The following is a 113,136-nucleotide window of genomic DNA, read 5'->3' as shown; positions in this document are numbered from 1 at the left end:
CTCATCAGCTTCGCCGCCGCCCCGGCCGCCTGCCGCGCTCCTTGCTGATCTCCTGCCCGCTGCCGTCCGCTTCCCCGCGATCGGCGAGGACGTGGCTCGTTCGTGAAGAGTTGCTGCCGCCGGACGCGGTGCGGCCCGTGCAGAGCCACCGACCGGCGAAGCGGCGGTATCGGGGAGAGTCGAAAGTGTCCGAGGTTCGGGCGAGGATCGGGAAGTTGCGCGTGACGCCGGACACATACGATACGATTCGGTTCCGTATCGAAACCCTGCGCCCTACGCTCAGCACGTTACGAGTCTGCCCCGTATCGTATTTCACGACGCGGGTGAGCCGGGGGGAGAACCAGGCCACATGCAACCGCACGAGAACACCGGACATCCGAGGCGGTGGGCGATCCTCAGCGTGCTGGTGATCAGCCTGCTCGTCGTCGTCCTCGACAACACCATCCTCAACGTGGCCCTGCGCACCCTGGCCGACCCGGTGCACGGCCTCGGCGCCAGCCAGGGTGAGCTGGAATGGGCGATCAACTCCTACACGCTGGTCTTCGCCGGGCTGCTCTTCACCTTCGGCGTCCTCGGCGACCGCGCCGGGCGTCGGCGGTTCCTGCTGATCGGTCTGGTGCTCTTCGGCCTGGCGTCACTGCTGTCGGCGTACGCCCAGAGTCCCGGCCAGCTGATCGCGGCCCGCGCCCTGATGGGGATCGGCGGCGCGGCGATCATGCCGGTCACGCTGTCGATCATCTCCAACGTCTTCGACCCCTGGGAGCGGGGCCGGGCGATCGGCATCTGGGCCGGCGCGGTCGGCCTCGCCGTGGCGATCGGCCCGATCCTCGGCGGCGCGCTGCTGGAGCACTACTGGTGGGGCTCGGTCTTCCTGATCAACGTGCCGGTGGTCGCGGCCGGCGTGGTGCTGGTGGCCCTCCTGGTGCCCGAGTCCCGTGACCCCGAACCGGGCCGGGTGGACCTGCTCGGCGTGCTGCTCTCGGTGGTCGGCCTGGTCGCCCTGACCTACGGCATCATCGACGGCGGGGAGCACGGCTTCGACCGCCCGGTGGTCTGGGCCGCCGTCGTCGGCGGCCTCGCGGTGCTGGCCTGGTTCGTCGCCCACGAGCGGCGCAGTGACCACCCGTCGCTGGACGTCCGGCTGTTCCGGGTACCGCGCTTCGCCGCCCCGGTGGCGATCGTCGGCCTGGTCTTCTTCGCCGCCATGGGCGTGATGTTCTTCAGCTCGTTCTACCTGCAACTGGTCCGCGGCTACAGCCCGCTGGAGACCGGCCTGCTCTTCCTGCCGTTCGCCGGCGCCCAGCTGATCTTCGCCCCGCGCAGCGCCACGATGGTCCGCCGGTACGGGGGCCGGGCGGTCGCCGGGGTGGGGCTCGCCCTGACCACGGTGGCGCTGGCCGCGTTCGCCTTCGTCGACGCCGCCACGCCGATCTGGGTGGTGCTGGTGGCCTTCTTCCTCCAGGGCGCCGGGATGGCCAACATCATGCCGCCGGCCACCGAGTCGATCATGTCGGCACTGCCCCGGGAGAAGGCCGGCGTCGGCTCGGCGGTCAGCAACACGATCCGGCAGGTTGCCGGCGCGCTGGGCGTGGCCGTGCTCGGCTCGGTCCTCTCCGCGGTCTACCGGGAGGACATCGCCTCGGCGGTCGACGGGCTGCCCGCACCGGCCCGGGAGGCAGCCAACGAGTCGGTGTCCGGGGCGTACGCCGCAGCGGGCCAGCTGGGGCCGGCGGCGCCGAAGCTGATCGCGGCGGCCAACGACGCCTTCGTCTCGGCCATGCACTGGGCGGCGGCGCTCTCCGCGGTGGTGGCCGCCCTCGGCATCCTCATCGCGCTGCGCTGGATGCCGCGTCGCACCGACGCCGGCCCCGCCACCACACCCGTGGTCGGTGAACGGGAGTTGGCCGGAACCGCATAGGTTCGGGGACAATGGCTGACATGACTTCCACCGGCGATGCTCCGCGGTCGCCCGGGCGACCGCGGAGCGTCCGCGCGGACGAGGCCATCGTCGAGGCCACCCTCGACCTGCTCGCCGAGGGCAGCACCATCGAGGCGCTGTCGATCGAGGCGATCGCCGCCCGAGCCGGGGTCGGCAAGGCCACCATCTACCGGCGCTGGCCGGGCAAGGACGCGCTGCTGCTCGACGCGCTGCGCCGGCTCAAGGGCATCATGCCCCAGCCGGCCGGGCACTCCGTCCGGGACGACCTGGTGCTGCTGGTCGGTGCGGTCGGGCAGAACATCGACCCCCGGGCCGCCAAGATCATGCCCTGCCTGGTGCCCGAGGTGAACCGCAGCCCGGACCACTTCCAGCTCTACCAGAACATCATCCAGCCGCGCCGGAAGCTGATGCGCGAGGTGCTGCGGCGCGGGATCCGCGAGGGCGAGCTCCGGGCGGATCTCGACGTCGAGGTGACGATGGCGCTGCTCACCGGGCCGATGCTGGTGCAGCGGGTGCTGCGCTGGAATCCGGAGCTCGACGACCGGGTGCTGCCCGAGCAGATCGTCGATGGCGTGCTGGAGGGCATCCGGGCCCGCTGAGCATGCCCCGCGGGTGCGGCTCCGGGCTCAGCCCGACGGCGTACGCAGCCGGTGCAGGCGCAGCGCCAGTTGCACCTCCAGCGCCCGCTCCGGCTTCTGCCAGTCCGCGCCGAGCAGCTGCCCGACCCGCTCCAACCGCTGGGTCACCGTGTTGACGTGCACGTGCAACTGCTCCGCCGCCCGGGCCAGGCTGCCACCCACCCCGAAGTACGCCTCCAGCGTCTTCACCAGGGCCGTGCCGCGCCGCGCGTCGTAGTCGACCACCGGCCCCACCGTGGCGTCCAGGAACCGGGCCACGTCCCGCTCGCCCCGGTCGCCCACCGTGCCGAGCAGCAGGCCGACGAAGCCCAGCTCGGCCGTGCTGGCCCCCTCGCCGGTGCGGCCCAGCGCGCCGAGCGCGGTCAGGCAGCGGTCCGCCTCGGTGAAGGTGGCGGCCAGCGTCGTCGGACCGGACGCCGGGCCGCTCGCCCCGGCGGTCACCGGACGGCCGGTCACCCGGGACAGGTCCCGGGCCACCGCCCGGGCGCTGCCACCGGCGTCCCGGCCCGGCAGCATCAGCACCACCCGGCCGTCGCGCGCCGCAGCCAGGCCGCCCCGGGTCGACGCGTACGTGGTGGCCCAGGAGAGCATTCGCAGCCGGGCTGACCCGGTCGCGGCGATCGCGTCGTCGCCGACCGCCACCAGCACGTGCGGCGCGTCCAGGTCCACCCCGAGCCGGCGGGCCCGGCTGCGCAGCGCGTCGGTGTCCCGCAGCGGGCGGGCGATCAGGTCGTCGAGCAGCTCACCCCGGACCCGCCCCTCCGCCTCGGCCACGGTACGGCGGAACAGCAGCAGCAGCGCGGTGACCAGCGCCGCCCGCTCCAGGATCCGCTGGTCGGCGTCGACCAGCTCGTCGTCGGGACGCAGCACCAGCGCGCCCAGGTTCTCCGTCCCGGCGACCACCGCGGCGTACCAGAGCGGGCCCCGGCGCACGCTGCGCCCCTCGGTACGCGACGCCGCCACCGCCTCCACCAGGTCGGCCCGGTCCGGCGCCTCGATCTCGCCCACCCGGGCCAGCAGCCGCCCCTCGGCGTCCAGCGCCAGCAGCGCCCCGCCGAGCACGTCGGTGACCGCCGAGGCCACGTCCTCCATCCCGCCGCCCCGCAGCACCAGCGCGGTCATCCGGTCGTGCGCCGCCGCGGCCCGCTCCACCGAGCTGCTGTGCGCCCGGATGGTGGTGTTCGCCGAGGAGAGCTCGGCCAGCGCGGAACGGGTCTCGGCGAGCAGCCGGGCGGTGTCGATCGCCACCGCGGCGTGCGCCGCGAGGGACACCAGCAGGGACACCTCCTCGCGGGCGAACGGCCGGGCTGACCGGTTCGCCGCGTAGAGCACCCCGATCACGCTCGACCCGAGCCGCAGCGGCACCCCGAGGATCGCCACCAGGCCCTCCTCGCCGACCCCGGTGTCGATCTCACCGGTGTGGTGGAAGCGCTCGTCCTCCTGGTAGTTGGCGGTCACGTACGGGGTGCCGGTCTGGGCCACCAGGCCGCCGAGCCCGTCGCCCATCTCCAGCCGCAGCCGCTGGAACTTCGCCGAGATCGAGCCGTCGGTGACCCGCATGTAGGTGTCGCCGCGCTCGTCGTCGTTGAGCGTCATGTAGGCGACGTCGGCGCCGAGCAGGTGCCGGGCCCGGTGCACGATCGCCCGCAGCACGTCGTCGACGTCGCGCAGGCCGGCCAGGTCGCTGGCCGTGTCGTACAGGCCGGAGAGCTCGGTCTCCCGGCGGCGGCGCCGCTCCAGCAGCCCGCGGACCCGCAGCGCGAGCACCTTGGCGTGTTCGAGCTCGGCCAGCCGGTCGGCGGGCAGCCCGGCGGCGCGGGCGGCCACCAGCGGGCCCTCGAACTCGACCGCCGCCGCCTCCCGGGCGAGCAGCTCGAGGAACTCGACGGGTGACGACATGACGCTCATTGTGCGGGCAACCACTAGCTCGCCGTCCAGCCCCCGTCGAGGGCGATCGAGGCGCCGGTGATGAAGGCCGCCGGCGGGGAGCAGAGGTACGCCAGCAGCTCGGCGACCTCCTCCGGCTCGATCAGCCGCTTGATCGCGGCCCGGGCCAGCATGATCTTCTCGACCACCTCGTCCTCGCCGATGCCGTGGCTGGCGGCCTGGTCGGCGATCTGGCTCTCCACCAGCGGGGTGCGCACGAACGCCGGGTTGATGCAGTTGGCGGTGACCCCGTGCGCGGCCCCCTCCAGCGCGACCACCTTGGACAGCCCCTCCAGGCCGTGCTTCGCCGACACGTAGGCCGCCTTGTACGGCGAGGCGCGCAGCCCGTGCACCGAGGAGATGTTGACGATCCGGCCCCAGCCCTGGGCGTACATGTGCGGCAGCGCGCGCCGGATGATCTGGAACGGCGCCTCCACCATCACCCGGTGCAGGTGGGCGAAGCGCTCGGTGGGGAAGTCCTGCACCGGTGCCACGTGCTGCAGCCCGGCGTTGTTGACCACGATGTCCACGTCGGCGTCGAGCCGGTCCACCGTCGCCAGGTCGGACAGGTCGACCCCCTCGGCCCGGCCGCCGGCCTCCGCGGCCACCGCCTTGGCCGCCTCGACGTTGCGGTCCACCACCAGCACCGCCGCGCCCGCCTCCGCCAGGCGCAGGGCACAGGCCCGGCCGATGCCGCTGCCACCACCGGTCACCAGGGCGCTACGACCGGAGAGGTCGACGCGTACGACGTGGGGGACCGCCACGGGTTCTGCCGTCATGGCGCAAGAAGTTACGAGCTGTGTGGCCGGCGGCACATGGGGCGGCGACACATACTCGGGGGCCGGACTGTGTGGTGGTCGGGCCGTCCGGCGTGTCCGCTCCGCCGGCCGTCCCGGCGGGCCAGTATGGTGTCGAACACACGTACTGCTGGCGGCTGGGGGAGGAGGCGGCGTGCGGGTGCTGGGCGTCGACCCGGGGCTGACCCGGTGCGGGGTCGGCGTGGTCGAGGGGGTGCCGGGGCGGCCCTGCACGCTCGTCGCCTACTACGTCGTCTACACCGATCCCGCCGACGAGCTGCCGCTGCGCCTGCTGCACCTGGACCGCTCGCTGACCGAGCTGGTCGCCGAGCACCGGCCGGACGCGGTGGCCGTGGAGCGGGTCTTCAGCCAGCACAATCTCCGCACGGTGATGGGCACCGCCCAGGCCAGCGGGATCGCCGTGCTGGCCGGGGCGCGTGCCGGGCTGCCGGTGCAGACGTACACGCCGAGCGAGGTGAAGGCGGCGGTGACCGGTTCCGGTCAGGCCGACAAGAAGCAGATGACCACCATGGTCACCCGGCTGCTGCGGCTGCCCGAGCCGCCGAAGCCCGCCGACGCGGCCGACGCCCTGGCCCTGGCCATCTGTCACGTGTGGCGCGGCGGGACCCGCTCGAAGCTGGCCGCCGCGGCGGACCGGGTACGACGAGGAGGAGCTCGATGATCGCCAGCGTGCGCGGCACGGTGACCGCGACCGGTCCGGATCACGCGGTGGTGGAGGTCGGCGGGGTCGGCCTGGCGGTGCAGTGCGCCCCCGGCACGCTCGCCGAGCTGCGGGTCGGCCAGCCGGCCCGGCTCGCCACCAGCCTCGTGGTCCGGGAGGACTCGCTCACCCTCTACGGCTTCGCCGACGACGACGCCAAGCAGCTGTTCGAGCTGTTGCAGACCGCCAGTGGGGTGGGGCCCCGGCTGGCCCAGGCGGTGCTCGCCGTGCACACCCCGGACGCGGTGCGCAAGGCGATCGCCAACGCGGACACCGCCGCCCTGACCCGGGTGCCCGGGATCGGCAAGAAGGGCGCCGAGCGCCTGGTCCTGGAGCTGCGCGACCGGGTCGGCCCGGTGCCGGTCGGCGTCGACGGCGCGGCCGGGGTGACCGGTGGAGCCTGGCCCGAGCAGGTCCGGCAGGCGCTGGTCGGGCTCGGCTGGACGGCCGGGCAGGCCGACCAGGCGGTGGCCGCGGTGGCGGAGACCGTCGACGGCGAGACCCCGCCGGTGTCGGTCCTGCTCAAGCAGGCCATCCGGCTGCTGGGCCGGGCCCGATGACCGGCGACGAAGGTCTGGTCTCCGCGTACGTCACCGACGCCGAGCGGGACGCGGAGGCCAGCGTCCGGCCCAAGCGGCTGGGCGAGTTCATCGCCCAGCACCGGGTCCGCGACCAGCTCGACCTGCTGTTGCAGGGCGCGATGCGGCGCGGCTCCCCGCCGGACCACATCCTCCTGTCAGGGCCGCCTGGCTTGGGTAAGACCACCCTGGCCAACATCGTCGCCGCCGAGCTGGGCTCCGGCATCCGGGTGACCAGCGGGCCGGCGATCGAGCGCTCCGGCGACCTGGCGGCCATCCTGACCAGCCTGGCCGAGGGCGACGTGTTCTTCATCGACGAGATCCACCGGATCGCCAAGCCGGCCGAGGAGCTGCTCTACAGCGCGATGGAGGACTTCCGGGTCGACGTGGTGGTCGGCAAGGGGCCCGGCGCCACCGCCATCCCGCTGGACGTCGAGCCGTTCACCCTGGTCGGCGCGACCACCCGGTCCGGTCTGCTGACCGGGCCGATGCGGGACCGGTTCGGTTTCGTCGCACACCTGGACTTCTACGCCCCGGCCGATCTGGAGGCGCTGCTGCACCGCTCGGCGCGGATCCTCGGCGTGCCGATCACCGAGGAGGGGGCGGTGGAGATCGCCGGCCGATCCCGGGGCACGCCCCGGATCGCCAACCGGCTGCTGCGCCGGGTCCGCGACTTCGCCGAGGTCCGGGCGGACGGCGTGGTCACCCTGGAGACCGCCCGAGCGGCTCTCACGGTGTACGACGTCGACGCGCTCGGCCTGGACCGGCTGGACCGGGCGGTGCTGACCGCGCTGGTCGACTCGTTCCGGGGCGGGCCGGTCGGCCTCTCCACCCTGGCGGTGGCGGTGGGGGAGCAGCCGGACACGGTCGAGGAGGTCTGCGAGCCGTTCCTGGTCCGGGCCGGCCTGCTGGCGCGCACGCCCCGGGGGCGGGTGGCGACGGAGGCGGCCTGGCGCCATCTGGGCCGTACGCCACCAAATGGTACATTTGGCACCGAGGCCGCTCCGCTGCCCGATCTGTTCTCCGCCGCGCCCGATCAGCCGTGATCCGAACGTGATCTGTACCGCATTCGGCGTTCTCAGGCGCAGGGATTAGACTCGCCGCGGTCTGTACAGGATGTGAGAATCCGCCTCCACTCCGACGCCCCGCGTCGGATCGGAGGCCAATGGGAAGGTCGCACACCGTGCCTTACGCAGCAGCCTCCGGCGGAGGCGCCGGCGGTATCACGCCGATCATCATGATCGCCCTGCTCTTCGGCGTCATGTACTTCATGATGATCCGACCGCAGCAGAAGCGTCGCAAGCAGGCCGAGGCCATGCAGTCCACCCTCTCCCCGGGCGACGAGGTGGTCACCATCGGCGGGCTCTACGGCACGGTCACCGGCGTGGACGACGACACCGTGCTGCTGGAGGTGGCCCCCGGCGTGCAGACCCGCTACGCCCGCCCGGCCATCGCCCGGGTGGTCAACCAGGCGGAGCGCGCCGAGCCGGCCGAGCCGGTCACCGAGGACGCCGTCAAGGAGTAAGTGTCGTCCCCGCCCCCTACTTCAGGGGTCGGGCCTGGCAGGACAACTGGATAGCTGGGCCGGCCTCCGCGGCCGGCACGCGTCCCGCACCGACCGGCGCCCCCGGTCCGGCGGCGGTACGCCGTGCCGACCGACGGGCACCGGTCCGTGGAGAGCACGTCGGCCCGGACCCCCGGGTCCGATCTCGCCGCCGCTGCACCCGCGGCGCGACCGTTACAGGGAGACAGGACAGCCGTGGCACCACCTCAGGGACAGATGCGCCCCGGGCGGCAACTCGCCGTACTCGGGCTCATCTTCGTCGTCCTCTATTCTTTGGTGTTCTTCTCCGGCGCCAGCGGCGGCTGGAAGGACCGGCTGGAGCCCCGGCTCGGCCTGGACCTGATCGGCGGCACCCGGCTCACGCTGGAGGCCACGAACAGCCTCGATGGCAAGCCCCCGACGGCGGCGAACCTCGAGGAGGCCCGCCAGATCATCGAGAGCCGGGTCAACGCCTACGGCGTGGCCGAGGCCGAGGTGGTCACCGAGGGCAACCGGAACATCGTCATCTCCCTGCCCGGTGAGAACCGCGACCTGACCGAGGTCGGCGAGGCGGCCGAGCTGCGCTTCCGCAAGGTGCTCAAGGCCGCCGACGGCAGCGGAGCGGTCACCGCCCCTCCGGCGGCCCCGACGCCGGCCCCGTCCGGCAGCGCCTCGCCGCAGCCGTCGGGCAGCGCGGCGCCGCAGCCGTCCGGCAGCGCCGCGCCGAAGGCGACCGCCTCGCCGAGCGCCGGTGGCCAGGGCGGCGGCGCCCCGGCGCCGAGCGCCAGCGCCACCCCGTCCGCGTCGGCCTCGCCGAGCGCGCCGGCCGCCTCGCCCAGCGCCGCGCCGGTGTCGCAGAGCATCGAGGAGCAGCGCAAGGCCGTCGAGAAGAAGGTCGGCCCGGCCGCCTGGGCCGCCGCGAGCGGCCTGCAGGCCCCGGCCGACCTCGCCGCCGACCCGTCGCTGGCGGAGAAGCTCAAGGCGTTCGCCGCGCTCTCCCCGCAGGAGATCGCGGTGCTGAGCCCGCAGATGCAGTTCAACGTTCCGACCATCACCTGCGCCCAGCTGGACAAGCGTCCGGCCGCGTCGATCAAGGACGAGAAGCAGCAGGCGGTCGCCTGCGAGGGTGGCGCGGCCAAGTACCTGCTCGACGTGGCGAAGGTGGTCGGCACCGACGTCAAGGACGCCAACGCGGTGCTCGACGAGGCCAGCGCCTGGGTGGTCAGCCTGAACTTCACCGGCGGCGGCCAGAGCAAGTGGACCGAGCTGACCCGCGAGGCGTTCAACAACACCGGTGGCGCCTGCGACCAGACCGCGCTCGGTCAGGACGGCAAGTGCCGGGTGGCGGTCGTTCTGGACAACGGGATCGTCTCGTCGCCGGAGATCCAGGGCGTGCTGACCGGTGACTCGCAGATCAGCGGCAGCTTCGACAGCACGTCGGCCAACGAGCTGGCCAGTCAGCTGCGCTACGGCGCGCTGCCGGTGACCTTCGTGCCCCAGGAGCAGCAGAACGTGACCGCGACGCTGGGCGACAGCCAGCTGCGGGCCGGTCTGCTCGCCGCTGGCATCGGCCTGCTGCTGGTCATCGTCTACTCGTTCTTCTACTACCGGCTGCTCGGCTCGGTCATCTTCCTGAGCCTGGTGCTCTCCGCGCTGCTGGTCTTCGGCGCGCTGGTGGTGCTCGGCCGGCAGATCGGCTTCACCCTCACCCTCGCCGGCATCGCCGGCATGATCGTCTCACTGGGTGTGGCGGCGGACTCCTTCGTCATCTACTTCGAACGGCTCAAGGACGAGATCCGCGAGGGGCGCAGCCCGCGCAGCGCGGTGCCGCGCGCCTGGATCCGGGCCCGCCGGACGATCATTTCGGCGAACGCGATCACGCTGATGTCCGCCGTGGTGCTCTACGTCGTCTCGGTCGGCACGGTGAAGGGCTTCGCCTTCGCGCTCGGCCTGGCGACCGTGCTCGACCTGGTGGTGGTCTTCCTGTTCCGCCACCCGATCATGACGATGTTCGCCAGCACCCGGGCGTTCCTGTCCCCGCGGGTCAGCGGCCTCGGCCGGGCCCTGCCCGCCCGGTCGGCCGAGCAGGCCAACCCCCGCAACCCGCGCGCGAAGGAGGCCTGAGATGGCCAAGACGGGTCTGGCGTCCCGCCTCTATCGGGGCGAGGCCGATCTCAACATCGTCGGCCGGCGCAAGCTCTGGTTCGGTGTCGCCGCCGCGTTGGTGCTGGTGGCGGTGCTCAGCTTCGCGGTGCGCGGCTTCAGCCTGGGCATCGAGTTCGCCGGCGGCAACTCGTTCCAGGTGCCGGCGACCGTCGGCACCCTCGACGACGCCGAGGCGAAGGTCAACGACGCCCTGCGGACCGAGGGCGGCGGCGCCGAGGTGGTCACCGCGCAGAAGGTCGGCAGCACCAGCGGCGAGCACTACGAGATGCGTACCGGGCAGCTCAGCTCGGAGCAGGCCAGCGCGGTCAAGGGCGAGATCGCCGAGCGGTTCGGCATCGAAGTCGGCCAGATCAGCGAGAACCGGGTCTCCGAGGCGTGGGGCAGTCAGGTCACCGAGCGCGCGCTGCTCGGTCTGATCATCTTCATCGCGGTGGTGGCGATCTACCTGGTCCTACGGTTCGAGTGGCGGATGGCCGCCGCCGCGATCGCCTCGCTGTTCATGAACCTGATCCTCACCGCCGGCATCTACTCGCTGGTCGGCTTCGAGGTCACCCCGTCGACGATCATCGGCTTCCTCACCATCCTGGGCTTCGCGCTCTACGACGTGGTGGTGGTCTTCGACAAGGTCCAGGAGAACACCCGCGGCATCACGGCGAACAACAGCCAGACGTACGGCGAGGCGTCCAACCTCGCCCTGAACCAGAGCCTGATGCGGTCGCTGAACACCTCGGTGGTCGCCCTGCTCCCGGTCGGCGGTCTGCTCTTCATCGGCGCCGGCCTGCTGGGCGCGGGCACGCTGAAGGACCTGGGTCTGGTGCTCTTCGTCGGTATGGCGGTGGCGTTCCTGACCTCGATCCTGCTGGCCACCCCGCTGCTGGTGCTGCTGAAGAACCAGGACCCGCGGATCAACGCGCACAACAAGCGGGTGCTGGGCCGCCGGGGCGCCATCGCCCGGGGCGAGATCACCCCGAAGGGCGCCCCGCGCCCGGTCGACGAGGCCGCGGACGAGGCGGTCGACCCGGAGACCGCGGCGCTGGCCGGCTCCGCGCCGAAGGTGGGCGCCCGACCGGCGGGCAAGCGCCCGACCGGCGCCCGGGGCGGCCGCCCCAGCGGCGGCGGGGGCAACCGGCCGGGTGGCGCGAAACGGCGCTGACCGACCCGGGACACCCGGTAGGAATTGAGCCGACGGCGTCCGCCATGCTGTGCGAGCAGCGTGACGGACGCCGTCGTCGTATCGAAGGGAAACGGAATCACCGTGACGGAGACCCACAGCACCGCCGTGCGGGGAGACAGTGGCCCGGAGGTCGCCCGGCTGGTGGCCAGCCGCGTGCTGGACGTGCCGGACTTCCCCAAGCCCGGGGTGATGTTCAAGGACCTGATGCCGCTCTTCGCCGACGGCGACGTCTTCCGCGAGGTGATCGACGGGATCATCGGGTACCACGGGCGTGACTCGTTCGACATCGTGGTCGGCATCGAGGCCCGCGGCTTCGTGATCGCCGCCGCGATCGCGTACGCCACCGGGATCGGCGTGGTGCCGGTGCGCAAGGCGGGCAAGCTGCCCCGCGAGGCGTACTCGGCCTCGTACGCCCTGGAGTACGGCGAGGCGACCCTCGAGGTGCACCAGGACGCCTTCACCGCCGGGCACCGGGTGCTGGTGGTGGACGACGTGCTGGCCACCGGGGGCACCGCCGAGGCCACCCTCGACCTGGTCGAGCGGGCCGGCGGCACGGTCGCCGGCTTCACCGTCCTGCTGGAGCTGGGCTTCCTCGAGGGCCGCAGGAAGCTCGCCGGGCGCCCGGTCCATGCCCTGCTGACCGTTTGAGCCGACCCCGTCCGGACGGGCCCGGCGCGGTCCGTCCGGCGGAGCGGCGGGGCACCCACCGTGCGGGTAGCATTGCCCTTTGCTGACCGGGTGGTCCACTGCCTGGACGGCGCGAGGAACGGCCGGCACGGGTTGTCGGCACGGAACAACACCGGCCCCAGGGTTGGTTGAAGAGGACGTCGACCGGATGGTCGACGCGTTTCCGGCGAGCGGTGAGGAGGCCGGTGTCCCACGATGTCGTCCCTCCGGCGGAGGGCACGGTGTACCCGACAGGCGACGCTGACGGCTCGGTGACCGACCGGAAGATCAACCCGCCGGCCCGGGTGGCGGGCGCCGGTGACGGCGTCGCCCCCGACGTTGCCGGCCAGCGTGACGACGCGGTCGTGGTGCCGTTCCCGGCCGACGGTGACCCCTCGCCGAGCGGCGGTTTCGCGCTGTCCAACGCGCCGACCGGCCGCCGGGTGCGGGCCCGCCTGGCCCGGTTCAACGCGCCCTGGCAGAGTTCCCAGGTCAGCGAGGTGCTCGAGCCGCTGATCGCCACCCATCGGGAGAACCACCCCAAGGCGGACGCGCGGCTGCTCCAGCGGGCGTTCGACACCGCCGCGCGCTGGCACTCCGGTCAGTACCGCAAGTCGGGCGACCCGTACATCACCCACCCGCTCGCGGTGGCCACGATCCTGGCCAACCTCGGGATGGACACCACCACCCTGGTCGCCGCGCTGCTGCACGACACGATCGAGGACACCGAATACACCCTCGACCAGATGCGCGCGGACTTCGGCGGCGAGGTCACCCTGCTGGTCGACGGCGTGACCAAGCTCGACAAGGTCAAGCTGGGCGACGCGGCCAAGGCGGAGACGATCCGCAAGATGGTCGTGGCGATGGCCAAGGACCCGCGGGTGCTGGTGATCAAGCTCGCCGACCGGCTGCACAACATGCGCACCCTGACCTTCCTGCCCCGCCCCAAGCAGGAGCAGAAGGCGAAGGAGACGCTGGAGATCCTCGCCCCGCTGGCCCACCGGCTGGGTATGAACACGATCAAGTGGGAGCTGGAGGACCTCGCCTTCGGGACGCTGTTCCCGAAGCGGTTCGAGGAGATCAACCGGCTGATCGGGGAGCACCAGCCGCAGCGCGAGGCGCTGCTGCGTCAGGTGACCCAGAAGGTGCAGACCGACCTGAAGGCCGCCAAGATCAAGGCGGAGACGACCGGCCGGCCGAAGCACCTCTACTCGATCTACCAGAAGATGATCGTGCGGGGTCGCGACTTCAACGACATCTACGACCTGGTCGGGGTGCGGATCCTGGTCGACACGGTGCGGGACTGCTACGCGGCGCTGGGGGTCATCCACGCCAACTGGCAGCCGGTGCCGGGCCGGTTCAAGGACTACATCGCGATGCCCAAGTTCAACATGTACCAGTCGTTGCACACGACGGTCATCGGGCCCACCGGCAAGCCGGTGGAGATGCAGATCCGCACGTACGCCATGCACCGCACCGCCGAGTTCGGCATCGCGGCGCACTGGAAGTACAAGGAGCACAAGGGCACCCAGATCGTCGGCCCGCCGGCCCACATCGACGAGATGACCTGGCTGCGCCAGCTGCTGGACTGGCAGCGGGAGGCGGCCGACCCGAGCGAGTTCCTCGACGCGCTGCGCTTCGACCTGTCCAGCCAGGAGGTGTACGTCTTCACCCCGAAGGGTGACGTCATCCCGCTGCCGACCGGGTCGACGCCGGTGGACTTCGCGTACGCGGTGCACACCGAGGTGGGGCACAAGTGCATCGGGGCGCGGGTCAACGGCAAGCTGGTGCCGCTGGAGTCGACGCTGTCCAACGGCGACGTGATCGAGATCTTCACGTCGAAGTCCGAGACGGCCGGCCCGACGCAGGACTGGTTGGGCTTCGTCAAGAGTCCGCGCGCCCGCACCAAGATCCGCCAGTACTTCAACAAGGAGCGGCGCGAGGAGGCGATCGAGGCCGGCAAGGACGCGATCGTCAAGGCGATGCGCAAGCAGGGCATGCCGTTGCAGCGGATGCTCACCTCGGACGCGCTGATGGCGATCGCAAGGGATCTGCACCTGGCCGACGTGGCATCGCTCTACGCGGCGGTCGGCGACAGCCAGGTCTCCGCCCAGTCGGTGGTGCAGAAGCTGATGGCCTCCTACGGCGGCGAGGAGGGCGCGGCGGAGGACATCGCCGAGACCGCCGTCGCCACCCGGCCGCCGCACAGCCGGCAGAACAGCAGCGACCCGGGTGTCGTCGTGCGGGGCGTCAGCGACGTCTGGATCAAGCTGGCCCGCTGCTGCACCCCGGTGCCGCCGGACGCGGTCTTCGGCTTCGTCACCCGCTCCGGCGGGGTGAGCGTGCACCGCGACGACTGCGCCAACGCCGAGGACCTGCGGGCGCAGAGCGAGCGGGTGGTCGAGGTCAGCTGGAAGCTCACCTCCGCCTCGACGTTCCTGGTGGCGATACAGGTGGAGGCGCTGGACCGGCACAAGCTGCTCGCCGACGTCACCCGGGTGCTCTCCGACGAGCGGGTCAACATCCTCTCCGCCACCGTCACCACCACCCGGGACCGGGTGGCGGTGAGCCGGTTCAGCTTCGAGATGGCCGACCCGAAGCACCTCGGCCACCTGCTGGCCGCGGTACGCAAGGTCGACGGCGTCTTCGACGCGTACCGGGTCACCTCGGGGGCCTGAGCGACAGACGGAAGCGCCCGCCGGCTCAGCCGGCGGGCGCTTCGTCGTACGGGTGGGGTCAGCCCTGGATGTCGCTCATCGCCAGCTTGGTGATGGTGACCTCCTTCTTGGGGTGACCACCCCCGGCCTGCTGCGCGAACGCCTTGTCGTCGCCGGCCGCCGCGACCTGCTTGACCAGGTCCATGCCGCCGGTGATCGTGCCCAGCACGGTGTAGTTCGGGTCGAGCTGGGAGTCGCCGTAGACGATGAAGAACTGGCTGCCGGTGCTGCCCGGCTGGCCGGAGTTGGCCATCGCGATGACGCCATCCGGGTAGGCGGGGCGCTTGTCGGTCGGCAGGTTCTCCTCGGCCATGTTGTAGCTCGGACCGCCGGTGCCGTCGGTCTCCCGCCAGCCGTTGCCGGTCGCGCTCGGGTCACCGCACTGGAGCACCTTGATGCCCTCGGTCACCAGCCGGTGGCACTTGGAGTTGTCGAAGAAGCCCTTGCTCGCCAGGTGGGTGAAGCTGCCGGCGGTGCAGGGCACGGCGGCCCGGTCGATCTTCGCGGTGATCGGGCCCAGGTTGGTGTCGATCGTCATCGTCTGGGTGCCGGTGTTCTTCTGCTGGGCGGCCGGCAGCCCGACGTCCTTGATCTGCTTGGTCCGGCCCTCCTTGGGCACCTCGGTGTAGGCGCACTGGGCGGAACCGGCGTCCGGGCCGGCGGCGTTCTGCTTCTTGTCGTCGCCGCCGAGGCTGGTCGCCAGCCAGACCGTGCCGGCGACCACGAGCAGCAGGACCGCTCCGGCCCCGACGATCGCCTGCGTCTGCCGGCGCTTGCGGGCCTTGGCCGCGCGCTCGGCCATCTCCCGCTCCAGTCGGGCCCGCGCCGCCGCGCGCTGCCGCTCTCTCGTGGACGTCACGCCTCACTCCTCCTGGACTTGCTGGCGCGGTCGCTGCCGCGGGTACGGGTGGTCGGTCCGGCTCAGCCGGCGCTGGGGCTGGCCGAGGGGGCGCCCGGGGCCGGGCTCTCCGGGGCCTGCGCCGACTGGGCCGGCTCGCCGACGGTGAGCTTCTGGATCATCACGTCGGTCTTCGGCTTGACCTTGGCTCCCGTCCCATTGTCCACGGTCGGCAGGGCGCCGATCTTCTCGATCACGTCCAGCCCGCCGGTGACCCGGCCGATGATCGGGTACGCCGGCTTCGCCGGGTTGAAGTCCTTGAAGAAGACGAGGAACTGGCTGCCGTTCGCACCCGGCGGGTTCGCGATCATGGCGACCGTGCCCTTCGGGTACGCCGGCGGCTGGCCGGGGGCCGGGCTGGCCGACGGATTCGCCTCGGGCGCCGCCGGGACGTTCTCGTCGTAGAACGAGTAGGTCGGGCCGCCCAGCCCGGTGCCGCTCGGGTCGCCGCAGCGCAGTGCGCCCTCGGCGGTGATCTCGTGGCACTTGGTGTTGTCGTAGAACGCGTTGCTCGCCAGGTGGGCGATGCTCGCCGCGGCGCAGGGCGCGCCGGCGAGATCCAGCTCGGCGGTGACCGGCCCGCCCTGGTTGGTGGTGACGGTCATGGGCCGGGTGCCGGAGGTGGGCAGGTCCTTGGTCGGCGGGGTGCCGACGTCCTTGAGGTTGGTGTTGGCGCCGGCGTCCTGCGGCGTCCAGAGGCAGACGTCCTGGGCGGCCTTCTGCTCCGGGTCCCGGTCGAAGGCGCCCAGACCCCAGGCCGCGCCGAGCACGACCAGCACCAGGACGACCGCCGCGCCCACACCCGCCTGGATCTGCCGGCGACGCCGGGTGGCGGCGGCCCGCCGGGCCAGCTGCCGGTCGAGCTTCTCCCGCGCCAGCTTGCGCTGCCGGTCCCTGCTGGAAGCCACCCGTGCTCCTCTTCCTCTACCTGGTCGTCACCGGCGGTCCGGCCGCTCGCGCCCGTCGCGTTCGCAGGTGCGCCACGCCACACGCCCGCCAGAGTGTACGGGTACCCGCTGTGAAGTGGTGTACGAGGTCCGGGCTGCGTTTATCGGAGTGCGTCACTGTGCCGCACGGGGCGCGGGGGACGGGTGGGTCGGGGATATCCGGTCGCCGCTGCGGCTAGGCTGCGACAGGGGACGACGATTCGACGGAAGGGGAGCGGACGTGCTCGTGGCCGGCTTTCCCGCGGACGCCTTCGGCACCAACTGCTACGTGGTGGCGACCGCGCCGGGGGAGCAGTGCGTGGTGGTCGACCCCGGCATCGGGGTGCTCGACCGGCTCGACGCCGTGCTCGCCGAACACCGTCTGCACCCCGTCGCCGTGCTGCTCACCCACGGCCACCTCGACCACACCTTCTCCGTGGCGCCGGTCTGCGGCGCGCGCGGCATCCCCGCGTACGTCCACCCGGACGACCGGGAGCTGCTCGCCGACCCGGCCAAGGCGCTCTCGATGGACCTCACCCAGCTCTTCGGCGGCCGGCTGCCCTACGCGGAGCCGGACGACGTGGCCGAGCTGACCGACGGCGCGACGTTGGCCCTGGCCGGGTTGGAGATCACCGTCGACCACGCCCCCGGCCATACCGGCGGGTCGGTGCTGTTCCGGATGCCCGGCGCCGGCTCGCCCTGGGAGGCCGAGCAGATCTGCCTCTCCGGTGACGTGCTCTTCGCCGGCTCGATCGGCCGCACCGACCTGCCGGGCGGCAGCATGCCCCGGATGCTGACCAGCCTGCGGGAGAAGGTCCTCCCGCTGGCGGACGACACCGTCGTCCTGCCCGGCCACGGCCCCGCGACCACCATCGGCCGCGAGCGCGCGACCAACCCGTACCTCGTCGAGGTGGCGGGGACCGGCGGCGCGCGCCCGGCTGCGCCCACCCGCGGTCTGTGACGGCCGCACCCACGACCTGACCGCGCCGCCCGCGCGGGACTTCAAGGAGAACGTGATGAGCAAGCCCACGCCCATCTCCGGTTTCCCGGAGTGGACGCCCGCCCAGCGGATGATCGAGCAGTTCGTCCTGGACCGGATCCGGAGCACCTTCGAGCTGTACGGCTTCGCGCCGCTGGAGACCCGCTCGGTGGAGCCGCTCGATCAGCTCCTGCGCAAGGGGGAGACCTCGAAGGAGGTCTACGTGCTGCGCCGGCTGCAGGCCGACACCGACGGCCCGGCCGGGGACGACTCGCTCGGCCTGCACTTCGACCTGACCGTGCCGTTCGCCCGCTACGTGCTGGAGAACGCCGGCAAGCTGCAGTTCCCGTTCCGCCGCTACCAGATCCAGAAGGTGTGGCGGGGCGAGCGGCCGCAGGAGGGGCGCTACCGCGAGTTCCTCCAGGCCGACATCGACATCGTCGACCGGGACACCCTGCCCGCGCACTACGAGGCCGAGATGCCCCTGGTCATCGGCGACGCGCTGCGCTCGCTGCCGATCCCGCCGGTGCGGATCCAGGTCAACAACCGCAAGATCTGCGAGGGCTTCTACCGGGGCATCGGGCTCACCGACCCGGAGGCGGCGCTGCGCGCCGTCGACAGGCTCGACAGGATCGGCCCGGCGGGGGTCGCGGAGCTGCTGGCGGAGACCGCCGGGGCGAGCGAGGCGCAGGCCAAGGCGTGCCTGGCCCTGGCCGAGATCTCCGCGCCGGACGCCTCCTTCGCCGACGCGGTGCGCGCCCTGGGCGTGAGCGATCCGCTGCTCGACGAGGGCATCGCCGAGCTGACCGCCGTGGTGGAGACCGCCGCCGCGCACTCGCCCGGTCTCTGCGTGGCCGACCTGCGGATCGCCCGTGGCCTGGACTACTACACCGGCACTGTCTACGAGACGCAGATGGTGGGCTACGAGCGGTTCGGCTCGGTCTGCTCGGGCGGCCGGTACGACAACCTGGCCAGCTCGGGCAGCGTCCGCTTCCCGGGCGTGGGCATCTCGATCGGGGTGACCCGGCTGCTGGGCCTGCTCTTCGGCGCCGACGCGCTGACGGTCTCCCGCAGCGTGCCGACCTGCGTCCTGGTCGCCGTCAGCAACGAGGAGGACCGCCCGGCGAGCAACAAGGTGGCCGAGGCGCTGCGCTCCCGGGGCATCCCGACCGAGGTGTCGCCGAGCGCGGCCAAGTTCGGCAAGCAGATCCGGCACGCCGAGCGGCGCGGCATCCCGTATGTCTGGTTCCCCGGCACCGAGGGCGACGAGGTGAAGGACATCCGCTCCGGTGAGCAGATCGCTGCGGCGGCGGGGGAGTGGACGCCGCCCCGGGAGGACCTGAAGCCGCTGGTGAGCTGAGCTCATTACTGGCGCGTACGGACGATCGGACCTACGGTAGCGTAAGTTACGCCACCGTAGGGAGATCGTCGTGACCGCACTCAGCCAGACCGCCCTGCTCCTCGAGCTCGAATCCGTGGTGGAGAAGAACCTCGACCGCCACCTGTCGATGGCGAAGGAGTGGTTCCCGCACGAGTACGTGCCGTGGAGCGAGGGGCGCACCTTCGATGGGCCGCTCGGCGGCGAGCCGTGGGCGGGGACGGACTCGACCATCCCCGACGTCGCGCGTACCGCGCTGATCGTCAACCTGCTGACCGAGGACAACCTGCCCTCGTACCATCACGAGATCGCCACGCTCTTCGGTCGGGACGGGGCGTGGGGGACCTGGGTGCACCGGTGGACCGCCGAGGAGGGGCGGCACGGCACCGCCATCCGCGACTACCTGACGGTGACCCGGGCGGTCGACCCGGTGGCCCTCGAGCGGGCCCGGATGACCCACATGGCCGCCGGCTACGTCAACGTGCACAACGACGAGGTGCTGCACTCGCTGGCGTACGTCTCGTTCCAGGAGCTGGCCACCCGGATCTCGCACCGCAACACCGGGCGGGCGACCGGCGACCCGGCCTGCGAGGCGCTGCTGGCCCGGGTCGCCGCCGACGAGAACCTGCACATGGTCTTCTACCGCAACCTGCTCGGCGCGGCCTTCGAACTGGCCCCGAGCCAGGCGATGCGGGCGGTCGCTGACGTGCTGGACAACTTCCAGATGCCCGGCGTCGGGATCGACGGCTTCGCCCGCAAGTCGGTGGCGATCGCCCTGGCCGGAATCTACGACCTGCGCCAGCACCGCGACGAGGTGGTCGTGCCGGTGCTGCGCCAGTGGGACGTCTTCACCGTGAGCGGGCTGGACGCCGACGGCGAGGCCGCCCGCGACCAGATCGCCGGCCACCTCGACGAGCTGGAGCGCTCGGCGTCCCGCTTCGAGGAGAAGCGCGCCGCCCGCGCCGCCCGCCTCACCACCCCCCGCTGACCCACTCCCCGCCGCGGCCCACGCCCGGCCCGCTGATGGCCACTCTTTCTCGGAAAGAGTGGCCATTCCGCGTGCCATGACCACTCTTTCCGAGAAAGTGCGCTGAGGGTGCGGTGGCGGCGGGGCGGGGCGGGGTGGGTCAGGCGGGTTGGTCGAGGGGGAAGAGGAGGCAGGACGAGGTGGCGTGGGCGATGAGGCGGCCCTTGGCGTCGGTCAGGCGGGCCTCGGCGAGGGCGGTGCGGCGGCCGCGCTGGAGGACCGTGCCCTCGCAGCGCAGGGTGCCGCTGGCGACGGTCACCGGGCGGAGGAACTTCACGTTGAGGTCGAGCGAGGTGTAGCCGACGCCGGCCGGAAGCGTGGTGTGCACGGCGCAGGCCGCGGCGGTATCGAGCAGGGTGGAGATCACGCCGCCGTGCACGGTGCCGAGCGGGTTGTAGTGGAACTCCTGCGGGACCAGCTCGACCGCGACCCGACCCTCGTCGGCCTCCATCCGGGCCATGTCGATCAGGTGCATGATCGGGGGCGCGGCGAGCTCGCCGGCGATCATCGCGCGGAGCAGCTCCAGGCCGCTGCGGCGGCCGACGTGGGCGGCGCCCGCCACCGGGTCGGACCAGGAGAAGGTACGGCTGCGCGCCGGGTCCTGCGTCTGAGTCATGGACTCAGCCTCGCAGCGCATTGCTGAGTCTGTCAATCAGACCTAGCCTGGTCGGCATGAGACCCGCGGCACTGGACTGGTCGGTGGAGAACTGCACCATCGCCCGGGCGATGGCCATCCTCGGCGAGCGGTGGACCCTGGTGGTGCTCCGCGAGGTGTTCAACGGGGTCCGGCGCTTCGACGACATGCGGGTCCGCACCGGCATCCCCCGGCAGGTGCTCACCAACCGGCTGGCCACCCTGGTCGAGCAGGGGGTGCTGCGTCGCGAGCCGTACCGGGAGCCGGGCAGCCGGCTGCGCCACGAGTACCGGCTCACCGACAAGGGGCTCGATCTCTGGCCGGTGCTGGTGGCGGTGCTCGGCTGGGGTGACCGCTACCTGGCCGACCCGGACGGCTCCCCGCTCAGCGTCGGGCACCGTGACTGCGGCGCCGAGGTGCACGCGGAGCTGCGCTGCGCCGAGGGGCACCCGGTGACCGACCCGCGCGACGTGGTGCCGAGGCCGGGCCCGGGAGCGCGCCGGCGGGTCGACTGACCGGGCTTTGCGCGTACGCCGGGAGGTGCCCGACCAGGGGGCGCCGGCGCGCGGACGGCGACCGCCCGCGCGCCGGAGCCGGCTACCAGCCGAAGCCGTTGGCGTACGAGACGCTGGCCAGCACCGCCTGGCCGCTGGTGTTGGGGTGGAAGTAGTCCCAGGTGGAGACCTGGCTCAGCGCGAACGGGTAGTTGAACACCGCGTTGTCGTCGAAGTCGCAGTTCGCGCCGTAGGCGACGCAGGCCTGGGCGAGCTGGGTGTTGAAGTCGATCACGCGTTGCCGGACCCGGGCCCGGCGGTCGACGTCGGCCTGGGCGGTGGAGGTCGGGTTGGCCAGCATCGACCGGCAGATGCCGAAGGTCGCCCAGGCGGTACGGGCGCTGCCGCTGCCCTTGCCGACGAACCAGAGCTGGTAGATGTCCGGAACGCTGACCAGGAGGACCTTCGCGTCGGGCAGGCCGGCCTTGAGCCGGTTGAGCGCCGCGTCGACGTTGGTCCGGTAGGTGCCGACGGGGGTCATCGTCGACTCGGAGCTGGTGCAGGCGTCGTTGGCGCCGATCAGCATCGTGACGTACCCGACGCCCTGGCTGACCGCGCTGCCGGCCTGGCCGTACATGTCGGCGGACTTGGCGCCGCTGCGGGCGTCGTTGTGGTTGCGGCCCTGGATGCTCGGGTTGACCGCGCGGATGCGCAGGTAGTGGCTGTTCACCGTGGAGTAGTCCCCGGTGCTGAACGACCGCGAGGTGCAGTCGACGTACCAGCCGCAGGCGTTGAAGCCGCGGGTGATGGAGTCGCCGATGCTCGCCATCGAGTTCGGCGGCGGGCTGACGGCGGCGGTGGACGGGCTGGCGGCGAGCAGGACGAGGGCGGTGGCGCTGGCGAGGGTGGCCAGCGCGCGTCGGACGAGGGTCATGGTGGCCTCCGGATCACGAATGCCGGCGTGCTGCGGTGGCCAGATCGTATAGACGACTCTCTGTGTCCACAATGTTGCTTCAGGGTTACATGGGGTGGCGGGGTGAATTCGGGCAAAGGGATGCCTTGCACACGATCTTAAATATGTGAATACTTCAGTCACTCGGCCGGTTTCCCCAGGTCGGCCGGGTTGTCCTCGGGCGCGTCACCCCCGGCGCCGCCCGTCGCCCCCTCTCGGGAGGTTGTTACATGCGACCCACGAGGTCATCGCTCCGCCGCGCCGCTGCCGTCGCCCTGACCGGAACCCTGGTCACCGGCGCGCTGCTCGGCACACCCGCCCAGGCGGCACCCGCCTCGCCGGCTTCCCCCGACACCGCGGCCAGCCTGGCCGCCAGCCTCGGTGACCGCGCCGCCGGGGCGTACGCCGACGCCAGCGGCAAGATGGTCGTCGCCGTGACCGACGCCGCCGCCGCCCGCCAGGTCCGCGCCGCCGGCGCCACCCCGAAGCTCGTCACCCGGGGCGCCGCCGTGCTGAACCGGGCCACCGCCGAGCTGGAGCGTTCGGCGAAGATCCCGGGCACCGCCTGGTGGACCGACCCCGCCACCAACCAGGTTGTCGTCTCCGTGGACAGCACCGTGACCGGCGCCAAGCTGGAGCGGGTCAAGGCCGCCGCCGCCCGGATGAACGGCGCGGTCCGGATCGAGGCCGAGGCCGGCGTGCTGAGCACCCGGATCAACGGCGGTCAGGCGATCTACGCCGGTGGTGGCGGTCGCTGCTCGCTCGGCTTCAACGTCCGCAGCGGCAGCACCTACTACTTCCTGACCGCCGGGCACTGCACCAACATCTCGGCGAGCTGGTACACCAACTCCGCCCAGACGACCTACATCGGCCCGCGCGTCGGCACCAGCTTCCCGGGCAACGACTACGGCATCGTCCGGTACGACAACGCCGGCCTGACGCACCCCGGCACCGTCTACCTCTACAACGGCACCTCGCGTGACATCACCGGCGCCGGCAACGCGTTCGTCGGCCAGAGCGTGCAGCGCTCCGGCAGCACCACCGGCCTGCGCAGCGGCTCGGTGACCGCCCTCAACGCCACCGTCAACTATGCCCAGGGCAGCGTCTTCGGCCTGATCCGCACCACCGTCTGCGCCGAGCCGGGTGACAGCGGCGGCTCGCTCTTCGCCGGCAACACCGCGCTGGGCCTGACCTCCGGCGGCAGTGGCAACTGCTCCTCCGGCGGCACCACCTTCTTCCAGCCGGTGACCGAGGCGCTGAGCGTCTACGGCGTCAGCGTCTACTGATCGACCCCTCGTGAGCGGGCCGCCGGGTGACCGGCGGCCCGTTCCGCTGTCCGCCGATCCCGACGAATGAGCGTCGCCACCACCAGCAGCGGGCAGAGCGCCTCCGCGCCGGACGCCGCCCGCTCGGCCAGCCCGATCCGGGGACCGCCGGTGACCAGCTCCACCACGAACCAGCCGACCAGCGCCAGCAGCGGCGCCGCGGCCGTCGTACCCCATCGAGGCGGCAGCCCGGCGGCCGGGTCGGGCGCGCGGTGACCGGGCGCGGCGAGGGCCGGCCAGAGGGCCAGCGCGCCGAAGGCCATGGCCGCGGCGATCCCGTGCGGGGTGGACGAACCCCGCTCCGCCGGCAGCGGGAAGGCCGCCACCGCCACGGTGGCGACCCCGCCCAGGGCGAGCAGCAGCCGGCCGGCCGCGCGCAGCGGCCGCAGCCCGGCCGCGGTCACGCAGTGGCACAGCCCCAGGCCGAACAGGCCGACCGTCATGATCCAGCGGTCGGCCGCGTCCCGCGCCGCCAGGGCGCTGATCGTCCCGGATACCTGGTCGAAGCCACCCGGCTGACGGGTCGCCGCCCAGGTCCAGCCGCCGATCAGCAGGACCGGGGCGGCGGCGGAGGAGAGCAGGGCCCAGCGGGGTACAACGCGCACCCGGCACACCGTACGCGGGGTGGACAGTGCTCGCCGGTGTGGTGGGCGGGCAACCACGCCCGGTGGCATCCGGTGCCGGGGCAGCCTGACAGAATGCCAGGGGCAGAGGTGAACCGCAGATGAGGAGACGCAAGTCGTGATCCGTACCCATGACGCCGGCAGCCTGCGCGCGACGGACGCCGGCACCACGGTGACGCTCGCCGGGTGGGTGGCCCGCCGGCGCGACCACGGCGGTGTCATCTTCGTCGACCTGCGCGACGGCTCCGGCGTGGTCCAGGTGGTCTTCCGCGAGGAGGACGCGCACGCGTTGCGCAACGAGTTCTGCGTCAAGGTCACCGGCGAGGTGACCCGCCGGCCGGAGGGCAACGAGAACCCGGAGCTGCCCACCGGCGAGGTCGAGGTGACCGCCACCGAGCTGGAGGTGCTCTCCGAGGCGGCCCCGCTGCCGCTGCCGGTGGACGACCAGGTCGAGGCCGGCGACGACATCCGGCTCAAGTACCGCTACCTGGACCTGCGCCGGGGCGGCCCGGCGAAGGCGATGCGGCTGCGCTCGCGCGCCAACCAGCTCGCCCGGGGCGTGCTGCACGAGCGGGACTTCCTGGAGATCGAGACCCCGACGCTGACCCGGTCCACTCCCGAGGGCGCCCGCGACTTCCTGGTGCCGGTCCGGCTCCAGCCCGGCAGCTGGTACGCGCTGCCGCAGTCGCCGCAGCTGTTCAAGCAGCTGCTGATGGTCGGCGGCATGGAGCGGTACTACCAGATCGCCCGCTGCTACCGGGACGAGGACTTCCGCGCCGACCGGCAGCCGGAGTTCACCCAGCTCGACATCGAGATGTCCTTCGTCACCGAGGACGACGTGATCGACCTCGGCGAGGCGATCGTCTCGGCGCTCTGGAGGGACCTGGCCGGCTACGAGATCTCCCGGCCGATCCCGCGGATCACCTGGCACGACGCGATGTCCCGGTACGGCTCGGACAAGCCGGACCTGCGCTACGGCGTCGAGCTGACCGAGCTGACCGACTACCTGCGCGGCACCGAGTTCCGGGTCTTCGCCGGTGCGATCGACGTCGGCGGGTACGTCGGCGCGGTGGTCATGCCGGGCGGCGCGTCGCAGAGCCGCAAGGAACTCGACGGCTGGCAGGACTGGGCCAAGGCGCGCGGCGCGCGCGGCCTGGCGTACGTGGTGCTCGACGCCGAGACCGGCGAGGCCCGCGGCCCGGTGGCGAAGAACCTCTCCGCCGAGCACCTGGGCGGGCTCGCCGACGCGGTCGGCGCCAAGCCGGGCGACGCGGTCTTCTTCGCCGCCAGCACCAACACCCGCGAGGCGCAGGAGCTGCTCGGCGCGGCCCGGGTCGAGATCGCCAAGCGGGCCGGCCTGATCGACGAGAGCGCCTGGGCGTTCTGCTGGGTGGTCGACGCGCCCATGTTCGAGCGCACCGACGAGGGCGGCTGGACGGCCGTGCACCACCCGTTCACCTCGCCGAACGCCGAGTGGGTCGACAAGTTCGAGGAGGCCCCGGACCGGGCCCTCGCCTACGCGTACGACATCGTCTGCAACGGCAACGAGATCGGCGGCGGCTCCATCCGTATCCACCGGGGCGACGTGCAGAAACGGGTCTTCGACCTGCTCGGCATCACCCCGGAGGAGGCGCAGGACAAGTTCGGCTTCCTGCTGGAGGCGTTCAAGTACGGCGCCCCGCCGCACGGCGGCATCGCCTTCGGCTGGGACCGGGTCTGCATGCTGCTCGCGGGCGCGGACTCGATCCGCGAGGTCATCGCCTTCCCGAAGACCCGGGGCGGCTTCGACCCGCTGACCGGCGCCCCGACGCCGATCACCGCGCAGCAGCGCGCCGAGGCCGGCGTCGACGCCAAGCCGAAGGCCCCGACCGGGGTGCACGCCGGCACCGCCGGCCCGGTGGCCCCGGTGGCCGACCCGGTCTGAGCCGTCCCCACGTGATCGAGCGGTCCGCGTCATCATGACGCGGACCGCTCGATCTTTTTGAAACGGAGAACGCGATGACACTGCTCGTGGTGGGGGCCAGCGGCTTCCTCGGCGCGGAGATCTGCCGGCAGGCGGTGGCCGCGGGGGAGCGGGTGGTGGGGACGTACCACTCGGCCGCCGTCGCGGTGCCGGGCGTCGAGGCCCACCGGCTCGACGTCACCGACCGGGCCGCCGTGCGCGCGCTGGTCACCGCGGTACGCCCCGACGCCGTGATCGGCACCCCCTACCGGTACGACGACTGGGCGGTCACCGCCGACGGGGCGGCGAACATCGCCGTCGCCGCCGCCGAGGTGGGGGCCCGTCTCGTCCACCTCTCCAGCGACGCGCTGCACGCCGGGCGCCCGTCGCCCTATCTGGACGACGACCCGCCCGCCCCGGTCTTCCCGTACGGGGCGGCGAAGGCGGCGGCGGAGACCGCGGTCCGGGCGATCGACCCGCGGGCGACGCTGGTGCGCACCTCGCTGATCGTGGGGGAGGGGAGCAAGCAGATCCAACTCTGCCGCGACGCGCTCGCCGGGCGGGCCGCTCTCTTCACCGGCGAGGTCCGCTGCCCGGTCGACGTGGTCGACCTGGCCGCCGCCGTCCTCGAACTGGTGCCCGCCGACCACGCCGGCCTGCTCAACGTGACCGGCCCGGACGCGGTCAGCCGCGCCGAGCTGGGCCTGCTGGTGGCCCGCCGGGAGGGGATCGACCCGGCCGGGATGAAGACCACCACCAGCGCGGCGCTGGGGCTGGTCCGCCCCACCGACGTACGCCTCGACTCCACCCGCGCCGCCGGCCTGCTGCGCACCCGCCTGCGCGGCGTCGCCGAACTCCTCGCCGCCTGACCCTCCTCGCCGCCGCTGTCGGATCATGCACACTTCCTGTGCACAACTATTGTGCACAGGAAGTGTGCACGGATATTGTGCAAGGCATGGAGAACGACGACCCGGGGAGCCGGCCGGAGCCTCGCGCGGTGCGGATCGACCACCGCCAGGTGCGGGTGCTCGCCCACCCGCTGCGCCTACGCCTCGTCGGCGCCCTGCGCGTGAAGGGCCCGGCCACCGCCACCGCCCTCGCCGAACTGCTCGGCACGAACACCGGCGCCACCAGCTACCACCTCCGCCAGCTCGCCGAGGTCGGGCTGGTCGTCGAGGACCCCGACCGGGGCACCGGCCGGCAGCGCTGGTGGCGGGCCGCGCACGACGTCACCAACTGGGAGCCCACCGACTTCGACGACGACCCCGACGCCCGGGCGGCCATCGAGTGGATCCAGGGCGACCAGGTGCGCCTCCTGGTGGAGCACGCCGAGCGGTGGTTCGCCGTCCAGCACGAGTGGTCGCCCGCCTGGCGGGACGCCCTCGGCATGGGCGACATCTTCATGACCATCCCGCCGGCCCGGCTGGAAGCGCTCAAGGAAGAGGTGTGGCAGGTGCTGGAGCGGTACCGCCGGGAGGCCGATCCCGCAGACCCGGCGGCGCGTCCGGTTCAGGTCTTCCTCGCCGCCTACCCGCTGCTGGAGGGGAACCGATGAGCAGCGTGCTGTCCGTACGCCAGATCCGGTTCCGCTACCTCGCCCTCTACGGCCTGCGCTGGCTGCCCACCGGCCTGATCATCCCAGTGATGATCCTGCTGATGCAGGAGCGAGGGCTGTCGCTGTCCCAGATGGGCCTGGCCTTCACCGCCCAGGGCCTGGTGGTGCTCGCGCTGGAGCTGCCCACCGGTGGTCTCGCCGACGCCCTCGGCCGCAAGCCGGTGCTGGCCATCGCCTGGGCGTTGAGCCTGGTTTCGCTCGCCCTGTTCGCAGTGGCCGACTCCTTCGCGCTCTTCTTCCTGGTCTGGGCATTGCAGGGCGTCTACCGGGCGCTGGACAGCGGTCCGTTGGAGTCCTGGTACGTCGACGCCACCCTCGACGCCGACCCGGACGCGGAGTACGAGCCGGGCCTCGGCTACGCCGGCACCGTCACCGGAGTCGCCATCGCCGCCGGCGCCCTGCTCAGCGGCGGCCTGGTCGCGCTCGGCCCGGTCGGCCCGGTCAGCGCCCTGACCGTGCCCGTGCTGGTGGCCATCGCCCTCCAGGTGGTGGCCCTGGCCGCGCTGCTGGCGCTGCTGGTGGAGACCCGTCCGGCCAAGGGCTCCGGCGCGCTGCGCGCCTCGGTCGTCGAGGCGCCCCGGATGGTGGGCCAGGCGTTCGGCCTGCTGCGCCGCTCCCGGGTGCTGCTCGCCCTGGTCGCCGTCGAGCTGTTCTGGGGCTTCGGCATGGTCACCTTCGAGTCGCTGCTCCCGGTCCGCCTCTCCGAGGTGGTCGGCGACGCCGACCGGGCGGCGGCGCTGCTCGGCCCGGCCAGCTCGGCGGCGTGGCTCGCCTCTGCGGCCGGCGCCGCGGCCACCCCGCTGCTGTTGCGCTGGCTGGGGGCCGCGCCGAGCGCCGCGCTGCTGCGGATCCTGCAGGGGGTGACCGTGGTCGGCATGGGGCTGTTCGCCGGACCGGTCGGCGTGCTGGTCGCCTACCTGGCCTGCTACACCGTGCACGGCGCGTCGAACCCGCTGCACATGGGACTGCTGCACCGCCAGGTCGACGGCCCCTACCGGACCAGCGTCATCTCGCTGAACTCGATGATGGGCCAGCCGGGTGCGGCCATCGGCGCGGTGGTCCTGACCGCCGTCGCGGACGCCAGCAGCGTCAGCACCGCCATGCTGGTCGGCGCGGTGGTGCTCGCCGTGGCCGCCCCGCTCTACCTGCCCGCCTGGCGCGCCGGTCGCCGCTCCGGAGACGGGCGGGAAGCCACGCCGGTCACCGATCCGGTGGGGTCCGGGCCCGGCCCCGAACTGGCGCCCGGCCCCGACCCGGTGGCGCCGGCCCCCGGCTCGTCCGGCTCCGGCCCGGTCGCGTCGACTCCCGGCGTCGCCGCGGATGCCTCGCCGCTTCGCTGACCGGCGGGGCGGTCGCCTCCCCGTTCGGCCGCGTTACGAGTGCGGGCCGCTGACCCGGGCCGAGCCGTCGACGCAGGCCAGTCAGTCCCGCGGTCCGAGCCGCCCATCCGGTCCGGCGGCGAGGATGGTCGTCCGACCCGTCAGCTCCTGGTCGGCAATGATCATGTGATCCGGGCTAGAACGTCCCGGCCGGCCGACGCCCGGGCCCGGACGTGTCCAGGGTGGAGATTGACGGAGAGACCGATTGGGTACATCAGGCGGCGACCTGCTGGGAACCCCCACCGGAGGACACAGATGCTCGCCATTCTCGCCGCCATCGTCTTCGGCTTCGCGCTGCTGATCGACCTGCTCAACACCAACTTCGGGGCACCGGACCTGTTCAACTGGAACACCCTGGTGCTCATCGGCCTGCTGCTGCTCGCCCTCTACCTCGCCGGCGTCGGCAGCGGCCCGCGCGGCGGTGGCGGCGGTGGCGGCGGCCGCTGGTACCGGGGTCGTCGCCCGGGGCGCGGCTGACCGCGACCGATCAGGCCGGCCCAGCCCGCGGCGCGATTCCAGCGTTGCGGGCCGGGCCCGGTACTGTCTTCGTGATGGAGTCCGATGCCCTTTTCACCTTCGGCGAACCCGCCGCAGCGCCCAGCGCTCCCGCGGGTTCACCGGTTGTGGACGGCTTCACCGCCATCGGGGAGGATTCGCCCCTGCCCGTCCGGATGCGCCCGGCCAGCATCGACGAGCTGGTCGGCCAGGACCACCTGCTCGCGCCGGGCGCGCCGCTGCGCCAGCTGGTCGGTGGCGGCGCCCCGATGTCGGTGATCCTCTGGGGGCCGCCGGGCAGCGGCAAGACCACCATCGCCCACCTGGTGGCCCGGGCCACCGACCGCCGGTTCGTCGCCATGTCGGCGCTCTCCGCCGGGGTCAAGGACGTCCGGGCGGTGATCGACACCGCCCGCCGCCAGCGCCGCTCCGGCGGCCCGCAGACCGTGCTCTTCATCGACGAGGTGCACCGGTTCAGCAAGACCCAGCAGGATTCCCTGCTCGCCGCGGTCGAGGACCGGACCGTGACGCTGCTCGCGGCGACCACCGAGAACCCGTACTTCTCGGTCATCTCACCGCTGCTGTCCCGGTGCGTGCTGCTCACCCTCCAGCCGCTGGACGAGGTGGCCGTGCGCGGCCTGCTGCGCCGCGCGGTCGCCGACCAGCGCGGCCTGGGCGGCGCGCTCACCCTCGACCCCGAGGCCGAGGACCACCTGGTACGCCTCGCCGGCGGCGACGTCCGCAAGGCGCTGACCGCGCTGGAGGCCGCGGCGGCCTCGGCCACCGCGCTCGGCACCGGCCGGATCGACCTGGCGACCACCGAGCAGGCGGTGGACGTGGCCGCCGTCCGCTACGACCGGGACGGCGACGCCCACTACGACGTGACCAGCGCCTTCATCAAGAGCATGCGCGGGTCGGACGTGGACGCCGCGCTGCACTGGCTGGCCCGGATGCTGGTCGCCGGCGAGGACGCCCGGTTCATCGTCCGCCGGCTGGTGATCTTCGCCAGCGAAGACGTCGGGATGGCGGACCCGACCGCGCTGAGCGTGGCGACCGCCGCCGCGCACGCCGTGGAGTACGTCGGGCTGCCCGAGGCGCAGCTCAACCTCGCCCAGGCGGTGATCCACCTGACCACCGCACCGAAGTCCAACTCGGCCACCACCGCCATCGGCGCGGCGATCGCCGACGTCCGGGCCGGCCGGGGCGGGTCGGTGCCGCGCGGCCTGCGCGACGCGCACTACGCCGGCGCCCGCGGCCTGGGCCACGGCAGGGGCTACCGCTACCCGCACGACGACCAGCGCGGGGTGGTCACCCAGCAGTACGCTCCCGACGATCTCGTCGGGACCGACTACTACCGGCCCAGCGGGCACGGCGCCGAGCGGTCGGTGGCCGCCCGGTTGCCCCTGCTGCGCCGGATCGTCCGCGGGCTGTCCGCCCCGGCGTCGCGCCCCGACGGGCCGGTGCCGGCGGTGAACGGCCGACACCCGTCGGGCACGGGGCGCGCCGGTGGGGCGGATGAGGACGGCACCGACGCCGTCGGGGAGGGCCAGCTGTGACATCGCGTGGTGGGGAGCGACCGCAGGACGGTCCCGACGAGCGGCGCGACCCCCGCGCCAAGGGCCGCCGCTGGGGTCGGGGGCGCGGCGAGGAGACGCCGCCCGAGCCGGTCGGCGAGGAGTTCGGCTGGATCGACGACCTGCGTACCGCCAAGCAGCAGCGCGCCGAGCTCGGCCCGGAGGGTGGCCCGGTCGCCCCGCCGCACCCCGGACCGGTGCCGCCACCCGGTGGCCGGGGCCTGGCGACGCCGCCCGGTGGCCCCCGCCCGGCGGGTGCCCGGCCCGACGGACCGCCGACCGGTCCCGGGCAGCCGGGGCCCCGCCCCGACGCGCCACCGTCCGGTGGCGGCCGACCCGGTCCGCGTCCCGACGTGGCGCCCGGAGGTTCCGGTGCCGTCGCCCCGGACGGTCTCCGGCCCGGCCGTCCCGCTCCCCGCCCGGACGGGCCTCCGCACGGCCGTGCGGGCGCCGGCGGCCAGGCCACCCCACCGGTACGCGGCGGCTGGCCCGCCGCCCCCGAACAACGCCCCCGCCCCGGCGAAGGACCCTGGCCGGGGTCGGCGGCAGCCGGGCGGCCCGGGCACCGGGGACCCGAGCGGCCGCAGGGCGAACCGCCGCGGCCGGACGGTCCGGTCGCTCCGGTCTCCGGCGCCGGTGCGGTCCGGGCCCAGGCGCCCGGGCGTCCGGTCGGTGCCGGGCAGGCGCCGGCGGCCGACCGACCGACTCCGGGTGGGGTCGGACCGGGCGTCCCGCCGCCCCCGGCGCCCGGACGCCGCGGTGGCCCCGAGGGCGGCCGCCCGGCGATGGATCGGACCGATCCCGCTCGTCGCGCCGGGCCCACCGGTCCGGCAGCCGCCCGGGGCGGCTTCCCGCCGGATCCCGGCCAGCCCACCCCGGTCAGCGGCGTACCGCGTCCGGACCCCTCGGCGCCGGTGAGCGGTGCCCCCCGCCCCGACCCCAACGTCCCTGAGCCGCGTGCCGGGCGAGCCCGTCGTGCGGCGGTCGACCCGATGGTCGGCGAGGCGTCCGGCGAAACCGGTCGCCGTCCGGTCGGTCCGGCCGCGCCGGAACGTCGCGCCGGTCGTCGCCGTGCCGCCGAGGCCGCCGAGCCCGTGGTGCCGCCGACCGGCAACCCCCCGCCGCTGCCGGGAACCGGCTCGACCCCGGCCGTCCCGGGCACCGGGACCGGTCGACCGGGTCCCGCCGCTGACGGCAACGGCCGGCGCCGGCCGCAGCTTGGTCCGGACACCGACGAGCCCACCGGCCGCCGGGCCGCGGTGCGGCCGGACACCGACGAGCCCACCGGCCGCCGGGCCGGGCCGGGCGGCGCGTCGCGTGCTGACCGGCCGGAACGGCCGGCGGACTGGCTGCGTCAGGCGGGCCGTGCCTCACACACCGATCCCGCCATTCCGGCGGTCGACCGGGCGGCCCCGGCCGGCGGGTCCGCCGTGCCACCGGACCCGGACGCCCCGGGCCGCCACGGTGGCGCCGCCGGCGGCGCTGCGACCCCGACGGGTCGCGCCCGCCGGGGCAGCGAGCCGCCGATGCCACGCCCAGGGGCCGAGCCGGTGCCGCGTCCGGGCCAGTCCCGGCCGGCGCGCGGAGCCGCCCGTCCGGGCGCGGCCGTACCGCCCGGCCCGGGCCCGGCCCGGCCCGACGGTCCCGCCCGGGGGCCGGAAGACGACGGCCCACATCCGGCTCGCGGTGCCCGCGCCGAGGGCCCCGGCCCGCGTCCCGGCGGTGCCACCGCGGTGCCGGGCCGCCGCGCCGACGGTCCGGACCCGGTCCCCGGTCCGCGAGCCGGTGTCCACGGCCCGGCCGTCGGTCCACGTGCCGGCGGCCCGGCAACCGACGGCGCCGGGTCCGGCCCGCGCCCCGTCGGTCCCGACGCCGCGCCCGGCCCGGCCCGGGGAGCGGCGCGTCCGAACGGACCCGCGACGGGCGCGGCCCGGCCACCCTCGCCGCCCGACGATCCGCGCCGCCCCGCGCCGCAGCCGGGCAACGGGCCGCGCGGCGGTCTGCCCGCCGGGGCCGCGGCCGTCCCGGGCCGGCCCGCGGTCGCCCGGGCCGCCGCGCCCGTGTCCCGACCTCAGCCCGGCCCCACCGCCGACGAGCACCCCGGAGGGGCCACTGCTCCCCAGCGGCAGTCCGGTCGGCCGGAGCCGGCCGGTGTCGCCTCCGTCCCGTCGTCCGCCCGGGCCGACGACGCCCTGTCGGTGGCCAGGGCGGCGGCGGTCGTACCGTCGACCGGCCCACGGCCGGAGCCCATGGGCCCGGTCAGCGGCCCGCCGCTGCGCCCGGCCGCCGGGGACGATCCCGACGACGCCGGCCCGGGCGGGCTGCGGGGCGCCCGGTCGGAGCTGCGCCGGCAGATGCGGGAACGACGGCGGCTGCGACTGGGCATCCTGGTGCTGGTCAGCGTGGTGCTGCTCGGCGCGGTCCCGCTCTTCTTCGGTATCCGTACGCTCAGCCACGACCCCGTCTTCGACACCCTCGACGAGCTGGACGTGCCCGGCTGGGCGGCGGTGAAGACGGTGGACAACGTCAGCGGCAGCCGCTGGTGCCTGCAGGATTGCCGGTTGCGGGAACGCACCGTCGAGTCCGAGCGCGCGCCGGAGGAGACCGTCCGGACCTACGAGCAGGCGCTGACCGCCGACGGCTGGCGGCCATGGAAGGTCGCCCGATGCCCGGAGCAGCAGGAGAAGGGGAGCTACACCTGCTGGCGCCGCGATGAGCTGACCCTCGACCTGTGGGTACGCCAGCCGACCTGCGTTCCGCCGCCGGTCAACGGTGAGCCGGCGGTCCCGCCGTCCCCGGTGGCCTCGCCCGCTGCGCGGAAGTGCGCCGGGTCGTTGGTGTCGGTGAAGGTGCGCAATGCGATCGATGACGAGCGGACCCGACCACAGCCGAGCACCGATCCGTCACTGACCGGTGAGGATCCGTACCCGACGTTCACCGACGACCCGCTCGGCGAGCCGACGGGCTCACCGTCCTGAGCCGGTTTCCATCACGGACGGTAGGGTCTGGGGCTGGCAGGCCCGCCTGTCCGCGCTGACCCGGACGGGTCGCGCGGCGACATTGTGGGTAGGTACGGTCGCGCGTTCCGGGGCGGCGGGTCCCGGGACTCTGGTTGAGGAGGACATGCGTGGATGGTGGACAGATCGCTGCGCTGATCGCGGCCGGTGCGTTCCTGATGCTGGTGCTCGTGCTGGCGGTGCCGATCCTGCGGCTGCGACACACCGTGGACGCCACGACCCGGATGATCAACGACCTCAATGAGCAGACCACCCCGCTGCTGGGTGACGTCAACACCACGGTGAAGAACGTCAACACCGCGCTGGAGCAGGTGCAGACCTCGCTCGACGGGGTCAACCTGCAGCTCGCCAAGGTCGACACCATGACCACGCACGCGCAGAACGTCACCGCCAACGTGGCGAACCTGGCGACCGTCGTCTCCGCCGCCGCGGCCAACCCGCTGGTCAAGGTGGCCGCCTTCGGCTACGGCGTACGCCGGGCCGCCTCGGCGCGCCGGCACGCCGAGACCGAGCGCGAGGTGCGCGACACCATCAAGCAGCAGCGTCGCGCCGCCCGGCGCGGCAACCGCTGACCAGCCCGGCGGTGAGCAGGAGGATGAGAGCATGAGGCGACTGTTCTGGCTGGGTATCGGGCTGGCCGTGGGTGTGGTGGTGGTACGCAAGGCCACCCGCACCGCGCAGGCGTACACCCCGGCCGGGATCGCGAGCGGGCTGTCCGAATCCGCTGGCGGCCTGGTCGAGTCGCTGCGTAGCTTCGTGGAGGACGTCCGGGTCGGGATGGCCGAGCGGGAGCAGGAGATCCACGAGGCGTTCGCCCGTGGCGAGGCGTTCGACGACCAGTTCGCCGAGCTGCGGGAGGACCCGCGCATCGGTGACCGAGAGATCTTTCCGGAGGAACACCAGCGATGAAGACGGCGGAGATCAAGCGGCGGTACCTCGCCCACTTCGAGGCGAACGGCCACGCCGTGGTGCCGTCCGCTCCGCTGCCCGCCATCAGCGACCCGAACCTGCTGTTCGTCAACGCCGGCATGGTGCAGTTCGTCCCCTACTTCCTCGGCCAGCAGACCCCGCCGTACCGGCGGGCGGTCAGCGTGCAGAAGTGCATCCGCACCCCGGACATCGACGAGGTCGGCAAGACCAGCCGGCACGGCACGTTCTTCCAGATGAACGGCAACTTCTCCTTCGGTGACTACTTCAAGGACGGGGCGATCCCGCTCGCCTGGGAACTGGTCACCAAGCCGGTCGCCGAAGGCGGCTACGGGCTGGACCCGGAGCGGATCTGGCCGACCGTCTACCTCGACGACGACGAGGCGTTGCAGATCTGGCGCTCGGTCGGCGTGCCGGCCGAGCGGATCGTGCGCCGCGGCAGGGCCGACAACTTCTGGTCGATGGGCATCCCCGGCCCGTGCGGCCCGTGCTCGGAGCTCTTCTACGACCGCGGCCCGGAGTACGGCCGCGAGGGCGGCCCGGCGGTCGACGAGGACCGCTACATGGAGTTCTGGAACCTCGTCTTCATGCAGTACGAGCGGGGCCCGGGCACCGGCAAGGAGAACTTCCCGATCCTGGGCGACCTGCCGGCGAAGAACATCGACACCGGCATGGGCCTGGAGCGGATGGCCTCCATCCTGCAGGGCGTCGACAACCTCTACGAGATCGACGAGGTCCGGCCGATCCTGGACCGGGCGGCCGAGCTGACCGGCAAGCGGTACGGCGTGCACTCCGGTCACGTCGCCAGCGAGTCGCATCCGGACGACGTGCGGCTGCGGGTGGTCGCCGACCACGTGCGCACCGCCCTGATGCTGATTGGCGACGGGGTCACCCCCAGCAACGAGGGCCGCGGCTACGTGCTGCGCCGGATCATGCGCCGGGCCATCCGGGCGGTCCGGCTGCTCGGCTGGCAGGAGCGGGCGCTGCCCGAGCTGCTGCCGGTGGCCCGGGACTGCATGGCCCCGTCGTACCCGGAGCTGGCCGAGGAGTTCGACCGGATCTCCCAGTACGCGTACGCCGAGGAGGAGGCCTTCCTCTCCACGCTGCGCGCCGGCACCACCATCCTGGACACCGCGATCGCCGAGACGAAGTCGGCCGGCCGGCCCGCGCTCTCCGGTGACAAGGCGTTCCAGCTGCACGACACGTACGGCTTCCCGATCGACCTGACCCTGGAGATCGCCGCCGAGCAGGGCCTGCAGGTGGACGCCGAGGGCTTCCGCCGGCTGATGGCCGACCAGCGCAACCGGGCGAAGGCCGACGCGCAGGCCCGCAAGACCGGGCACACCGACGTGTCGGCGTACCGGTCGGTGCTCGACGACGGTGGGGTGGTCGAGTTCACCGGCTACACCGAGCTGAACCGGGAGTCCCGGGTCCGCGCGCTGCTCAGCGGCGGCGCCACGGTCGGCGCGGCGGTCGAGGGCGACACGGTCGAGCTGGTGCTGGACACCACCCCGTTCTACGCCGAGGGCGGTGGGCAGCAGCCCGACCAGGGCCTGATCACCGTGGGCGGCGGGCAGGTCGAGGTCTTCGACGTGCAGCAGCCGGTGCCGGGCCTGATCGTGCACCGGGCCCGGGTGCTGCGCGGCGAGGTGCGCGCCGGCGAGACCGGGTACGCGGAGATCGACGTGACCCGGCGGCGGGCGATCTCCCGCTCGCACACCGCGACGCACCTGGTGCACCAGACGATGCGCAACTTCCTCGGCGAGTCGGCGACCCAGGCGGGTTCGCTGAACGCGCCGGGTCGGCTGCGGTTCGACTTCAACACCCCGACCGGGGTGGCGCCGAGCGTGCTGCACGACGTGGAGCAACAGGTCAACGAGGTGCTCCTGGCCGACCTGGAGGTGCACGCCTTCATCACCACCCAGGAGGAGGCGCGCCGGATCGGCGCGATGGCGCTCTTCGGCGAGAAGTACGGCGAGCGGGTCCGGGTCGTCGAGGTCGGCGACTACGCCCGGGAGCTGTGCGGAGGTACCCACGTGGCCCGCTCCGCGCAGCTGGGCCTGGTGAAGATCCTCTCCGAGGCGTCGGTCGGCTCCGGCGTACGCCGGATCGAGGCCCTCGTCGGCATGGACGCGTTCGGCTTCCTGGCCCGCGAGCACCTGCTGGTCTCCCGGCTGGCCGAGCTGTTCCGGGTGCCGGGCGACCAGGTCGCCGATCGGGTCGAGCAGACCGTGACCCAGCTGCGGGACGCGGAGAAGGAGCTGGAGAAGCTCCGCGCCCAGCTGGTGCTGGGTGGCGCGGCGGCGCTGGCCGGGCAGGCGAAGGACGTCCGCGGGGTCGCGTACGTCGGCACCGAGGCGCCGGAGGGCGCGGCCGGCAACGACGTGCGTACCCTCGCCCAGGAGATCCGCGGCAAGATCGACCCGGCGCGGCCGGCGGTGGTCGCGGTGGCGGCCCGGTCGAACGGCAAGGCGTCCCTGGTGGTGGCCGTGAACGCGGCGGCCCGGAGCCGGGGCCTCGCCGCCAACGATCTGGTCAAGGCGGCCTTCTCCGGTCGGGGTGGCGGCAGCCCGGACGTCGCCCAGGGCGGTGGCCTGCCCGCCGCTGAGGCGCCGAACCTGCTGCTCACCGTCGAGAAGGCGATCGCCGACGCGTGATCACGTACCGAGGAGGGCTGGGGCGGACCGACATGGTCCGCCCTGTCCCGTCCGGCCCGAGGAGTGACCGTTAAATGACTGAGTTCTCCCGCGGGGTGCGACTGGGGGTGGATGTCGGACAGGTCCGGGTCGGCGTGGCCCGCTCCGACCCGCACGGCGTGCTCGCCACCCCGCTGGTCACCCTGGCCCGGGACCTGACGGCGGCGCCCGACGCGGTGCCGACCGACATCACGGAACTCGCACACCTCGTCACGGAGCACGAAGCGGTCGAGGTCGTGGTCGGCCTTCCGGTCAATCTGGCTGGTAAGCACGGCCCGGCGGCGCAGCACGTGACGGCGTACGTGAGCCGTTTGGTCGATGTAATAGCGCCGGTTCCGGTGGCGCTCACCGACGAGAGGATGTCGACCGTCGTCGCGTCTCGTAGGCTGGCGGAGCGAGGCGTCCGGGGAAAGCGCCAACGCGCGGTGGTCGACCAGGCCGCCGCGGTCGAGATCCTGCAGAGCTGGCTAGACGCGCAGCGGAGGCGGACGGAATGATCGACGATCTGGACCTCGGGTTCGACGAGTCGGAGAGGGGTGAGAAGGGCCGGCACCGACGCGGCTTCGTCGAGCGCCGCAAGCGCAAGTCCGGCGGGCGGGGCAAGACCATCTTCGCCCTGTTCATGGCGTTGGTCCTGCTGGCCGGCATCGGTGGCGGGGCCTACTACGGCTTCGACCGGGTCCAGAACTACCTCGTCACCCCCGACTACGACGGCGCCGGCACCGGCGAGGCGCTGGTCGAGGTGAAGCAGGGAGCGCTGATCGCCGACATCGGTGACACCCTCGTCACGGCCGGTGTGGTGAAGAGCACCAAGGCCTTCATCGAGGCGGCCGAGGAGAACACGCTCAGCAAGAACATCCAGCCCGGCCTCTACAAGGTGCGCAAGCAGATGAGCGCGGAGAAGGCGCTCACCATGCTGCTCGACCGGAAGAACAAGATCACCAACCGGGTGACGATCCCGGAGGGCCGCACCGCCAAGAACATCTACAAGCTGCTCTCGGACAAGACCAAGATCCCGGTCAAGGAGTTCGAGGCGGCGGCGAAGGACCCCGAGGCGCTGGGCGTCCCGGACTGGTGGTTCACCCGCAAGGACGGCAGGAAGATCGTCAAGTCCGCCGAGGGCTTCCTCTACCCGGACACCTACGAGATCGCGCCGAACGCGACCGCCGAGAGCATCCTCAAGGACATGGTCGACAACTTCCTCACCGTCACCGGCGGGCTGAAGTTCGCCGACGAGGTGCAGTCGAAGCTCGGTGGCGTGACGCCGTACGAGGCGCTGATCGTGGCGTCGCTGGCGCAGGCCGAGGCGGGCAACAAGGACGACCTGGGCAAGGTCGCCCGAGTGGCCTACAACCGGGTGTACAAGGAATTCCCGTGCAACTGCCTCGAGATGGACGTGACCGTCAACTACTACCTCGAGCTGACCGGCCAGAAGACCAAGACGTCCGCCCAGATGACGCAGGACGAGTTGGTCGACACCAAGAGCCCGTACAGCCGGAAGCTCAAGGGCCTGGTGCCCACCCCCATCAACAACCCCGGCAAGCTGGCGATGCAGGGGGCGATGGACCCGCCGGACGGCGGCTGGTTCTTCTTCGTCGCCATCGACAAGCAGGGGCACTCCGCCTTCGCGGTGACCTCGGAAGAGCACGAGCGGAACAAGGTGAAGGCCCGCCAGGCGGGGGTCATCTGACCGTGAGTGGCTACGCTTCCTGATCCGATCGTGATCCGGGTGGGGGAGTGACGTGACGGTGCACAGGGCGGCGGTGCTCGGCAAGCCGATCGCGCACTCCCTCTCCCCGGTGATCCACCAGGCCGGCTACGCCGCCGCCGGGCTCGCCGGGTGGTCGTACACCCGGATCGAGTGCGCGGCCGCGGAGCTGCCGGACCTGGTCGCGGGCCTGGGCCCGGAGTGGGCCGGGTTGTCGGTGACCATGCCCGGCAAGGAGGCGGCGCTCGCGGTGGCCGACGAGGCCGCGCCGGTCGCCGCCGCGATCGGCGCCGCCAACACGCTGGTACGCCGCCCCGACGGCTCCTGGTACGCGGACAACACCGACGTCGCCGGCATGGTCGAGGTGCTCACTGCCGCCGGGGTGGTGCCGGGCGCCACCGTCACCCTGCTCGGCGCCGGCGGTACGGCCCGGGCCGCGCTGGCCGCCTGCGCCCGGCTCGGCGCCGGCCCGGTCACCGTGGTGGCCCGCCGTCCCGCGGCGGTCGACGAGCTGTGGCCGGTGGCGGAGGCCGTCGGCGTGGCGATGACGGGCACCGGCTGGGAGCGGGCCGCGGCGCACACCGGCGCCGACGTCGTCATCTCCACCGTGCCCAAGGGCGTGGCCGACCCGCTGGCCGACGCGGTCCACTGGGGACCGTCGACCGTCCTCTTCGACGCCCTCTACGATCCGTGGCCGACCCCGCTGGCCGCGTCGGCCCTCGCCGCCGGCCGCCGGGTGGTTTCCGGGCTCGACCTGCTGCTGGCCCAGGCGGTCGGCCAGTTCGAGCAGTTCACCGGGGTCCCCGCGCCGGTGGACGCCATGCGGCAGGCGCTGGTGGCGGCCCGTCGCTAGCTCGCGCCGGGCGTCGTCACGCCGGATGGGTCGGTGCGGGCCGGCCGCCCAGGGGGTGGCCGCCGCTGATCGGTCGGGCCGAGATGCGGCTACCTCTTCCCCGACTCGACCATCCGGGCGGAGCGGCGGCTGCTCGGGATGACCACGTCGATCATCGCGGTCCGGACGGCCTGACCGGGTCGCGGCGACCGCCCGGCGGACGGCCGTGTCCGCAGGGCGGGACGTGCCGGGCGGCACGTCGGGGCGGCCACCCGGCGTGACAGACTGACCGCTGTGTTGCGCTGGCTGACTGCAGGTGAATCGCACGGTCCCGCCCTCGTCGCGTTGATCGAGGGCGTACCCGCCGGGGTGGAGGTGACCACCGGCGATATCGCCGGCGAGCTGGCCCGGCGCCGGCTGGGCTACGGCCGGGGCGCCCGGATGTCGTTCGAGCAGGATGAGGTCGAGGTCATCGGCGGCCTGCGGCACGGTGTGACGCTGGGCAGCCCGGTCGCGATCCGGGTCGGCAACTCCGAGTGGCCGAAGTGGCAGACCGTCATGTCGGCCGACCCGGTCGATCCCGACGAGCTGGCCGGGCAGGCCCGCAACGCGCCGCTGACCCGGCCCCGGCCGGGCCACGCCGACCTCGCCGGCATGCAGAAGTACGGCCACACCGATGCCCGCCCGATCCTGGAGCGGGCCAGCGCGCGGGAGACCGCCGCCCGGGTCGCCGTCGGCACGGTCGCGAAGGCCCTGGTCAGGCAGGCACTCGGCATCGAGATCGTCTCCCACGTGGTGGAGCTGGGCCCGGTCGCCGCCAAGCCCGGCCTGCGGCCCCGGCCGGAGGACGCCGAGCGGATCGACGCCGACCCGCTGCGCTGCCTCGACCCGGAGGCCAGCGCCCGGATGGTCGCCGAGGTCGACGCCGCGAAGAAGGCCGCCGACACCCTCGGCGGCGTGGTCGAGGTCCTCGCGTACGGGGTGCCGCCGGGCCTGGGCAGCCACGTGCAGTGGGACCGCAAGCTCGACGCCCGGCTGGCCACCGCGCTGATGTCCATCCAGGCGATCAAGGGCGTGGAGATCGGCGACGGCTGGCAGCAGGCCCGTTCGCGCGGCTCCGAGGCGCACGACGAGATCATGCCGACGGCCACCGGCGTCCGCCGGATCACCGACCGGGCCGGCGGGCTGGAGGGCGGCATCACCACCGGCGAGCCGCTGCGGGTGAAGGCCGCGATGAAGCCGATCTCCTCGCTGAACCGGGCCCTGGCCACGGTGGACGTGACCACCGGCGAGCCGGCCACCGCGATCAACCAGCGGTCCGACGTCTGCGCGGTCCCGGCCGCCGCGGTGGTCGCCGAGGCGATGGTGGCCCTGGTGCTGGCCGAGGCGGCCACCGAGAAGTTCGGCGGTGACTCGGTGGCCGAGATCCGCCGCAACCTCGCCGGCTACCTCGACGCCCTGGTGATCCGGTGACCCGGCCGGTCTGCGTGCTGGTCGGGGCGCCCGGTTCCGGCAAGAGCACCGTCGGCGAGCAGCTCGCGGCCCTGCTCGGGGTGGAGTTCCGGGACACCGACGCCGACATCGAGTCGATGGCCGGCAAGCCGATCCCGGAGATCTTCATCGACGAGGGGGAGGCGCACTTCCGTACCCTCGAACGGGCCGCGGTGGCGGCGGCGCTGGCCTCGCACGCCGGGGTGCTCGCCGTCGGCGGCGGCGCGGTCCTCGCCGAGGAGAACCGCGCCGCGCTGGTCGGGCACACCGTGGTGCACCTGTCGGTGGAACTGCCCGACGCGGTGAAGCGGGTCGGGCTGGGCGCCGGCCGGCCGCTGCTCGCGGTCAACCCGCGGGCCACCCTCAAGTACCTGATGGACCAGCGCCGCCCGCTCTACACCGAGGTGGCGACCGCGACGGTGGTCACCGACGGGCGTACCCCGGAGGAGATCGCGGCCGAGGTCGCCGGCCTCGTCAAGGGGTAGCCGGCGCCGCGCCGGCGGCGATGGTGTCGAGCAGGTCGGCGAGGGCCTTCGGCGCGCTGCTCGCCCTGGCCGCCGCCGCCCGGCAGCGCCGCCGGGTCACCCTCGCTGGGCCGACCGGACGGCGGACTGAGCCCGACGCGCCGCCCCGGCGGGCGCCACCAGGTGGACAGCGGCCGTCCGGCGGCCCGCACTGCACTAGGCTGCCGTGCGATGGACGAGGTGACCCGGATCCCGGTCGGCGGCGAGCGGCCGTACGACGTGCTGGTCGGACGAAACCTGCTCGATCCGCCGCCCCGGCTGCTGCCCGGCGCGGAACGGGTGGCGCTGCTGTACGCGCCCCCGCTCAAGGGGCTGGCCGACACGCTCGCCGAGCGGCTCCGCGCCGCCGGTGTGGCGCCGCTGCCGATCGAGGTGCCCGACGCCGAGGCGGGCAAGCGGATCGAGGTCGCCGCCGACTGCTGGGACCGGCTCGGCGCGGCCGGGTTCACCCGGACCGACGCGGTGGTCGGGGTGGGTGGCGGCGCGGTGACCGACCTGGCCGGCTTCGTCGCGGCCTGCTGGCTGCGCGGGGTGCGCTGGGTGCCGGTCGCGACGTCGCTGCTCGGCATGGTCGACGCCGCGGTCGGCGGCAAGACCGGCGTGAACACCGCCGCGGGCAAGAACCTGGTCGGCGCGTTCCACCCGCCGGCCGGTGTGCTCTGCGACCTGTCGACCCTGGACAGCCTGCCGCGGGCCGACCTCGCCGCCGGGATGGCCGAGGTGGTGAAGTGCGGGTTCATCGCCGACCCGGCGATCCTCGACCTGGTCGAGCGGGATCCGGTGGCGGCCACCGACCCGACCGGGCCGGTGGCGCGGGAGCTGATCGAGCGGGCGATCCGGGTCAAGGCCGACGTGGTCTCCGGCGACCTGCGGGAGTCGGGGGTGCGCGAGGTGCTCAACTACGGGCACACCCTGGCGCACGCGATCGAGAAGGTGGAGGACTACCGCTGGCGGCACGGGCACGCCGTCGCGGTCGGCACGGTCTACGCCGGTGCCCTGGCCCGACTGGCCGGGCGCCTGGACGAGGCCACCGCGCAGCGGCACCGCACCGTGCTGGCCGCGCTCGGCCTGCCCACCAGCTACCCGGCCGACGCCTGGCCCCAGCTGCTCGCCGCGATGCGGGTGGACAAGAAGGCCCGGGGCAGCCGGTTGCGCTTCGTGGTGCTGGACGGGCTGGCCCGGCCGGCGATCCTGGAGGGCCCGGACGACGAGCTGCTGCACGCCGCCTACCGGGAGATCGCCTCATGAGGGTCCATGTGCTGAACGGCCCCAACCTGGGCCGGCTGGGCACCCGGCAGGTCGACGTGTACGGCGTGACCAGCTACGCCGATCTGGTGAGCCTCTGCGTCGACACCGGCACGGAGCTGGGGCTGGAGGTGACCGTCCGGCAGACCGACGCCGAGCACGAGCTGCTCGGTTGGCTGCACGAGGCGGCCGACGAGGGCGCGGCGGTGGTGCTCAACCCGGCCGCCTGGTCGCACTACTCGATCGCGGTCCGGGACGCCTGCGCGATGCTGCGCGGCCCGCTGGTGGAGGTGCACATCTCCAACATCCACGCCCGCGAGGAGTTCCGGCACCACTCGGTGATCTCCGCGGTGGCGACCGGGGTGATCTGCGGCCTGGGCGTCGATGGCTACCGCCTCGCCCTGCGCCACCTGGCCACCCTCGCCACCTGACGGCCGCCGCGCCCGCCCGACGCCGCCCCTTCGCTCTGCTGCCTCGGCGCAACAGTCGCCTGAATTGCTGCTTCTTCCTGCTCATTTCGGGCGTCGAGAGCCCTGCCCGCTGCTCTGAGTGATCGTGCCCGGCCGTGCCGACGCGGCAAGTGATCGCTTGATCCACTCCGTATCGCCGTGACGGTGTGGATCAAGGCGGTCACGGGCGGCGGGGCGCCCTCGCGGGGGCCGGCGCGGGTCGGGGAGAGACGGTGGGGTCGTTCGTTGGACACAGCTAGTAGACTCGTAAGGTCTGTCCGCCAATTGATGATCAAGGCAGGAAATGGCATCCACCAACGACCTCAAGAACGGCCTGGTACTCAACCTCGACGGGGAGCTCTGGGCCGTCGTCGAGTTCCAGCACGTCAAGCCCGGTAAGGGTGGGGCGTTCGTCCGCACGACGCTGAAGAACGTGCTGTCCGGCAAGGTCGTCGACAAGACCTTCAACGCGGGCACCAAGGTCGAGACCGCGACCGTCGACAAGCGCACCATGCAGTACCTCTACGCCGACGGCGAGGACTACGTCTTCATGGATCTGGAGACGTTCGACCAGATCACCGTCCCCGGCGGCACCGTCGGCGAGGCGGCCAACTACCTCCTCCCTGAGGCCGAGGCGACCGTCGCCACCCACGAGGGTGTGCCGCTCTACATCGAGCTGCCGACCTCCGTCGTGCTGGAGGTCACCTACACCGAGCCGGGTCTGCAGGGCGACCGCTCGACCGGCGGCAACAAGCCGGCCACCGTTGAGACCGACGCGACCGTGCAGGTGCCGCTCTTCATCACCACCGGCGAGAAGATCAAGGTCGACACCCGCGACGGCCGTTACCTCGGCCGCGCCTGATGGCCGAGGGTGCCAAGCAGCAGATGCCGGCGCGCCGCAAGGCGCGTAAGCGGGCGCTGGACGTGCTCTTCGAGGCTGACCTGCGCGACCGTCCGCCGGTCGAGGTGCTCGCCGGCTACATCGAGCGGATCGAGAAGCCCCGCCCGGAGCACCTCGGGTACGCGGTGAGCCTCGTCGAGGGGGTCGCCGAGCACCTGGACCGGATCGACGAGCTGATCGCCAGCTACGCCGAGGGGTGGACGCTGGACCGGATGCCGGCGGTCGACCGCAACCTCGCCCGGATCGCCGTCTACGAGCTGCTCTACGTCGACGAGATCGACGACGCGGTGGCGATCAGCGAGGCCGTCGAGCTGGCCCGGCAGATGTCGACCGACGACTCGCCGCGCTTCCTCAACGGGGTGCTCGGCCGGATCGCCGAGTACGCCACCCGCTGAGCGGGGCATCCGCGACGGCGGCATTCGCCGCCCCCGTACGACGAGAGGGCCCGTGCCGGTCGGCACGGGCCCTCTTCGTTGCGACAGCGGTCAGGACGCGAAGAACGCCCGCGGGTCGGCGACCAGCACACCGTGCTCGGTGAGCCGCTCGATCAGTCCGGACGGCGAGGCGTCGTAGACGATGGCGAGGGCGCGCAGGTCGTCGGCGCGGATGGAGAGCACCCGGCCGTTGTAGTCACCACGCTGCTGCTGGATGGCGCGGGCGTACCGGGCGACGTAGGCGAGGTCCTCGGAGGCCTCGTCGTAGAGCCGCTCCAGGTCCAGGACGATCTTGCTAGTGGGCTCGTGGCGCACTCCACTGCCGTCGGGCAGCAGCTCCGAAACGGGAACGCGGTAGAAGTCGGCCAGCTCCGCCAGGCGGGACACGGTGACGGCCCGGTCGCCGCGCTCGTACGAGCCGACCACCACGGCCTTCCACCGCCCGTTCGACTTCTCCTCCACACCCTGCAGGGACAGGCCCTGCTGCTGGCGGATGGAGCGCAGGCGGGCGCCCAGCGACTTGGCGTATTCAGAGGGCATTCGGACACTCCCAGTGCTGCTCGGGGTTCTCCCAGCTATCGCTACGGAGCGTGACGGTACGGGGATTGCGACACGCGGTCAAGTGGTCGTGACCTTACCGTTGGGGAGCGCGGGGGTACTTATCCCCATTTCACCACCCTGATCCGGGGATCAGTGGGTGGCGGCGGTCGGCCCGGTGACCGCTGGTAACGTGGCGTGAAGCCCCGGTCCGGGTCGTGCGACCCGACCGGAGATCCAGACGTCCTTTAACGACCCGTCCCGTGAGGCGGGGAAGGAGGTCCGCCGTGGCCTGCCCACCGCCTGCCCAGTCGTCGCCAACGCGACAACCCTCGGTGAAGGTGATCCTCGCCAGCGCCGACGTCCAGCGCGTCGTCGACCGGATCGCCCACCAGATCCTCGAGAAGACCCAGGGCGCCGCCGACACCGTCCTGCTCGGCATCCCCACCCGGGGCGCCCCGCTCGCGAAGCGGCTCGCCGCCCGGATCAGCGCCTTCGAGGACGTCGACGTCCCGGTCGGGGTGCTCGACATCACCCTCTACCGCGACGACCTGCGCCGGCATGCCACCCGCGCGATCGGCCCCACCCAGCTTCCGCCGGGCGGCATCGACGGCAAGCGGGTCATCCTCGTCGACGACGTGCTCTTCTCCGGCCGGACCGTCCGGGCCGCGCTCGACGCGCTCAACGACGTCGGCCGCCCGGCCTGCGTACAGCTCGCCGTCCTGGTCGACCGCGGGCACCGCGAGCTGCCGATCCGCGCCGACTACGTCGGCAAGAACATCCCGACCTCGCTCGCCGAGAGCGTCCGGGTCACCCTCGCCGAGACCGACGGCGCCGACGAGGTCAAGCTCTTCGGGGGTACGACCGCATGATCCGCCACCTGCTCTCCGGCGCCGACCTGGACGCCGCCACCGCCACCCAGATCCTGGACACCGCCGCCGAGATGGCCACCGTGGCCGGCCGGGAGGTCAAGAAGCTCCCCGCGCTGCGCGGCCGGACCGTGGTGAACCTCTTCTACGAGGACTCCACCCGGACCCGGATCTCCTTCGAGGCGGCCGCCAAGCGGCTCAGCGCCGACGTGATCAACTTCTCCGCCAAGGGCTCCAGCGTGACCAAGGGGGAGAGCCTGAAGGACACCGCGCTCACCCTCCAGGCGATGGGGGCCGACGCGGTGGTCGTCCGGCACCCCGCCTCCGGCGCCCCGCACCGGCTGGCCAACTGGGTGGACGGGTCGGTGGTCAACGCCGGCGACGGCACCCACGAGCACCCGACCCAGGCGCTGCTCGACGCGTACACGATGCGCTCCCGGCTGGGCCGGCTCGCCGGCCTGCACGTCGCGGTCGTCGGGGACGTGCTGCACTCCCGGGTGGCCCGCTCCAACGTGCTGCTGCTCTCCACCCTCGGCGCCAAGGTCACCCTGGTTGGCCCGCCGACGCTCATCCCGGTGCACATCGGCCAGGCGCTCGCGCCGGGCACCGACGTCTCCTACGACCTCGACGCGGTGCTGCCGCAGTCGGACGTGGTGATGATGCTGCGGGTGCAGCGGGAGCGGATGAATGACTCCTACTTCCCCTCCGCCCGCGAGTACGCCCGCCGCTACGGGCTGGACGGCCCGCGGATGCGTCGGCTGCCGGAGCACGCGATCGTCATGCACCCCGGCCCGATGAACCGGGGCATGGAGATCACCCCCGAGGTCGCCGACTCGCCCCGCTCCACCATCGTCGAACAGGTCGCCAACGGGGTCTCCGTGCGGATGGCCGTCCTCTACCTGCTGCTCGGAGGGAACAACCGGTGACCGCGTACCTGATCAAGAACGTGAGCGTCGTCGGCGCCGCGCCGGCCGACCTGCTGATCCGCGACGGCGTCGTCGCGGAGACCGGCGCCGGGCTCACCGCGCCGGACGCCACCGCGGTCGACGGCACCGGGCTGGTCGCCCTGCCCGGCCTGGTCGACCTGCACACCCACCTGCGGGAGCCGGGCCGGGAGGACGCCGAGACCGTCGATTCCGGCTCCCGGGCCGCGGCGCTCGGCGGCTACACCGCGGTCTGCGCGATGGCCAACACCTCCCCGGTCGCCGACACCGCCGGCGTGGTCGAGCAGGTCTGGCGGCTCGGCCGGGAGGCCGGGCTGGTCGACGTGCAGCCGATCGGCGCGGTCACCGTCGGCCTGGCCGGCGAGCGCCTCGCCGAGCTGGGCGCGATGGCCGACTCGGCGGCCCGGGTGCGGATCTTCTCCGACGACGGGCACTGCGTCGCCGACCCGAAGCTGATGCGCCGGGCCCTCGAGTACGTCAAGGCGTTCGACGGGGTGATCGCCCAGCACGCCGAGGAGCCCCGGCTCACCGAGGGCGCCCAGATGCACGAGGGTGAGGTCTCCACCCGGCTCGGGCTGACCGGCTGGCCGGCGGTCGCCGAGGAGGCGATCATCGCCCGGGACGTGCTGCTCGCCGAGCACGTCGGCAGCCGGCTGCACGTCTGCCACGTCTCCACCGCCGGCAGCGTCGAGGTGCTGCGCCAGGCCAAGGCCCGCGGGGTACGGGTCACCGCCGAGGTCACCCCGCACCACCTGCTGCTCACCGACGCCAAGGCCGAGACCTACGACCCGGTCTACAAGGTCAACCCGCCGCTGCGCACCGAGAGCGACATCGCCGCGCTGCGGGCCGCGCTGGCCGAGGGCGTGATCGACATCATCGCCACCGACCACGCCCCGCACGCGGTGGAGGACAAGGAGTGCGAGTGGGCGTACGCCCGGCCGGGCATGCTCGGCCTGGAGACCGCCCTCTCCATCGCGCTCGACGTGCTCGGCCCGCAGTGGGACCTGATCGCCGAGCGGATGTCCCGGGCGCCGGCCCGGATCGCCGGGCTGGACGGGCACGGCCTAGACCCGGCCCCCGGCGTGCCGGCCAACCTGACCCTGGTCGACCCGGCCGCCCGCCGGGTGATCGAGCCCGCGGAGCTGGCCAGCCGCAGTCGCAACACCCCGTACGCCCGCATGACGCTGCCGGGTCGCATCGTGGCGACCTTCCTGCGCGGCGAGCCGACGGTCCTGGACGGAAAGGCAGTCAAGTGAGTCGCAGGCGTTCCGCGATCCTCGTCCTGGAGGACGGCCGGACCTTCCACGGCGAGGCGTACGGCAGCGTGGGGGAGACGTTCGGCGAGGCGGTCTTCAACACCGGCATGACCGGCTACCAGGAGACCCTGACCGACCCCTCGTACCACCGGCAGGTGGTGGTGCAGACCGCGCCGCACATCGGCAACACCGGCGTCAACGCCGAGGACGACGAGTCCGGCCGGATCTGGGTCGCCGGCTACGTGGTCCGCGATCCGGCCCGGATCGGCTCCAACTGGCGAGCCACCGGCGGGCTGGAGGACCGGCTCGCCGCCGAGGGCGTGGTCGGCATCAGCGGGGTGGACACCCGGGCGCTGACCCGGCACCTGCGCGAACGCGGCGCGATGCGGGTCGGCATCTCCAGCGTCGACGACGACCCGCGCGCCCTGCTGGCCCGGGTCCGCCAGTCGCCGCAGATGGTCGGCGCGGACCTCTCCGCCGAGGTGACCACCGAGAAGCCGTACGTGGTCGAGGCGGTCGGTGAGCACCGGTTCACGGTGGCCGCGCTGGACCTGGGCATCAAGCGCAACGTGTCGCGCCGGCTCGCCGCGCGCGGGGTGACCACCCACGTGCTGCCCGCCGGCTCGACCATCGACGACCTGCTCGCCACCGGCGCGGACGCGGTCTTCCTCTCGCCCGGCCCGGGCGACCCGGCCACCGCCCACGGGCCGGTGGCGCTGGCGCAGGAGGTGCTGCGCCGCAGGGTGCCGCTCTTCGGCATCTGCTTCGGCAGCCAGATCCTCGGCCGGGCGCTCGGCTTCGGCACCTACAAGCTCGGCTACGGCCACCGCGGCATCAACCAGCCGGTGCTCGACCGGGTTACCGGCAAGGTCGAGGTGACCAGCCACAACCACGGCTTCGCGGTCGCCTGGCCGGGCCGCGAACAGGAGCCCAGCGCGGTCCTGGGCCCGGGCCGCAGGCCCGGGCAGGGCGCGGTCGTCCCCGACCAGGTGATCGAGACCGAGTTCGGTGGCGTCCAGGTGAGCCACGTCTGCCTCAACGACAACGTGGTCGAGGGGCTGCGGGCCAGGGACGTGCCCGCCTTCACCGTCCAGTACCACCCGGAGGCGGCGGCCGGCCCGCACGACGCGGACTACCTCTTCGACCGTTTCGCCGAGCTGATCGAGGGCCGTGGCCTCGACCAGCAGCACAGCGAGGGCCGGACCCAGAGCGAGGGGCGCACGAATGCCTAAGCGGACCGATCTCAAGCACATCCTGGTGATCGGCTCCGGGCCGATCGTGATCGGGCAGGCCTGCGAGTTCGACTACTCGGGCACCCAGGCCTGCCGGGTGCTGCGCAGCGAGGGGATCCGGGTCAGCCTGGTCAACTCCAACCCGGCGACCATCATGACCGACCCGGAGTTCGCCGACGCCACCTACATCGAGCCGATCACCCCGGAGTTCGTCGAGCTGGTCATCGCCAAGGAGCGCCCCGACGCCCTGCTGCCCACCCTCGGCGGGCAGACCGCGCTGAACACCGCGGTTGCCCTGCACGAGGCCGGTGTCCTCGACAAGTACGGCGTGGAGCTGATCGGCGCCAACATTGAGGCGATCAACCGGGGCGAGGACCGGCAGCTGTTCAAGGAGGTCGTCGCCAAGGCCGGCGTACGGCTCGGCCTGGACGACCCGACCGGCCTGGTGCCCCGCTCCCGGGTCTGCCACTCGATGGCCGAGGTCGAGGAGACGGTCGCCGAGCTGGGCCTGCCGGTGGTGATCCGGCCGTCGTTCACCATGGGCGGCCTCGGCTCCGGCATGGCGCACACCGCCGAGGACCTGGCCCGCATCGGCGGCGCCGGCCTGGCGGCCAGCCCGACGCACGAGGTGCTGATCGAGGAGAGCGTGCTCGGCTGGAAGGAGTACGAGCTCGAGCTGATGCGCGACCGTCACGACAACGTGGTGGTGGTCTGCTCGATCGAGAACGTCGACCCGATGGGCGTGCACACCGGCGACAGCGTCACCGTCGCCCCGGCCATGACCCTCACCGACCGGGAGTACCAGCGGCTGCGCGACCTCGGCATCGCGGTGCTGCGCGAGGTCGGGGTGGACACCGGCGGCTGCAACATCCAGTTCGCGGTCAACCCGGCCGACGGCCGGATCGTCGTGATCGAGATGAACCCCCGGGTCTCCCGCTCCTCGGCGCTGGCCTCCAAGGCGACCGGCTTCCCGATCGCCAAGATCGCCGCGAAGCTGGCCATCGGCTACACCCTGGACGAGATTCCCAACGACATCACCCTGAAGACCCCGGCGGCGTTCGAGCCGACCCTGGACTACGTGGTGGTGAAGATCCCCCGGTTCGCGTTCGAGAAGTTCCCCGGCGCCGACCCCGAGCTGACCACCACGATGAAGTCGGTCGGCGAGGCGATGAGCCTCGGGCGCAACTTCACCGAGGCGCTGAACAAGGCGATGCGCTCGATGGAGACCAGGAGCGGCGGCTTCTGGACCCAGCCCGACCCGGCCGGCGCCACCAAGGAGAACACCCTCGCCGCGCTGCGGAGGCCGCACGACGGTCGGCTCTACACCGCCGAGCGGGCGCTGCGCCTCGGCGCCTCGATCGCCGAGGTCGCCACCGCGTCCGGCGGGATCGACCCCTGGTTCCTGGACCAGGTCGCCGCGCTGGTCGAGCTGCGCGCCGAGATCGCGGACGCCCCGGTGCTCGACGCCGACCTGCTGCGCCGGGCCAAGCGGGCCGGGCTCTCCGACCGGCAGCTGGCCGCGCTCCGCCCGGAGCTGGCCGCCGAGGACGGGGTACGCACCCTGCGGCACCGGCTCGGCGTGCGCCCGGTCTACAAGACCGTGGACACCTGCGCCGCCGAGTTCGAGGCGACGACTCCTTACCACTACTCGACATACGACCAGGAGACCGAGGTGGCGCCCTCGGACCGGCCCAAGGTGCTGATCCTGGGCTCCGGGCCGAACCGGATCGGCCAGGGCATCGAGTTCGACTACTCCTGCGTGCACGCGGCGATGGCGCTGCGCGCGGTGGGCTTCGAGACCGTCATGGTCAACTGCAACCCGGAGACCGTCTCCACCGACTACGACACCGCCGACCGGCTCTACTTCGAGCCGCTGACCTTCGAGGACGTGCTGGAGGTCTGGCACGCCGAGGACTCTTCCGGCAGGGCGGCCGGCGGCCCGGGCGTGGTCGGGGTGATCGTGCAGCTCGGCGGGCAGACCCCGCTGGGGCTGGCGCAGCGGCTGAAGAACGCCGGCGTGCCGGTGGTCGGCACCTCCCCGGAGTCGATCCACCTCGCCGAGGAGCGGGGCGCCTTCGGCTCGGTGCTCGCCCGGGCCGGGTTGCGCGCCCCGGCGCACGGCATGGCCACCTCGTACGACGAGGCGAAGGCGATCGCCGAGGAGATCGGCTACCCGGTGCTGGTCCGCCCGTCGTACGTGCTGGGCGGTCGGGGCATGGAGATCGTCTACGACGACCCGACGCTGCGCGACTACATCGGTCGGGCCACCGACATCTCCCCGGACCACCCGGTGCTGGTGGACCGCTTCCTCGACGACGCCATCGAGATCGACGTGGACGCGCTCTGCGACATCGACGGCGAGGTGTACCTCGGCGGCGTGATGGAGCACATCGAGGAGGCCGGCATCCACTCCGGCGACTCGTCCTGCGCGCTGCCGCCGATCACCCTGGCCGGCTCGCACCTGGCCGAGGTGCGCCGCTACACCGAGGCGATCGCGCGCGGGGTGGGCGTCCGTGGCCTGCTCAACGTGCAGTACGCCCTGAAGGACGACGTGCTCTACGTGCTGGAGGCGAACCCGAGGGCGTCCCGGACGGTCCCCTTCGTATCCAAGGCGACCGCCGTGCCGCTGGCGAAGGCGGCGGCCCGGATCGCGCTCGGCGCCACCATCGCCGAGCTGCGCGCCGAGGGCCTGCTCCCGTCGACCGGGGACGGCGGCACCATGCCGGCCGACGCCCCGATCGCGGTCAAGGAGGCGGTGCTGCCGTTCAAGCGGTTCCGGACCCCGTCCGGCAAGGGGATCGACTCGCTGCTCGGCCCGGAGATGAAGTCCACCGGCGAGGTGATGGGCATCGACACCAACTTCGGGCACGCCTTCGCCAAGAGCCAGTCGGCCGCGTACGGGTCGCTGCCCACCGGCGGCAAGATCTTCGTCTCGGTGGCCAACCGGGACAAGCGCGGCATGATCTTCCCGATCAAGCGCCTGGCCGACCTGGGCTTCGAGATCGTCGCTACCACCGGCACCGCCGAGGTGCTGCGCCGGCACGGCATCGCGTGCGAGCAGATCCGCAAGCACTACGAGGCGGGCGCGGGGGAGGACGCGGTGTCGCTGATCCTCGGCGGCGACGTGGCCCTGGTGGTCAACACTCCGCAGGGCTCGGGCGCGAGCGCCCGCTCCGACGGCTACGAGATCCGCAGCGCGGCGGTGACGGCGGACATCCCGTGCATCACCACGGTGCCGGGCGCGGCGGCCGCCGTCATGGGCATCGAGGCGCGCATCCGCGGCGACATGCAGGTCCGCCCCCTCCAGGAACTCCACGCCGCCCTGCGAGCCGCCCAGTGATCTTCGAGAAGGTGGTGCGGCCGCAGCTGTTCCGGCTCGGGGGCGGGGACGCCGAGGCCGCGCACGAGTGGACGCTGCACCGCCTCGCCGCGCTGTCCCGGCGGCCGGCGGCGCTGGTGGCGCTGCGGGCGCGGTACGCCGTGCGGGCGCCGCGGACGGTCTTCGGGGTGGAGTTCCCCAATCCGGTCGGGCTGGCGGCCGGGATGGACAAGGACGGCGCCGCGTTGCCGGCGTGGCCCGCCCTGGGCTTCGGTTTCGTCGAGGTCGGCACGGTCACGGCGCACGCCCAGCCGGGTAACCCCCGGCCGCGGCTGTTCCGGCTGCGCGACAGCGAGGCCGTGGTCAACCGGATGGGCTTCAACAACGCCGGCGCGCAGGCCCTCGCCGCCCGGCTGGACGCGCTGCCCCGCCCGATCGGTGTGCCGCTGGGCATCTCGCTGGGCAAGTCCAAGATCACCCCGCTGGACGAGGCGGTAGCGGACTACCTCGCCTCGTACCGGGCGCTGCGCGGGCACGGCGACTACTTCGCGGTCAACGTCTCCTCGCCGAACACCCCCGGCCTGCGCTCCCTGCAGGGCAGGTCCCACCTGGACGCCCTGCTGGCGGCGCTGGTGGGGAAGAAGCCGGTGCTGGTGAAGATCGCCCCCGACCTGACCGAGCCGGCCATCGCCGAGCTGCTGGAGGTCTGCCTGGCCCGGGGCGCGGCCGGCGTGATCGCCACCAACACCACCCTGGCCCGGGACGGCCTCGCCCCGGCCGACCGGGAGCGCGGCGCGGAGACCGGCGGCCTCTCCGGCCGACCGCTGCGCGGACGCTCCCGGGAGGTGGTCGCGTTCGTGCACCGGGAGACCTGCGGCCGGCTCCCGGTGATCGGTGTCGGCGGCATCCTCGACCCGGACGACGCCGCCCGGATGCTCGACGCCGGCGCCAGCCTGGTCCAGCTCTACACCGGCTTCATCTACCGCGGGCCGGCCCTGGTCCGCGCGGCGGCCCGGGCGGCGGCGGCCCCGGCACCGGCTGAGGCCGCCCACCGGTGAGCCGCCGTCCGGGGTCGTCGTGCGGGGACGCCGCCGCGGCGCCGGCACCGAAGACACCACCATACCGAGGGAGCGCCGTGACGCCTGATGAGATCGTCGCCGCCGACCGCGCGCACGTCTGGCACCCGTACGCGGCGTCGCCGCCGGCCAACCCGCCGTACGTGGTGGAGAGCGCCGAGGGGGTCCGGCTGCGGCTGGCCGACGGCCGGGACCTGGTCGACGGGATGTCGTCCTGGTGGGCGGCGATCCACGGCTACCGGCACCCGGTGCTCGACGCGGCGGTCACCGACCAGCTTGGCCGGATGAGCCACGTGATGTTCGGCGGGCTCACCCATGAGCCGGCCGTGCGGCTCGCCGAGACCCTGGTGGAGCTCGCCCCGGAGGGGCTGGAACACGTCTTCCTCGCAGACTCCGGCTCGGTGAGCGTCGAGGTCGCCATCAAGATGTGCCTGCAGTACCAGCGGGCCGCCGGCCGGCCGGAGAAGCGCCGGCTGGGCACCTGGCGGGGCGGCTACCACGGCGACACGTTCCACCCGATGAGCGTCTGCGACCCGGAGGGCGGCATGCACCACATCTGGGGCGACGTGCTGCCCCGGCAGGTCTTCGCCCCGGTGCCGCCGGGCGGCTTCGACGACCCGCCCGACCCGGCGTACGTGGGCGCGCTGACCGACGCGGTCGCCCGGCACGCCCACGAGCTGGCCGCGGTGATCGTGGAACCCGTGGTGCAGGGCGCCGGCGGGATGCGCTTCCACCAGCCGGGGTACCTGCGGGTGCTGCGCGAGGTGACCCGGGAGCACGGGGTGTTGCTGATCTTCGACGAGATCGCCACCGGCTTCGGGCGGACCGGCACCATGTTCGCCGCCGAGCACGCCGGGGTGAGCCCGGACGTGCTCTGCGTCGGCAAGGCGCTCACCGGCGGCTACCTGACCCTGGCCGCCGCGCTCTGCACGCCGGAGATCGCCCGGGGCATCTCGGCGGACGGGGTGCTGGCGCACGGGCCCACGTTCATGGGCAATCCGTTGGCCTGCGCGGTGGCCAACGCGTCCCTGGGGCTGCTGCGGGCCGGCGACTGGGCCGCCGAGGTGTCCCGGGTGGGCTCCGGGCTGCGCGCCGGCCTGGCGCCGCTGCGCGGCGCGCCCGGCGTGGCCGACGTGCGGGTGCTGGGCGCGATCGGCGTGGTGCAGCTGGATCACCAGGTCGACATCGCCGCGGCCACCGCCGCCGCCGTGGCGCAGGGGGTCTGGCTGCGGCCGTTCCGCGATCTGGTCTACACCATGCCGCCGTACGTGACCGACGACGCGGACCTGGCCCGGATCACGGCCGGCGTCGCGGCGGCGGTCAAGGCCGGCTGAGGTGGGCCGGGGGACCGCCGGTGGCGGGCCGCCGGATGGACAGGCAGGACGGGGCTCCGGCCGACGCGGGCCCCGAGCGGGAGCGTGAGGAGAGAGACGCGGATGGAGAGCTTCGGAGCCCGGTTGCACCGGGCGGTCGCCGAGCGGGGGCCGCTCTGCGTGGGCATCGACCCGCACCCCGGGCTGCTGGCCCGTTGGGGCCTGCCGGACGACGTCGAGGGGCTGGACCGGTTCGCCCGGACAGTCGCGGAGGCGCTCGGTGACCGGGTTGCGGTGATCAAGCCCCAGTCGGCCTTTTTTGAGCGCTTCGGGGCCCGGGGTGTCGGCATTTTAGAGTCAACTATCCGACAGTTACGGGAGTCCGGCTCGCTCGTTCTGCTTGACGTCAAGCGCGGCGACATCGGTTCGACGGTGGCCGCGTACGCCTCGGCGTACCTCGATCCATCCAGCCCGATGTATGTCGACGCGGTCACCGCGAGCCCTTACCTGGGGGTCGGCTCGCTGGCGCCGATGTTCGAACTGGCGGCCACGCACGGTGGCGGCGTCTTCGTGCTGGCGCTCACCTCGAACCCGGAGGGGGCCGAGGTCCAGCGCGCCCGGACGGCCGACGGACGGACCGTCGCGCAGACCGTGATCGACGAGATTTCCCAGCTCAACAGGGGTGCGGAGCCGCTCGGCAGCTTCGGGCTGGTGGTCGGCGCGACGATCGGCGACACCGGTCACGACCTCTCCGGCGTGAACGGTCCGCTGCTCGCGCCGGGGCTCGGGGCGCAGGGTGCGACGGCGGCGGACCTGCGGACCGTGTTCGGTTCCAGCCTGCCCGCGGTGCTGCCCTCGTACTCCCGGGAGGTGCTGAACGCGGGCCCCGACGTGGCCGCGTTGCGGGCCGCCGCGGACCGTGCGCAGGCCGACTGCCAGGCCGTCCTGGCTGCGTCCTGACTGACTGACGGCTCGGTCACTTTACGTTGATCATCGCGCGCCCACGTTGCCGAAAGCGCCGACGACCGCTAGTTTTCCCCGCGCTGGGACCATGGACCCCTTTGGTTGCCAGCGACACCACGTTTCACAGAGCGGCGGCGCGTTCCGCCGTCGCGATAGGGACCTGAGGAGAACTGGTGCCGCTCCCGTCACTGACCCCCGAGCAGCGCGCTGCCGCGCTGGAGAAGGCTGCGGAGATCCGCAAGGCCCGTGCTGAGCTGAAGGAGCAGCTCAAGCAGGGCAAGACCACCCTCGCCGCCGTCCTTGAGCGGTCCGAGTCCGACGACGTCGTCGGCAAGCTGAAGGTTTCGGCCGTCCTGCAGGCGATGCCGGGCATCGGCAAGATCCGGGCAACCCAGATCATGGAAAAGCTCAAGATCGCCGACAGCCGTCGCCTGCGCGGCCTGGGCGAGCAGCAGCGCAAGGCTCTGCTTGGAGAGTTCGCCGCCAACTGAACGCGGCAGCGTGTAGAAACAAGCGGTGAGCACGGATGACGAGGCGCGCCCGGCGGCTCGGCTCACCGTCCTGTCCGGACCTTCGGGTGCCGGCCGGGGCGGTGTCGTTGAGCTGGTCCGGGCGCGTTCTCCGTCCGTGTGGGTGCCGGTGCCGGTGACCACCCGTCCGCCCCGTCCGGGCGAGTCCGACGGGGTCGACCGGCTCTTCCGGGACCCGGCCGATTTCGACCGGATGGTGGCCGCCGGCGAGCTGCTGGAGTGGTCGCGGGTGGGGCCGTACCGGCGGGGCACGCCCCGCGAGCCGCTGCGGACCCGGCTGGCCGAAGGTCGCCCGGTGCTGCTCCCGCTCGACCTGCCCGGCGCGCTCGCCGTCCGGGCGACCGTGCCCGACGTCCGCCTGGTCCTGCTCGTACCGCCGGGCGGCCGTCCGGACCCGGCCGTCGCCACGATCGGACACACCGTCACGAACGACCTGATCGAGCGGGTCGTCGACGAGCTGGTAACCTTGCTCGATTCTTCCTATCTGGCTCCCGCCCGGCCGCGCCTGCGCGGTTGAGCGACCAGCCGCGCTCGCGCGGACACTTCAGACGCAGAGGGTATTTCGTGGGATCCATCGCCAACCCCGAGGGCATCACCAACCCGCCGATCGACGAGCTCCTCGAGAAGACCACCTCGAAGTACGCGCTGGTGATCTTCGCTGCCAAGCGCGCGCGCCAGGTGAACGCCTACTACAGCCAGCTCGGCGAGGGCCTGCTCGAGTACGTCGGCCCGCTCGTGGAGACCACCCCGCAGGAGAAGCCGCTCTCCATCGCCATGCGCGAGATCAACGCGGGCCTGCTCACCGCCGAGCCGACCGACCAGCCGTAACACCCCCGCACGCCGATGCCCGCCGAGATTGTCCTCGGGGTCGGCGGCGGCATCGCCGCCTACAAGGCGTGTGAGCTGCTGCGGCTCCTCACCGAGTCCGGCCACCGGGTCCGGGTGGTGCCGACCGCGTCGGCGCTCCGCTTCGTCGGGGCGCCGACCTGGGCGGCGCTCTCCGGCCAGCCGGTCGCGGACGACGTCTGGTCCGACGTGCACGAGGTGCCGCACGTCCGGCTCGGCCAGCGGGCCGACCTGGTGGTGGTCGCGCCGGCCACGGCGGACCTGCTGGCCAAGGCGGCCCACGGGCTCGCCGACGACCTGCTCACCAACACCCTGCTGACCGCCCGGTGCCCGGTGGTGCTCGCCCCGGCGATGCACACCGAGATGTGGGAGCACCCGGCCACCGTCGCCAACGTCGCCACGCTGCGCGGCCGGGGCGTACGCGTGATCGAGCCGGCGGTGGGCCGGCTGACCGGAGCGGACAGCGGCAAGGGCCGGCTGCCCGACCCGGCCGAGATCTTCGCGGTGGCCCGCCGGGCCCTCGCCCGAGGTGTCGACGCCCCCGCCGACCTCGCCGGCCGGCACGTGGTGGTCACCGCCGGCGGCACCCGCGAACCGCTGGACCCGGTCCGCTTCCTGGGCAACCGCTCCTCCGGCAAGCAGGGGTACGCCTTTGCCCGCGCGGCCGTCGCCCGGGGCGCCCGGGTGACCCTGGTCTCGGCGAACGTCGCGCTCGCCGACCCGGCCGGCGTCGACCTGGTCCGGGTGGGCACCACCGAGGAGCTGCGCAAGGCAACCCTGGAGGCGGCGGCCGACGCGGACGCGGTGGTGATGGCGGCGGCTCCCGCCGATTTCCGGCCGGCGACCTACGCGACTGGCAAGATCAAGAAGGCGGACGACGGCAGCGCCCCGACGATCGAGCTGGTCACCAACCCGGACATCGCCGCCGAGCTGGGCCGACGCCGCCGACCGGAACAGGTGCTGGTGGTCTTCGCCGCCGAGACCGGCGACGCGGAGGCCAACGGCCGGGCCAAGCTCGCGCGCAAGCGCGCGGACCTCATCGTCATCAACGAGGTGGGCCCGAACAAGGTCTTCGGGGCCGAGACCAACACGGCGACAGTCATCGGCGCGGACGGCTCGGTCAGCCGGATGCCCGAGCAGTCCAAGGAGGACCTCGCCGATGCCGTCTGGGACCTCGCGGTGGCTCGGCTGGCCGACGGGTCCTGAACGCTGGTCACCTTCACCGTCCCGCGCCACCCTCGAGGCACGGTGACTAAACTGCCGCGAGCGACCTTTCAAGAGTCTTCAAGTTCTTAGGAGTGCCGTGACACGTCTCTTCACGTCCGAATCGGTGACGGAAGGCCATCCGGACAAGATCGCCGACCAGATCAGCGACGGCATCCTGGACGCCCTGCTCGCGCAGGACCCGCACAGCCGGGTTGCGGTGGAAACCCTGATCACGACCGGTCAGGTGCACGTCGCCGGCGAGGTGACCACCAAGGCGTACGCCGACATCCCGACCATCGTCCGGGAGACCATCCTCGAGATCGGGTACGACTCGTCGAAGAAGGGCTTCGACGGGGCGTCCTGCGGCGTGAGCGTCTCCATCGGCGCCCAGTCGCCGGACATCGCCCAGGGCGTCGACAACGCCATGGAGCTGCGTACCGGGTCGTCGGAGAGCGCGCTGGACGCCCAGGGCGCCGGCGACCAGGGCATGATGTTCGGCTTCGCCTGCTCCGAGACGCCGGAGCTGATGCCGCTGCCGATCGCGCTGGCGCACCGGCTGGCCCGCCGGCTCGCCGCGGTGCGCAAGGACGGGACCATCCCGTACCTGCGGCCCGACGGCAAGACCCAGGTCACCATCGAGTACGAGGGCCTGCGCCCGGTCCGGCTCAACACGGTGGTGGTGTCCAGCCAGCACGCTGCGGACATCTCGCTGGACTCGCTGCTCACCCCCGACGTGCGCGACCACGTCATCGCTCCGGAGCTGGAGAGCCTCGGCCTGGACACCGAGGGTTACCGGCTGCTGGTCAACCCGACCGGCCGGTTCGAGATCGGCGGTCCGATGGGTGACGCGGGGCTGACCGGCCGGAAGATCATCGTCGACACCTACGGCGGGTACGCCCGGCACGGTGGCGGCGCCTTCTCCGGCAAGGACCCGTCGAAGGTGGACCGGTCGGCCGCGTACGCGATGCGCTGGGTGGCCAAGAACGTCGTCGCCGCCGGCCTGGCTGAGCGGTGCGAGGCGCAGGTCGCGTACGCGATCGGCAAGGCGCACCCGGTCAGCCTCTTCATCGAGACCTTCGGCACCGAGACCGTGCCGGTCGCCTCGATCGAGAAGGCGGTCACCGAGGTCTTCGACCTCCGCCCGGCCGCCATCATCCGGGACCTCAACCTGCTCCGCCCGATCTACCAGCAGACCGCCGCGTACGGCCACTTCGGCCGCGAGCTGCCGGACCTGACCTGGGAGAGCACCGACCGGGCCGCCGACCTCAAGTCGGCCGCGGGAGCCTGACCGGCACCAGGCGCAGCGACCGGCGACCCGCCGAGGGGTCGCCGGTCGCTCGTGTCTGCGTGGACGTGCCGCTGCCGCACCTCGATCGCCCCTTCGACTACCTGGTCCCGGCCGAGCTGGACGCCGAGGCGGTGCCCGGGGTCCGGGTGAAGGTCCGCTTCGCCGGGCAGCTGGTCGACGGCTGGCTGCTGGAGCGCGCCGACGGCTCCGGGCACGGCGGGCGGCTGGCGTACCTGGAAAAGGTGGTCTCCCCGGAACCCGTGCTGGCGCCGGAGATCGCCCGGCTGGCCCGGGCGGTCGCCGACCGGTACGCGGGCAGCCTCGCCGACGTGCTCCGGCTGGCCGTGCCGCCGCGGCACGCCCGGGTCGAGAAGGAGGCCCCAGCGACCCCGCCGCCGGCGCCCACCGACGCCGCCGAGCCGCCCGTCGACTCCGCGCCGCCCACCGACGCCGCCGAGCCGCCCGTCGACTCCGCGCCGCCCACCGACGCCGCCGGGCCGCCCGCCGACCCCGCCGTGCCGACGGCGCCGCCGGCCGACGCGGCCCTGCCGGCCAGCGACGCCGTCGCGACGCCCACCCACGCCGCGCTGCCGGAGTCGCGGCCCAGCATCGACCCGCGCGGTTGGCGCGACTACCCGACCGGACCCGCACTCCTGCGGGCGCTCACCGACGGGCGGGCCCCCCGCGCCGTCTGGTCGGCGCTGGCCGGGGAGGACTGGGCCGCCCGGTACGCCGACGCGGTCGCCGCCACCGTCGCCAGCGGGCGGGGCGCGGTCGTCGTGGTGGCCGACGCCCGCGACCTGGACCGGCTCGACGCCGCGCTGACCGCCACCCTGGGCCCCGCGCGGCACGTCTGCCTCTCCGCCGCGCTCGGCCCGGCGCGGCGCTACCGGGCCTTCCTCGCCGCCCGCCGGGGCGAGGTGCCCGTGGTGATCGGCACCCGGGCCGCCATGTTCGCCCCGGTGCCCGCCCTGGGCCTCGTGGCGATCTGGGACGACGGGGACGACCTGCACGCCGAGCCGCGTTCGCCCTACCCGCACGCGCGGGACGTGCTGCTCACCCGGGCCCGGCTCGCCGAGGCCGCCGCGCTGGTCGGCGGATACGCCCGGACCGCCGAGGCGCAGCTGCTGGTGGAGACCGGATGGGCCCGCGAGGTGGTCGCCGACCGGGCGACCCTGCGGGCGCGTACCCCGGCCATCGCGCCGACCGGCGACGACCCGCAGCTGGCCCGCGACCCCGGCGCGGCGACCGCCCGGCTGCCCAGCCTGGCCTGGACCACCGCCCGGGACACCCTGCGCGCCGACGCCCCGGTGCTGGTGCAGGTGCCGCGTCGGGGCTACCTGCCGTCGGTCTCCTGCGCCGACTGCCGGACCCCGGCCCGCTGCCCGCACTGCGCCGGTCCGCTGGCGCTACCGTCGGCCAACGGGGTGCCGGCCTGCCGCTGGTGCGGCCGGGTCGCCGCCGCGTACGCCTGCCCGGAGTGCGGCGGGCGGCGGCTGCGGGCCGCGGTCACCGGCGCCCGGCGCACCGCCGAGGAGCTGGGCCGGGCCTTCCCCGGGGTGCCGGTGCGCACCTCCGGGCGGGAGGGGGTGCTGGCCGGCGTCCCCGGCGGCGCCGGCCTGGTGATCGCCACCCCGGGCGCCGAGCCGGTCGCCGAGGGCGGCTACGGCGCGGTGCTGCTGCTGGACTCCTGGGCCCTGCTCACCCGGGCCGACCTGCGCGCCGGCGAGGAGACGCTGCGCCGGTGGCTGGCCGCCGCCGCGCTGGCCCGCCCCGCCCCGGCCGGTGGCCGGGTGGTGGTGGTCGCCGACGGCGCCCTCGCCCCGGTGCAGGCGCTGCTGCGCTGGGACCCGGGCTGGTTCGCCGCCCGGGAGCTGGCCGAGCGACGGGAACTGGGGTTCCCGCCGGCGATGAAGATGGCCAGCGTCACCGGCCAGGCCGAGGCGGTGGCCGACCTGCTCGCCGAGGCCCGGCTCCCGGACGGCGCCGAGGTGCTCGGCCCGGTCCCGGCCGAGGAGGACCGGGAGCGGATGCTGGTCCGGGTGCCGCGCGCCCGGGCCGCCGCCCTGGCCGAGGCGCTGCACCTGGCGGCCGGGGTGCGCAGCGCCCGCAAGGCCGCCGACCCGGTCCGGCTCCAGGTCGACCCGCTGAGCCTGTTCTGAGCGCCGACCCGACCGGCGTCGCGGAGGACCGGGCGCCGTCGCGGCCGTGATCCGCGGCACCCGGCACGGCGGTCGCCCCGCGCGGGCGGCCGGTCGACGCACACCGCGTGCGGTAAACCGCTGGCGGCCGCGTGATAGCATCGCCCGTCATGCCCGGGCGCACGGATGGCGCGACGATGGCGGAGCGCGTCGATCCGACGCCATATCGATGATGTCAATCAGCCGGTGAGCAGGGGTGGACCAGTCGTGACCGTTCGTCAATCGATCGTCTTCAACGGTGACCTCGGCAGCGGCAAGAGCACCGTCTCCGTCGAGGTCGCGAAGCGGCTCGGCCTGCGCCGGGTCAGCGTCGGCGACCTCTACCGCCAGATGGCGCAGGAGCGGCAGATGACCGCCCTCCAGCTCAACCTGCACGCCGAGCTGGACCAGGCCGTCGACGGCTACGTCGACCAGCTCCAGCGGGACATCGCCGCCTCGGGCGAGTCGCTGGTGATGGACTCGCGGCTGGCCTGGCACTTCTTCACCGACGCGCTCAAGGTGCACATGATCACCGAGCCGGGCGAGGCGGCCCGCCGGGTGCTCGCCCGTCCCTCCGGCCCGGCCGAGAGCTACACCTCGCTGGAGGAGGCGACGGCCAAGCTCAGGGAGCGCAGCGAGAGCGAGCGGGGCCGGTTCATCGTCCGCTACGGCGTGGACAAAGCCCGGCTGCGCAACTACGACCTGATCTGCGACACCACCCGGGCGTCGGCGCCCGAGGTGATCGAGCGGATCATCGACGCGTACGAGGGCCGGCTCGGCGCCGACGTCCTGCAGACCGCGCCGCCGCTGCTGCTGCTCGACCCGGCCCGGGTCTACCCGACCGAGGACATCGCCACCCTGCGCGGGCTCTGGGACTCGGAGTTCGTCGGCGAGGTGGCCGAGGCCGGCGACGAGGCCCTGGAGCCGCTGCGGATCGGCTACACCGGTGAGTACTTCTTCGTGGTCGACGGCCACCGCCGGCTCAGCGCCGCCCTGCAGAACGGTTTCCACCTGGTGCCGGCCCAGCTGGTCGCCGAGGTGGAGGAGCCGGTGGTCGGCGGGATGAGCGCGGTCGACTACTTCGCCACCCACGTCCGGCCGGGCATCGTCTACGACTGGCAGGCCGCGCACGGCATCCAGCTGCCGCTGCCCGAGCACGCCCTGCTCGCCGGGGACGCGGTGCTGGCGGGGGAGCCCGGCAGCGGCGCCTGAGCGCCACCCCCACGCGCCCGGGACGCCCCGGCCGACGGCCGCACGGGGTCGCCCGCCCCGCGCCCGGGCGCGCATGATGGAGCCTCCGACGCATCGACTCCGGAGGCCGGTCATGGACGCTGCCGAGGCGCTCGCCCTGCTCATGTCGCGGCAGGGCCGGATCGACCCCTACCCCACGTACGAGCGGCTGCGCGCCCACGGGCCGGTGGTCCAGGCCGGGCCGGTGTTCTTCGTGGTGACCGGCTACGCCGAGGCCGACGAGATCCTCCGTGACCCTCAATTCGGGGTGATGGACGACGAGCTGCGCGACCAGTTCCTGCCCGGCTGGCGGGACAGCCCGGCCGTCGCGTCGATCTCCCGGTCGATGCTGCGCACCAACCCGCCCGACCACAGCCGGATGCGCCGCCTCGCCGCGGGCGCCTTCACCCCGCGCCGGATCGCCGCGATGCGGGACGTGGTCGAGGCCCAGGCCGGCGAGCTGATCGACGGGATCGTCGCGCGGAGCCGCGCGGGGGAGCCGGTCGACTTCATGGCCGAGTTCGCGTACCCGCTGCCGGTCGGGGTGATCTGCGCGCTGCTCGGCGTGCCGGCGGCCGACCGGCCGCTGTTCCGGCGCTGGGCGGCCGACCTCACCGGGGTGCTGGAGCCGGAGATCACCCCGGCCGAGCTGGCCGTCGCCGACCGGGGCGCGACCGAGCTGCGCGACTACTTCGCCGAGCTGGTCGAGGCCCGCCGCCGCGCGCCGGCCGACGACCTGACCACCGCCCTGGTCCAGGTGCACGACACCGACGGCGACCGGCTCTCCGGTGACGAGTTGCTGGCCAACCTGGTGGTGCTGCTGGTCGCCGGCTTCGAGACCACCACCAACCTGCTCGGCAACGGCCTGGTGGTGCTGCTGGACCAGCCGCGGGAGGCCCGGGTGCTGCGCGAGCACCCCGAGTTCGCCCCGGCGTACGTCGAGGAGCTGCTGCGCCACGACTCGCCGGTGCAGCTCACCACCCGGGTCAGCGCCGCCGCCACGAGCTGGGGCGGGGTGGACGTGCCGGCCGGCAGCTGGGCCCTGCTGCTGCTCGGCGCCGCCAACCGGGACCCCCGCCGCTACCCGGAGCCGGAGCGGTTCGACCCGTGGCGCCCGCAGGTCCACCCGCTCTCCTTCGGGGCCGGGCCGCACTACTGCCTCGGCGCCGGCCTGGCCCGGCTGGAGGCGCAGGTCGCCTTCCCGTTGCTGCTGCGCCGGCTGCCCGGACTCGCCCTCGCCGGCCGGCCCCGCCGCCGGACCCGGCTGACCCTGCGCGGCTACGAGACCCTGCCGGTGACCATCGACACGCAGGCCACGGCCGCTCATCGCGGTACGCCGGCCGGAGCGGCCCCCGGCACTCCGTAGACTGGTACGGCAGCAGACCGCCCAGCCGAAGGAGCCACACCGAGTGACCGTCCAGCCCATCCGTCTGTTCGGGGATCCGGTGCTGCGCACGCCGGCCGATCCGGTCGTCGACTTCGACGTCGAGCTGCGTAGGCTCATCGCCGACCTCACCGACACGATGCGCGAGCAGAGCGGCGCCGGCCTGGCCGCGCCCCAGCTCGGCGTGGGCCTGCGGGTGTTCACCTTCGACGTCGACGACGTCCTCGGCCACCTGGTCAACCCGGTGCTGGAGTTCCCCGACGAGGAGGAGCAGGACGGCCCGGAGGGCTGCCTCTCCATCCCCGGGCTCTACTTCGACACCAAGCGCCGGCAGAACGTCGTCGCCAAGGGCTTCAACGGCTACGGCGACCCGCTGCAGATCGTCGGCACCGGGCTGATGTCGCGCTGCGTGCAGCACGAGACCGACCACCTCGACGGGGTGCTCTTCGTCGACCGGCTGGACCAGGCCGGCCGCAAGGAGGCGATGAAGGCGATCCGCCAGGCGGAGTGGTACGACGCCGGCGCGCCGCCCACCGTCAAGCTCAGCCCGCACGCCGCGGGCAGCCCCTTCGGCCTGGGTCGGTGAGCCGCCGGTGCGTGTGATCTTCGCCGGTACGCCGGCCGTCGCCGTCCCCGCCCTGACCGCCGTCGCGGCCTCCCACCACGAGCTGCTCGCCGTGGTGACCCGCCCCGACGCGCCCGCCGGTCGCGGTCGCGGGCTGGTCCGCTCCCCGGTCGGCGCCTGGGCCGACGAGCACGGCGTCGAGGTGCTGACCCCCGCCCGGCCGAGCGACCCGGAGTTCCTGGACCGGCTGCGCGAGCTGGCGCCGGACTGCGTGCCGGTGGTCGCGTACGGCGCGCTGGTGCCGCCGGCCGCCCTGAAGATCCCCCGGTACGGCTGGATCAACCTGCACTTCTCGCTGCTGCCCGCCTGGCGCGGCGCCGCCCCCGTGCAGCACGCCGTGCTGCACGGCGACGAGCTGACCGGGGCCAGCGTCTTCCAGCTCGAGCAGGGCCTGGACACCGGCCCGGTCTTCGGCACGCTGACCGACGAGATCCGCCCCGCCGACACCTCCGGCGACCTGCTGGAGCGGCTCGCCCACTCCGGCGCCGGCCTGCTGGTGGCGGTCCTCGACGCGATCGAGGCCGGCACCGCCCGGGCCGAGCCGCAGCCCGCCGACGGGGTGTCCCTGGCGCCGAAGCTGACCGTGGAGGACGCCCGGGTGCGCTGGTCGGACCCGGCGTTCGCGGTGGACCGGCGGATCCGCGCCTGCACCCCCGCGCCCGGCCCGTGGACGACGTTCCGCGGCGACCGGGTCAAGCTGGGCCCGGTCACCCCGGTGGCGAACGGGCCCCAGCTCAAGCCCGGCGAGCTGCTGGTCGAGCGGAACCGGGTGCTGGTCGGCACGGCCACCGTCCCGGTGCAGCTCGGTGAGGTGCGGGCCGCGGGCAAGAAGGCGATGCCGGCGGGCGACTGGGCGCGGGGCACCCGGATCGCCGCCGGGGAGGAACTCGCGTGACCGGGCCGTCGGAACGGTCCGAGCGGCGGTACGGCGACCAGCCGTCCGGCCGGCCCGCGGGCGGCCAGGGCTCCGAGCGGCCCCAGCGGGGGCCCGAGCGGTCGGGGGACCGGTCCTTCGGCGGGCAGCGGTCGGAGCGGCCGCGCGGCGGCCAGTTCGGCGCCGACCGGCGTGGCGGCGGTCGTCCCGTCCGGCCCGCCGTCGACCTGCCCCGGATGGCGGCGTACCAGGCGGTCGCGGCGGTGCACCGCGACGACGCGTACGCCAACCTGGTCCTGCCGATGATCCTCCGCGAGGAGGGGCTGACCGGTCGGGACGCCGCCTTCGCCACCGAGCTGACCTACGGCACGCTGCGCCAGCTCGGCACGCTGGACGCGATCCTCACCGACACCGCCGGGCGGGACGTGCAGCGGATCGACCCGCCGGTACGCGACGCGCTGCGGCTCGGTGCGTACCAGCTCCTGCACACCCGGGTCCCGGCGCACGCGGCGGTCTCGTCCACCGTCGACCTGGTGCGCGCGGTGGCACCCGGCGCCACCGGGTTCGCCAACGCGGTGCTGCGCGAGATCACCACCCGCGACATCGACGGCTGGGTGGCGAAGCTCGCCCCGCCGATGGAGACCGACCCGATCGGGCACCTGGCGCTCGCGTACAGCCACCCGAAGTGGATCGTCCGAGCCTTCTCCGAGGCGCTCGGCGGCGACCTCGGCGAGACGACCCGGCTGCTGATCGAGGACAATGAACGCCCGCCGGTGCACCTGTGCGCCCGGCCGGGCCTGGCGAACCCGGTGGAGCTGGCCGACGAGGTCGGCGGGGCCCCCGGTGCCTTCTCCCCGTACGCCGTCTACCTCTCGGGCGGGGCGCCGGGCGACCTGCGGGCGCTGGCCGACGGGCGTGCGCACGTCCAGGACGAGGGCTCCCAGCTGGTGGCGCACGCCCTGGTCGCCGCACCGCTGGACGGCCCGGACGGCCACTGGCTCGACCTCTGCGCCGGTCCCGGTGGCAAGGCCGGCCTGCTCGGCGCGCTGGCCGCGCAGCGGGGTGCGAGGGTGACCGCGGTCGAGGTGGCCGAGCACCGGGCCCGGCTGGTGGAGCAGGCGACCCGGGGCCTGCCGGTGACCGTGCTGGCCACCGACGGGCGGACGGTCGGCGCCGACCCGGAGCTCCCGGAGGGTCATTTCGACCGGGTGCTGGTCGACGCGCCCTGCACGGGCCTGGGCTCGCTGCGCCGGCGGCCGGAGTCACGCTGGCGGCGGCAGCCGTCGGACCTTCCGCCGTTGACCCGGTTGCAGCGTGAGCTGCTGGCCGCGGCGCTGCGCGCGGTCCGGCCGGGTGGCCTGGTCGCCTACGTCACCTGCTCCCCGCACATGGTGGAGACGCACGTGACGGTGACCGAGGCGGCCCGCCGCTCCGGGGTGCCGGCGGACTTCGTCGACGCCCGGCCGCTGCTGCCCGCCGGCATGCCGGGGCTCGGCGACGGGCCCACGGTGCAGCTCTGGCCACACCGGCACGGCACGGACGCGATGTTCCTGGCGGTGCTCCGGCGCGGCTGACCGCGGTTCCGGGCGGCGACCGGGGCGTGTGCGGGCGGACGCCGACCGGGCGTTACGGGTGCTGCGAGCCCGCTCGGACGGGGCCGGCGCGGCCAGTTACGCCCAGCTCTACTTCGAGTCGCTGCTGCTGCAGTTGAGGGATCTGGTCACCGCGGAGGCGCAGCCGCCGACCGGGGCGTACCAGCGGCTGGTGGCGCACGACGCGGCGCGCGGCGGCGACCTGCTCGCGACCCTGCGCGCCTACCTCGACGCGTTCGGCGACGTGAACGCGGCGTCCGCCGCGGTGCACGTGCATCCGAACACCTTCCGCTACCGGCTGCGGCGGCTCTCGGAGGTCTCCGGGCTGGACCTGGCCGATCCGGACGCGCGACTGGCGGTGCACCTGCAGCTCCGGCTGTACGAGCGCGATGGCGGGTAACGCCGCGGTCACTGGACCGGCAGGGCCCTGGTGCCGGCGCCCTTCAGCGAGCGGGTGAGGTTGCGGTTGCTGACCCAGAGGAAGCACTGCACCCCGCGGTTGCCGTCCTTCCACTCCCGCTCGTTGGGGTGGTAGAAGATCGAGCCGGCGCGGAACTGCAGGTCGCTGTTGTTCGGGACCTTGGTGTACTTCGCGATCTGCTGCCGGCATCCCTTGTGGGTCCGGGTGCTGGTGCGGGTGAACTCGGCGAAGCTGATGGCCGGGGCCTGCCACACGCCGACGAACTCGGCATGGTGCTTCGTGGCGCACGGGACCGGGACCATCGCCTCGATGTCGTCGCGTTCGACCTTCGGGTTGAAGCAGCCCAGCTTCAGCCCGCTGTCGCCGGTCAACGCGCCCTTGAGGCTGCCGGTGCGGGGGTTGGCGCCGGGTTCATCGAGGCTCTTGATCTCACTGACGTCGCAGCGGAACCAGCGCGCCCCACCGGTCCAGGCCTGCGGGGAGGGGAAGACGAGGGCCAGGCCGAGCCGGCCGGCGCGCCAGTCCGCGCCGACCGCCCGGCGTACCTGCCGGTCGCACTCGGCGCGGGCGGCGAGGATCGCCCTGGAACCGGCCGCCGGGGGAGTGCCCTGCCCGGCGTTCGCGCCGGTGAGGGTGCCCACGTGCAGGGTCTCGGCGCGGTGCGGCTCGGCGCAGTCGACCGGGTTCCAGCCGCTGAGGTAGCCGACGTCCTGCACGCCGACGTGGCATGCGCCGGCGGTGGGGACGAAACCCCGCGGGGCGGCCAGCGCCGGCCAGTCGTCGGCGATGTCCCGGTCCACCCCGGCCGGCACGCCGCAGCCGGCCAGCGCCAGGGCCGCCAGGCCGTTCACCGCGACCGCCGTCCACCACCGCCGCATCGCACCCGACCCTCCGCCGCCGTCATCGCGGCGCCGACCGGGGGCGCCACGGTGCGGCAGCATACGGCACGAGAGCTCAGATGGCGGGCAGCCCCTTCGGCCCGGCGCCGCGCATCGAGCGGGTCAGCTTCCGGTCGTCGCTCCACAGGAAACAGCGGATGCCCCGGTCGCCCTCGTCCCACTCCCGCTGCGACGGCGGATAGAAGATCGAGCCGGCCCGGTACGGCAGGTCGCTGTTGTTCGGCACCCCGGCGAAGGTGGCGATCAGCGCCATGCACCGCCGATGCACCTGCTGGTTGGCCCGGCCGAACTCGGCCCAGGTCATGTCCCGCTCCAGGTGGACGCCGACGAACTCGGCGCGGTGCGGCTCGGTGCAGAGCACCGGAGCCATGTAGTTCAGGTTGTTGCCGATCAGCTTCGGGTCGAAGCAGCGGTGGATGAGCGGGTTGTCGCCGATCATCGCGCCCCGCAGGCTGCCGGTCCGGTTGACCGGCCGGGTGTTGTCGATGCTGTCGGTCTCGCTGAGGTCGCAGCGGAACCAGCGGGCGCCGCCGTCCCACGCCGGGACGGAGGGCACCGCGATGTTCATGGTGAGCCGGGCGGAGTGCCAGTCCCCGCCGAGCACCTCGCGGGACCGCTGGTCGCACTCGGCCCGGGCGGTGCGCAGCGCGGGCGAGCCGGGCTCGGGCCGGGCGCCGGTGATCACGACGCCGGTGAAGGTGCCGACATGGATCGCCTCGGCCAGGTGGGTACGGGCGCAGTTCACGGTCTCGTAGGTGCTGGCCTGCACCACCGCGGTGATCCGGGGCAGGCAGGCGTCGGTGGCGGGCACGAAGAGTTGCGGTACGGGCAGCGCCGGCCAGTCGTCCACCAGGTCGCCGTCGGCCCTGTGCTGCTCCACGCAGCCGCTCATCACCACCGTCGTGCCGGCCAGCGCCAGCGCCACGAGCCACCGTCGCATCGTCCGCCCTTCCCGGGAGATGACGGCCGGTCGCCGCGCCCGCACGGCGTCGCCCGCCACCGGGCCTGCTGCACAGAGACCGTCCCTGATGGAGTGTTGCCGCGTTCCGGTCGATCGGCCAGCAACGGATGGCCTTCTGTCCGGTTTCCGGTTCCGTGGGGCCCAATTCTGCACGACTGGTCACGCCTGGGTCACAGCGCGTTCCCGATGCCGCCGCGATGTCCGCGGCGGGTTGCCGCGTTCGTACACTGGCCCCGTGATCGTACCGTCGCCGATCGTCGCGCCCAGCATCCTCGCCGCCGATTTCGCCCACCTCGCCGATGAGGTCCGTGCCGTGGAGAACGCCGCGGACTGGCTGCACGTCGACGTGATGGACAACCACTTCGTGCCCAACCTGACCATCGGCCTGCCGGTGGTGCAGAGCCTGCGGGCCGCGACCCAGCTCCCGTTCGACGTGCACCTCATGATCGAGGATCCGCGGCGCTGGGCCCCCGGGTACGCCGACGCCGGCGCCTACAACGTCACCTTCCACGCCGAGGCCTGCGACGATCCGGTCGCGCTCGCCAAGGACCTCCGCTCGGCCGGGGCGAAGGCGGGGCTGGCCATCGACCGGGACACCCCGATCGAGCCGTACCTGGAGCTGCTGCCGAGCTTCGACACGCTGCTGATCATGACGATCAAGGCCGGTTTCGGCGGTCAGCGCTTCATCCCGCAACTGCTGGACAAGGTGCGCGCCGCCCGCCGGCACGTCGACAGCGGTCACCTGGAGCTGCGGATCGAGGTGGACGGCGGGATCGCCGCCGACACCATCGAGCAGGCGGCCGCCGCCGGCGCGGACGCCTTCGTCGCCGGCACCGCCGTCTACGGCGCCGCCGATCCGGCCGAGGCGGTACGCCGCCTGCGGGGGCTCGCGGAACGCGCGGCCTCCGGGGCCTGACATGGACCCGGCCGGCGACCGACCCGACATCATCCTGGTCGTCGACGACGACGAGGACATCGCTCGCTTCGTCGAGTTCAACCTGCGGTTGCACGGCTTCGAGGTGATCCACGCCAGCGACGGCCAGGAGGCGCTCGAGGTGATCGAGCAGCAGCGGCCGGACCTGGCCGTGGTCGACCTGATGATGCCCCGGATCGACGGCCTGGAGCTGACCCGGCGGCTACGCGCCGACCCGATGACCTCGGCCCTGCCGGTGATCATGCTGACCGCCAAGGGGATGACCGTGGACAAGGTGCACGGGCTCAGCGCCGGCGCCGACGACTACCTGGTCAAGCCCTTCGACACCGCCGAGCTGGTGGCCCGGGTCAGCTCCACGCTGCGGCGCAACAAGGAGTTCCGGGAGGTCTCCCCGCTGACCGGGCTGCCCGGCAACAGCCGGATCCGCCGGGAGATCAGCGACCGGGTCCGCAGCGGCGTCGACTACGCCGTCTGCTACATCGACATCGACCGCTTCAAGAGCGTCAACGACCGGTACGGCTTCGTCCGGGGCGACGAGTTCATCTCCACGCTCGCCCGCAGCCTGCACCGGGCGGTGGTCTCGATCGGCCTGCCGCCGGCCTTCCTCGGCCATGTCGGCGGCGACGACTTCGTCATCGTCTGCACCCCGGAGCAGATCCGCCCGCTCACCTTGCGGGCGGTGGTCGACTTTGAGAAGTCCGCGGACACCCTCTACGACCCCACCGACCGGGAGCGCGGTTTCGTCGAGCTCAAGGACCGCCGGGGCAACATCCGCCGGGCCGCCCTGGTCACCCTCTCCATCGGGGTCTCCCTCTCCGACGCCACGAAGCGCTTCACCGACCCGCTCGCCGCCATCGCCGTCGCCTCGGAGATGAAGACGGTGGCCAAGAGCCAGCCCGGGTCGTACGTGGCGGTGGACAGGCGGCGCGCCGACGGAGTGTGAGGTAGCTCGCGGGGGTGGCGTACCGCCCCACCGAACGTGTAAGACTTCGCATGTACCCACCACGCGCTGGCGGGGCTCGGTGAAATTCCGAACCGGCGGTGATCCACGGTCCGACCGTGGTAAGCCCGCGACCCGGACGGCTCTGCCGCCCGGTGGACCTGGTGAGAATCCGGGGCCGACGGTTGGGAGCGGGAATTCCCGCACCCAGAAAGTCCGGATGGGAGACAGCGCGCGGGACGGGGCGGGCCCGCGTGGGTCGCTGCACTCCAGCCACCGCGTGGGCTCCCCGGGGCCGGCTCTGCCGTTCCCGGATTCCGCCGCCGCCTGCCCGCGGCTCCTCCCGTACCGCCCGCGCGCGGACCGGCGAGTGAGAGGACAGGGGCATGGCCGGCGTCTCCGTCGACGAGGCGATGCGTCGTGCCGTCGTGCTCGCCGCCCGTGGCCTCGGCACCACCAGCCCCAACCCGGTCGTCGGGTGCGTGCTGCTCGATCCGGACGGCACGGTCGTCGGGGAGGGTTTCCACGCGTACGCGGGCGGGCCGCACGCCGAGATCGTCGCGCTCGCCCAGGCCGGTGAGCGCGCCCGCGGCGGCACCGCGGTGGTCACCCTGGAACCCTGCGACCACACCGGCCGCACCGGCCCCTGCAGCCTCGCGCTGATCCAGGCCGGCGTCGCCCGGGTGGTGATCGCCGTGCCGGACCCCAACCCGGTCGCCTCCGGCGGCGCCGCCACCCTGCGGGCCGCGGGCGTCCAGGTCGATCTCGGGGTACGCGGCGCCGAGGCCGAGGCCGGCAACATCGCCTGGCTGACCTCGATGCGCCGCGGCTGGCCGTACGTGATCTGGAAGTACGCCGCGACCCTCGACGGGCGGTCGGCGGCGGCCGACGGCACCAGCATGTGGATCACCTCCGAGGCGGCCCGGATCGACGTGCACGCGCTGCGCGGCACGGTCGACGCGGTGATCGCCGGGGTGGGCACCGTGCTGGCCGACGATCCCCGGCTCACCGCCCGGAACCTGCGCGACGGCTCGCTGGCCATCCGCCAGCCGCTGCGGGTGGTGGTGGACAGCGCGGGACGTACCCCGGCGGAGGCCCGGGTCCGCGACGGTGCCGCCCGGACCTGGATCGCCACCGCCGCCGAGGTCGGGGCCGGCCCGGACGGCCGGGTCGACCTGCCGGCGCTGCTCGCGGAGCTGCACCAGCGCGGCGTGCGGGCGGCCCTGCTGGAGGGCGGCCCCCGGCTGGCCGGAGCGTTCCTCGCCGCCGGCCTGGTCGACAAGGTGGTCGGCTACGTCGCGCCGAAGCTGCTCGGCGCCGGCCCGACCGCGCTGCTGGACGCCGGCGTGACGACCATCGCCGACGCCATCGATCTGGAACTCATCGACGTTACGCAGGTCGGTCCCGACCTGCGGATCACCGCGCTGCCCCGGAAGAGGGAGGCCTGACATGTTCACCGGCATCGTCGAGGAGCTGGGCGAGGTCGTCCGGATCGCCGACACCGGGGGTGACTCCGCGCTGGTCGCGATCCGCGGCCCACTGGTCACCTCCGACGCGCGGCACGGCGACTCCATCGCGGTCGACGGGGTCTGCCTGACCGTGGTGGACGTCGACGGTGGCGTCTTCACCGCCGACGTGATGGGGGAGACCCTGCGCCGCTCCGCGCTCGGCGCGCTGCGCCCGGGCGACCCGGTCAACCTGGAGCGGGCCGCCGCCCTGGGCAGCCGCCTCGGCGGCCACCTGGTGCAGGGGCACGTCGACGGGGTGGGCGAGGTCGTCGCCCGGGAGCCCGCCGCGCAGTGGGAGACGGTCCGCTTCCGGCTCCCCGCCGCCCTGGCCCGGTACGTGGTGGAGAAGGGTTCGATCACCATCGACGGCGTCTCGCTGACCGTGGCCGCGGTCGGCGACGACTGGTTCGCCGTCGGGCTGATCCCCACCACGCTGAAGCTCACCACGCTCGGCGCGAAGGGCGTCGGCGCCCCGGTCAACCTCGAGGTGGACGTGCTGGCCAAGTACGTGGAGCGGCTGCTTGGCGCCCGCGTGCCGGGAGGTGAGGGCTGATGGGTCCGCTCGGTTGGCTGCTCGATGCCCAGGTCCAGGTCGCCGGCTCGCCGGTGCTGGTCCGGGAGATCGTCGGCAACGTCTTCGGCCTGGCCTCCGCGCTGCTCGGGCTGCGCCGGCTGGTCTGGGCCTGGCCGGTCGGCATGATCGGCAACGCGCTGCTGTTCACCGTCTTCCTGGGCGGCGTCTTCGCCACCCCGCAGGCGCACGACCTCTACGGCCAGGCCGGCCGGCAGGTCTTCTTCTTCGCGGTCAGCGTCTACGGCTGGTGGCGCTGGTCCGGCAACCGCCGCGCCGGGGCCGGTGACCAGCCCGCGGTGACGCCGCGCTGGGCCACCGGCCGGGAACGGCTCGGGCTGCTGCTGGCCGCCGCCGTCGGCACCGCCGCCGGGTACCCGTTGCTGGCCGCGCTCGGGTCCTGGGGCCCGCTGCCCGACGCCTGGATTCTCACCGGCAGCCTGCTCGCCACCTACGGCATGGCCCGCGGTTGGGTCGAGTTCTGGCTGATCTGGATCGCCGTCGACGCGGTCGGCGTGCCGCTGCTGCTGCGCGGCGGTTTCTACCCGTCGGCCGCGATGTACCTGGTCTACGGCGCCTTCTGCGCCTGGGGCCTCGTCGCCTGGTGGCGCACCTCGCGAGCCGCTCCGTCGGCCCACAGCCCGATTCCGTCCACCTACTCGGAGGTCGTCGCATGACCACCTTTGCCAGCATCGAGCAGGCGGTGGCCGACATCGCCGCCGGCCGGCCCGTCGTCGTGGTCGACGACGAGGACCGGGAGAACGAGGGCGACCTGATCTTCGCGGCCGAGCTGGCCACCCCGGAGCTGGTCGCGTTCATGGTCCGCTACACCTCGGGGTACATCTGCGTGCCGCTGACCGAGTCCGAGTGCGACCGGCTGGACCTGCCGCCGATGCACCACACCAACCAGGACCGCCGCGGCACCGCGTACACCGTCACGGTGGACGCCCGGGAGGGGGTGAGCACCGGCATCTCGGCGGCCGACCGCTCGCACACCATCCGGCTGCTCGCCGACCCCGGCACCGATCCCACCGACCTGTCCCGCCCCGGCCACGTGGTGCCGTTGCGGGCCCGCGAGGGCGGGGTGCTGCGCCGCCCCGGGCACACCGAGGCGGCCGTCGACCTGACCCGGCTGGCCGGGCTGCGTCCCGCGGGCGTGCTCTGCGAGCTGGTCAACGACGACGGCACCATGATGCGGGTGCCGGACCTGGAGAAGTTTTGCGCCGAGCATTCGCTGACCCTGGTCACCATCGCCGACATGGTGGCGTACCGGCGGCGGCACGAGAAGCAGGTCGAGCAGGTCGCCGAGGCGCGGATGCCCACCCCGTACGGGGTGTTCCGGGCGCTCGGCTACCGCGCCGAGCACGACCCGGCCGAGCACGTCGCGCTGGTCATCGGTGACCTCGGCGACGGGCGGGACGTGCTGGTCCGGGTGCACTCCGAATGCCTCACCGGCGACGTGTTCGGTTCGCTGCGCTGCGACTGCGGACCGCAGCTGCAGGCTTCCCTGGCCCGGGTGGCCCGGGAGGGGCGGGGCGTGGTGCTCTACGTGCGCGGGCACGAGGGGCGCGGCATCGGCCTGCTGCACAAGCTCCAGGCGTACCAGCTGCAGGACCAGGGGCGGGACACCGTGGACGCCAACCTCGACCTGGGGCTGCCGGCCGACGCCCGCGACTACGGCACCGGCGCGCAGATCCTCTACGACCTGGGCGTGCGGTCCATGCGGCTGCTGACCAACAATCCGGCCAAACGGGCCGGGCTGGAGGGGTACGGCCTGGCGATCATCGGCCGCGAGGGGCTGCCGATCCGGCCGCACCCGGAGAACGTGCGCTACCTGCGGACCAAGCGGGACCGGATGGGTCACCTGCTGGACGAGCTGGACGAGGTGACCGAGGCCCCGCTGGGTCGCCCGGTCGCCGGCGACGAGATCGGAGCGTAGACATGGCGGGTTTCGGTGAGCCCGGGGTGACCACGGTGGACGCCGCCGGGATGACCGTCGGGGTGGTCGCCGCGCGCTGGCACGGCGACCTGACCGACCACATGCTCGACCGGGCGGTGGCGGCCGCCGAGGCGTGCGGCGCCCGGACGGTGGTCGCCCGGGTGGCCGGCTCGGTGGAACTGCCGGTGGTGGCCCAGGCCCTCGCGCGCCGCTGCGACGTGGTGGTGGCCCTCGGCGTGGTGGTCCGCGGCGCGACCGCGCACTTCGACTACGTCTGCCGGTCGGTGACCGACGGCCTGACCCGGGTGGCGCTGGACGAGGGGAAGCCGGTGGCGCACGGGGTGCTCACCGTGGAGACCATCGAGCAGGCCCGGGACCGGGCCGGGTTGCCCGGCTCGGCGGAGGACAAGGGCTGGGCGGCGACCGTGGCGGCGCTCGACGCGGCGCTGGCCATCCGTGCCGTGGCCACGGCCAACGCCCACCGGCTCGGCTTCGGCGGCTGACCGCCTCGGCCTTGATCGACCCCCGCTCCGCCGATGTGGCGGTGTCCGGCCCTGGACACCGCCACATCGGCGTTCCGGAGTGGATCTATTCCGCGGTGGCGCCGGTGGGGAGTCGCGGGACGGCGGTGGTCGTCGGCGCCCCGCCGACCGGCGGGGAGCCGGTCCGCTCCGGGTCGGCCCGGCTCGGCTCGGTCCGGTCCTCCGGCCCGGATCCGGACGCCGGCTGGCCCGGGTCGGGCGCGGTGAGGCGACGGCCGGCGACCAGGTAGCCGGCGACGGCGGCGAGCAGCGCGCCGATCACCCCGTAGAGCACCCGGTAGTCGACCAGCCCGACCAGCACGGCGCCCACCCCGATGGCCACCGCCTGCGGGCCGCTGACCAGAGCGTCCAGCGAGGCCGAGACCCGACCGGTGAGGTGGGCCGGGGTGCGCCGCTGGACCAGCGTCATGGTGCCCACCATGGCGACCGGCAGCCCGGCCCCGATCAGCAGGCTCGACGCGACCGCCAATCCCAGCGCCGGCCGGGTCAGCGCCACGCTCCCCGCGGCGAACGCCACCACGCCGAACGCCACCGTGGTCAGCTCCCCGAACCGGCGCACCAGCGCCGCCGAGGCCACCCCACCGAGCAGGCCGCCGACGCCCTGCAGGGAGACCAGCACGCCCAGGAAGGCCGGTTCCCGACCCAGCCCCGAGTCCACGTACGCGAACCAGAGCGTCTCGCCGAGGCCGAGCGCGACGGTGGCGACGACCGCCGCGATCAGCACCCGGCGCAGCGCGGGCTCGCCGGCCAGGTGCCGGACACCGGCGCCGAGAACGCCGCCCGCGCGGTCACCCCCGGCGTCGGCGGGCACCGGCCCGGCGGACGGGACGTGGGGCGGATCGGTGGGTGAGGCGTCGACCGGGTCGGGAGTGCCGGTCGCCTGCGCGGTGCGGAGCAGCAGCCCGACGCCACCCGCCGTCAGGAAGCCGAGCGCGCACGCGGCGGCCAGCAGCGACCCGCCGAGCAGCACGTAGAGCCCGGCGCCGAGCAGCGGCCCGGCCAGCCGCAACCCCTGCTTGACGGTCTGCACCGCCCCGTTGGCGTCCGGCAGCAGCTCCGTCGGCACCAGCTCCTGCACCAGCGCGGTCACCGTCGCGCCGAGCGCGATGTACGACAGGCCGTAGCCGGCCGCCACCGCGTACACGATCCAGAGCCGGCCGCCGTCGGTGACAGTGAGCAGCGGCGCCAGCAGCACCGCGGTGACCACGTTGAGCACGACGAACAGCGACCGGCGGGGCGCCCGGTCCACCACCCAGCCGACCAGCGGCGCGAGCACCATCGGCGCGGTCAGCGCCACGAAGGTGGCGCCGGCCAGGCCGTCCGAGCCGGTCAGGTCCTTGACCCAGATCCCCAGAGCCAGGATGAGGACCGACTCGGCCACCATGCTGACGGTCAGCGCGACGAGGAGCAGCCGGAAGTCCGGCCGGCGCAGCAGTTGTCTCATGATTCCCCGTTTTCCGTGTCGGTGTGGGCGCGCGCGTCGACAGCGGGCACGCCCCAGGCCATCAGCCGGACCGGCCGGGACCCGGGTGGGCGGGCCGCCGGGTCGTCGAGCCGGTCCAGGTAGCGCGCGAAGTGCCGGGTGGCCTCCTCCTTCAGCTCGGTCAGCTCCTCGGCGGTGCACCAGGTCATGAACTGGTTGAAGAACCCGGCGTCCCGCCAGGCGGGGGACTCCTGCCGGCGGACGGCCATCCAGGCGCGCAGCGCCCGGTACTCCATCTCCAGCAGGACCTGTGCCGCGGCGTCGCCGGCCCGGGCCAGCTCCGGGCTCTCTTCCCCGTCACCCCAGCGGTGGCCGTCGGTGACCAGCCGCCAGGGACGCTGCCGCCCGGTGCCGCCGCCGGCCTCGGTGATGAAGCCGTACTTCGCGAGCTGGCGCAGGTGCCAGGAGCAGTTCGCCGGGCTTTCCCCGACGTGCTCGGCGACCTGGGTGGCGGTCAGCGGGCCGTGCAGCCCCACCGCCTCGAGGATGCGCAGTCGCAGCGGGTGGGCGATGGCCCGCAGAGCCTGCGGGTCGGTGATGTCGCGGACGGGCTGGTCGGGCATGCATCGAAGGATAGCCTTCGAAAGGCTCCTTTCGAAACCCCTCTTTCCATGGCCTGCCATGGTTGCCCCGCCCGGTCGCCGTCGACGCCGGCCGCCCGGCGGGCACCCCCGGTGGCGGAGACGACCCGCCCGGACCCGGAGCGCGCGGCGCCGGCGGTTGACTGGAAGAATCCGATCCCGTGAAGACGTTCGAGGAGCTGTTCGCCGAGCTGCAGGCCAAGGCCGCCGCCGGCACCCCGGGCTCGGGCACGGTCGCCGCCCTGGAGAAGGGGGTGCACTTCGTCGGCAAGAAGGTCGTCGAGGAGGCGGCCGAGTCGTGGATGGCCGCCGAGCACGAGGGGCCGGAGCGGACCGCCGAGGAGATCTCCCAGCTGCTCTACCAGGTCCAGGTGCTGATGCTCGCCACCGGTCTCGAGCTCAAGGACGTCTACCGACATCTGTGAGTGCGCCCCGTCGTTGATCAGACCTGATCGAAGGAGCACTCCGTCATGCTGCGTGTCGCCGTACCCAACAAGGGCGCCCTGGCCGAGAAGGCCGCCCAGATGTTGCGCGAGGCGGGCTACCGCCAGCGCACCGACCCGAAGGACCTGGTCTGCCGGGACGAGCCCAACGACATCGAGTTCTTCTACCTGCGTCCGAAGGACATCGCCACCTACGTCGGCTCCGGTGACCTCGACGTCGGGATCACCGGCCGCGACCTGCTGATCGACTCCGGCGCGCCGGCCGAGGAGGTGGTGGACCTGGCCTTCGGCCGGGCCACCTTCCGCTTCGCCGCCCGCCCCGAGGACGTCCACTCCGTGCAGGAGCTGGGCGGGCACCGGATCGCCACCGCGTACCCGGGGCTGGTCGAGCGCTACCTCGGCGAGCTGGGCGTCAAGGCCGACGTGATCCGCCTGGACGGGGCGGTGGAGAACGGCATCCGGCTCGGCGTCGCCGACGTGGTCGCCGACGTGGTGGAGACCGGCGCCACGCTGCGCCAGGCCGGCCTGGTCGTCTTCGGCGACCCGCTGCTGCGCTCGTCGGCGGTGCTGGTCCGCCGCACCGGGGCCCAGAACCACCCGCAGGCCGAGCAGCTGCTGCGCCGCCTGCACGGGGTGCTGGTGGCCCGCCGCTACGTGATGCTCGCCTACGACGTGCCGGCCGGCCTGCTCGACCGGGCGAGCTCGTTGACTCCGGGCATCGAGTCGCCGACGGTCTCCCCGCTGCACCGCGAGGGCTGGGTGGCGGTCCAGGCGATGGTGCTCCGCGACGACGTGCACCGGATCATGGACGAGCTCTACGAGCTCGGGGCCCGCGCCATCCTGGTCACCAACATCCACGCCTGCCGGCTGTGAGGCCGCTGCCGCCAACGGCCGCCCTGGCCCTGGTCACGCTCGGCGGCGCGGCCGCGGCGGCGCAGGGCGCGGTCAACGCGGAACTGGGCGAGCGGGTCGGCAACGCCACCCTCGGCGCGGTGGTCAACAACCTCGGCGGCACGCTACTGGTCCTGGTGGGGCTGGCGCTGCCCGCCATGCGGTCCGGTCTGGTCGCGCTGCGCCGGGTCCGGTTGCCGTGGTGGTCGTACCTGGGAGGGCTCGGTGGCGCGGCGATCGTGCTGCTCGGCGCCTACGTCGTGCCGGTGCTCGGGCTGGCGGCCTTCACGATCGCCCAGGTCGCCGGGAGCAGCGTCGGTGGGCTGGCGGTGGACCGGGCGGGCCTCGCGCCGGTCGGCCGCCTGCCGCTCACCGGTCCGCGGCTGGCCGGCGCGCTGCTCGGGGTGGCCGCGGTCGCCCTGGCCCAGCTCGGCCGGCCGCTCGGCGACCTCGCCGTGGGCCTGGTGCTGCTCGCCGTGGTCGGCGGCGTCGGGGTCGCGCTCCAGTCCGCCCTCAACGGCCGGGTCTCCGCGGCCGGCTCGCCAGCCGCCGGGGTCGCGGTCAACTTCGCCACGGGTACGCCGGTCGTGCTGCTCGTCGCGGCGCTGGCCGGCGCGTTCACCGGACCGGAGGTGACCTGGCCGGACGCCTGGTACCTGTACGTCGGCGGGCTGCTCGGCGTGGGCATCGTGGCCAGCCTGGTGCTCGGCGTCCGCGTGGTGGGGGTGCTACGGACCGGTCTGGCGCTGGTCGCCGGCCAGCTGGGCGGGGGACTGCTGCTGGACCTGCTGCTGCCCGGCGGGGCGGGACTGCGCTGGCCCGTCCTGGCCGGCGCGGTGCTCACGCTGGTGGCGGCGGTGGTCGCCGGCCGGGGCAACCGGTCGGCCGCCGGCGTCCTGGAGCCGATCCCGGCCGGTGGCCGGTCGTCGGGCCCGTGTGGCGGCCGAAGGCCGGCCGGGAGCGGGTGGCAGACTGGTGGGGTGAGCGAAAATGAGCTGATCCGCCTGAAGCCCCGCCGCATCCGGGTGGTCTGCTGGGCCTCGGCGGCCGCGCTGCTGGTGGTCTTCAGCCTGGTGGCCACCTCGCTGAGCGGGTCGACCGGCGACGGGTACGGCACCTTCCAGCGCGGCGACCAGCTCGCCATGGTCGGCCTGGGCGTTCTCGGCGCGCTCGGCATTTTGCTCTTCACCCGGCCCCGCGTGGAGGCGGACGCCCGGGGCGTGCGGGTGCGCAACGTGCTCGGCTCGTACGAGCTGCCCTGGGAGGTCGTCCGCGGCGTGCGCTTCGACCGGGGCGCCCCCTGGGCCAGCCTGGAGCTGCACGACGACGACCTGCTGCCGATGGTCGCCCTGCAGGCCGCCGACAAGGAGACCGCGGTCGAGGGCGTCCGGGCGCTGCGCCGGCTGCACCAGGCCCACCTGGCCACCCTCGCCGGCGGCCGCGCCGCCGGCTGAGCCGATCCGGGCCGCCCGCCGGGTCATCCGCTGAGCGCCCCGTCACACCCGCGCTGAGCTGCGAGCCCGGTTTGGGTCGTTGCGGGACGACGGTGTAGTGTTACCGAGTCGACCAGACTGCCCCCGTTGCGACGTGCGGGCGGTCTTGAAGCGGAGCGCCTGCTCCCACCCGAGTCGCCCCAGTAGGCGGCCGGGTCCGGTCACCGGTTCCGGGGACATCCCGGTCCCGGATGCGCGATCATGTGATCGTGCCGACCGGTCGAGCGGGCCCTGGCATGTGCCGGGGCCTTCTGCTTTCCGGGTCGCTCCCGCCCGGGAGCCCGCGGAGTCGGCACCGCAGGAGACTCGACTCGAGGAGGCCCCATCAGCGTCGAACCACGCGTGAACGAGCAGATCCGGGCACGTGAGGTCCGACTGGTCGGCCCTGAGGGTGAGCAGGTGGGCATCGTCCCGCTGGAGCGCGCCCTGCAGCTGGCCTCGGACGTCGACCTGGACCTGGTCGAGGTTGCGCCGATGGCGCGCCCGCCGGTGTGCAAGCTCATGGACTTCGGCAAGTTCAAGTACGAGAGCGCACTGAAGGCGCGCGAAGCGCGGCGTAACCAGCAGCAGACCGTCATCAAGGAGATGAAGCTCCGGCCGAAGATCGACCCGCACGACTACGAGACCAAGAAGGGTCACGTGGTGCGGTTCCTCAAGGCTGGCGACAAAGTCAAGGTGACGATCATGTTCCGCGGTCGCGAGCAGAGCCGCCCGGAGCTGGGTTACCGGCTCCTGCGCCGGCTCGAGTCCGAGATCACGGACCTGGGATACGTCGAGGCCGCTCCGAAGCAGGACGGCCGAAACATGATCATGGTTCTCGCTCCGCACCGGGCCGTCAAGGCCTCCGCGGTCGCCGCCACGGCGTCCCGTGGCGGGCCCCGGGACCGGGCCGCGGAAGAGTCCGGCGCTCCGGCAGCTGGCGAGACCCCGGAGGCGGGCGAGACCGCAGCAGCCGGCGAGACCGCAACAGCCGGTGAGACCGGCACGACCGCTGACACCAGCGGCCAGTAACAGGGGAGAGACGTTCCACATGCCGAAGATGAAGAGCCACACGGGTATGGGCAAGCGGGTCAAGGTGACCGGCAGGGGCAAGATCGTTGCCCAGCAGGCCGGCCTTCGCCACAAGCTGGAGAAGAAGTCCTCCACCCATACCCGCCGGCTGACCGGCACGGTCGAGCTGGCCAAGGCTGACGTCAAGCGAATCAAGAAGCTGCTCGGCCGCTGACGCGCGCCACCTTCACGTAACTAGGAGTTGAGATGTCACGCGTCAAGCGGGCTGTGAACGCCCACAAGAAGCGTCGTACCGTGCTGGAGTCCGCGAGTGGTTACCGCGGCCAGCGCTCCCGCCTGTACCGCAAGGCCAAGGAGCAGATGCTGCACTCGATGCAGTACGCCTACCGGGACCGTCGTGACCGCAAGGGCGACTTCCGGCAGCTCTGGATCCAGCGGATCAACGCTGGCGCCCGGGCCAACGGCATGACCTACAACCGGCTGATCCAGGGCCTGCGCCTGGCCGGCATCGAGGTCGACCGTAAGATCATGGCCGACCTGGCCGTCAACGACGCCGCGGCGTTCGCCGCGATCGTCGAGCTGGCCCGCGCCGCCGTGGCGGCCGAGGGCACCGGTGGCGCCGCGGCCCAGGCCGCCTGATCCACCCGCAGCAGATCGAGGCGTCTCCCATGCAGTCACCATCGCGCGGGAGGCGCCTCGACGCTGTCTCCGGCCCGTTCACCCCGCGTACTCCCAGGGTCGTCGCCGCCCGCCGGCTCCAGCGCCGCCGGGACCGCGAGGCCACCGGCCGGTTCCTGGCCGAGGGGCCGCAGGCGGTCCGCGAGGCCCTGGCCCGCTCCGGCGTGGTCACCGAATTCTTCGGTACGCCGGCCGCCCTCGACCGGTACGCCGACCTGGCGGCGCAGGCCGCCCGGGCCGACATCCCGGTCTCCGAGGTGACCGACGAGGCGGTCGCCGCGCTCGCCGAGACCGTCGCCCCGCAGGGCCTGGTCGCCGTCTGCCGGCACCTCGACGTGCCGCTCGACCGGGCGCTGGCCGCCCGGCCCCGGCTGGTGGCGGTGCTCGCCGAGATCCGCGATCCGGGCAACGCCGGCACCGTGCTGCGCACCGCCGACGCGGCCGGCGCGGGCGCGGTGGTCTTCGCCGGCGACGCCGTCGACCCGTACAACGGCAAGTGCGTGCGGGCCTCCGCCGGCAGCCTCTTCCACGTGGACGTGGTCCGGGCGCCGGACCCGCTCGAGGTGGTCGCCGGGTTGCGCGCCGCCGGCCTCACCGTCCTTGCCACCACCGGGTACGGCGACAGCGACCTCGAAGACCTCGCCGACGCCGGCCGGCTCGCCACGCCCACCGCCTGGCTCTTCGGCTCCGAGGCGCACGGCCTGCCCGAGGAGCTGACCGCCGCGGCGGACGCCCGGGTGCGGGTGCCGCTGCACGGTCGCGCCGAGAGCCTGAACCTGGCTGCGGCCGCCGCCGTCTGCCTGTACGCTTCAGCCAGAGCGCTGCGCTGACCTCGCCGTCGCGCGGCAACACAGCAGGGGAGTCGTCCAGATGATGAACGCGCCACGGCGTTCGTTTAGCCAGCCCGCCGGTGTCGGCGGGCGGCGGGCCTGACCCTTCCTCCTGCGCGAACTCCCACCGGCGGGCTGCGGCACAGCCGCGCGTCCGTAGACTCGCCTAGCCGCCCGAAAGGGCCGGCGCCGCCGTGAGGGAGTGCCCGTACGCCATGAGCTACCGCAACGATCCGTACGATCCGAAGCAGGTCGCCCTGCTCGACCCGGCCGCCCTGGCCGAGGCCGTCGCCGCCGCCGAGAAGGCGTTTGCCGAGGCCGCCGACCCCGACGCGCTGACCGCGCTGCGCCCCGCGCACCTCGGTGACCGCTCGCCGGTCTCGCTGGCCCGCCGGGAGATCGGCGCGCTGCCGCCGGCCGCGAAGTCCGACGCCGGCAAGCGGGTCAACGAGGCCCGCCGGGCGATCGAGTCGGCCTATGCCGCCCGGCAGGAGACCCTGGAGCGCGAGCAGGCCGAGCGGGTGCTGGTCGAGGAGGGTGTCGACGTCACGCTGCCGTACGACCGGCGGCCGCGGGGCGCCCGGCACCCGCTGACCGTCCAGATGGAGCAGATCAGCGACCTCTTCGTCGGGATGGGCTACGAGGTGGCCGAGGGTCCCGAGGTCGAGCTGGAGTGGACCAACTTCGACGCGCTCAACATCCCCGCCGACCACCCGGCCCGCGGCCTGATGGACACCTTCCACATCGCACCGCCCGAGGGGGCCGAGAGTTCGGGCCTGGTGCTGCGGACCCACACCTCGCCGGTGCAGGCGCGCACCATGCTGACCCGCAAGCCGCCGATCTACGTGATCGTCCCGGGCCGGGTCTACCGGACCGACGAGCTGGACGCCACCCACGCGCCGGTCTTCCACCAGGTGGAGGGCCTGGTGGTGGACAAGGGCATCACCATGGCGCACCTGCGCGGCACCCTGGACCATTTCGCCCGGGCGATGTTCGGCGAGGGCGCGAAGACCCGCTTCCGGCCGCACTACTTCCCGTTCACCGAGCCGTCGGCGGAGTTCGACGTCTGGTTCCCGGAGCACCGCGACGGCCCGCGCTGGGTCGAGTGGGGCGGCTGCGGGATGGTCAACCCGCGGGTGCTGCGCGCCTGCGGCATCGACCCGGAGGTCTACTCCGGATTCGCGTTCGGCATGGGCATCGACCGGACGGCGATGTTCCGGCACGGGATCAGCGACATGCGGGACATGGCCGAGGGGGACGTGCGGTTCACCCGCGCGTTCGGCGCCGGGGCGTAGGCGATGCGGGTACGTACAACGGAGACGGTGGTCTGAGTCATGCGAGTTTCTGTCAGTTGGCTGCGGGAGTATGTCGACCTCCCCGCCGACCTGCCCACCGGCGACCTGGAGCAGGCGCTGGTCGACCTCGGCATCGAGGTCGAGTCGATCGTGGACCTGCGCGAGACGGTCACCGGCCCGCTGGTGGTCGGCGAGGTACGCGAGATCGAGGAGCTCACCGGCTTCAAGAAGCCGATCCGGTTCTGCCGGGTCGATGTCGGCGACGCCAACGGCACCGGTGAGCCGCAGGAGATCGTCTGCGGGGCGCGCAACTTCGCCCAGGGCGACCGGGTCGTGGTGATCCTGCCCGGCGGTGTGCTCCCCGGCGGCTTCGTCATCGGCGCGCGCAAGACGTACGGGCGCAACTCCAACGGCATGATCTGCTCCGCCAAGGAGCTGGGTCTCGGCGACGACCACTCGGGCATCATCGTGCTGCCCGAGGACACCCCGGCCAAGCCGGGCGACGACGCGCGCCCGGTGGTCGGGCTCGACGACGTCGTGGTCGAGCTGGAGATCACCCCGGACCGGGGGTACGCGCTGAGCGTGCGCGGCATCGCCCGCGAGCTGGGGCACGCCCTCGGCGTGCCGTTCCGCGACCCGGCCCTGGTGCCCGCGCCCGGTGCCACCGAGCGCCCGGCGTACCCGGTCGAGGTGCGGGACACCGTGGGCTGCGACCGGTTCGCCGCCCGCATGGTCCGCGGCATCGACCCGACCGCGCAGACGCCCGGCTGGATGCAGCAGCGGCTCACCGTGGCCGGCATCCGCAGCATCTCGCTGCCGGTGGACGTCACCAACTACCTGATGCTCGAACTCGGCCAGCCGATGCACGCCTTCGACGCCGACCGGATCAGCGGGCCGCTGGTGGTGCGCCGGGCCGAGCCGGGGGAGAAGCTGACCACGTTGGACGGGGTCAGTCGGACCCTCGCGCCCGAGGACATGGTGATCTGCGACGACACCGGTCCGATCTCGCTCGCCGCGGTGATGGGCGGCGAGACCAGCGAGGTGATCGGCGGCACCACCGACGTGCTCTTCGAGGCCGCGCACTGGGACCCGGTGATGGTGGGGCGTACCGCCCGCCGGCACCGGCTGTTCAGCGAGGCGGCGAAGCGCTGGGAGCGGGGTGTCGACCCGGCCCTGCCGCTGGTCGCCCTCGAGCGCGCGGTGCGGCTGCTCACCGAGCACGCCGGCGGCACCGTCGGCGACGAGATCCTGGACATCGACCACGTCCGGCCGCGTACCCCGGTGGTCCTGCCGGCCGACCTGCCGAGCCGGCGGGTCGGGGTGACCTACCCGCCCGCGCGGGTGGTCGCCCTGCTGGAGCAGGTCGGCTGCACGGTCGTGCAGGGCACCGACCGGCTGGGGGAGGACCCGGGCGAGGTCGGCGTCTCCGCCGGCGACGGCGTGGTGCTCACCGTGACCCCGCCGAGCTGGCGTCCGGACCTCACCGACCCGGCCGACCTGGTCGAGGAGGTGGTCCGCCTCGACGGGTACGACCGGGTGCCGTCGGTGCTGCCGATGGCGCCTCCCGGCCGTGGGCTGACCTGGCAGCAGCGGCGGCGCCGGGCGGTCGCCCGGTCGCTCGCCGAGCGCGGGTACGTCGAGGTGGTCGCCCACCCGTTCGTCGCCCTGGAGCTGGCCGACCTGCTCGGCCTGCCCGCCGACGACCCGCGCCGCCGGGCGGTCCGGCTGGCCAACCCGCTGTCGGAGGAGGAGCCGCTGCTGCGTACCACGCTGCTCGGCCCGCTGCTCGGCATCCTCAAGCGCAACCTGGGTCGTGGCCTTCGCGACCTCGCGCTCTACGAGATCGGCACGGTCTTCCACCCGCGTCCGGGCGCCGGCACCCCGCCGGCGATGGGCGTGGACCGTCGGCCCACCGACACCGAGTTCGCTGCCGCCGACGCGGTGGTGCCGGACCAGCCGCGGCACGTCGCCGTGGTGCTGGCCGGTGACATCGAGCCGGCCGGCTGGTGGGGCGCCGGTCGGGCGGCCGGCTGGGCGGACGCGGTGCAGGCCGGTCGGGCGGTGCTCGCCGCCGCCGACATCCCGGAGCACCGGATCACCGTCGGGGCCGCCGGGTACGCCCCCTGGCACCCCGGGCGCTGCGCCGAGCTGCGGGTCGACGACGTGGTGGTTGGGCACGCCGGTGAGCTGCACCCGGCGGTGATCGCCGCACTGGAGCTGCCGCGGCGGACCAGCGCGATGGAGCTGAACCTGGACGCCGTACCGCCGCCGCCGGTCGCGCCCGCGCCGACCATCTCGGGCTTCCCGCCGGCGCTGATCGACGTGGCGCTGGTGGTGGACGAGTCGGTGCCGGCGGCCGAGGTGCAGCGGGCCCTCGCCGAGGGCGCCGGCGAGCTGCTGGAGGACGTCCGGCTGTTCGACGTGTACGCCTCGGAGCAGCTCGGTCAGGGCCGCAGGTCGCTGGCGTACAAGCTCACCTTCCGGGCCCCGGACCGGACGCTGACCGTGGAGGAGGCGGTGGCCGCCCGGGACGCGGCGGTCGCCGTGGTGGCGGAACGCTTCGGGGCGACCCTGCGCGGCGCCTGAGCCGAACGGCCGAGGGCCCTCCCGCGTCGGCGGAGGGCCCTCGTCGTGTCGCTCATTTCCATGCAATGGAACGCATGAACTTGCATCGGCCGGTCATTTTGACTAGCCTTCATTGCATAGTCATGCGGAGGTGAGTATGGGCATCCGAGTCGCTGTCGCGGGAGCGAGCGGGTACGCCGGCGGCGAACTGCTGCGCCTGGTGGCCGGGCACCCGGAATTCGACCTGGTCGCCGCCACCGCGCACTCCCAGGCCGGCCAGCCCGTCACCGCCGTACACCCGCAGCTCGTCGGCCTCGGCCTGGTGCTCGGGGCGACCGACCCGGCGGCCCTGGCCGACGCGGACCTGGTCTTCCTGGCCCTGCCGCACGGCGAGTCGGCGGCCCTCGCCGCGGCCCTGCCGGAGACGGTCAGGGTGGTCGACCTCGGCGCAGACCACCGGCTGCACGACGCGGCGGCCTGGGCCCGCTACTACGGCGGCCCGCACGCCGGCGCCTGGACCTACGGCCTGCCGGAGCTGCCCGGTCAGCGGGCGGCGATCGCCGCCGCCACCCGGGTCGCCAACACCGGGTGCTACGCGGTGGCCACCACCCTGGCCCTCGCCCCGCTGATCGCCGCCGGCGCGGTCTTCCCCATGGACGTGGTGGTGGTCGCCGCCTCCGGCACCTCCGGCGCCGGCCGGGCCGCCAAGGCCCACCTGCTCGGCAGCGAGGTGATGGGCGACCTGTCGCCCTACAAGGTCGGCGCCCACCAGCACGTGCCGGAGATCAAGCAGGCCACCGGGGCGACCAGCCTCTCCTTCACCCCGGTGCTCGCGCCCATGCCGCGCGGCATCCTGGCCACCGTCACCGCCGTGCCGACCGGCGACGTCGATCCGCGCGCCGTGCTGGCCGAGGCGTACGCGGACGCGCCCTTCGTCCACCTCCTCCCGGAGGATTCCTGGCCGCACACCGCCGCCACCGCCGGCGCCAACTCCTGCCACCTGCAGGCCGGCGTCGACGTCGACTCCGGCCGGGTGATCGTGGTCAGCGCGATCGACAACCTCGGCAAGGGCGCCGCCGGCCAGGCCGTGCAGAACGCCAACCTGATGCTCGGCCTCCCCGAGACCACCGGCCTCTCCGTTTGGGGGATCGCCCCGTGACCGTCACCACGCCCCGGGGCTTCCGGGCGGCCGGTGTCGCCGCCGGCCTCAAGACCAGCGGCGCCGCCGACATCGCGCTCGTCGTCAACGACGGCCCCGACGCCGGAGTCGCCGGCGTCTTCACCGCCAACCGGGTCAAGGCCGCCCCCGTGCTCTGGACCCAGCAGGTCGTCCGCGGCGGCGTGGTCCGGGCCGTGGTGCTCAACTCCGGCGGCGCCAACGCCTGCACCGGCCCGACCGGCTTCCAGGACACCCACGCCACCGCCGAGCACACCGCCGCCGCGCTCACCTCGGTCAGCCCGCGGCTGATGCTCGGCGCCGGCGAGGTCGCGGTCTGCTCGACCGGCCTGATCGGCGAGCGACTGCCGATGGACAAGCTCCTCCCCGGCGTGCGGACCGCCATCCGGGGGCTGGCCCGCGACGGCGGCCAGTCCGCCGCCGAAGCGATCATGACCACGGACACCCGACCGAAGACGACCGTGGCCCGGGGCAGCGGCTGGACCGTCGGCGGCATGGCCAAGGGCGCCGGCATGCTCGCCCCGGCCATGGCCACGATGCTCTGCGTGCTCACCACCGACGCGGTCGCCGGGCCGGAGCTGCTCGACGCCGCGCTGCGGGCCGCCACCCGGGTCACCTTCGACCGGGTCGACTCGGACGGCTGCATGTCCACCAACGACACCGTGCTGCTGCTGGCCAGCGGGGCCTCCGGCATCGAGCCCACCGACGCCGAGCTGACCGCCGCGGTCACCGCCGCCTGCCACGACCTGGCCCAGCAGCTCGTCGCCGACGCCGAGGGCGCCACCAAGCAGATCGCCGTCGACGTGGTCGGCGCCGCCAGCGAGGACGACGCGGTCGAGGTGGGCCGCTCGGTGGCCCGGAACAACCTGGTCAAGACCGCGCTGTTCGGCAACGACCCGAACTGGGGGCGGATCCTCGCCGCCGTCGGCACCACCGCCGCCGCGTTCGAGCCGGACGGCGTGGACGTCGCGGTCAACGGGGTCTGGGTGTGCCGCTCCGGCGCCGCCGCCGAGGACCGCTCCAAGGTCGACCTGACCGGGCGGGACGTCACCATCCGGATCGACCTGCACGCCGGCCCCTCGGCGGCGACCATCTGGACCAACGACCTGTCGCACGCGTACGTGCACGAGAACTCGGCGTACTCGACATGAGCCTCACCGCGGACCTCACCCGGGCCCAGGCCAAGGCCGCCACGCTGATCGAGGCGCTGCCCTGGCTGGCCCGGTTCTCCGGCGCCACCGTCGTGGTCAAGTACGGGGGCAACGCCATGGTCGACCCCGAGCTGCAGCGCGCCTTCGCCGCCGACATGGTCTTCCTCCGGTACGCCGGCCTCCGGCCCGTCGTGGTGCACGGCGGCGGCCCACAGATCTCCGCCATGCTCGGCCGGCTCGGCATCGCCAGCGAGTTCAAGGGCGGCCTGCGGGTCACCACCCCCGAGGCGATGGACGTCGTCCGGATGGTGCTGGTCGGTCAGGTCGGCCGGGAACTGGTCGGGCTGATCAACGCGCACGGCCCGTTCGCGGTCGGCCTCTCCGGCGAGGACGCCGGCCTCTTCACCGCCGTGCGCCGCCCGGCGTACGTCGACGGCGAGCCGGTCGACGTCGGCCAGGTCGGCGACGTCGAGTCGGTCGACGTCTCGGCGGTGGCCGACCTGATCGCGGCCGGTCGGATCCCGGTCATCTCCACGGTCGCGCCGGACGTCGACGGGGTGCTGCACAACCTCAACGCGGACACCGCCGCCGCCGCGCTCGCCGTCGCGCTGGAGGCCCGCAAGCTGGTCGTCCTCACCGACGTGGCCGGGCTCTACGCCGACTGGCCCGACACCACCAGCCTGGTCAGCGAGATCACCGCCGACGACCTGGCGAAGCTGCTGCCGTCCCTGGAGTCGGGGATGGTCCCGAAGATGGAGGCCTGCCTGCGGGCGGTGGGCGGGGGAGTGCCCGCCGCGCACGTCGTCGACGGCCGGGTCGCCCACTCCACGCTGCTCGAGGTCTTCACCTCGGAAGGATTCGGAACGATGGTGAGCGCGTGATGAGCACGCTGGTCGAACGCTGGGGAGCGGCCATGATGGACAACTACGGCACGCCGCCGCTGGCGCTGGTCTCCGGTTCCGGGGCCGTCGTGGTCGACGAGGCCGGCCGGGAGTATGTCGACCTGCTCGGCGGCATCGCGGTCAACGCCCTCGGCCACGCCCACCCGGCCGTGGTCGCCGCCGTCTCCAAGCAGGTCGCCACCCTCGGGCACGTCTCCAACCTGTTCGTCGCCGAGCCGCCGGTGGCCCTGGCGGAGCTGCTGCTCGCCCTGGCCGGCCGGCCAGGCCGGGTCTTCTTCGCCAACTCCGGCGCCGAGGCCAACGAGGCGGCGTTCAAGCTCTCCCGGCTCACCGGCCGGTCGCACGTGGTCGCCACGAAGGGCGGCTTCCACGGTCGCACCATGGGGGCCCTCGCGCTCACCGGGCAGCCGACCAAGGCCGACCCGTTCCGCCCGCTGCCCGGCGACGTCACCCACGTGGAGTACGGCGACGTCGCCGCCCTGGCGGCGGCCGTCACCGACGCGACCGCGATGGTGATCCTGGAGCCGATCCAGGGCGAGAGCGGCGTCGTGGTCCCGCCCGCCGGCTACCTGGCCGAGGCGCGGCGGATCACCGCCCGGCACGGCGCCCTGCTGGTGCTCGACGAGGTGCAGACCGGCATCGGCCGCACCGGGCAGTGGTTCGCCCACCAGGCCGAGGGCGTCGAGCCGGACATCGTCACGCTCGCCAAGGGGCTCGGCGGCGGACTGCCCATCGGCGCCTGCCTCGCCTTCGGCCGGGCCGCCGGGCTGCTCCGCCCCGGCTCCCACGGCACCACCTTCGGCGGCAACCCGGTCAGCTGCGCCGCCGCGCTCGCGGTGGTCGCCACCATCGCCAGCGAGGGGCTGCTCGACCATGTCAAGCGGGTCGGCGAGCGGCTGCGCCGGGGCGTCGAGGCGCTCGGCCACCCGCTGGTCGCCGACGTCCGCGGCGCCGGCCTGCTGGTCGGGATCGTGCTCACCGACCCGGTCTCCGGCGCGGTCACCGCCACCCTGCGCGAGGCGGGCTTCCTGGTCAACCCGGTGCAGCCCGGCGTGGTCCGGCTCGCCCCGCCACTGATCCTCACCGCCGAGCAGGTCGACGCCTTCCTGGCCGCCCTGCCCGCCGCCCTCGACGCCGCGGCACCGGTCCCCGAACCCGCCGCCGGCCCGACCATGACGGAGGTCAGCGCATGATCCGGCACTTCCTGCGGGACGACGACCTCTCGCCCGCCGAGCAGGCCGCCGTGCTCGACCTGGCGGCCCGGATGAAGGCCGACCGGTTCGCGTACACGCCGCTCGCCGGGCCGCGCTCGGTGGCGGTGCTGTTCGACAAGCAGAGCCTGCGCACCCGGATCTCCTTCGACGCCGGCATCGCCGAACTGGGCGGCCACCCCCTCGTCGTGGACACCCAGGTCACCCACTTCGGCCGGGGGGAGACCCTCGCCGACGCCGGCCGGGTGCTCTCCCGCTACGTCGCCGCGATCGTGCTGCGGACCCACGGCGACGACCGGATCGCCGAGGTCGCCTCGCACGCCACCGTCCCGGTGGTCAATGCGCTCACCGACGGGTACCACCCCTGCCAGCTCCTGGCCGACCTGCTCACCGTCCGCGAGCACCTCGGCGCCACGCCGGGGCGGACCCTGGCGTACGTCGGGGACGCGGCGAACAACCTCTCCCACTCGTACCTGCTCGCCGGGGCGACCGCCGGGATGCACGTCCGGGTCGCCGGCCCGGTCGGCTTCCGACCCCACCCCGAGGTGGTGAGTCGGGCGGAGAAGATCGCCGCCGGCACCGGCGGGTCGGTGCGAGCCCTCACCGACCCGGTGGAGGCGGTCCGCGGCGCCGACGTGGTGGCCACCGACACCTGGACCTCGATGGGCCAGGAGGAGGACGGGCTGGACCGGATCACCCCCTTCTTTCCGTACCAGGTCAACGACGGGCTGCTCGCCCACGCCGCGCCGGAGGCGATCGTGCTGCACTGCCTGCCCGCGCACCGCGGCGGGGAGATCACCGACGAGGTGCTCGACGGGCCGCGCAGCGCGGTCTTCGACCAGGCGGAGAATCGCCTGCACGCTCAGAAGGCGCTGCTGACCTTTCTCCTGGAGGCCTCGTCATGACCGCCCCGCTGACCCGTGCCGCCCGGCACGCCCGCATCGTCGACCTGATCCGCGACAAGGCGATCCGGTCGCAGACCGAGCTGGCCGACCTGCTCGCCGGCGATGGCGTCCAGGTCACCCAGGCCACCCTGTCGCGGGACCTGGAGGAGTTGGGCGCGGTGAAGGCCCGCGGCGGTGACGGGCGGGCCGTCTACCTGATCCCCGAGGACGGCCACCGGCCGCTGCGTGACGCCGAGACGGCACCGGCCCGCCTGGTCCGGCTGCTGCGCGAGCTGCTCAACGGGGTCGATTCCAGCGGCAACATCGTCGTCCTGCGCACCCCACCGGGCGCAGCCCACTACCTGGCCAGCGCGTTGGACCGAGCGGGCCTGCCAGACATCGTCGGCACCATCGCCGGCGACGACACCATCCTCGTCGTGGCCCGCGAGGCCGACGGCGGGGCCGCGCTCGGCGAGAAGCTCGCCGGGTGGTCCCGCCGGGAAGAGAACGTTGAAGGGAGCACCACACCATGACCGAGCGGGTCGTCCTGGCGTACTCCGGGGGTCTCGACACCTCCGTCGCCATTCCCTACCTGGCCGAGCAGACCGGCGCCGAGGTGATCGCGGTCGCGGTCGACGTCGGGCAGGGCGGCGAGGACCTGAACGCCATCCGGCAGCGCGCCCTGGACTGCGGCGCCGCCGAGTCCGAGGTGGTCGACGCGCGCGACGAGTTCGCCGCCGACTACTGCCTGCCGGCGATGCGGGCCAACGCCCTCTACATGGACCGGTACCCGCTGGTCTCCGCGCTGTCCCGGCCGCTGATCGCCAAGCACCTGGTGGCCGCGGCCCGCAAGCACGGCGGGACGATCGTCTCGCACGGCTGCACCGGCAAGGGCAACGACCAGGTCCGCTTCGAGGTCGGCCTGGGCGCGCTCGCCCCCGACCTGAAGATCATCGCGCCGGCCCGTGACTTCGCCTGGACCCGGGACAAGGCCATCGCCTTCGCCGAGGAGAAGGGCCTGCCGATCGACGTGTCGGCCAAGTCGCCGTACTCCATCGACCAGAACCTCTGGGGCCGCGCGGTGGAGACCGGCTTCCTGGAGGACATCTGGAACGGGCCGATCGAGGACCTCTACTCGTACACCGCCGACCCGGCCGAGCCGCGCGACGCCGACGAGGTCGTGATCACCTTCGACGCCGGCAATCCGGTGGCGATCGACGGCGAGACCGTCACCCCGTACCAGGCGATCCTGGAGCTGAACCGGCGCGCCGGCGCCCAGGGCGTCGGCCGGCTCGACATGGTCGAGGACCGGCTCGTCGGCATCAAGAGCCGCGAGGTGTACGAGGCTCCCGGCGCGATCGCGCTGATCGCCGCCCACCAGGAGCTGGAGGCGGTCACCGTCGAGCGGGACCTGGCCCGGTTCAAGCGTGGCGTCGACCAGCGCTGGGGCGAGCTGGTCTACGACGGCCTCTGGTTCTCCCCGCTGAAGAACAGCCTGGACGCGTTCATCGACGACGCCCAGCGGCACGTCTCCGGCGAGGTGCGGCTCACCCTGCACGGCGGCCGGGCCACCGTCACCGGGCGGCGCTCCGAGGCGAGCCTCTACGACTTCGGCATGGCCACCTACGACACCGGTGACACCTTCGACCAGTCCCTGGCCAAGGGTTTCGTGCAGCTGTGGGGGCTGCCGAGCCGGATGGCCGCCGCACGGGACGCCCGGTTGGGCGGCTCCTGACCGTGGGCACCACAATGGGCGGGGTGGACGACAAGAGCCTGACCGAGAACAGCGCCGCCACCAACCGGACGAGCCTGTGGGGAGGCCGCTTCGCCGGCGGCCCCGCCGAGGCCCTCGCGCGGCTGTCGGTGAGCGTCCAGTTCGACTGGCGCCTCGCCCCGTACGACATCGCCGGTTCCCGGGCGCACGCCCGGGTCCTCGCCGGCGCCGGCCTGCTCGACCCGGAGGAGCTCGGCCGCATCCTCGCCGCGCTGGACGACCTGGAGGCGGCCTGCGCCTCCGGGCAGTTCCGCCCCACCATCGACGACGAGGACGTGCACACCGCCCTGGAGCGCGGCCTGCTGGAGCGGCTCGGCAGCCTCGGCGGCAAGCTGCGCGCCGGCCGGTCCCGCAACGACCAGGTCGCCACCGACCTGCGGCTCTACCTGCGCGACCACGCCCGCGGCGTGGCCGGCCGGCTGGTCGAGCTGGCTGAGGCGCTGGTCGAACAGGCGGGGCGGCACGTGGACACCGCCGCACCAGGAATGACCCACCTGCAGCACGCCCAGCCGGTCACCTTCGGGCACTGGCTGCTCGCCCACGTGCAGCCGCTGCTGCGTGACCTGGAACGGCTGCGCGACTGGGACCACCGGGCCGCGATCAGCCCGCTCGGCGCGGGCGCGCTCGCCGGCTCCGGGCTGCCGCTGGACCCGCTGGCCGTCTCCAAGGAACTGGGCTTCCGCACGTCCTTCGCCAACTCGATGGACGCCGTCGCCGACCGGGACTTCGTCGCCGAGTTCCTCTTCACCACCGCGATGATCGGCGTGCACCTGTCCCGCCTCGGCGAGGAGGTGGTGCTCTGGACCTCGCACGAGTTCGGCTGGGTGGAGCTGGACGACGCCTTCGCCACCGGGTCGTCGATCATGCCGCAGAAGAAGAACGCGGACATCGCCGAGCTGGCCCGGGGCAAGTCCGGTCGGCTGGTCGGCGGGTTGGTGAGCGTGCTCACCATGCTCAAGGGCCTGCCGATGACGTACGACCGGGACATGCAGGAGGACAAGGAGCCGGCCTTCGACGCGGTCGACACCCTGGAACTGCTGCTGCCGGCGCTGGCCGGGATGATCTCCACGATGACGGTGCGCGTCGACCGGCTGGTCGCCGCCGCGCCGGTCGGCTTCTCCCTCGCCACCGAGGTGGCCGACTGGCTGGTCCGCAAGGGCGTGCCCTTCCGCGACGCGCACGAGATCACCGGCAAGCTGGTCGCGCTCTGCGTGGCCCGGGACTGCGCCCTCGACGAGGTCTCCGACGCCGATCTGGCCACGGTCAGCGCGCACCTCGACCCGTCGGTGCGCGACGTGCTGTCCGTCCGGTCCGCGCTGGCGGCGCGGACCACGCCCGGATCGACCGGTCCCGGCCCGGTCGCCGACCAACTCGCCGCCGCCGCGGACAAGCTGACCGGCTGGCGCGAGTGGGCCGCCGAGCGGGTCGTACCCCGCTGAGGTCGTCGGGTCGGCGCGGCACTCCGCCGCGCCGACCCTCACGCCGTCGGGCGCTCGCGCTTCGGCAGCTTCGCCACCACCGCGTCGTACGACCCGTCGGCCGCCTCGACCAGCTCGTCGTCGGGGATGTCGCCGTCGAGCCGCAGGCTGTTCCAGCCCGACCGCCCGATGTACGGCGACGCCTTCGCGTCCGCCGGGAACCGGTGCAGCCACTCGTCGGCGACCTCCCGGCTGGGCCCGCACTTCACGCCGAGCCGCGCCTCGCCGTCGGCGGCGCCGAGGAACGCGAAGATGCGGCTGCCCACCTTCACCACCTCGTCGCCCTCCCAGGGCTGGTCCAGCCAGGCGCCCGGCTTCGCCAGGCAGTACGCCAGCATCTCCTCGCGCGTCATCGCGTCCTCCCGGTGGCACGGTTGCCCGCCCAGTCTCGCTGATCTGGACCTTGATCGGTTGACCGAGGACGTCGCGCGGTGGCGGGAGCCGTCAGGCGGTACGCGCGGAGAGGCGTTCGGACCGCTGTTGGGCGGCCTGGGCGCTGCCCAGCCCCAGCCCGAAGGCGATCGCCTGCCAGGTCAGCCCGCGCGCGCGGGCCAGGGCCAGCAGTCCCGCCTCCAGCGCGTCGAGCTCGGCGCGCAGGTGCGGCACCAGGGTCAGCGCGGCGGTGAGGTCGGCGTCGTCCACCGGCTCCTCCCCGGGCTCCAGCTCGGCGCCGCCGGCGGCGAGGGCCGTGACCAGCGCGACCGCCTCCCACGGGTCCGCCAGGTACGGGTTGGTGTGGCGACGCCGGCGCGGGTTGGTGCCGGCGTGCCGCTCGGTGATCCGCTGCAGCGCGGCGTAGGTGCGGTGGGCGCGGGCCCGGTCCGCGTCGGGAGCGGTGAAGGGCTCGTCCGGTGGGCGCGTCATGCCCCGATCAGACCTCTTCAACAGTTCGATGTCAACGGACTATTGAGACCGCATCCGGGACAGCCACCGGCCGGCCCGGTTGACCACCGCGGCGTACCCGATGCCCAGCGCCAGGGACGCGGCGAGCGCGACCAGCGGCAGGTCCCGCAGGTGCGGGTAGACCTGCCAGTGGGTCAGGTAGATGTAGAGCGAGCTGCCGGCGAGCACCCCGGCCACCCGGTTGACCGGGCCGATGCTCGGCACGGTCGGCAGCCAGGTCAGCAGCGCGCACCCGGCGACGATCAGCGCCTCCCGCTGCGGCTGGCCGAAGAAGCCCGGCACAGTCACCGCCGCGGCCGCGGTCACCAGCAGCCGTTGGCGGACGCCGTCCGCCCGCGCCGCCGCCCAGCCGAGCGCGAAGAGCCAGAACGCGACCACCCCGGCCGGCAGGTCGTAGCGGGCGTCGAGGCCGAACAGGTCGTAGCGACTCAGCAGCCCCAGCCCGGCCAGGGCGACCGGCAGGCCGAACGGGAAGCGCCGTTCCAGCCGGTCCATCCGGGGCACCGCCAGCAGGGCACCCACCGCCAGCAGGATGTAGACCAGCGCCTCGATGAACCAGAAGTGCCACTCGGTACGCCCGTCCGCCGGCCCGACCAGGCTGTTGACCAGCAGCAGGGTGCTCAGCCGGTACTGGTCGGTGACCACCAGCATCGCCGCGATCCAGGCCGTCGTGGGCAGCACGACCCGGCCCAGCCCGGCCCGGATCTGCCGCAGCCGGTCGCGTCGGTCGGTGTCGGTGAGCTGGAACCGGGCGAAGTTGAAGCCGGCGACCGCGAGCAGCAGGTGGGCCCCGCCGGTGAGGGTGAACAGCGGGATGTGCGAGCCGACGATCAGCACGATGGCCGCCGCGCGCAACGCCACGCTGGTCTCCAACGCGCGACGGCGCCGGGGTCGCCCGGCGCGCGGCGCGGGTAGCGCCTCGATCGGCAGCAGGTGCCAGTTCGGCGGCAGCTGCCCGAGCGCCTGTTCCAGCCGGACCGACATCTCCACGTACGACAGGGAGTCGCCACCCAGGTCGACGAAGCTCCGGTCCGGGGTGACGTCGGTGCGGTCCAGCACCTCGGCGTAGAGCCGGCAGAGGTCGTCGCCGGCCGTCTCCACCCGCGGCGCGGCGGGCGGTGCCTCGGTGGGCGTCGATGCCAGCGCCCGCAGCGCCGGGTAGTCCACCTTGCCGCTGGCCAGCCGGGGCAGCTCCGGCACCGGCAGCACCCGGACCGCCCGCGCTGGCAGGCCGACCTCCTCGGCGACCAGCCGGCGGACCCGCCGGGGCGGGGCGTCGCCAGCCACCGCCACCAGCAGCTCGTCGTCCGTGCCCAGGCAGGCCGCGCCCACGTCGTGGGCGGCGAGCAGCGCCTCGACCCGCTGCGGGTCGACCCGCAGGCCGAGGATCTTGGCGAACCGGCTGCGCCGGCCGACCAGCTCGTACAGGCCGTCCGGGCCGCGGCGGGCCAGGTCGCCGGTATGCAGCTCCTCGACGGTACGGCCCGCCGCCAGGTCGGCCGGGCGCTCGGCGTAGCCGAGCATCACATTCGGGCCGGCGTACACCAGCTCGCCGACGCCGTCGGGCTGGTCCGGCGCCGGGGCCAGCCGGAAGGAGCCGCCCGGGACCGGCACGCCGATCGCCTCCGGCCGGGTCGGCGCCAGGTCGGGCGGCAGGTACGCCATCCGCGCGGTCGCCTCGGTCTGGCCGTACATGACGAAGAGGTCCCAGCCGGTGCGGCGGCCCAGTTCGGCGTAGCGGACCACCTTGTCCGGGGCGAGCCGGCCGCCGGCGACCGTGACGTAGCGCAGGTGCGGCAGGTTCATCGCGGCGAAGCCGACCCGGTCCAGCAGGTCGAAGGTGTACGGGACCCCCGCGAAGCTGGTGGCCCGGGCGGTGCGGACCAGGTCCCAGAAGCAGGCGTCGGCGACGGAGAGGTCGGTGAGGACCAGCGCGGCGCCCCGGGCCAGGTGGCTGTTCACCACCGACAGGCCGTAGCAGTAGTGCAGCGGCAGGCTGGTCGCCGCCCGGTCGGTCTCCCGTACCCCCAGGTACCCGGCGATCGACTCGGCGTTGGCCTGGAGGTTGCCGGCCGAGAGCCGGACCAGCTTCGGCGAGCCGGTCGACCCGGAGGTACTCAGCAGCAGCGCCAGGTCGGGGTGCAGTTCGTGCGCCGAGCCCGGCCGCCGCTCGGTGAGCGTCCAGGCCCCGTCGACCGGCCCGATCACCACGTCCGGGTCGTACGCCGCGGTGAGCGCCTCGGCCGCCGGGCCGCCGCCCGGCACCAGCAGGACGGGATGCCCGCCGCGCAGGCCGGCCAGGTAGCCCACCAGCGCGTCGACCGTGTTGGCGCCGGCCACCAGGACCAGCCGCCGCCGCTCGCCGAGCCGCCGCGCGGTCTCGTCGACCCGCGCGGCCAGTTCCGCGTACGACAGCACGCCGTCGGCGGTGAGTACGGCGGGACGGTCACCGTGGCGGGCCAGATCGCGGACGAACGGCACCGCGCGGACGGCCGGCAGCAGGTCAGGTACGGGTGTCACGGAGGCAACTCTAAGGTGAGGCTCACCTAATTACGAGGACGGGGTGGTGAGACCCACGGCTGGGTAGGGTCGGGACATGGACGCACTCCGGACCGGCCGCGCGAGCGACCCCGCCCTGGTCACGCTCGCCGACCTGCTCGCCGGGCCGGTGCTGCCGGCGGCGCGCGGCCTGCTCGGCTGCCGGCTCTCCGTCGGCGGGGTCACCGTCCGGATCACCGAGGTCGAGGCGTACGCGGGGACGGCCGGCGATCCGGCGTCCCACGCCCACCGGGGGCGTACCCCGCGCAACGCGGTGATGTTCGGTCCGGCCGGGCACGCCTACGTGTACTTCACCTACGGGATGCACTGGTGCGTGAACGTGGTCACCGGGTCGGAGGGTGAGGCGTCGGCGGTGCTGCTGCGCGCCGGTGAGGTGGTCGACGGGCTCGACGCGGCGCGCGCCCGCCGTCCCGCCGTACGCCGGGACGTCGACCTGGCCCGCGGCCCGGCGCGGCTCTGCGCCACCCTCGGCATCGACCGCTCCGCGTACGGCCTGGACCTGCTCGGCGACGGCCCGGTGCGGCTGCGCCCGGCGGCGGCGCCGGTGCCCGACACGGCCCTCTCGGCGGGCCCCCGGGTCGGGGTGACCGGGGCGCACGACATGCCCTGGCGCTTCTGGATCACCGGCGACCCCACGGTGAGCGCCTACCGCCGGCACGTCCCGCGCCGCCGCGGCTGATCCCGACCCGGCGTGGTCTGGCGTTTCTGTCGGTGGCTGTGGCCATAATCACGCCACGTGCTCGCCGACGGATCGGAGGACGGTCATGCCCACACTGCTCGCGATCGGCACCGCCAAGGGGCTCTTCCTCGCCACCAGGGAGGACGGACGCGACGGCTGGGAGGTGAGCGGTCCGCACTTCCCGATGACCGGGGTCTACGCCGTGGCGGTCGACCGCCGGCGCGCCACGCCCCGGGTGCTCGCCGGGATGACCAGCTCGCACTTCGGGCCGAGCGTCGCCACCAGCGACGACCTGGGCGCCTCCTGGGACGAGCCGGAGCAGGCGCCGGTCGCCTTCCCGGCCGACACCGGGGCCACCCTCGGCCGGGTCTGGCAGCTGGTCCCGGCCGGCCCGGACGAGCCGGACGTGGTCTGGGCCGGCACCGAGCCCTCGGCGCTGTTCCGCTCCGACGACGGCGGGCGCAGCTTCACCCTGGTCCGCTCGCTCTGGGACCATCCGCACCGGGAGCAGTGGGGCGCCGGCTTCGGCGGCCAGGCCGTGCACACCGTGCTGCCGCACCCGCGCGACCCGCGCCGGATCACGGTGGCCATGTCCACCGGCGGGGTCTACCGCTCCGAGGACGCCGGGGCGAGCTGGTCGCCCGGCAACACCGGCATCCGGGCCTACTTCCTGCCGGACGAGTGGCCCGAGTTCGGGCAGTGCGTGCACAAGGTCGCCCGTGACGCCGGCAACCCGGAACGCCTCTACGCGCAGAACCACCACGGCGTCTACCGCTCCGACGACGACGGCCGCAGCTGGACGTCGATCGCCGCCGGCCTGCCCAGCGACTTCGGTTTCCCGATCGTCGCCCACCCGTCCCGCCCCGGCACGGTCTGGACGTTCCCGCTGATCGCCGACGCGCAGCGCTACCCGGTCGACCACCGGTGCCGGGTGTTCCGCTCCACCGACGCCGGCGACAAGTGGGAGCCGCTGTCGGTGGGGCTGCCGGAGGGCCCGTTCTACCCGTCGGTGCTCCGCGACGCGATGTGCGCCGGCGAGGCGGGCGGCGTCTACGTCGGCGCCCGATCCGGTGAGGTCTACGCCAGCCGCGACGACGGCGACTCCTGGTCGCTGGTCGCCGCCCACCTGCCGGACGTGCTCTGCGTCCGGGCGGCGGAGGTCTGAGATGGTCACGGTGCTGGTCCCCGGGCCGCTGCGCGGCGAGGCCGGCGGCGCGAGCCGGCTGAGCGTCGACGCCGCCGGCTCGGTGGGCGCGGTCCTCGACGCGCTCGCCGCCGGCTGGCCCCGGCTGGCCCGCCGGATCCGCGACGAGCGGGGCGACCTGCGCCGCTACGTCAACGTCTACGTCGACGGGGAGGACTGCCGGCACCTCGGCGGGGTCGACGCCCCGGTCGCCGACGGCGCGGAGGTGCAGGTGCTGCCCTCGGTGGCCGGCGGCTGAGGCCCGGCGGGCAGCCACTGCCCCGAAGATCCGCCAGCATTCGGCCCTCGCGTCGGATCCGGGGAGCGGTGGCATGGACTCGTACGCAGCCCGCCCAGGCGCACCCGGGGCAGCCCGGTGCGACCCCGCCGGCCGGCGGAGGAGGGTCGTACCCCGGCCAGTGGCCGACCTCCTGACCTCAGGGCAGCTCGTAGTCCAGCAGGTAGGCGTGGCCGCCGTCCGGGCCGACGACGATCCGCCCGCCGCCGCGCAGGTCCCGCAGCTCGTCGGTGCCGGAGTCGGGCACGATCGTCCAGGACAGCGAGCCCGTCTCGTCCTCGGCGGTGGCGTTGTGGTGCAGCACAAAGCTGCCCTTGCGGCCGGCGAGGCTGCCGGTGAAGCGCTCGAACCCCGCGTACGCCGCGGAGGTCTCCACCTGCGCGCGGCACATCAGGATCCGGGTGGTGCTGGTGCCGCTCAGGTCGCCGGTGAAGGTCTTGGTGATCCGGGCCTCGCCCAGCACCGCCCCCTCGGCCTCGTCGTACGCCTCCTGGTCCCAGCTGTCGAGGGTGAAGGTCCCCTCCGCGCGTGCGCTCATGCCCGTCATCCTGCCCGGGAAGGCTGACACCTCCCGTCAGGTACGGCGGCGTGGCGGGTGACCGGGGCCACCCGGGGGCCGGTCGCGGCGGAATAGTTGACTTGTCAAATATGTTGTGCGCTGCGCCCGGGCGCCACGACGGTCCGGTCCCCACACGCGAGGAGCTGGTCATGCAGTTCGGAGTCTTCACCGTCGGCGACGTCACGGTCGACCCGACCAACGGGCGGGAGCCGAGCGAGCGCGAGCGGATCAAGGCGATGGTGGCCATCGCGGTCAAGGCCGAGGAGGTCGGCCTCGACGTCTTCGCCACCGGCGAGCACCACAACCCGCCGTTCGTGCCCTCGTCGCCCACCACCATGCTCGGCTACCTCGCCGCCCGCACCGAGCGGCTGCTGCTCTCCACCTCGACCACGCTGATCACCACCAACGACCCGGTGAAGATCGCCGAGGACTACGCGATGCTCCAGCACCTGGCCGACGGCCGGGTGGACCTGATGATGGGACGCGGCAACACCGGGCCGGTCTACCCGTGGTTCGGGCAGGACATCCGCAACGGCATCCCGCTCGCCATCGAGAACTACGACCTGCTGCACCGGCTCTGGCGGGAGGACGTGGTCGACTGGAAGGGGCGCTTCCGCACGCCGCTGCAGTCGTTCACCTCGACCCCGCGTCCGCTGGACGGCGTGCCGCCGTTCGTCTGGCACGGCTCGATCCGCAGCCCCGAGATCGCCGAGCAGGCCGCGTACTACGGCGACGGCTTCTTCGCCAACCACATCTTCTGGCCCAAGGAGCACACCCAGCGGATGGTCGCCCTCTACCGGCAGCGCTTCGCCCACTACGGGCACGGCTCGCCCGAGCAGGCCATCGTCGGCCTCGGCGGCCAGGTGTTCGTCCGGAAGAACTCGCAGGACGCGGTCCGGGAGTTCCGGCCGTACTTCGACAACGCCCCGGTCTACGGGCACGGGCCGTCGCTGGAGGAGTTCAGCCGGGAGACCCCGCTGACGGTGGGCAGCCCGCAGCAGGTCATCGACCGGACCCTGGGCTTCCGGGAGTACGTCGGCGACTACCAGCGGCAGCTCTTCCTCGTCGACCACGCCGGCCTGCCGCTCAAGACCGTGCTGGAGCAGCTCGACATCCTGGGTGAGGAGGTGGTACCGGTGCTGCGCAGGGAGTTCGACGCGCGACGTCCGGCGCACGTGCCCGAGGCACCCACTCACGCCTCGCTGGTCGCCGCCCGGGACGCCGCCGAGCCGGCGGGCGCCGGCGCGGAGACCGCCTGATCACCCGGCGTACCCTCGCCGTGGTGTCGGCCGGCCTCGGCCAGCCCTCCTCGACCCGGCCGCTCGCCGACCGGCGCCCGCCGTCCACCGGGCCGGCCGACCCGTTCGCCCTCACCACCGACTTCCCCCAGCTGCTCGGCGGCAGGGACGGCTGAGCCTCAGCCCGCCCGGTCGTACGGGTGGGCGACCAGCACCGGGCAGTGCGCGTGCTGGGTCACCGCCTGGCTGACCGAGCCGAGCAGCAGCCCGGTGAAGCCGCCCCGGCCGCGGGTCCCGACGGCCAGCACCGACGCCCCGCCGCTGGCCTCGACCAGCCCCCGCGCCGGGCTGGCCGCCCGGACCGGGTGCTCGCGCACCACCAGGTCCGGGTGGTCGGCCCGGACGGCGGCCGACGCCTCGGCGAGCAGCCGCACCGCCTCCGCCCGGTACGCGGCCCGCGACTCCTCGACCTCCTCCGGCACCGGCCGGTCCTCGTCCGGCGGTCCTACGTGCACCAGCACCAGCGGCGTGCCCCGGCGGACCGCCTCGTCGGCGGCGTACCCGGCGGCCAGCCGGGCCCCGTCCGAATCGTCCACCCCGACCAGCACCGGCCCGTCCACCGGGATCGGCTGCTCCTTGGGGCGGACCACCAGCACCGGGCAGTGCGCGTGCGCGGCCACCTGCGTGCCGACCGAGCCGAGCAGCAGCCCGGCGAAGCCGCCCAGTCCCCGACTGCCGAGCACCACCAGCTCGGCCCGGCGGGACTCCTCGACCAGGGTGGCGCCCGGGCCGCCGGCCACCTGGCGTACCTGGACGGTCAGGCCGGGCCAGCGGTCGGCGAGGTCGGCCGCGGTGCGCTCCAACATCTTCCGCGCCTCCTCCGTCGGCGCCGGCAACCCCAGGTCGTACGGGTTCAGCGGCACGCCGTAGCCGAGCGGGTGCAGGTAGCCGTGCACCAGGTGCAGCGGTCGGGACCGCAGCACGGCCGCGCGGGCGGCGTGCTCCGCGGCGACCAGGCTGGACGGTGAGCCGTCCACGCCCACCACGACAGGTCGGTACATCGGCCCTCCCCGGATCGTTCAGGTCATTGTCGGCGTACCCGCCGGCGATCCACCGGCAAACGGCGGCGGACGCGCCGCCGCGCCCGCCGGCGAGGCGGCCACGTCCGGCCAGCGCTGGGACACACCCGGCCAGGGACTCGGCGAGCACCCGCCCCGCCTCGGTTGGCGAGCGCCCCCACCCTCCGGCCCGGCGCGTACGCCTGCTCGACCTGTACGGCTACCCGGACGTGCTGCCGCCCACCGGCTGATCCGTCCGGGCGTGGACGACCAGCTCGTCCACCTCCAGCCGGCCGATGCGCAGTTCCCGGATCACCGCGCGCCGAATCGCCAGCCGGCCGATCGCCAGCGCCCCCACCGCGACCGCGGCGCCGGCCAGCGCGGAGACGGCCAGCGAACCGGTCGCCGCGGCGCCAACCGCCCGGGCGCCGACGGCGAGGGCGCCGGTCGCTGCGGCGACGGTGGCGCGCGGACCGGAGACGGCCGGTTGGCGTCGACGGGTACGGAGCGGGCGCACCTGCCGATCCTCGCCGCCCGCGGTCGGCGGCGGGTCGGTGCCGGCGTCGGTTCCACCGGCCGGGGGACCGGCCCCGCCCCCGCCCTGACCCGTGTGCCTCACCCGCACGCCGAGCCAGTGGACGGTGAGCCTTGTGCCCGGAACTGGGCGCGATGCCGTCGTCGGGGCGGGTGGTTATCCTCCGAGCGTGACCGCCGACCTGCGCCTGCGCCCGGTGCGCGACGACGACCTGCCGGTGTTCTTCGCCCACGAGCAGGACCCGGAGGCCAACTGGATGGCCGCCTTCGGGCCGGAGGACCCGGCCGACCGGGACGCCTTCGACCCCTTCTGGCGCCGGATCCGCGCCGACCCGCGGATCGTCACCCGCACCGTCGTCGCCAACGGCGAGGTCGTCGGGCACGTGCTCGCCTTCCCGGTGGGTGAGCGGACCGAGGTCAGCTACTGGATCGACCCTCGGCGCTGGGGCCGGGGCCACGCCACCGCCGCGCTGACCGCGCTGCTGCGCGAGCTGCCGCAGCGTCCGGTGCACGCCCGGGCCGCCAAGGACAACCGCGCCTCCCTCGCGGTGCTGCGCAAGTGCGGCTTCGTGGTGGTCGGCGAGGACTCCGGGTACGCCAACGGCCGCGGCGCCGAGGTCGAGGAGTGGCTGCTGGAGCTGCCCGCCGACGGCCCTGAGCTGGGCGGCCGTTAGTCTCGCGGGGTGAACTGGCTGGAACTCGTCGGCTGGGCCGGCTCCGCGCTGCTGGTCTGGTCCCTGCTGCAGACGCGCATCCTGCGGCTGCGCGCGTTCAACCTGATCGGCTGCCTGATCCTCATCTTCTACAACGCCGCCGTGCAGGTGTGGCCCATGGTCGGGCTGAACGTGGTGCTCACCGTGATCAACGTATGGTACCTGCGGAAGATGCTGGCCACCCGGCACGACGAGCAGACCTACCAGGCGGTCGAGGTGGGGGTCGGCGACCAGTTCCTGGCGCACACGCTGCGGGTGCACGCCGCCGACATCGCCCGCTTCAACCCCAACTTCCGCTGGGAGTCGCACGCGGCGGACCGGTTGGCGTTCCTCGTCGTCAAGGCCGACGAGGTGGTCGGGGTGGTGCTGTCGCACGCCGAGGCCGACGGGGTCGCCAAGATCGACCTGGACTACGTCACCCCGCGGTTCCGCGACTTCACCCCGGGGGAGTTCGTCTACCGCCGCAGCAGCCTCTTCACCGACCGCGGCTTCCGCCGGGTGATCAGCCCGACTGGCATGATCGCCCCGTACTACCACCGGCTCGGCTTCCGCCCCGAGGGCGACTCGTACGTGCTGGACCTGCCGGCGCCCGCCCAGGCCTGACCCGACCGGGCACCCGGGGAGGATTCGCCGACGCCTCCGCTGGGCACAGAGGGGGCCACGCCGGCCGGGTCCCCGGTCCGGCGGCGTCGGCCCTGGCGGCCGACGCCCGTCGCGTGAGGGAGAGAACCGGGCGTGCAGAGCTACTGGAGCCAACTGGCCCTGGTCGGAGTCCTGGTGGTCCTCAACGCGCTCTTCGCGGGCAGCGAGATGGCGCTGGTCTCGCTGCGGGACAGCCAACTGCAGCGGCTGGAGCGCACCAGCCGCGCCGGGCAGGTACTGGCCCGGCTGGCCAAGGACCCGAACCGCTTCCTCGCCACCATCCAGATCGGCATCACCCTGGCCGGCTGCCAGCGAGACCGCCGCGGCGGTCTCGCTGGCAAAGCCGCTCGTACCGCTGTTCGGCTTCCTCGGCGGCGGCGCCGAGACGGCCGCCATCGTGGTGGTGACCCTGGCGCTGACCTTCGTCACGCTGGTCTTCGGCGAGCTGGCCCCGAAGCGGATCGCCATGCAGTCCGCCGAGCGCTGGGCGCTGCTGGTGGCCCGCCCGCTCGACCTGCTGGCCACCTTCACCCGGCCGGCCGTCTGGGCCCTCGGCGCCACCAGCGACCTGGTGGTACGCCTGGTCGGCCTGAACCCGAAGCACGAGCCCGAGGAGATCGGCCCGGACGAGCTGCGCGACATCGTCGCCGGCAACCACGGCTTCACCAAGGAGCAGCGGACCATCATCGCCGGCGCGGTGGAGATCGCCGACCGGCAGCTCAGGGCGGTGCTCGTACCGCGGTTGCAGGTCTTCACGCTGGACAGCGGGACCACCGCGGAGGCGGCCCGGCTGGTGCTCGCCGCCACCGGGCACTCCCGGGCGCCGGTGGTCCGGCACGGCGGCCTGGACGACGTGGTCGGCGTGATCCACCTGCGGGACCTGGTCGGCGTCCGGGACGGCCGGCCGGTCGACGAGTGCGCCCGCCCGCCGATGCTGCTGCCCGACTCGCTGCCGGTGGTGGACGCGCTGCGCCAGTTCAAGGCCGAACGCCAGCACATCGCCCTGGTGGTGGACGAGCGCGGCGCCGTCGACGGGATCGTCACCCTGGAGGACATCCTCGAGGAGATCGTCGGCGAGATCTACGACGAGACCGACCGGGACGTCCGCTCGGTGCGTACCGAGGCCGACGGCGCGCTGCTGCTGCCCGGCACCTTCCCCGTGCACGACCTGCCCCACATCGGCGTCGAGGTGCCCGGCCGCCCGAACGGCGACTACACCACGGTCGCCGGGATGGTGCTGGCCTGCCTGGGGCACATCCCCACGGTGGCCGGGGAGAGCGTCCCGATCGACGGCTGGGAGCTGCTGATGGCCGGCATCGACCAGCGCGCCATCACCCAGGTGCGGGTCCGCAAGATCGCGGAGCCGGCGGAGGCCTCCGCCGACGGCGAGCCGGTCCTCGACGAGGCCCGCAGCTGACCGTCCCGGCGTCTCCCGGTCCGCATGTCGACCCGCCGGGCCCCGCGGTCCGCGCCGGAGCACGGTGGGGCCGACGGGTCACCCGCCCGGGGTGCCGAACGGGAAGCCGGGCACCGGGGGGAGGAGCTGCACCTGGTCGGCGGGGAGCTGCCGGGTGTCCCGGCCCAGCGCCCGGGCCAGCACCCGAATCGCCCACGGCCCGGACGGGTGCCGCTCGGCCCCGATCAGCCGACCCCACGTCCTGCTCCACCAGTGCGCGGCGACGATCACGTCGGTCAGCCGCAGCCGACCGTCCGGGAAGCCGCCGCGCACCACCACGTCGACCACCCGGCCGAGCCGTCGGCCGTGCAGGTCGTACGCGGTGCGTCCGATGAGTTCACCCGCTCGCACGGCCGGCTCCCGGTATCCGGTCGATCAGGTGCCGGCGCAGCCACGTCTCCACCGGCGGCGGGGGCAGCTCGCCGGCGCCGGCGCGCAGCCGTACCGTGCTGTCCACCCGCTCGACGTCGACGATCGGGATCCGCAGCGGCGGCGCCGGCGGGTCGTCGGTGAACCGGGCGGCGAGCGCCACCAGCACCCGGCCCACCCGCCCACCGATCCGCTGCCCGAGCGCTCCCTGCCCGGTGAGCAGGTACGCCACGTACGGGAACCCCTCGGCGTCGACCGCGAACTCCACGTCGTCGACCTTGCCGACCAGCCGACCCTCGGAGTCGACGATCTGCCGGTCGAGCAGCTGCCGGCCGAGCTGGACCCTCATCTCCCCATCCCCGTCCCCACCGCGAGCGGGATCGCGGCCACCGACGCCGCCACGATGACCACCAGGAAGACCGCGCCGAGCAGGTTCAGCACCGGCCCGTTGACCCGGTCGCCCAGGTACGTCCGGTCGTTCGCCACGATCAGGATCGGCAGGTACGTCAGCGGCAGTGCCACCGCGCTGACGACCAGCATGTACTCGGTGAGCCGTACCGGGTCGATCGTGGTGAACAGCAGCAGCACCCCGAACAGCACGCTGACCAGCAGGACGCTGTGGAACCGGGCGGCCTCGCGCGGGCTGACCCGCTTGCCCCACTGCCAGCCGAAGTACTGTGCCGCCGCGTACGCCGCGGAGAGCCCGGTCTCCAGGGCGGCGCCGAAGGTCACCGCGAAGAACGCCAGGGCGGCCACCGCCAGCCCCACCCCGCCGAACGCGAGCACCGCCGGCTCCGCCACCTCGTCGAGGGTCGACAGGGTGACCCCGGTCGGGTGGAAGACCACCGTGGCGGTGGCGAGCAGCGACAGGGCGAGGAACCCGCCGACCGGGAAGCCGACCAGCACGTTCGACCGGGCGTCGGCCAGGTCGGCGGCGCTCCACTTCTCCTCCACCCCGCCGGAGGAGAAGAAGAACACCTCGTACGGGCTGACCGTGGAGGCGAAGAGCGCGACCGCCACGAACCAGTAGGCGCCCCAGCCCTGACCGGACGCCTCCGGGTGCAACGCGCCCCGGCCCAGCGCCGCCCAGTCGGTGGGCAGCCGGAACAGCGCGACCGCGAAGACCACCAGCGCCAACCCGGCCAGCCCGAAGACCCGTTCCATCAGCTGGAAGCGCATCCGCCAGAGCACCAGCCAGACCGCGAACGCGGCGACCGGCACCCAGAGCAGGTAGCTCACCCGGGAGGCCAGTTGCAGGGCGAGCGCCACCCCGCCCAGTTCGGCGGCGAGCGTCAGCACCGTGACCAGGTAGGAGGCGACCAGATTGAGCAGCGCGACCCGCAGGCCCAGCCGCTCCCGGACCAGGTCGAAGACGGCCCGGCCGCTCACCGCCGCGATCCGGCCGGCCATTTCCGCGTACGCGCAGATGCCGATCACGCCGAGCACCAGCACCCAGGCGTGCCCCATGCCGAACCGGGCGCCGGCCTGACTCGCCGCCACCAGGTCGCCGATGTCGACGAACCCCCCGATGGCCGAGAGCACACCGAGGGTGGCGGCGAAGAGTTTCCTCACGTCGGGTGCGGGTCGGCCGGTGTCATCGACGCGACGATAACGACGTCAGGCGCACCTTTATGGCAAATCAGGCACCCACGCGGTGACGATCAGTCGCCGGTGAGGTTCTGCAGCCGTACCTGGCCCCGGGAGACCAGCCGCCCCTCCGCGTCGGTGATCTCCACCTGCCACAGCTGCTGACTGCGTCCCCGGTGCACCGGCGTGCCCACCGCGGTGAGTTCGCCGTCGCGGACCGCCCGCAGGAAGTCCGTCTGGTTGGACACCCCGACCACCCGGCCCCGCTCGCCGAGCCAGAGCGATCCGCCCACGCTCGCCGCGGTCTCCACCACCGCGCAGTACACCCCGCCGTGCTGGATGCCGAACGGCTGGTGCAGCTCGGGGTGTACCTGCCAACGGATCACCACCCGGTCGCCGCTGACCTCGTCCAGCTTCAGTCCGAGCAGGGCCACCAGGCCGCCCGTCAGGTCCGGCATCTCCACGGCCGATCCTCCTCGCCTCGTGCAAGCCGCCAGCCTAGTCGGCCCCTCGTCGGCAAACCCGGTACGGCCCGGGGCCCGGGATGGGGGAGAATCGGTGACCGTGACCGACAGCAACCTCCCGCACCGGCGGGACTCCCTGACCGAAGACCTGCGGTGGCGGGGCCTGATCCAGGACTCGACCGGCCTCGACGAGCTGCGCGAGCTGCTCGACGGAGGGACGGCCACCTTCTATGTGGGCTTCGATCCGACCGCGCCCAGCCTGCACGTCGGCCACCTCATGCAGGTCACCACGGCCCGCCGGCTCCAGCTCGCCGGCCACCGCCCGCTGCTGCTGGTGGGCGGGGCGACCGGGCAGATCGGTGACCCGAAGGAGAGTGCGGAGCGGACCCTCAACCCGCCGGAGGTCGTCGCCGGCTGGGTGCAGCGGATCCGGGAGCAGCTCTCGCCGTTCGTCTCGTACACCGGGGAGAATGCGGCGCAGCTGGTCAACAACCTGGACTGGACCGGCGAGATGTCGGTGGTGGAGTTCCTCCGCGACGTCGGCAAGCACTTCCCGGTGAACAAGATGCTGGCCCGCGAGGTGGTCAAGGCCCGGCTGGAGAGCGGCATCAGCTTCACCGAGTTCAGCTACCAGCTGCTCCAGGCCAATGACTTCTTCGAGCTGCACCGCCGGTACGGCTGCCAGCTCCAGTACGGCGGCTCCGACCAGTGGGGCAACATCACCGCCGGCGTCGACTACGTCCGCCGCCGCGGCGCCGGCCCGGTGCAGGCCTTCGTCACGCCGCTGGTCACCAAGTCGGACGGCACCAAGTTCGGCAAGACCGAGGGCGGCGCGGTCTGGCTCGACCCGGAGATGACCAGCCCGTACGCCTTCTACCAGTTCTGGGTCAACGCCGACGACCGGGACGTCACCCGCTACCTGCGCTACTTCAGCTTCCGCTCCCGAGAGGAGCTGGAGGCGCTGGAGAAGGAGACCGCGGAGCGGCCGGCCGCACGGGCGGCCCAGCGGGCCCTCGCTGAGGAGTTGACCGCCCTGGTGCACGGGGAGCGGGAGATGGCCCAGGCGGTCGCCGCCAGCCAGGCGCTCTTCGGCCGGGGTTCGCTCGACGAGCTGACGCCGGAGACGCTGCGGGCCGCGCTGACCGAGGCCGGCCTGGTCCACCTGACCGAGCTGCCGGACGTGGCCGGGCTGCTGCGCGATTCCGGGCTGGTCGGCGGGCTGAAGGAGGCCCGCCGGGTGATCGCCGAGGGTGGCGCCTACGTCAACAACACCCGGGTCACCGACGTCGACGCCACGGTGGCCGAGTCCGACCTGCTGCACGGCCGGTACCTGGTGCTGCGCCGCGGCAAGCGCTCCTTCGCCGGTGTCGAGCTGCGCAGATAGCGGCACGCTCCGGATGTGACGCGGGACGCCCCCGGCGGATTTGGCGATCAACTCGTCGGGGGCGTACCTTTCTCTCTGCCAGCGCGGAACGGACGAACAGGGCGAAAGACCTGGAGGCCGGAGCGCGGGAATTAGCTACCGGTCCAGAGGGTTGTACCCCTCGGGACTCGGAACCGGGCGGTGCCCCGGATCGGCCTGCGGGTCGATTTGGTGAGGCGGAGCCGACCGGGTAAGGTTCAACGCCGGCAGGGAACCGGGCGAGCGTGCGGGAGACCGCAGCGGCCGGCCTGCTGGAAGCCACGAATGAGAGCGGCGAAAGCCGGTCGAATTGTGGTGCCCGGAATTGGGGTTGAA

Annotated in this window: 109 protein-coding genes, 3 pseudogenes and 1 riboswitch (1 of these 113 only partly in view); of the genes and pseudogenes, 88 read left to right on the top strand and 24 right to left on the bottom strand. The window is 73.7% G+C overall.

All coding sequences use genetic code 11. The features are described 5' to 3' along the window. Positions 1-5: pseudogene (locus ACLQ2U_RS13495) on the bottom strand (RNA-guided endonuclease TnpB family protein); its annotated part reaches 436 nt to the left of the window's first position; the annotation flags it as partial. A gap of 344 nt (positions 6-349) precedes the next feature. Between ACLQ2U_RS13495 and ACLQ2U_RS13490 the strand changes: the two are divergent. Further along, positions 350-1,918: an MFS transporter gene (locus tag ACLQ2U_RS13490; protein WP_425750951.1), complete on the top strand. Its 1,569-nt coding sequence runs from the start codon at positions 350-352 to the stop codon at positions 1,916-1,918. 11 nt (positions 1,919-1,929) lie between these two features. Further along, positions 1,930-2,538 (top strand): TetR/AcrR family transcriptional regulator, encoded by a 609-nt coding sequence (locus ACLQ2U_RS13485; protein WP_425750950.1) that lies wholly within the window; start codon positions 1,930-1,932, stop codon positions 2,536-2,538. A 27-nt stretch (positions 2,539-2,565) separates the two neighbouring features. Here the strand turns inward: ACLQ2U_RS13485 and ACLQ2U_RS13480 are convergent, their stop codons facing one another. Further along, a complete protein-coding gene (locus ACLQ2U_RS13480) occupies positions 2,566-4,485 on the bottom strand; it encodes a helix-turn-helix domain-containing protein (protein WP_425750949.1) in 1,920 nt (639 codons plus the stop codon). A gap of 14 nt (positions 4,486-4,499) precedes the next feature. Beyond that, positions 4,500-5,282 carry a 3-hydroxybutyrate dehydrogenase gene (locus ACLQ2U_RS13475; RefSeq protein ID WP_425750948.1) on the bottom strand — a complete coding sequence of 261 codons (783 nt, stop codon included), beginning with the start codon at positions 5,280-5,282 and terminating at the stop codon, positions 4,500-4,502. A gap of 172 nt (positions 5,283-5,454) precedes the next feature. Here ACLQ2U_RS13475 and ruvC point away from each other — a divergent pair, with 172 nt between their 5' ends. The 8 genes from ruvC (at position 5,455) to ACLQ2U_RS13435 (ending at position 14,826) form a co-directional block, all read left to right on the top strand. Further along, positions 5,455-5,982 carry a crossover junction endodeoxyribonuclease RuvC gene (gene ruvC, locus ACLQ2U_RS13470; RefSeq protein ID WP_425750947.1) on the top strand — a complete coding sequence of 176 codons (528 nt, stop codon included), beginning with the start codon at positions 5,455-5,457 and terminating at the stop codon, positions 5,980-5,982. Next, positions 5,979-6,581, top strand: a complete 603-nt coding sequence (ruvA, locus tag ACLQ2U_RS13465; RefSeq protein WP_425750946.1) for a Holliday junction branch migration protein RuvA — start codon at positions 5,979-5,981, stop codon at positions 6,579-6,581. The genes ruvC and ruvA overlap by 4 nt, the downstream gene beginning before the upstream one ends. After that, positions 6,578-7,645 (top strand): Holliday junction branch migration DNA helicase RuvB, encoded by a 1,068-nt coding sequence (gene ruvB, locus ACLQ2U_RS13460; RefSeq protein WP_425750945.1) that lies wholly within the window; start codon positions 6,578-6,580, stop codon positions 7,643-7,645. The genes ruvA and ruvB overlap by 4 nt, the downstream gene beginning before the upstream one ends. 191 nt (positions 7,646-7,836) lie before the next feature. Beyond that, positions 7,837-8,124, top strand: a complete 288-nt coding sequence (gene yajC / locus ACLQ2U_RS13455; protein ID WP_425751114.1) for a preprotein translocase subunit YajC — start codon at positions 7,837-7,839, stop codon at positions 8,122-8,124. A 234-nt stretch (positions 8,125-8,358) separates the two neighbouring features. Then, positions 8,359-10,266 carry a protein translocase subunit SecD gene (secD, locus tag ACLQ2U_RS13450; RefSeq protein ID WP_425750944.1) on the top strand — a complete coding sequence of 636 codons (1,908 nt, stop codon included), beginning with the start codon at positions 8,359-8,361 and terminating at the stop codon, positions 10,264-10,266. A 1-nt stretch (position 10,267) separates the two neighbouring features. Beyond that, positions 10,268-11,461: a protein translocase subunit SecF gene (gene secF, locus ACLQ2U_RS13445; RefSeq protein WP_425750943.1), complete on the top strand. Its 1,194-nt coding sequence runs from the start codon at positions 10,268-10,270 to the stop codon at positions 11,459-11,461. A 102-nt stretch (positions 11,462-11,563) separates the two neighbouring features. Continuing rightward, entirely contained in the window at positions 11,564-12,130 is a 567-nt protein-coding gene (locus ACLQ2U_RS13440) for an adenine phosphoribosyltransferase (RefSeq protein ID WP_425750942.1), read from the top strand. A gap of 224 nt (positions 12,131-12,354) precedes the next feature. After that, on the top strand, positions 12,355-14,826 hold the full coding sequence (locus tag ACLQ2U_RS13435) for a RelA/SpoT family protein (RefSeq protein WP_425750941.1): 2,472 nt from the start codon (positions 12,355-12,357) through the stop codon (positions 14,824-14,826). Between the two features lie 58 nt (positions 14,827-14,884). Here the strand turns inward: ACLQ2U_RS13435 and ACLQ2U_RS13430 are convergent, their stop codons facing one another. Both ACLQ2U_RS13430 and ACLQ2U_RS13425 read right to left on the bottom strand, forming a co-directional pair. Continuing rightward, entirely contained in the window at positions 14,885-15,724 is an 840-nt protein-coding gene (locus ACLQ2U_RS13430) for a peptidylprolyl isomerase (RefSeq protein WP_425750940.1), read from the bottom strand. Between the two features lie 62 nt (positions 15,725-15,786). Continuing rightward, positions 15,787-16,671: a peptidylprolyl isomerase gene (locus ACLQ2U_RS13425; RefSeq protein WP_425750939.1), complete on the bottom strand. Its 885-nt coding sequence runs from the start codon at positions 16,669-16,671 to the stop codon at positions 15,787-15,789. Between the two features lie 259 nt (positions 16,672-16,930). Here ACLQ2U_RS13425 and ACLQ2U_RS13420 point away from each other — a divergent pair, with 259 nt between their 5' ends. From ACLQ2U_RS13420 to ACLQ2U_RS13410, 3 genes are all read left to right on the top strand, one after another. Continuing rightward, positions 16,931-17,650 (top strand): MBL fold metallo-hydrolase, encoded by a 720-nt coding sequence (locus ACLQ2U_RS13420; protein ID WP_425750938.1) that lies wholly within the window; start codon positions 16,931-16,933, stop codon positions 17,648-17,650. 55 nt (positions 17,651-17,705) lie between these two features. Continuing rightward, entirely contained in the window at positions 17,706-19,028 is a 1,323-nt protein-coding gene (gene hisS / locus ACLQ2U_RS13415; protein WP_425750937.1) for a histidine--tRNA ligase, read from the top strand. A gap of 70 nt (positions 19,029-19,098) precedes the next feature. Then, positions 19,099-20,034, top strand: a complete 936-nt coding sequence (locus ACLQ2U_RS13410) for an acyl-ACP desaturase (protein WP_425750936.1) — start codon at positions 19,099-19,101, stop codon at positions 20,032-20,034. Between the two features lie 139 nt (positions 20,035-20,173). On the opposite strand, the gene ACLQ2U_RS13405 is transcribed toward ACLQ2U_RS13410, so the two are convergent. After that, complete coding sequence (locus ACLQ2U_RS13405; protein ID WP_425750935.1) at positions 20,174-20,689, bottom strand: PaaI family thioesterase; 516 nt, start codon at positions 20,687-20,689, stop codon at positions 20,174-20,176. A 56-nt stretch (positions 20,690-20,745) separates the two neighbouring features. Here ACLQ2U_RS13405 and ACLQ2U_RS13400 point away from each other — a divergent pair, with 56 nt between their 5' ends. Continuing rightward, positions 20,746-21,222 (top strand): winged helix-turn-helix transcriptional regulator, encoded by a 477-nt coding sequence (locus ACLQ2U_RS13400; protein ID WP_425750934.1) that lies wholly within the window; start codon positions 20,746-20,748, stop codon positions 21,220-21,222. Positions 21,223-21,304: 82 nt separating this feature from the next. On the opposite strand, the gene ACLQ2U_RS13395 is transcribed toward ACLQ2U_RS13400, so the two are convergent. After that, the gene (locus ACLQ2U_RS13395; RefSeq protein ID WP_425750933.1) at positions 21,305-22,135 is read right to left on the bottom strand and encodes an SGNH/GDSL hydrolase family protein; all 831 of its coding nucleotides are present in this window, start codon (positions 22,133-22,135) and stop codon (positions 21,305-21,307) included. A gap of 248 nt (positions 22,136-22,383) precedes the next feature. Between ACLQ2U_RS13395 and ACLQ2U_RS13390 the strand changes: the two genes are divergently transcribed. Next, a complete protein-coding gene (locus tag ACLQ2U_RS13390) occupies positions 22,384-23,439 on the top strand; it encodes a S1 family peptidase (RefSeq protein WP_425750932.1) in 1,056 nt (351 codons plus the stop codon). On the opposite strand, the gene ACLQ2U_RS13385 is transcribed toward ACLQ2U_RS13390, so the two are convergent. Then, positions 23,433-24,083, bottom strand: a complete 651-nt coding sequence (locus ACLQ2U_RS13385; RefSeq protein ID WP_425750931.1) for a DUF998 domain-containing protein — start codon at positions 24,081-24,083, stop codon at positions 23,433-23,435. The two genes, ACLQ2U_RS13390 and ACLQ2U_RS13385, sit on opposite strands and share 7 nt — an antisense overlap. 136 nt (positions 24,084-24,219) lie before the next feature. Here ACLQ2U_RS13385 and aspS point away from each other — a divergent pair, with 136 nt between their 5' ends. The 6 genes from aspS to ACLQ2U_RS13355 all read left to right on the top strand — a co-directional run bounded on the left by aspS (position 24,220) and on the right by ACLQ2U_RS13355 (position 31,088). Next, on the top strand, positions 24,220-26,025 hold the full coding sequence (aspS, locus tag ACLQ2U_RS13380; protein ID WP_425750930.1) for an aspartate--tRNA ligase: 1,806 nt from the start codon (positions 24,220-24,222) through the stop codon (positions 26,023-26,025). Between the two features lie 74 nt (positions 26,026-26,099). Further along, a complete protein-coding gene (locus ACLQ2U_RS13375) occupies positions 26,100-26,912 on the top strand; it encodes an SDR family oxidoreductase (protein WP_425750929.1) in 813 nt (270 codons plus the stop codon). 86 nt (positions 26,913-26,998) lie between these two features. Beyond that, positions 26,999-27,598 (top strand): ArsR/SmtB family transcription factor, encoded by a 600-nt coding sequence (locus ACLQ2U_RS13370; protein WP_425750928.1) that lies wholly within the window; start codon positions 26,999-27,001, stop codon positions 27,596-27,598. Then, positions 27,595-28,998: an MFS transporter gene (locus ACLQ2U_RS13365; RefSeq protein ID WP_425750927.1), complete on the top strand. Its 1,404-nt coding sequence runs from the start codon at positions 27,595-27,597 to the stop codon at positions 28,996-28,998. Before ACLQ2U_RS13370 ends, ACLQ2U_RS13365 begins: the two co-directional genes overlap by 4 nt. A gap of 294 nt (positions 28,999-29,292) precedes the next feature. Further along, positions 29,293-29,514 (top strand): hypothetical protein, encoded by a 222-nt coding sequence (locus ACLQ2U_RS13360; protein ID WP_425750926.1) that lies wholly within the window; start codon positions 29,293-29,295, stop codon positions 29,512-29,514. A 74-nt stretch (positions 29,515-29,588) separates the two neighbouring features. After that, complete coding sequence (locus tag ACLQ2U_RS13355; RefSeq protein WP_425750925.1) at positions 29,589-31,088, top strand: replication-associated recombination protein A; 1,500 nt, start codon at positions 29,589-29,591, stop codon at positions 31,086-31,088. A gap of 1,388 nt (positions 31,089-32,476) precedes the next feature. On the opposite strand, the gene ACLQ2U_RS13350 is transcribed toward ACLQ2U_RS13355, so the two are convergent. After that, positions 32,477-32,899, bottom strand: coding sequence for a hypothetical protein (locus tag ACLQ2U_RS13350; protein ID WP_425750924.1), 423 nt, complete (start codon positions 32,897-32,899; stop codon positions 32,477-32,479). Between the two features lie 561 nt (positions 32,900-33,460). Here ACLQ2U_RS13350 and ACLQ2U_RS13345 point away from each other — a divergent pair. From ACLQ2U_RS13345 to nusB, 13 genes are all read left to right on the top strand, one after another. Further along, positions 33,461-34,084 (top strand): hypothetical protein, encoded by a 624-nt coding sequence (locus ACLQ2U_RS13345; RefSeq protein WP_425751113.1) that lies wholly within the window; start codon positions 33,461-33,463, stop codon positions 34,082-34,084. 149 nt (positions 34,085-34,233) lie between these two features. Next, positions 34,234-34,695, top strand: a complete 462-nt coding sequence (locus tag ACLQ2U_RS13340; protein ID WP_425750923.1) for a DUF948 domain-containing protein — start codon at positions 34,234-34,236, stop codon at positions 34,693-34,695. A gap of 31 nt (positions 34,696-34,726) precedes the next feature. Further along, positions 34,727-35,032: a hypothetical protein gene (locus tag ACLQ2U_RS13335; protein WP_334494037.1), complete on the top strand. Its 306-nt coding sequence runs from the start codon at positions 34,727-34,729 to the stop codon at positions 35,030-35,032. Next, entirely contained in the window at positions 35,029-37,707 is a 2,679-nt protein-coding gene (gene alaS, locus ACLQ2U_RS13330; RefSeq protein WP_425750922.1) for an alanine--tRNA ligase, read from the top strand. Before ACLQ2U_RS13335 ends, alaS begins: the two co-directional genes overlap by 4 nt. A gap of 74 nt (positions 37,708-37,781) precedes the next feature. After that, positions 37,782-38,243 carry a Holliday junction resolvase RuvX gene (gene ruvX, locus ACLQ2U_RS13325; protein WP_425750921.1) on the top strand — a complete coding sequence of 154 codons (462 nt, stop codon included), beginning with the start codon at positions 37,782-37,784 and terminating at the stop codon, positions 38,241-38,243. After that, positions 38,240-39,436, top strand: a complete 1,197-nt coding sequence (gene mltG / locus ACLQ2U_RS13320) for an endolytic transglycosylase MltG (RefSeq protein WP_425750920.1) — start codon at positions 38,240-38,242, stop codon at positions 39,434-39,436. Before ruvX ends, mltG begins: the two co-directional genes overlap by 4 nt. Before the next feature lie 52 nt (positions 39,437-39,488). Beyond that, on the top strand, positions 39,489-40,307 hold the full coding sequence (locus ACLQ2U_RS13315) for a shikimate dehydrogenase (protein WP_425750919.1): 819 nt from the start codon (positions 39,489-39,491) through the stop codon (positions 40,305-40,307). A gap of 273 nt (positions 40,308-40,580) precedes the next feature. Next, a complete protein-coding gene (gene aroC / locus ACLQ2U_RS13310) occupies positions 40,581-41,759 on the top strand; it encodes a chorismate synthase (protein WP_425750918.1) in 1,179 nt (392 codons plus the stop codon). Next, positions 41,756-42,262 (top strand): shikimate kinase, encoded by a 507-nt coding sequence (locus ACLQ2U_RS13305; protein WP_425750917.1) that lies wholly within the window; start codon positions 41,756-41,758, stop codon positions 42,260-42,262. Before aroC ends, ACLQ2U_RS13305 begins: the two co-directional genes overlap by 4 nt. A 210-nt stretch (positions 42,263-42,472) precedes the next feature. Next, entirely contained in the window at positions 42,473-43,549 is a 1,077-nt protein-coding gene (gene aroB, locus ACLQ2U_RS13300; RefSeq protein WP_425750916.1) for a 3-dehydroquinate synthase, read from the top strand. Continuing rightward, positions 43,546-43,977 carry a type II 3-dehydroquinate dehydratase gene (aroQ, locus tag ACLQ2U_RS13295; RefSeq protein ID WP_425750915.1) on the top strand — a complete coding sequence of 144 codons (432 nt, stop codon included), beginning with the start codon at positions 43,546-43,548 and terminating at the stop codon, positions 43,975-43,977. The genes aroB and aroQ overlap by 4 nt, the downstream gene beginning before the upstream one ends. Before the next feature lie 322 nt (positions 43,978-44,299). Next, positions 44,300-44,857, top strand: a complete 558-nt coding sequence (gene efp / locus ACLQ2U_RS13290) for an elongation factor P (protein ID WP_425750914.1) — start codon at positions 44,300-44,302, stop codon at positions 44,855-44,857. A gap of 23 nt (positions 44,858-44,880) precedes the next feature. Further along, a complete protein-coding gene (gene nusB, locus ACLQ2U_RS13285) occupies positions 44,881-45,291 on the top strand; it encodes a transcription antitermination factor NusB (protein ID WP_425751112.1) in 411 nt (136 codons plus the stop codon). A 90-nt stretch (positions 45,292-45,381) separates the two neighbouring features. Here nusB and ACLQ2U_RS13280 read toward each other — a convergent pair whose 3' ends face one another. Next, positions 45,382-45,870, bottom strand: a complete 489-nt coding sequence (locus ACLQ2U_RS13280) for a transcriptional regulator BldD (RefSeq protein ID WP_013285505.1) — start codon at positions 45,868-45,870, stop codon at positions 45,382-45,384. A gap of 284 nt (positions 45,871-46,154) precedes the next feature. Between ACLQ2U_RS13280 and pyrR the strand changes: the two genes are divergently transcribed. The 20 genes from pyrR to ACLQ2U_RS13180 all read left to right on the top strand — a co-directional run bounded on the left by pyrR (position 46,155) and on the right by ACLQ2U_RS13180 (position 68,994). Continuing rightward, entirely contained in the window at positions 46,155-46,739 is a 585-nt protein-coding gene (gene pyrR / locus ACLQ2U_RS13275) for a bifunctional pyr operon transcriptional regulator/uracil phosphoribosyltransferase PyrR (protein WP_425750913.1), read from the top strand. Beyond that, positions 46,736-47,662 carry an aspartate carbamoyltransferase catalytic subunit gene (locus ACLQ2U_RS13270; protein ID WP_425750912.1) on the top strand — a complete coding sequence of 309 codons (927 nt, stop codon included), beginning with the start codon at positions 46,736-46,738 and terminating at the stop codon, positions 47,660-47,662. Before pyrR ends, ACLQ2U_RS13270 begins: the two co-directional genes overlap by 4 nt. Beyond that, a complete protein-coding gene (locus ACLQ2U_RS13265) occupies positions 47,659-48,936 on the top strand; it encodes a dihydroorotase (protein ID WP_425750911.1) in 1,278 nt (425 codons plus the stop codon). Before ACLQ2U_RS13270 ends, ACLQ2U_RS13265 begins: the two co-directional genes overlap by 4 nt. After that, complete coding sequence (gene carA / locus ACLQ2U_RS13260; protein ID WP_425750910.1) at positions 48,933-50,168, top strand: glutamine-hydrolyzing carbamoyl-phosphate synthase small subunit; 1,236 nt, start codon at positions 48,933-48,935, stop codon at positions 50,166-50,168. Before ACLQ2U_RS13265 ends, carA begins: the two co-directional genes overlap by 4 nt. Then, positions 50,161-53,508, top strand: coding sequence for a carbamoyl-phosphate synthase large subunit (gene carB, locus ACLQ2U_RS13255; protein WP_425750909.1), 3,348 nt, complete (start codon positions 50,161-50,163; stop codon positions 53,506-53,508). The genes carA and carB overlap by 8 nt, the downstream gene beginning before the upstream one ends. Beyond that, positions 53,505-54,545 (top strand): quinone-dependent dihydroorotate dehydrogenase, encoded by a 1,041-nt coding sequence (locus ACLQ2U_RS13250; RefSeq protein WP_425750908.1) that lies wholly within the window; start codon positions 53,505-53,507, stop codon positions 54,543-54,545. The genes carB and ACLQ2U_RS13250 overlap by 4 nt, the downstream gene beginning before the upstream one ends. A gap of 77 nt (positions 54,546-54,622) precedes the next feature. Then, positions 54,623-55,897, top strand: a complete 1,275-nt coding sequence (locus ACLQ2U_RS13245) for an adenosylmethionine--8-amino-7-oxononanoate transaminase (RefSeq protein WP_425750907.1) — start codon at positions 54,623-54,625, stop codon at positions 55,895-55,897. 102 nt (positions 55,898-55,999) lie between these two features. Then, positions 56,000-56,836 carry an orotidine-5'-phosphate decarboxylase gene (gene pyrF, locus ACLQ2U_RS13240; protein WP_425750906.1) on the top strand — a complete coding sequence of 279 codons (837 nt, stop codon included), beginning with the start codon at positions 56,000-56,002 and terminating at the stop codon, positions 56,834-56,836. Between the two features lie 176 nt (positions 56,837-57,012). After that, complete coding sequence (mihF, locus tag ACLQ2U_RS13235) at positions 57,013-57,330, top strand: integration host factor, actinobacterial type (RefSeq protein ID WP_425750905.1); 318 nt, start codon at positions 57,013-57,015, stop codon at positions 57,328-57,330. A gap of 25 nt (positions 57,331-57,355) precedes the next feature. Further along, positions 57,356-57,886 (top strand): guanylate kinase, encoded by a 531-nt coding sequence (locus ACLQ2U_RS13230; RefSeq protein ID WP_425750904.1) that lies wholly within the window; start codon positions 57,356-57,358, stop codon positions 57,884-57,886. Between the two features lie 47 nt (positions 57,887-57,933). After that, the gene (rpoZ, locus tag ACLQ2U_RS13225; protein ID WP_007075826.1) at positions 57,934-58,197 is read left to right on the top strand and encodes a DNA-directed RNA polymerase subunit omega; all 264 of its coding nucleotides are present in this window, start codon (positions 57,934-57,936) and stop codon (positions 58,195-58,197) included. Positions 58,198-58,212: 15 nt separating this feature from the next. Further along, positions 58,213-59,421 (top strand): bifunctional phosphopantothenoylcysteine decarboxylase/phosphopantothenate--cysteine ligase CoaBC, encoded by a 1,209-nt coding sequence (coaBC, locus tag ACLQ2U_RS13220; protein ID WP_425750903.1) that lies wholly within the window; start codon positions 58,213-58,215, stop codon positions 59,419-59,421. 97 nt (positions 59,422-59,518) lie between these two features. After that, complete coding sequence (gene metK / locus ACLQ2U_RS13215; RefSeq protein WP_425750902.1) at positions 59,519-60,709, top strand: methionine adenosyltransferase; 1,191 nt, start codon at positions 59,519-59,521, stop codon at positions 60,707-60,709. Between the two features lie 59 nt (positions 60,710-60,768). Then, positions 60,769-62,871 (top strand): primosomal protein N', encoded by a 2,103-nt coding sequence (locus tag ACLQ2U_RS13210; RefSeq protein WP_425750901.1) that lies wholly within the window; start codon positions 60,769-60,771, stop codon positions 62,869-62,871. A 246-nt stretch (positions 62,872-63,117) separates the two neighbouring features. Beyond that, positions 63,118-64,101 carry an AAA family ATPase gene (locus ACLQ2U_RS13205; RefSeq protein ID WP_425750900.1) on the top strand — a complete coding sequence of 328 codons (984 nt, stop codon included), beginning with the start codon at positions 63,118-63,120 and terminating at the stop codon, positions 64,099-64,101. A gap of 112 nt (positions 64,102-64,213) precedes the next feature. Further along, a complete protein-coding gene (locus ACLQ2U_RS13200) occupies positions 64,214-65,485 on the top strand; it encodes a cytochrome P450 (protein WP_425750899.1) in 1,272 nt (423 codons plus the stop codon). 43 nt (positions 65,486-65,528) lie between these two features. Further along, entirely contained in the window at positions 65,529-66,089 is a 561-nt protein-coding gene (gene def, locus ACLQ2U_RS13195; RefSeq protein WP_425750898.1) for a peptide deformylase, read from the top strand. A gap of 7 nt (positions 66,090-66,096) precedes the next feature. Beyond that, positions 66,097-67,023 carry a methionyl-tRNA formyltransferase gene (gene fmt / locus ACLQ2U_RS13190; RefSeq protein WP_425750897.1) on the top strand — a complete coding sequence of 309 codons (927 nt, stop codon included), beginning with the start codon at positions 66,097-66,099 and terminating at the stop codon, positions 67,021-67,023. Beyond that, entirely contained in the window at positions 67,020-68,576 is a 1,557-nt protein-coding gene (locus ACLQ2U_RS13185; RefSeq protein WP_425750896.1) for an RsmB/NOP family class I SAM-dependent RNA methyltransferase, read from the top strand. Before fmt ends, ACLQ2U_RS13185 begins: the two co-directional genes overlap by 4 nt. A 28-nt stretch (positions 68,577-68,604) precedes the next feature. Next, a complete protein-coding gene (locus tag ACLQ2U_RS13180) occupies positions 68,605-68,994 on the top strand; it encodes a PucR family transcriptional regulator (RefSeq protein ID WP_425750895.1) in 390 nt (129 codons plus the stop codon). Positions 68,995-69,002: 8 nt separating this feature from the next. Here the strand turns inward: ACLQ2U_RS13180 and ACLQ2U_RS13175 are convergent, their stop codons facing one another. Together ACLQ2U_RS13175 and ACLQ2U_RS13170 are read right to left on the bottom strand one after the other, a co-directional pair. Further along, positions 69,003-69,893: a septum formation family protein gene (locus tag ACLQ2U_RS13175; RefSeq protein WP_425750894.1), complete on the bottom strand. Its 891-nt coding sequence runs from the start codon at positions 69,891-69,893 to the stop codon at positions 69,003-69,005. Positions 69,894-69,969: 76 nt separating this feature from the next. Next, positions 69,970-70,854, bottom strand: a complete 885-nt coding sequence (locus ACLQ2U_RS13170; protein WP_425750893.1) for a septum formation family protein — start codon at positions 70,852-70,854, stop codon at positions 69,970-69,972. A 256-nt stretch (positions 70,855-71,110) separates the two neighbouring features. Between ACLQ2U_RS13170 and rpe the strand changes: the two genes are divergently transcribed. The 7 genes from rpe (at position 71,111) to ribH (ending at position 77,270) form a co-directional block, all read left to right on the top strand. Continuing rightward, the gene (gene rpe / locus ACLQ2U_RS13165) at positions 71,111-71,791 is read left to right on the top strand and encodes a ribulose-phosphate 3-epimerase (protein WP_425750892.1); all 681 of its coding nucleotides are present in this window, start codon (positions 71,111-71,113) and stop codon (positions 71,789-71,791) included. A gap of 1 nt (position 71,792) precedes the next feature. Then, the gene (locus ACLQ2U_RS13160) at positions 71,793-72,752 is read left to right on the top strand and encodes a GGDEF domain-containing response regulator (protein ID WP_425750891.1); all 960 of its coding nucleotides are present in this window, start codon (positions 71,793-71,795) and stop codon (positions 72,750-72,752) included. 61 nt (positions 72,753-72,813) lie between these two features. Further along, positions 72,814-72,985, top strand: a riboswitch (FMN riboswitch). A 150-nt stretch (positions 72,986-73,135) separates the two neighbouring features. Then, a complete protein-coding gene (ribD, locus tag ACLQ2U_RS13155) occupies positions 73,136-74,197 on the top strand; it encodes a bifunctional diaminohydroxyphosphoribosylaminopyrimidine deaminase/5-amino-6-(5-phosphoribosylamino)uracil reductase RibD (protein WP_425750890.1) in 1,062 nt (353 codons plus the stop codon). A gap of 1 nt (position 74,198) precedes the next feature. After that, the gene (locus ACLQ2U_RS13150; protein ID WP_425750889.1) at positions 74,199-74,810 is read left to right on the top strand and encodes a riboflavin synthase; all 612 of its coding nucleotides are present in this window, start codon (positions 74,199-74,201) and stop codon (positions 74,808-74,810) included. Further along, the gene (gene pnuC / locus ACLQ2U_RS13145; RefSeq protein ID WP_425750888.1) at positions 74,810-75,505 is read left to right on the top strand and encodes a nicotinamide riboside transporter PnuC; all 696 of its coding nucleotides are present in this window, start codon (positions 74,810-74,812) and stop codon (positions 75,503-75,505) included. Before ACLQ2U_RS13150 ends, pnuC begins: the two co-directional genes overlap by 1 nt. Continuing rightward, complete coding sequence (locus ACLQ2U_RS13140) at positions 75,502-76,767, top strand: bifunctional 3,4-dihydroxy-2-butanone-4-phosphate synthase/GTP cyclohydrolase II (protein WP_425750887.1); 1,266 nt, start codon at positions 75,502-75,504, stop codon at positions 76,765-76,767. Before pnuC ends, ACLQ2U_RS13140 begins: the two co-directional genes overlap by 4 nt. Before the next feature lie 2 nt (positions 76,768-76,769). Continuing rightward, positions 76,770-77,270 (top strand): 6,7-dimethyl-8-ribityllumazine synthase, encoded by a 501-nt coding sequence (gene ribH / locus ACLQ2U_RS13135; protein WP_425750886.1) that lies wholly within the window; start codon positions 76,770-76,772, stop codon positions 77,268-77,270. Positions 77,271-77,355: 85 nt separating this feature from the next. On the opposite strand, the gene ACLQ2U_RS13130 is transcribed toward ribH, so the two are convergent. Next, complete coding sequence (locus ACLQ2U_RS13130) at positions 77,356-78,753, bottom strand: MFS transporter (RefSeq protein ID WP_425750885.1); 1,398 nt, start codon at positions 78,751-78,753, stop codon at positions 77,356-77,358. Then, positions 78,750-79,355, bottom strand: coding sequence for a winged helix-turn-helix domain-containing protein (locus ACLQ2U_RS13125; RefSeq protein WP_425750884.1), 606 nt, complete (start codon positions 79,353-79,355; stop codon positions 78,750-78,752). Before ACLQ2U_RS13125 ends, ACLQ2U_RS13130 begins: the two co-directional genes overlap by 4 nt. A gap of 179 nt (positions 79,356-79,534) precedes the next feature. Between ACLQ2U_RS13125 and ACLQ2U_RS13120 the strand changes: the two genes are divergently transcribed. From ACLQ2U_RS13120 to argH, 18 genes and pseudogenes are all read left to right on the top strand, one after another. Next, positions 79,535-79,798, top strand: coding sequence for a phosphoribosyl-ATP diphosphatase (locus ACLQ2U_RS13120; protein WP_425750883.1), 264 nt, complete (start codon positions 79,535-79,537; stop codon positions 79,796-79,798). Positions 79,799-79,843: 45 nt separating this feature from the next. Next, on the top strand, positions 79,844-80,689 hold the full coding sequence (gene hisG, locus ACLQ2U_RS13115) for an ATP phosphoribosyltransferase (RefSeq protein ID WP_425750882.1): 846 nt from the start codon (positions 79,844-79,846) through the stop codon (positions 80,687-80,689). Beyond that, positions 80,686-81,507: pseudogene (locus ACLQ2U_RS13110) on the top strand (DMT family transporter); the annotation flags it as partial. The gene hisG and the pseudogene ACLQ2U_RS13110, both read left to right, overlap by 4 nt. Positions 81,508-81,687: 180 nt before the next feature. Further along, positions 81,688-82,161 carry a PH domain-containing protein gene (locus tag ACLQ2U_RS13105; protein ID WP_425751111.1) on the top strand — a complete coding sequence of 158 codons (474 nt, stop codon included), beginning with the start codon at positions 81,688-81,690 and terminating at the stop codon, positions 82,159-82,161. 381 nt (positions 82,162-82,542) lie between these two features. Further along, positions 82,543-83,211, top strand: coding sequence for a translation initiation factor IF-3 (gene infC / locus ACLQ2U_RS13100; RefSeq protein WP_425750881.1), 669 nt, complete (start codon positions 82,543-82,545; stop codon positions 83,209-83,211). Positions 83,212-83,230: 19 nt separating this feature from the next. Next, positions 83,231-83,425 (top strand): 50S ribosomal protein L35, encoded by a 195-nt coding sequence (gene rpmI, locus ACLQ2U_RS13095; RefSeq protein ID WP_425750880.1) that lies wholly within the window; start codon positions 83,231-83,233, stop codon positions 83,423-83,425. Positions 83,426-83,457: 32 nt separating this feature from the next. Then, positions 83,458-83,850, top strand: a complete 393-nt coding sequence (rplT, locus tag ACLQ2U_RS13090; RefSeq protein WP_425750879.1) for a 50S ribosomal protein L20 — start codon at positions 83,458-83,460, stop codon at positions 83,848-83,850. Positions 83,851-83,879: 29 nt separating this feature from the next. Next, a complete protein-coding gene (locus ACLQ2U_RS13085) occupies positions 83,880-84,719 on the top strand; it encodes a TrmH family RNA methyltransferase (protein ID WP_425750878.1) in 840 nt (279 codons plus the stop codon). A 215-nt stretch (positions 84,720-84,934) separates the two neighbouring features. Further along, positions 84,935-86,014, top strand: coding sequence for a phenylalanine--tRNA ligase subunit alpha (gene pheS / locus ACLQ2U_RS13080; protein ID WP_425750877.1), 1,080 nt, complete (start codon positions 84,935-84,937; stop codon positions 86,012-86,014). Between the two features lie 39 nt (positions 86,015-86,053). Continuing rightward, positions 86,054-88,600: a phenylalanine--tRNA ligase subunit beta gene (gene pheT / locus ACLQ2U_RS13075; protein ID WP_425750876.1), complete on the top strand. Its 2,547-nt coding sequence runs from the start codon at positions 86,054-86,056 to the stop codon at positions 88,598-88,600. A 136-nt stretch (positions 88,601-88,736) separates the two neighbouring features. Further along, the gene (gene argC / locus ACLQ2U_RS13070) at positions 88,737-89,738 is read left to right on the top strand and encodes an N-acetyl-gamma-glutamyl-phosphate reductase (RefSeq protein WP_425750875.1); all 1,002 of its coding nucleotides are present in this window, start codon (positions 88,737-88,739) and stop codon (positions 89,736-89,738) included. Next, positions 89,735-90,907 (top strand): bifunctional glutamate N-acetyltransferase/amino-acid acetyltransferase ArgJ, encoded by a 1,173-nt coding sequence (gene argJ / locus ACLQ2U_RS13065; RefSeq protein WP_425750874.1) that lies wholly within the window; start codon positions 89,735-89,737, stop codon positions 90,905-90,907. The genes argC and argJ overlap by 4 nt, the downstream gene beginning before the upstream one ends. After that, positions 90,904-91,788: an acetylglutamate kinase gene (gene argB, locus ACLQ2U_RS13060; RefSeq protein ID WP_425750873.1), complete on the top strand. Its 885-nt coding sequence runs from the start codon at positions 90,904-90,906 to the stop codon at positions 91,786-91,788. Before argJ ends, argB begins: the two co-directional genes overlap by 4 nt. Continuing rightward, positions 91,788-93,002, top strand: a complete 1,215-nt coding sequence (locus ACLQ2U_RS13055) for an acetylornithine transaminase (protein ID WP_425750872.1) — start codon at positions 91,788-91,790, stop codon at positions 93,000-93,002. The genes argB and ACLQ2U_RS13055 overlap by 1 nt, the downstream gene beginning before the upstream one ends. Then, on the top strand, positions 92,999-93,925 hold the full coding sequence (gene argF / locus ACLQ2U_RS13050) for an ornithine carbamoyltransferase (RefSeq protein WP_425750871.1): 927 nt from the start codon (positions 92,999-93,001) through the stop codon (positions 93,923-93,925). The genes ACLQ2U_RS13055 and argF overlap by 4 nt, the downstream gene beginning before the upstream one ends. Then, entirely contained in the window at positions 93,922-94,437 is a 516-nt protein-coding gene (locus tag ACLQ2U_RS13045; RefSeq protein ID WP_425750870.1) for an arginine repressor, read from the top strand. The genes argF and ACLQ2U_RS13045 overlap by 4 nt, the downstream gene beginning before the upstream one ends. Beyond that, positions 94,434-95,639: an argininosuccinate synthase gene (locus ACLQ2U_RS13040; RefSeq protein ID WP_425750869.1), complete on the top strand. Its 1,206-nt coding sequence runs from the start codon at positions 94,434-94,436 to the stop codon at positions 95,637-95,639. The genes ACLQ2U_RS13045 and ACLQ2U_RS13040 overlap by 4 nt, the downstream gene beginning before the upstream one ends. 14 nt (positions 95,640-95,653) lie before the next feature. After that, entirely contained in the window at positions 95,654-97,117 is a 1,464-nt protein-coding gene (gene argH / locus ACLQ2U_RS13035; protein WP_425751110.1) for an argininosuccinate lyase, read from the top strand. A gap of 38 nt (positions 97,118-97,155) precedes the next feature. Here the strand turns inward: argH and ACLQ2U_RS13030 are convergent, their stop codons facing one another. From ACLQ2U_RS13030 to ACLQ2U_RS13020, 3 genes are all read right to left on the bottom strand, one after another. Continuing rightward, entirely contained in the window at positions 97,156-97,509 is a 354-nt protein-coding gene (locus ACLQ2U_RS13030; protein WP_425750868.1) for an MmcQ/YjbR family DNA-binding protein, read from the bottom strand. 91 nt (positions 97,510-97,600) lie between these two features. Beyond that, positions 97,601-98,020: a DNA-binding protein gene (locus tag ACLQ2U_RS13025; RefSeq protein WP_425750867.1), complete on the bottom strand. Its 420-nt coding sequence runs from the start codon at positions 98,018-98,020 to the stop codon at positions 97,601-97,603. 39 nt (positions 98,021-98,059) lie between these two features. Beyond that, entirely contained in the window at positions 98,060-100,579 is a 2,520-nt protein-coding gene (locus ACLQ2U_RS13020; RefSeq protein WP_425750866.1) for an AMP-binding protein, read from the bottom strand. Positions 100,580-100,655: 76 nt separating this feature from the next. Here ACLQ2U_RS13020 and ACLQ2U_RS13015 point away from each other — a divergent pair, with 76 nt between their 5' ends. The 3 genes from ACLQ2U_RS13015 (at position 100,656) to ACLQ2U_RS13005 (ending at position 102,739) form a co-directional block, all read left to right on the top strand. Next, positions 100,656-101,297, top strand: a complete 642-nt coding sequence (locus tag ACLQ2U_RS13015; protein ID WP_425750865.1) for a DNA-3-methyladenine glycosylase — start codon at positions 100,656-100,658, stop codon at positions 101,295-101,297. An 85-nt stretch (positions 101,298-101,382) separates the two neighbouring features. Beyond that, positions 101,383-102,462 carry a WD40/YVTN/BNR-like repeat-containing protein gene (locus ACLQ2U_RS13010; protein ID WP_425750864.1) on the top strand — a complete coding sequence of 360 codons (1,080 nt, stop codon included), beginning with the start codon at positions 101,383-101,385 and terminating at the stop codon, positions 102,460-102,462. Position 102,463: 1 nt separating this feature from the next. Next, positions 102,464-102,739 carry a ubiquitin-like small modifier protein 1 gene (locus tag ACLQ2U_RS13005; protein ID WP_425750863.1) on the top strand — a complete coding sequence of 92 codons (276 nt, stop codon included), beginning with the start codon at positions 102,464-102,466 and terminating at the stop codon, positions 102,737-102,739. Between the two features lie 178 nt (positions 102,740-102,917). On the opposite strand, the gene ACLQ2U_RS13000 is transcribed toward ACLQ2U_RS13005, so the two are convergent. Beyond that, the gene (locus ACLQ2U_RS13000) at positions 102,918-103,316 is read right to left on the bottom strand and encodes a DUF3224 domain-containing protein (protein WP_425750862.1); all 399 of its coding nucleotides are present in this window, start codon (positions 103,314-103,316) and stop codon (positions 102,918-102,920) included. A gap of 170 nt (positions 103,317-103,486) precedes the next feature. Here ACLQ2U_RS13000 and ACLQ2U_RS12995 point away from each other — a divergent pair, with 170 nt between their 5' ends. Then, a complete protein-coding gene (locus ACLQ2U_RS12995) occupies positions 103,487-104,596 on the top strand; it encodes an LLM class flavin-dependent oxidoreductase (protein WP_425750861.1) in 1,110 nt (369 codons plus the stop codon). A gap of 23 nt (positions 104,597-104,619) precedes the next feature. After that, positions 104,620-104,751 carry a hypothetical protein gene (locus tag ACLQ2U_RS12990; protein ID WP_425750860.1) on the top strand — a complete coding sequence of 44 codons (132 nt, stop codon included), beginning with the start codon at positions 104,620-104,622 and terminating at the stop codon, positions 104,749-104,751. A gap of 3 nt (positions 104,752-104,754) precedes the next feature. Here ACLQ2U_RS12990 and ACLQ2U_RS12985 read toward each other — a convergent pair whose 3' ends face one another. Together ACLQ2U_RS12985 and ACLQ2U_RS12980 are read right to left on the bottom strand one after the other, a co-directional pair. Continuing rightward, a complete protein-coding gene (locus tag ACLQ2U_RS12985; protein ID WP_425750859.1) occupies positions 104,755-105,636 on the bottom strand; it encodes a universal stress protein in 882 nt (293 codons plus the stop codon). Between the two features lie 217 nt (positions 105,637-105,853). Further along, positions 105,854-106,150, bottom strand: a complete 297-nt coding sequence (locus ACLQ2U_RS12980; RefSeq protein ID WP_425750858.1) for a hypothetical protein — start codon at positions 106,148-106,150, stop codon at positions 105,854-105,856. Between the two features lie 187 nt (positions 106,151-106,337). Between ACLQ2U_RS12980 and ACLQ2U_RS12975 the strand changes: the two genes are divergently transcribed. From ACLQ2U_RS12975 to ACLQ2U_RS12965, 3 genes and pseudogenes are all read left to right on the top strand, one after another. Beyond that, complete coding sequence (locus ACLQ2U_RS12975) at positions 106,338-106,841, top strand: GNAT family N-acetyltransferase (RefSeq protein ID WP_425750857.1); 504 nt, start codon at positions 106,338-106,340, stop codon at positions 106,839-106,841. Positions 106,842-106,850: 9 nt separating this feature from the next. Further along, positions 106,851-107,483, top strand: a complete 633-nt coding sequence (locus tag ACLQ2U_RS12970; RefSeq protein ID WP_425750856.1) for a hypothetical protein — start codon at positions 106,851-106,853, stop codon at positions 107,481-107,483. Positions 107,484-107,615: 132 nt separating this feature from the next. After that, a pseudogene (locus ACLQ2U_RS12965) lies at positions 107,616-108,939 on the top strand (hemolysin family protein). Between the two features lie 78 nt (positions 108,940-109,017). Here the strand turns inward: ACLQ2U_RS12965 and ACLQ2U_RS12960 are convergent. From ACLQ2U_RS12960 to ACLQ2U_RS12945, 4 genes are all read right to left on the bottom strand, one after another. Next, entirely contained in the window at positions 109,018-109,329 is a 312-nt protein-coding gene (locus ACLQ2U_RS12960; RefSeq protein WP_425750855.1) for a PRC-barrel domain containing protein, read from the bottom strand. Then, the gene (locus ACLQ2U_RS12955; RefSeq protein ID WP_425750854.1) at positions 109,316-109,696 is read right to left on the bottom strand and encodes a hypothetical protein; all 381 of its coding nucleotides are present in this window, start codon (positions 109,694-109,696) and stop codon (positions 109,316-109,318) included. The genes ACLQ2U_RS12960 and ACLQ2U_RS12955 overlap by 14 nt, the downstream gene beginning before the upstream one ends. Beyond that, entirely contained in the window at positions 109,693-110,919 is a 1,227-nt protein-coding gene (locus ACLQ2U_RS12950) for an NRAMP family divalent metal transporter (RefSeq protein ID WP_425750853.1), read from the bottom strand. Before ACLQ2U_RS12950 ends, ACLQ2U_RS12955 begins: the two co-directional genes overlap by 4 nt. A gap of 89 nt (positions 110,920-111,008) precedes the next feature. After that, complete coding sequence (locus tag ACLQ2U_RS12945) at positions 111,009-111,392, bottom strand: PaaI family thioesterase (RefSeq protein WP_425751109.1); 384 nt, start codon at positions 111,390-111,392, stop codon at positions 111,009-111,011. Positions 111,393-111,492: 100 nt separating this feature from the next. On the opposite strand from ACLQ2U_RS12945, the gene tyrS reads away from it, so the two are divergent. Then, positions 111,493-112,782, top strand: coding sequence for a tyrosine--tRNA ligase (gene tyrS / locus ACLQ2U_RS12940; protein WP_425750852.1), 1,290 nt, complete (start codon positions 111,493-111,495; stop codon positions 112,780-112,782). Positions 112,783-113,136 lie beyond the last annotated feature (354 nt).

This window comes from Micromonospora sp. DT47 (genome assembly GCF_049844475.1).
In the GTDB taxonomy this organism is placed as follows: domain Bacteria; phylum Actinomycetota; class Actinomycetes; order Mycobacteriales; family Micromonosporaceae; genus Micromonospora.
The sequence above is the reverse complement of the archived record's forward strand: the minus strand, read 5'-3'. Positions and strand labels throughout refer to the sequence as shown.

Coding starts and splice junctions, on each gene's coding strand:
- ACLQ2U_RS13490 (WP_425750951.1), top strand. CDS start 350: ATGCAACCGCACGAGAACACCGGACATCCGAGGCGGTGGGCGATCCTC.
- ACLQ2U_RS13485 (WP_425750950.1), top strand. CDS start 1,930: ATGGCTGACATGACTTCCACCGGCGATGCTCCGCGGTCGCCCGGGCGA.
- ACLQ2U_RS13480 (WP_425750949.1), bottom strand. CDS start 4,485: ATGAGCGTCATGTCGTCACCCGTCGAGTTCCTCGAGCTGCTCGCCCGG.
- ACLQ2U_RS13475 (WP_425750948.1), bottom strand. CDS start 5,282: ATGACGGCAGAACCCGTGGCGGTCCCCCACGTCGTACGCGTCGACCTC.
- ruvA (WP_425750946.1), top strand. CDS start 5,979: ATGATCGCCAGCGTGCGCGGCACGGTGACCGCGACCGGTCCGGATCAC.
- ruvB (WP_425750945.1), top strand. CDS start 6,578: ATGACCGGCGACGAAGGTCTGGTCTCCGCGTACGTCACCGACGCCGAG.
- yajC (WP_425751114.1), top strand. CDS start 7,837: ATGATCGCCCTGCTCTTCGGCGTCATGTACTTCATGATGATCCGACCG.
- secF (WP_425750943.1), top strand. CDS start 10,268: ATGGCCAAGACGGGTCTGGCGTCCCGCCTCTATCGGGGCGAGGCCGAT.
- hisS (WP_425750937.1), top strand. CDS start 17,706: ATGAGCAAGCCCACGCCCATCTCCGGTTTCCCGGAGTGGACGCCCGCC.
- ACLQ2U_RS13405 (WP_425750935.1), bottom strand. CDS start 20,689: ATGACTCAGACGCAGGACCCGGCGCGCAGCCGTACCTTCTCCTGGTCC.
- ACLQ2U_RS13400 (WP_425750934.1), top strand. CDS start 20,746: ATGAGACCCGCGGCACTGGACTGGTCGGTGGAGAACTGCACCATCGCC.
- ACLQ2U_RS13395 (WP_425750933.1), bottom strand. CDS start 22,135: ATGACCCTCGTCCGACGCGCGCTGGCCACCCTCGCCAGCGCCACCGCC.
- ACLQ2U_RS13390 (WP_425750932.1), top strand. CDS start 22,384: ATGCGACCCACGAGGTCATCGCTCCGCCGCGCCGCTGCCGTCGCCCTG.
- ACLQ2U_RS13375 (WP_425750929.1), top strand. CDS start 26,100: ATGACACTGCTCGTGGTGGGGGCCAGCGGCTTCCTCGGCGCGGAGATC.
- ACLQ2U_RS13370 (WP_425750928.1), top strand. CDS start 26,999: ATGGAGAACGACGACCCGGGGAGCCGGCCGGAGCCTCGCGCGGTGCGG.
- ACLQ2U_RS13365 (WP_425750927.1), top strand. CDS start 27,595: ATGAGCAGCGTGCTGTCCGTACGCCAGATCCGGTTCCGCTACCTCGCC.
- ACLQ2U_RS13360 (WP_425750926.1), top strand. CDS start 29,293: ATGCTCGCCATTCTCGCCGCCATCGTCTTCGGCTTCGCGCTGCTGATC.
- ACLQ2U_RS13355 (WP_425750925.1), top strand. CDS start 29,589: ATGGAGTCCGATGCCCTTTTCACCTTCGGCGAACCCGCCGCAGCGCCC.
- ACLQ2U_RS13345 (WP_425751113.1), top strand. CDS start 33,461: ATGCGGGAACGACGGCGGCTGCGACTGGGCATCCTGGTGCTGGTCAGC.
- ACLQ2U_RS13335 (WP_334494037.1), top strand. CDS start 34,727: ATGAGGCGACTGTTCTGGCTGGGTATCGGGCTGGCCGTGGGTGTGGTG.
- alaS (WP_425750922.1), top strand. CDS start 35,029: ATGAAGACGGCGGAGATCAAGCGGCGGTACCTCGCCCACTTCGAGGCG.
- ruvX (WP_425750921.1), top strand. CDS start 37,782: ATGACTGAGTTCTCCCGCGGGGTGCGACTGGGGGTGGATGTCGGACAG.
- mltG (WP_425750920.1), top strand. CDS start 38,240: ATGATCGACGATCTGGACCTCGGGTTCGACGAGTCGGAGAGGGGTGAG.
- aroB (WP_425750916.1), top strand. CDS start 42,473: ATGGACGAGGTGACCCGGATCCCGGTCGGCGGCGAGCGGCCGTACGAC.
- aroQ (WP_425750915.1), top strand. CDS start 43,546: ATGAGGGTCCATGTGCTGAACGGCCCCAACCTGGGCCGGCTGGGCACC.
- efp (WP_425750914.1), top strand. CDS start 44,300: ATGGCATCCACCAACGACCTCAAGAACGGCCTGGTACTCAACCTCGAC.
- nusB (WP_425751112.1), top strand. CDS start 44,881: ATGCCGGCGCGCCGCAAGGCGCGTAAGCGGGCGCTGGACGTGCTCTTC.
- ACLQ2U_RS13280 (WP_013285505.1), bottom strand. CDS start 45,870: ATGCCCTCTGAATACGCCAAGTCGCTGGGCGCCCGCCTGCGCTCCATC.
- ACLQ2U_RS13270 (WP_425750912.1), top strand. CDS start 46,736: ATGATCCGCCACCTGCTCTCCGGCGCCGACCTGGACGCCGCCACCGCC.
- carB (WP_425750909.1), top strand. CDS start 50,161: ATGCCTAAGCGGACCGATCTCAAGCACATCCTGGTGATCGGCTCCGGG.
- pyrF (WP_425750906.1), top strand. CDS start 56,000: ATGGAGAGCTTCGGAGCCCGGTTGCACCGGGCGGTCGCCGAGCGGGGG.
- coaBC (WP_425750903.1), top strand. CDS start 58,213: ATGCCCGCCGAGATTGTCCTCGGGGTCGGCGGCGGCATCGCCGCCTAC.
- ACLQ2U_RS13200 (WP_425750899.1), top strand. CDS start 64,214: ATGGACGCTGCCGAGGCGCTCGCCCTGCTCATGTCGCGGCAGGGCCGG.
- ACLQ2U_RS13175 (WP_425750894.1), bottom strand. CDS start 69,893: ATGCGGCGGTGGTGGACGGCGGTCGCGGTGAACGGCCTGGCGGCCCTG.
- ACLQ2U_RS13170 (WP_425750893.1), bottom strand. CDS start 70,854: ATGCGACGGTGGCTCGTGGCGCTGGCGCTGGCCGGCACGACGGTGGTG.
- ACLQ2U_RS13160 (WP_425750891.1), top strand. CDS start 71,793: ATGGACCCGGCCGGCGACCGACCCGACATCATCCTGGTCGTCGACGAC.
- ribD (WP_425750890.1), top strand. CDS start 73,136: ATGGCCGGCGTCTCCGTCGACGAGGCGATGCGTCGTGCCGTCGTGCTC.
- ACLQ2U_RS13150 (WP_425750889.1), top strand. CDS start 74,199: ATGTTCACCGGCATCGTCGAGGAGCTGGGCGAGGTCGTCCGGATCGCC.
- pnuC (WP_425750888.1), top strand. CDS start 74,810: ATGGGTCCGCTCGGTTGGCTGCTCGATGCCCAGGTCCAGGTCGCCGGC.
- ACLQ2U_RS13140 (WP_425750887.1), top strand. CDS start 75,502: ATGACCACCTTTGCCAGCATCGAGCAGGCGGTGGCCGACATCGCCGCC.
- ribH (WP_425750886.1), top strand. CDS start 76,770: ATGGCGGGTTTCGGTGAGCCCGGGGTGACCACGGTGGACGCCGCCGGG.
- ACLQ2U_RS13130 (WP_425750885.1), bottom strand. CDS start 78,753: ATGAGACAACTGCTGCGCCGGCCGGACTTCCGGCTGCTCCTCGTCGCG.
- ACLQ2U_RS13125 (WP_425750884.1), bottom strand. CDS start 79,355: ATGCCCGACCAGCCCGTCCGCGACATCACCGACCCGCAGGCTCTGCGG.
- hisG (WP_425750882.1), top strand. CDS start 79,844: ATGCTGCGTGTCGCCGTACCCAACAAGGGCGCCCTGGCCGAGAAGGCC.
- rpmI (WP_425750880.1), top strand. CDS start 83,231: ATGCCGAAGATGAAGAGCCACACGGGTATGGGCAAGCGGGTCAAGGTG.
- rplT (WP_425750879.1), top strand. CDS start 83,458: ATGTCACGCGTCAAGCGGGCTGTGAACGCCCACAAGAAGCGTCGTACC.
- ACLQ2U_RS13085 (WP_425750878.1), top strand. CDS start 83,880: ATGCAGTCACCATCGCGCGGGAGGCGCCTCGACGCTGTCTCCGGCCCG.
- pheS (WP_425750877.1), top strand. CDS start 84,935: ATGAGCTACCGCAACGATCCGTACGATCCGAAGCAGGTCGCCCTGCTC.
- pheT (WP_425750876.1), top strand. CDS start 86,054: ATGCGAGTTTCTGTCAGTTGGCTGCGGGAGTATGTCGACCTCCCCGCC.
- argC (WP_425750875.1), top strand. CDS start 88,737: ATGGGCATCCGAGTCGCTGTCGCGGGAGCGAGCGGGTACGCCGGCGGC.
- argB (WP_425750873.1), top strand. CDS start 90,904: ATGAGCCTCACCGCGGACCTCACCCGGGCCCAGGCCAAGGCCGCCACG.
- ACLQ2U_RS13055 (WP_425750872.1), top strand. CDS start 91,788: ATGAGCACGCTGGTCGAACGCTGGGGAGCGGCCATGATGGACAACTAC.
- argF (WP_425750871.1), top strand. CDS start 92,999: ATGATCCGGCACTTCCTGCGGGACGACGACCTCTCGCCCGCCGAGCAG.
- ACLQ2U_RS13045 (WP_425750870.1), top strand. CDS start 93,922: ATGACCGCCCCGCTGACCCGTGCCGCCCGGCACGCCCGCATCGTCGAC.
- ACLQ2U_RS13040 (WP_425750869.1), top strand. CDS start 94,434: ATGACCGAGCGGGTCGTCCTGGCGTACTCCGGGGGTCTCGACACCTCC.
- argH (WP_425751110.1), top strand. CDS start 95,654: ATGGGCGGGGTGGACGACAAGAGCCTGACCGAGAACAGCGCCGCCACC.
- ACLQ2U_RS13030 (WP_425750868.1), bottom strand. CDS start 97,509: ATGACGCGCGAGGAGATGCTGGCGTACTGCCTGGCGAAGCCGGGCGCC.
- ACLQ2U_RS13025 (WP_425750867.1), bottom strand. CDS start 98,020: ATGACGCGCCCACCGGACGAGCCCTTCACCGCTCCCGACGCGGACCGG.
- ACLQ2U_RS13015 (WP_425750865.1), top strand. CDS start 100,656: ATGGACGCACTCCGGACCGGCCGCGCGAGCGACCCCGCCCTGGTCACG.
- ACLQ2U_RS13010 (WP_425750864.1), top strand. CDS start 101,383: ATGCCCACACTGCTCGCGATCGGCACCGCCAAGGGGCTCTTCCTCGCC.
- ACLQ2U_RS13005 (WP_425750863.1), top strand. CDS start 102,464: ATGGTCACGGTGCTGGTCCCCGGGCCGCTGCGCGGCGAGGCCGGCGGC.
- ACLQ2U_RS13000 (WP_425750862.1), bottom strand. CDS start 103,316: ATGAGCGCACGCGCGGAGGGGACCTTCACCCTCGACAGCTGGGACCAG.
- ACLQ2U_RS12995 (WP_425750861.1), top strand. CDS start 103,487: ATGCAGTTCGGAGTCTTCACCGTCGGCGACGTCACGGTCGACCCGACC.
- ACLQ2U_RS12985 (WP_425750859.1), bottom strand. CDS start 105,636: ATGTACCGACCTGTCGTGGTGGGCGTGGACGGCTCACCGTCCAGCCTG.
- ACLQ2U_RS12955 (WP_425750854.1), bottom strand. CDS start 109,696: ATGAGGGTCCAGCTCGGCCGGCAGCTGCTCGACCGGCAGATCGTCGAC.
- ACLQ2U_RS12945 (WP_425751109.1), bottom strand. CDS start 111,392: ATGCCGGACCTGACGGGCGGCCTGGTGGCCCTGCTCGGACTGAAGCTG.